Below are 115,343 nucleotides of genomic sequence, written 5' to 3'. Positions count from 1 at the left end.
CAGAGTTCACAAGGCCTGCATCACGAAGCAACTTATGGAAAAAGCGCGAATACAATAGGTGAAGAATCGCGTGTTCTACGCCACCCACGTATTGGTCAACTGGAAGCCAGTAGTTTGCTTCTTCAGTTAGCATGGCATCGGTTGCTTCTGGGCAGCAGTAACGCGCAAAGTACCAAGAAGATTCCATGAAGGTATCGAAGGTATCTGTTTCACGCTCAGCTTCTTCGCCATTGAACATAATGGAAGAGAAGTCAGGGTTGTTTTTGATGGGGGAATTAACACCGTCCATGATCACATCCGTTGGCAATTCAACAGGAAGTTGATCCGCTGGAACAGGGACGACCGAACCGTCTTTTAAATTGATGGTTGGGATTGGCGTGCCCCAGTAACGCTGACGGCTGACACCCCAGTCACGTAGACGATAGTTGACTTTTACTTCACCTAGTTGGCGCTCTACCATCCAAGCTGAAATAGCATCAAAAGCTTGCTTGAACTCTAAACCATCAAATTCACCTGAGTTGCACAAGATACCTTTATCTGTGAAAGCCGCTTTTTCTAAGTCAACGACTTCGTCACCAGCAGGCTGGATAACTTGTTTGATTGCTAAGTTATATTTTTGTGCAAATTCAAAATCGCGTTGGTCGTGAGCCGGAACTGACATAACGGCACCAGAACCGTAATCCATCAACACGAAGTTAGCGGCATAAACTGGCACCGCTTCACCAGTGATTGGATGAATGGCTTTGAAGCCTGTGTCCATGCCTTTCTTTTCTATCGTTGCCATATCCGCTTCGGTCGTCGACATTTTTTTGCTTTCTTCAATGAAAGCAGCAAGGTCAGCATTGTTTGCTGATGCTTCTAAAGAAAGAGGGTGTTGAGTTGCTACAGCAACGTAGGTTACGCCCATAATAGTGTCTGGGCGAGTAGTGTAAACAGAAAGGCGTTCGTCTTTGCCTTCTACTGCGAAACTAAATTCTAAACCTTCAGAGCGACCAATCCAGTTACGTTGCATGGCTTTTACTTTTTCTGGCCAGCCGTCTAATTGATCAAGATCGTTCAACAGTTCTTCAGCGTAATCTGTGATGCGGATAAACCACTGAGAGATTTCTTTCTTTTCAACATTGGTGCCACAGCGCCAGCAGCAACCTTCTTCTACTTGCTCATTCGCCAACACGGTTTGGTCTTCTGGACACCAGTTAACAGCCGCTGTTTTTTTGTAGGCTAACCCTTTTTCCACCAATTGAGTGAAGAACCATTGCTCCCATTTGTAGTATTCAGGTGTGCAGGTGGCAATTTCACGATCCCAGTCGTAACCAAAGCCAAGCTCTTTCAATTGGCCTTTCATGTAAGCAATGTTTTCAGTCGTCCATTTTGCTGGGGCGGTTTTGTTTTTAATCGCTGCGTTCTCAGCTGGAAGACCAAATGCATCCCAACCCATTGGTTGTAAAACATTTTTACCTTGCATTCGTTGGTAGCGAGAAATGACATCACCGATGGTGTAGTTACGAACGTGACCCATATGCAGGCGGCCACTAGGGTAAGGAAACATCGAAAGACAGTAGAACTTTTCTTTATTGGAATCTGCGACGGCTTTGAAGACTTTGTTTTCGTCCCAAAAAGATTGAGCAGCTTGTTCGATTTGCTGCGGATTATATTGCTCTTGCATGATGTATTCTTATCCCGTGATCGACGAAAGGTTGGTAGACCTGTATTCTCTTTAAATGAAAAGAGGCCATTATAGCGGCATAGCTCAAGATAATGATGCAATAGCCAACAGAGTCTGAAAATATCCGCTATTTTATAGAGATGGAGCCCTAATTAGAAGGTGCATAGAAGAGGAGTTGTGAAATCTATGAAAAAAGATTCGTCAAAAAGTGCAACAGATACCAATTTGGTTGAAGAAGCTCGTAAAACATTGGTTGGTGCGAAAGATTGGTTTTTAGAAGATGTCGCACTAATGACGGCATATTGGCATGATAAAATGGGCTACACAGAAGCATGGGTCGATGCGAACTGGCAGTATGTGCTTGATGAAAGTCATGAGTTGGTTGAAGAGCTTGATGAAAAAGAAGATGCGGCTTTGTTATGGTTGATCAATCACGCTAATAACAATCCTGTGCCATTAGAGGAATGTCATGTGGTCGGAACCGTGGTTGAGCCCGGACGTTATCACTGTATGTCTTGCGGTCATGATAATGTTATCGAAACCAAGCAGGCATTAGCGCCGTGTGAAATATGTCATTATGGTTTGATGTCTACCCATGATAAGCAAGACAGCAAATCGGGGTAGTACGACGTTCTTGGTCGAAATTATAACGGACCGTAATATCTTTGTTACGGTCCGAAGGTTTAATGATTAGCGGTTTTTACGTCTTAGAATCAAGCTATTTAAATAAGTAAAGCCCCCACAAATACCCAATAACATGAGAGTTGGCCAATAACCCCATAAAACATAAGGGGTATTGCCAGTGAAGGCTTTGGCTTCTGCTGTTAGTGTTGTCCTCTTGAATTGCGGTGCTTGTGCCACTATTTCGCCTTTTTCATTGATAAAGGCTGTAATGCCAGTATTGGTAGCACGAATGACATAGCGTCCTGCTTCTTTTGCTCTGAATTGAGCAATTTGTAAGTGCTGCCATGGACCAAAAGAAGTACCAAACCAACCATCATTACTGATTGTGATTAGGAAGTCACTGTCTCTTACCATGCGTCTAACTTGTTCGGCATAGACAATTTCATAACAAATGAACGGAGCAACACCCCATTCACCCACTTGAAGAACAGGCTGGTTTTCTTCACCTGGTTTGAATCCCGATAAGGGCATACCGAATACATCAAGAAGAGGGCCAATATATTGCGCAAATGGAATGTATTCACCAAAAGGCACCAGTCTGCGTTTGTAATATAGACCAAAACCATTTCCTGTAGCCCAAATCGCATTGTAATAATTTTTTCTGTCGGCACTAACGTCTGGAATGCCTGTGACTAGCGTAGTGTGGGTGTTTGCTAGCTCTTTACTGAATGATGCTAAATGTGGCTTTATTTGTGGGTAGGTATAGGTGATTGCAGTTTCTGGCCAAACCACTAATTCACTGTCTAAATGCTCAACAGTGGCTTGCTGGTAGTAAGCAAGAGATTTGCTTGCGGTTTCAGCCAGCCATTTTTCGTCCTGTTTTACATTGCCTTGAACCAGAGTGGTTTTCATTGTTCCGGTTTGCTGCACCCAACTAATTGGAAAATAGTTTAAATACGCAGAGCCGATCCAAATAAATATTAAGGCGAAAATCAGCGCTAGTTGGTTTGATTGCTTTAATAAAATGCCAGCTAAGGCACACGATGTTAATACAACACTGGCGCTGGTAAGCCAAATACCACCAATCGGTAGCAGCTCAAAGAGCCATGTGTTTTGTATCGCGTAACCTGGCAATAGCCAAGGAAAGCCGGTAAAAAAAGTGCTGCGAGCAGTTTCTCCTAATAAAAGACAGAGTGTGATCCATAGGCTGGCGGGAATTCGTGGAAAGCGTTTGGTTAGGTGCCATGCCGTCCATGCTGAAAAAGCCCAAAAAGCACACAGTACTGCAACAAAGCCAGAAGTAATGATTCCAGCAATAAGACTGCCTACTTGCCCATAATCTGCAATGCTGACATAAACCCAAGAAACCCCAGCGCCAAAAAAACCTAAAGCAACAGATGTTCCGCGCCAACATGCGAATTTTGCCGTTTTACTCGTGCAAACGAGTAAGCTAAATGCGATCAGACTTATGAAGTAACCAGGCCAGAAATGAAATGGTGAAAAGCTGGTGACGCCAAGTGCACCTGCCAGAATACCAATTAGGCCGATTAATTTTGAGGAAGGGTTTGATGCAAATAGCTTGAAACGAGGTGCCCACCCCGTCTTTGAATGTGTCGAGTCGGGGTGAGGCATGGTTATTTTACTCAGATATTGGTGTTGGAGTAGGTTTAGTGACTTGTATGGTTTTAATTCGGCGCCCATCAGATTTCACTATACGAAAATGGAAGTTGCTAAATGCTAGCTCTTCATCTCTTAAAGGGACATGGCCAAATTGTTGAACAAGAATTCCGCCAATAGTGTCGAATTCTTCTTCGTTGAATTCTACTTTGAAAAACTCGTTAAAGTCTTCGACAGTACACAATGCGGGTACTAGGTAAACGCCTGGGTCGTTGGTAACCTGAATACCTTCGTCATCCAGCTTATCGGTTTCATCTTCTATTTCGCCAACAATCTGCTCCAGTACATCTTCAATGGTTACTAAGCCCGAAACGCTGCCGTATTCATCTAGCACTAATGCCATATGATAACGTTTGGTACGAAAGTCATTTAACAAGACGTTTAAACGTTTACTTTCAGGAATGAAGTTTGCTGGACGAAGACGAGCTAAAATATCCTCTATCGTAATATCGTCTGATTTAAATAGTAGTGGCAGTAAATCTTTTGCTAATAGTACACCGAGTATTTCATCGGAATCTTCTCCAACGACAGGAAAACGCGAGTGAGAGGAATCAATTACTTTACGCAGAGAAGTTTTAGGGTCGTCTTCGGACTTAATGACCACCATTTGCGATGGTGGAATCATAATGTCTCGCGCTTGTACTTCTGACACCTCTAGTGCGCCTTCAACAATGGTAAAGGCATCACGATCAATTACATCGGATTTCACTGCGGCTTCTAGAAGTTTTACGATATCACCACGGCTGCGTGGTTCATCATTGAATGCTTGGGTTAGACGTTCAAACCAAGATTTTTGTTGATCGTTGGATAAACTCGATCGGTCGTCACTCATTGGGGTGTTAACTCACTCTTTAATCAAATAAGGATCGGGAATCGATAAGGAAGCCAGTAATTCTGTTTCGATCGATTCCATTTCATCTGCTTCATCATCATTTATATGATCATAGCCGCGTAAATGCAAGATGCCATGAATCGTCATATGCGCCCAATGATGGAATAATTCTTTATCTTGCTCCGCGGCTTCTTTTGCCACGATTTGACTGCAGATGACCAAATCGCCCAATAAGGGAAGCTCTAACCCCGGAGGGGCCTCGAATGGGAAAGATAAAACATTGGTCGGTTTGTCTTTACCACGGTACTCGTGATTAAGTGCGTGGCTTTCTTCCTCATCGACGATGCGAATGGTTACTTCAAACTCTTCATCTGAGTTTGGAAGGGCCTTTTCGACCCAACGTTTAAAATCTGCTTCGCTTGGTAAGTTAGAAGCATCTTCCGTGGCAAGCTGTAAATCCAGCTCTAATGTGGCCATTATTTACTACTCTCTGACTGTTCTGCTTGGGCGTTCAAGCGTGCTTCAGTACGTGCTTTTTTCTCGGCTTCGACTTCAATATCAAATTTGTCATAAGCTTCAACAATACGTTGAACCAGCGGATGACGAACGACATCGGAAGAACCAAACTGGGTTGTGCTGATGCCGTTCACGTCTTTTAATACATGCATCGCTTGCGCTAAACCGGATGACGTGCCGCGAGGCAAATCGATCTGAGTCGTATCACCTGTGATGACGGCCGTGGAGCCGAAACCAATACGTGTCAAAAACATTTTCATTTGCTCACGAGTGGTGTTTTGGCTCTCATCTAGAATGATGAAGGCGTTATTTAAGGTACGACCACGCATAAAGGCCAAAGGCGCAATTTCAATAACATTTTTTTCAATGAGCTTATCGACTAACTCAAAGCCCAGCATTTCATATAGCGCGTCATAAAGAGGGCGCAAGTATGGATCGATTTTTTGCGATAAATCACCGGGTAGGAAACCCAGTTTCTCACCGGCTTCCACAGCAGGACGAACCAACATAATGCGTTCTACGCGATCGGCTTCAAGCGCTTCGACAGCACACGCGACGGCTAAGTAAGTTTTACCCGTACCAGCAGGCCCAATACCAAAGTTGATATCGTGTTTACGAATTTGTTTTACGTAGCCTTGTTGGTTTTTGCCTTTAGGCTTGATAAAGGCTTTGCGAGTTTTAATAACCAGCTGATCCGCTTTTTCTCTTTTACTGCTCGTCAAAGATTCAATGGCTGATTCTTGCAAGTAAAGGTGAAGCGTTTCTGGAGAGATAATCGTATTCGCCAACGCTTCGCGATAGAGGTTCTCTAATAGCGTTTTTGTTGCTGCAACGTGTTCTGAATCATCACCAGAAATATCGAATAGCTCGGCACGATATTTAATAGAAACACCAAGGCGTTTTTCGATTAGTTTGATGTTTTCGTCGAGTTGACCGCATAGTCTAGCCAAAGCGTCGGCTTCGGCAGGAACTAAGCGGATTTGTTGAGTTGTCTGTGTGGTTTCCAAGAGTTACCTTTGATTATTGAAGTACAAAGTCAGAGTCGAGTTCAGAGCTTACCAGTTCACCTAATAGGGAATTAGGATAAGCATCAGTAATAACAACATCTGCAAATTTACCAATTAGTTGAGGGTCAAACGCACGGAAATTGACGATCCGATTATTTTCTGTTCGACCTTGAAGTTGCCCAGGGTCTCGAGGCGAATAGCCACTTACCAATATACGCTGAACCTCGCCCACCATAGATAAACTAATATCGTAGGCTTGTTGGCTGATACGACGTTGAAGAATCGCAAGACGCTCTTTTTTGATATCTTCTGGCGTATCATCTTCTAAGTTGGATGCAGGTGTTCCAGGTCTTTGACTGTATACAAAACTGAAAGAGTGATCAAAGCCGATTTCTTGAATTAAATTCATAGTATCGACAAAGTCGTCATTTGTTTCGCCGGGGAAGCCAATGATGAAATCAGAAGATAAACTGATTCCTGGACGTGCTTCTTTAATTCGATTGATTTTATCAATGTAATATTGACGATCGTGACCACGTTTCATCGCACTTAAAATGTTATCGGCGCCGCTTTGGACTGGTAGGTGCAAGTGACTGACCAATTTAGGTTCATTGCGGAAGGCTTCAATTAAGCTGTCGCTGAATTCAACTGGGTGCGATGTGGTAAATCGAATACGCTCAATACCATCTATTTGCGCCACGGCGTGAATGATGTCAGCAAGATCCGCTTCATCACCTTCTGCCGTTTCACCACGATAAGCGTTGACGTTTTGTCCCAATAAATGGATTTCACGTACGCCTTGCTCGGCCAGTTGAATAACTTCTTTAAGGATGCTGTCAAAAGGACGACTGACTTCTTCACCGCGGGTATAAGGTACAACACAGAAAGTACAATATTTGCTGCAACCTTCCATGATAGAAACAAACGCCTCTGCACCCTCAACACGAGGGGCTGGTAAATGATCGAATTTTTCAATCTCTGGGAAGGTGACATCCGTAATCGGGATATGCTTTCCAGCCGCGTTAACCATCTCGGGTAATTTGTGCAGTGTTTGAGGACCAAAAATCATGTCGACATGTTTGGCTCGTTTACGAATAGCATCGCCTTCTTGGCTAGCTACGCAACCACCCACGCCGATAACAAGGTTCGGATTTTTTTGCTTTAACTTCTTCCAGCGACCTAACTGGTGATAGACCTTATCTTGTGCCTTCTCACGAATAGAGCATGTGTTAAGCAGCAGAACATCTGCTTCTTCTGCATTGTCTGTGATTTCCATTTCGTGACTTTCGCCAAGTAAATCTGCCATACGAGATGAATCGTATTCGTTCATTTGACAGCCATGAGTCTGGATAAAGAGTTTTTTTGCCATGTAACGTATTAACCTAAAAATGAGTTCGTCTAATCGACTTTGGGGCTATTATATTGGGCTTTGCTCCCGAATCCCATAGCTGTTCTAAATTCCCTGCATTTAATCTCAAAATAGTGGCCTATTTTGCTGCTGGAGCTTTTGCAAAAGACCAGTCACAATAGTGGGATAATTCAAATTTTAACGTGGGTGTGCTTTGAACGTATTTTTCCGTGTTTTTTTATTGTCATTGGCTGTGAGTACTAACCTTTATGCTGATAGTGATGTATCGCAAGATGACACCCAGGAAATTGAGTTAGCTTCCAGTGATGTGCCAAATTTTGCTTTTGGCTTGGGGTATGGACTTTTAAATGAAAAGTCTTTACTGAACATTGATTTTAAAGTGAACATGCCAATTAATGATTACCTTTCCACTCAACTCTTGCTTAATAGTAATTATTTAATTACTGGCTCAGACAAAGACAGTTTTGCTCAATCTGAGTTTTCTTCTAATTGGTTTATTCAAAACGATATTGGTCGTTTAGGGCTTGGACTGGGGTTAACAGAGCTAGAGCCAATGGATGAAACTCAAGAAAAGCAAAAAGAGGTCATTGGACAATTTCTAGCGGACGCCTTTTTTGAGTCATTTTCGTTAACGGCTCATGCGATTTCTACGGAAAAAACATTTAGTAACATTACCAGTTCTCGATTGGGGATCAGTTATTACTTGAATGATGACTTACGAGCTTCTTTGTATCGTGAAAACTACCGAAAAGATGATATTGGTTGGAGGTTAGAAACCTTTTATCAGCCAGAAAAATACCTGCGAATGGGGAGTATTGGGGTGATATTAAGAACAGGAGATGATTTCGATTATTTTGGTTTGGTGGCGGAGTATTACTTTGATTATGCCGTATCATTAAAGCAACGTGAGCGTGAGTTTCATTAATTCTTCTTTTCTTTGGGTTGTTCTAATTGGTCTACGCTCCAGATCGTCCATTTAGGTAGAATAACCTCTTTACTGGCTTTGAATTTTTGGACGACCTGTGCACTAACTCTGCGATTTTGGACTCTTCCTTGCGCGGAGTCATTTGATGCAATTGGAAAACTCGGTCCATGGCCTAGGACTTTTAAACGATCCTGCGAAATAGCAAATTCTGAAGAAAGTAGTTGTGCGACTCTCTTAGCTCGTTTTAACGAAAGTTGTATGTTGTAGTTTTTGTTACCAGAATTATCGGTATAGCCTTCAATAATCGCTAAGGTGTCGGGAGTGTTTTGCAGTGCTTCTCCAAGACCCTGTAGTGAGGGTTGGTATGAGTTTTTTACACCAACATGATTTCGTTTAAAAGGAATGATCAATTCACTGTTATTACTGTGGGAGACTGGGTTGATTGAGTTTTTGTCTTGCGCATCTTCTTGCTTTTGCTGAAAGTGAAAGGGCGTAACAATTTCACCTGTGACTCTACGATTTTTCTTTCTACCTGTCTCAGTATCGTTTGAGGCAATAGGGCGTTCTTGTCCATAACCGAAGGTTTTTATCCGTTCGGGCGAAATGTTAAATGATGAAATGAGCGCATCCGCAATGGCTTCTGCGCGTTTTTTGGATAGAGCAAGGTTAAAACTTTCTGCCCCGATATTATCGGTATGGCCTTCAATAAGAATAAGTGTGTTAGGTGACTTTTGTAGAAACAATACCAGAGCTTTTAGCCGCGGAAGGAATTCGGGGTTAAGTTTATAGCTAGCGGTTTGGAATTGAATGTCAAAGTTAAAGCTGAAATATTCGAGTTCTGTAACTGGGCAGCCATCATTATCAATATCACTGTCCTTCGGTGTGTCGGGACACAAATCTCTTGCATTAATCACACCGTCGTTATCTGAATCCTTTAAGCTATTAACAACCACGGCAGAGTATAGGCTTTGGCTAATAGCCATCGGGCTATAAAAACAGCTCCAAAAAGTGACGGCCCACAAAGTGATTGAAATAATCATTTTATTATTCAATTCATTGTGCATTATCCATCTCAATATTGACTTCACGGATGTCCTTGACTCATAACAATCCCATTAATATTTTTTTAATATAGTATTGATGTATTCCCATTCATTTTGACTAATAGGCATTATAGATAATCTGCTGCCTTTCTTAGTTAATAGCATATCGGCCAATTCAGGGTTTTGCTTTAATTCTGCGAGTGTCAAAGTAGACGACCATTGTTCTACAAACTCCACATCTACCATATACCAGCGTGGGTTATCTGGGGTTGATTTCTCATCATAATAGGCGCTGTTTTTATCCCAACTTGTGTGATCCGGGTAAGCACTTTTGCAAACTCTGGCTATTCCAACTATGCCGGCAGGTTTACAACTGGAGTGGTAAAAAAATATTAAATCGCCTACGCTCATTTCTTTCATGAAATTACGAGCTTGATAGTTTCTGACACCATCCCAAGGAGAGCGTTTTAGCCTTTTTAGATCGCTTATAGAAAACGCATCTGGTTCTGATTTCATTAACCAGTAATTTTGCATGGATACCTCATTTGCACAATGAAACATACAATATGTTCACCATTACAATTATTCTAACTACAATAAGGAAGTGATGCTATAAATTGCCGACCTTTTCAATAGACCTAATATGCTCAAGGTCGTTAATTTTGTTATGGAAGAAGAAAATGAGCCACTTTGCCTGTAAAGCCTTTTCAGCGTTGGAAAAAGAACTCAAGGATGACCTACTTGAGTGTTATGTCGAAGCTCAACAAGAAATTGAAGAGACGGTTAATAGCATTGAAAGTGATGGTTTCTCCTTTGATAAATTGGATAAACTGTTTCGCTCTTTACATAGTTTGAAGGGAAATTGCTCGGTTTGCTTTCTTGATCCATTGGTTGGTGTGCTTCATAAGCTAGAAGAAATAGTTGACGGTATGCGTGGTGGATACATTCAATATCATGCTTATCTCGGGGAACTGATTATTGTTGTGGTTGAGAAGGTTTATGATTTACTCCAGCAAATTTACCAATCCCATGTAGCAGAAGCCGCAATACGAGATCAATTACAGGTAGGCTTAGATGCAATTTATGCTGAGGAAGACGATAGCAAGCGGCCTGAAATGGCTTCAACTTTATTGCGACAATGTAATCAGATCACTGAAGAGGTTATCAAGGAGCCTGCCGCGACACCGCTTATTGTCAAAGTAAATTACAGTGATGAGCAAAAGAATGACATTGAACAATTTATTGGTTTTAGTCAGAAACTGAATCGTCTATTGGGTTATTCATCAGAACGTAGTGAACGTATTCTCAAACTTTGCCAGCTGATAAATGTGGAATGTAAAAGCCCAGTTGATCCTGTCCAGTTAAGTGCGGCCGCCTATATGCATAATATGGGCATGGCGCTCATTCTAAAATGCAAAGAAGATGAAGACGCAAGGTTTCAGGCTGAGCAAAATCACCCATTAGTTGGCGCTAAACTGCTTTCTAAACATCAGGGATGGGACGAAGCGGTCGACATGGTGAAAGCCCATAAAGAGCGCTTTGATGGTACAGGCTTTCCTGAAGGTTTGGTGGGCTCATTGATTCCTCAAGGGGCGTTCATCTTATCCATGGCGGTTATGTTTATTGATACCGTCTGGGGCAAATCGGGTAGTGAATATAACAAAAGTGCCATGCGTGCTGTGCAAATGGTGAACTTTGAAAGTGGTAAAGGTTTCCCACCACATCTTATTGAATCCTTCAATGCTGCCATCCGAAAAGTGCTTGTGGCAAAAAGCAAATAACAAAAGACAGTAGCGCCAAGCATACGACACTTGCTAGCATGAGACTCTTTTAAAGAGTTAAGTTATTGGTTTTATGAAAGTTGACTTATTGCCGCTGGTGTTTCATCCCCATTACAGCATTCCATTTCCAGCAGGGCATCGATTTCCTATGGCGAAGTTTGGTCTGTTAGCCAAAACGTTACGGGAGCAGGGTATTCTCAGCTCAGAAAACGAATACATTCCAGAACCCTTGTCTTTAAGCTTGCTGATGTCTGCTCATCAAAAAAAGTATGTGCAACGCTTCATTCGTGGTGAACTCACAAAACAAGAAGAAAAAGACATAGGTTTACCTTGGTCTGAATGGTTAGTCGAGCGAACGTTGCGAGCGGTGTCAGGCACATTGCTCACGAGTGAACTGGCCTTACAGCATGGTCTGGCATGTCATCTAGCGGGTGGTACGCACCATGCGCACCCTTCTTACGGTTCTGGCTTTTGTATTTTTAATGATTTGGCTGTGGCAGCGCACGCTATGATCGAATCGGGTCGAGCTAAGAAAGTCCTCATTTTAGATTGCGATGTACACCAAGGGGACGGCACCATCGCCTTCTTTAAAGACAGAAGTGATATTGTGCCGGTTTCATGGCATTGCGAAGAGAACTACCCGCAAAATAAACAAACCGATGGCATCAATATCGCCATTCCGAAAGGGGCAAACGATCAAGAGTATTTGTCTATTCTCAAAAATACCTTGCCAGCTATATTGGCTGAACATCAGCCTGATTTTATCTTTTATGATGCCGGTGTGGATGTGCATCAAGATGATCGGCTTGGTTACGTCAATCTTACCGATCAAGGGATTCTAGAGCGAGATAGCTACGTGATAGAAACCTGCGTTAACCTGAAGCTTCCCACCGCTTGTGTTATTGGTGGCGGATACGACAGGCAAGAGGATAAAGTCGCGTGGCGACATAGCTTGCTGCATCAAGCCGCAAATCAAGTATGGAAAAAATACTTCTTGTAGGCTAAATCTTCGGATGCTTTTTTTCTAGGACTTGAGGTTCGCAAATAGGCTCGCCTATGTTATTGAAAAATGCCGAAGGCTTGCTGAAACCTTTGAGTTTCCACGTAAGAATTTTTGTCACCATTCGAAAATTAATCTTGATAGAGGAGGCTTTTAGGGGCTGGGGAACAGGGGGTGTTGCAAACTGACTAAACACGTATCCTCTACTTTTTCCCAGATCTGCATCTCGTGTTTCAGTGTTATCCATAAAGTTATGAATCACCCCAATAAAAGAACCGCCACCCCCAAAAGTATTGCCAATAGGTGTGTTGCAACAACTTGTGTGCCAACGATATAAGCCTTTAGAGCTAAGTCTTACACAGGCAATCTGCGATTTTCCTTCTGTAATCGTAAGAAATGACATAGGAATTTGAAAGATATCGGTTCCGCCATACTGGTCTAATATATTTTCCTTTTGCCTTAAAAAATACGCAAATGCTTGGCAGTCGTTGCAGCAACAAATAATCCGAGTGCCAATTTTTGAGCTGCTAGAAGAGATTTTTCCTTGAACGGTTCCGCAAGCGCATCTTAAATTCACTTCCGCCATAATGTTCCACCTACTTACTTTGACTGAAAAATATAATGCATTACTTAGGAAGGGTTTAAAAGTAATCAGCTAACTTTTTTGTTTTTGATATGCCAGCGTTTAGCTACTGTAAAATATAAAAGAGTCATACTAAATAAAAGTGTAGCGACACCAAAAGCCGCCATTGAGTAGCCGTGCCCTCTGCCGCGGTAGCCTTCCATGAGCGTAAAAGGGTACTTAAAACCGTAATAGATGAACCCCATTCCTAATAGGCAACAGAGCAGTGTTGTCATAATAGAACCAATGTACTTAAGGAAAGAAAGGTGGACAAAAGAGTCACCCATTCGTACTCCTAGTTTTACTCTAAACCAACAATGAATAGCTAAGATAGACCCAAGTGTGAAAATAATGTCTTCGGAGACAATGGGGATGCCAAAGTGCATAAAAATATTGTCGCTTAGTGCATCTGCTGCTGCCAAAATAAAAATAGCCAATAATGCTTTTGCATAGAACATGTTACTTATGCCTTTAATAGAGTTATGGTTTTTAATGTCATTGTTTTGCTTTTTGGCGTTTGGAAAGAACAAGATAGATAAATCGCAAGAGAAAAATGGATATGGCTAAGCCAAAAATGGATAAAGAGTAAAAGTGAATTTTCCCTCTATAACCATCGAGCAGTGATAATGGATTTTGAAGGCCAATGTATATAAGAATGGCTGAGATGATTAAAAAAATAAAAGCGAATAATAAAGAGAGTGATAACCTTGCCGCCGAGTAATATATTACTTTGTCTGCAACAAAATCACTGCTTTTGAATCTAGGGTTTAATGAAAAATAAATGATAAAAATAGAAGTGCATGCAAATATCAGATCCATTGTAACAATTGGAATGCCTAAATATTTAAAAAAATAGTCTATGCAAATATATATAAAAATAAGAGCGATTAAAAATAATGTCACTCTGAAGTTGGTCATATAAAATATCCTTCCTCTATTTGTTGGATAAATAATCTACTTTTTTAAGCTTAGTCAATTTTATTGTGTTTCAACTTCCAACGTTTGATAATGGCAAAGTATAAAAGCTTGGCGCTGAGCAAAAAAATGGCGATGCCCAAAATAGCCATCGAGTAACCATGTAATCCACTTCCCCCACGACCTTGAGTTAAATGTAAAGGATCAATTAAACCCAGAAAGGCACAAACGCCACCGATTACGCAGAAGAACACAGTGAACATGATAAAGCCAATGAATCTAAATGGCGAAAAGTACATTACATGGTTGTCTATGTATTTTTCTAATTTTAATTTAGGTAAGACATAAATAACAAAAAGGAAGAAGGAGGTTGAGAGAACATCCATCGCGACAATTGGAATGTCAAAAAGAGCGAGAAACCAATCAACCGCAGTGCCTATTATAGTAATTACTATCGCGAATGTGAAAATGATAAGTAGCACTTTAATGTAGTACATGTCTTTCGTCCTTTAAGAAGATTCCTTTTAAGTTCGTTTTTTTGAATTGTAGCGTTTGTATAAAGCAAGATACCCAAAACGTGAGAAGAGAGTAAATAAAGCTAAGCCTAAAAAGAGTAAGGAATAGCCATGGAGCTTACCTCTATTTCCATCCATTAATAATAATGGCTCATTAAAGCCAATATACATTAACACGGAAGATAACACTAAAATCGATAAAACAATGAGTACTGCAAGACATAACTTTTTTGTGGAGTAGTTGATAATATTATCCGATACAAAGCCTCCACGTAGAAGATTTGGTTTTACGGAAAAGTAGATGAGAAATGCAGAAACAGGTAAGAAGATTAAGTCTAAAGTCACAATAGGGATATTAAAAAATTCAAAAAAACGATCAATCATTAGACTCACTGTAACGAGAGCAAAAATAGTGAGAAATGACTTTACATAGAGCATCTTGTTTGTCTTTTAGCTTCATAATGGTAGTGACAAGAGAGAATGTTAACATCATGGCTGTCAATCGTGGAAACAAAGGGCCGCTTTATTAATCGTGGTGTGTTAAACGAATCAATCGAAATAGGACTAATGGCGTCCTTTGGCAATACATCAGCGTTTTGGCTTAATAGACAACACGCTATTGACCTATGGGATATACGAAATCACAGCCAAGAAGCAGCTTTTATTAGCAGGTACAAAAGAAGAGTTGTGTGTCTGAGAAATTTATCTTCTGAGTTGAGGTTTTTAGGCGTTAGCAAAAGTTAAACGTTCCAATTTTCCTGAGTTAAAGAGCAGAATAAAAGCTGACGAATACAAAGCGTTTGAATGGAACCTGAAGAAGGGATTAACCCCATCCTCCGATTTTCCCTTGGAAGACAGAGGAGGGAATAAAGAAGGATTTGTTATTAAAACGGACAAGCCGCGACAAAGGCTACCCATGCTTTGGTAAAAGGGTGCCTAAACTCCAGCCGATAGGCATGCAACAATAATCTAGGATCGTTCTGAAATTCTGGGTCGTAGAATTCATCGCCAATGATAGAGTGCCCAAGGCTTTGCATGTGGACGCGAAGTTGGTGGGAGCGACCGGTAAAGGGCACGAGTCGAACACGAGTCGTATTGTTCTCGTAAGCCATTTTTTCCCAGTAGGTGATGGAGTCTTTGCTCCACTCGTCAGTACAGATAATCTGTCTTGGACGGTTAGGCCAGTCGCAGCGCAGTGGTTTTCGTACTTCGCCTTTTTCTCCTAAAAGATGACCGCGCAGCAAGGCGCGGTATTCTTTTTTTACTTCCCGTTCACGAAAGTGCGCATACATGCGTTTTTGGCATTCGTGGGTTTTTGCCACGAGGATTAAGCCCGATGTGGCTTCGTCCAGTCTGTGTATGGCAAAGGCTTCACCAAATAAGCATTCTGCTCGATGCAAGATAGAATCGAGCTTATCTGCGCCACGGCCGGGCACAGATAAGCAGTTAGCAGGTTTGTTTATCACGGCAAACCATTCGTCTTCGTACAATATCTCTAAGTTCGGTACGGTATCCTGCACAGGATGCTATTCCGGTTTAGTGGTGAGTATGATACGAATCGCGTCCAAGCGGATTTGGTGTTCGTCGATACGAGCCAAACCTTCTTGCATGTTGGTTTCAAGACGTTCAATGTCTTCATCGCGAATGGTGTCGTTAAATGCTTTTAATTCAACTAAGCGCTCGATTTCGTTTTGGCAACGATGTTGATAAGACGTTTTCGCTGCGTGAACGATCGGACGAGCTTGGTCTTGAGCATTTAGCTGGTGAGTTTGCAGAACTTCAATGAGGTTTTTGCGCAAAGCGGCTACCCATTGTTCTGCTACACGGTTTGGCACACCTTTGAGTTTTTCAGCCCATTTATCGGCGGTAAATTGCTGATGGAGGAATTTGCCGTTGGAGTCAGACAGTTGCCACATTGGGGTCATTGGCAGAGATTGCGCCAATTTCAAACGTGGGTGAGCCGTGGCTTCAATGACAAACATACTTTCCACAAGTACCGTGCCTTCTGGCAGTGCGGCGATGGGTAAGATGGCGGAAGTCAGTTTGCCTGAATCAAAACCTTGCACTTCGTCCATTAACATAGTGATTAATGGGTGTTCCCAAGTGGCAAAGGCGACGTCTTCACGTTGGCTGGCTTGACGGCGATCCAACATCAGCATTTTGCCTTCTTCCTCAATGCCCGGCAGTGCCTCTAACATCATGTCTGTTGAAGGTCGGATAAACCATGCAGCGCGATCTGGATCATCATTGATGCAGTCTGCGTAAATATTGAACGCGTGCGTGACTTGTTCTATGTAGTGATGCAAACCTTTGGTTGCTTGATTATTAATTTGAGCAATGAGTTCACGAGCTTGCTCTGGGCGGCATGAGCTCATTTCTAACAAGCGGTTGCGGCCTTCTTCCATTTGCTTTAACAAAGCTTCATGGTAGATGTTTGCTTCTTTTAATAAGTCAGTATCGTCATCTTGGCCGTGTAAGTAGGCGTGTAGACTGTCTTTGAAAGCTTCCTCTACTTTATCGCCAGAACCGGTTGTGCGGCAGAAGGCATTTAGGGCGTGGTGATACCAGTGGAATAAGCGTTCTTGAACACTGTCTTTGATGTATGGCACATGGATTTGTACGTCGTTGAGTTGCCCAAGGCGATCAAGACGACCAATGCGCTGTTCTAGTAGATCTGGATGTTCTGGCAAATCATACATGACAAGGTGATGGCTGAATTGGAAGTTACGGCCTTCACTGCCGATCTCAGAACACACAAGAATTTGCGCGCCATCTTCGTCCGCAAAATAAGCGGCAGCACGATCACGATGAATCAGTGGCATTTGCTCATGAAAATCGGCGCTTTGGAAGCCAGCAAAGGTCAGTTGATCGTTTAGCCATTGCGCCATGTCGGCGGTGTGACAAATAACCAATACTTTATCGGCTTGGCATTCTAAGAATTCTTTTAACCAGTTCCAACGAGGGTCTTTTTCCCACAAGCCATCCGCTACTTCGGTTTCAGGCTGGACGTGATGGTTGGCGGATTCGAAATGCTCGTTGTTTTCTAGTGGGTATGAATGTAGATAACGGTCAGGGAAACCGCCCACTGCAGCACGAGTATTACGGAACATTTCACGACCAGTACCATGACGGTCGATTAACCAGCTAATGGCTTCTTTGGCGGCTTCCGTTTGTTGTGCTCCAGATTGAGTGGAAAGATCTTGGTACCAATCTTTTGCACTGACTTCTTGTAGGTACGAGCCGAATGCCCCGTTCCAATCGAGGGCCGTTTCGGTGTGATTATCTTGGGTAAACGGCAGTAAGGATTCTGCCAGTTCAGCGGCTTTTTTAAACTCTTGCTGCTGAGCTAGGTAATGATCAAAGTCATGGTAGTGATCCGCATCCAAAAGCTGAAGGCGAGAGAAGTGCTCACGTTCACCGGTTTGTTCCGGCGTCGCACTTAATAGCAACAGTGACTCTGTTTTCGCAGCGAGACGAGCAACAACTTGGTAGCCAATACTTGGCGTTTCTGGGTGCCAAGCTAGATGGTGTGCTTCGTCGACAATAACCATGTCCCACTCGGCGTCCAGCATATGCTGGGTCGCTTTCGGGTGTTGGCTTGCCCAGTCAATTGGGGCTATCGCGAATGGCTGTTGTTCGAATGGATTGTCATCACCGTCCATAAAGTCTTCATAGACAGACTCGTTGATAAGCGAAAATGGCTGATGAAAACGGCGGAGCATTTCGATCAACCATTGATGTTGTAAGTTGGTTGGTGTCAAAATCAGAACGCGTTTACATAGGCCATTTAATAGGCGCTGATGCAAGATCAAGCCCGCTTCTAGGGTTTTCCCCATCCCGACTTCATCACACAAGAGCGCGCGTGCTTTTGGACGGTTGGCGATATCGTGCGCGAGATAAATCTGATGCGGCAGTAGTTCAGCTTTTAAGCCCATCAAGCCCCGTACCGGAGAGGCGGCATTAGCGGCCTGGTGCTCAAGAGTGTGACGACGTAAGTCGAACCACATTCGGCGAGCAGGGGACAGGGCAAGTAATGAATCAAGCTCGTTTTTATCGTTTCGTGGAAATTGAATGATGGACTCTTCTAACCAGTCGTCATCATCACTGATGCGGTATTCGATTAAGTCATCAATTTCTTCGACTTCCAAGACGGTGAAGGTTTCATCTTGAAAATGCAATTGGTCGCCGACGGTTAAGGTGCGACGGACAAGGCTGGTCTGGTCATTCGAGTATTGGCGTTCTGCTTCCGCGTCAGGGAAGTGCAATGTAAAAGACTTATTTTGTGTGTCTACTATCATGCCTACACCGAGGTCTGGCTCGTTGCGGCTACTCCATCTTTGTCCAGTTTGGTACATAGTTATTCGTTGTCCGGTTCAATTAAAGTTAAGCTGCCTTGGCATAAATCATTCAATGTAGATTTATGATCGGGCCAAGTACGTTCAATCACAGCAAGGTCAATGACAATGCTGTCACTGTATGTTTTGTTCGTTATCTCTATATCGCTCTGCTCAAGCCAATATTCAACCTTGCCAAGTAAAGGGTAGGCGATTTTTAACTGAACAGGGCGACGTGGATAGATATTTTCATATTCTGTTTGCGAAAGTGCTTCCTGCACAGCTTGGCTATAAGCTCTTACTAAACCGCCTGCTCCCAGCTTTACACCACCAAAGTAACGTGTAACGACGACCGTGGTTTCGCCAAAGTCGGAGTGTTGCAACACATTTAGCATGGGTTTTCCCGCCGTTCCTTTTGGCTCACCATCATCACTTTGATCCCATAAATGGGCGTTGTTAGGCATGCCTGCAATAAAGGCCCAACAATGATGGTTGGCATCTGGGTAACGCTGACGTATCTCTTCAATAAAAGTTTTGGCGGCATCACGACCATTGGTTCGAGCAACGGTCGTAATGAACTGACTGTTTTTTATTTCTAGATCAAAGCGTTGCGTGTGTGTTGGGCTTAGGTAGTAATCCATGTAAACTTATCGAGACCTTAGCATGAGTGGCGCAAACGCCAATTCAGTATTCAAAAATAGACTCGTATTGTCTTTATTCGCGACGTCATGCCAAGACCTCACTTTGTTAAAAATAGACATTTTATATAGCGAGTTTTATTTCATATGACAGATTGGCTTTCGCAATCAGTTTGGGTGTTATCGGGCTTTTGTATCGGCGCGATTCTTCTATCTGGTATTGCTGGTGGTATTGTACAGGCTATGCGCCGTCAGTGGCAGCACACACAGGAAAAAATGCAGCAACAAAATGAGGAATTACAGCGTCTTTTAGAGCAGGCGAAGGATCAAATTCATTATTTAGAGAAAGAGTCTTTAACTTTGGAGCAACAGTTTGGTGCCGCTCAAAGTGTGTGGCAGGAGAAAGAAGCCTTTTATCGAGAGCAAAAAAGGCAAAATGAAACTGAGTTTAAGCAAATGGCTCAGGAGATCATGAGTCAGCAAGGTCAGCAGTTAGCAAAAGAAAATGAGCGCCAGTTAGGCTCTTTGTTAACGCCGCTCGGTTCGCAAATTCAAAAATTTCAAGAAAGTGTTGAAAAGAGCTATCAAGAAGAAGCCCGAGAACGCTTTTCTTTGGTAAAAGAGATTAAAGGATTACAACAGCTTAATCAGAAGATCAGTGATGATGCGGTAAGTCTTACCCATGCCCTAAAAGGCCAAAATAAGCTGCAAGGTGGTTGGGGTGAAGTCATTCTAGAGCGAATATTAGAGCGTTCGGGATTAGAAAAAGGGCGCGAATACGAAACACAGGCCTCATATCAAACGGAAGAAGGGCGACGTTTACAGCCTGATGTGGTGATTCATTTACCTGAAGGCAAACAGATCATTGTCGACTCAAAAATGGTGCTAATCAGCTATTTGGCCTACATGGAAGCCGAAACCGAAGAAGATCGAAGTCGAGCACTAAAGCAGCATTTGGATGCGGTTCGACGACATATGAAAGAGCTAAGTGCTAAGTCGTACCATGATTTGCCTGGGGTTACTTCATTGGATTTTGTGCTTCTGTTTATTCCTATTGAAGCGGCCTTTGGTCTGGCGTTACAAGGCGATAATGGATTATTTAGTGAAGCTTTCGAGCACAATATTATTATTGTCGGACCGTCTAATTTGTTGGCGACATTGCGTACGATCCAAAATATTTGGCGTAATGAAAAGCAGAGTCAAAATGCCATCGAAATCGCTCGACAGGCTGGCGCCATGTACGACAAGTTTTCTGGTTTTGTTCAAGACATGGATGACATTGGCAGTAAGCTTGATGCCGTGAGTCGTACCCATGATGCAGCTTTGAAAAAACTCACGGCAGGGCGAGGCAACTTATTGGCAAGAGCAGAAAAGCTTAAGTTGATGGGAGCGAAGACGAGCAAGTCACTGCCAGCCGGGTATTTAAATGATGACGCTATTACCGATCAAGCAAAGGATTAATGGCAGAGAGTGTTGAAGGTCTGAGTAAGCAGACCTTCAATGATTTGGTACATTACTCTGCAAAGACCCACATTACAGTGGCTTTATTTATGTAATTAGCTGTTTGCAGTTCTTGAAGGATTCTCTGGGTGAGCTCTTGCGGATTCATACCTTCGGGAACCTTCTCAGACTTGGCAATAATTTCAATATCAAGTTGATTGTTTAAATAATGCAAACGGGAGTTGGGAATATCCACATAGCCAGTATGCTGGCGTAATAAGAATCCTAGATCGGCCAATATTTGGTGGCGAGCAGGCAGTTTTAAATGCGGTGGTTTGCCGGATTCATGGAGAAAGCTCTCGGTTTGAATTTTTTCGTCTGTGTCTATGTGGACCATGACATCTTCTACTTGTGAATGAGCTTTTTTGATCGTGTAGGCCACCAAATCACCAAGATAATGACCTTCACTTACGCTGGCGTGGCTTGGAACATGAATGTGCATATCTAGGTAGATTTTCCCAGCCATGGATCTTGCTCTGACATCGTGGGGGGCCATTACGTGTTTTAGACTGTTGGCGGTTTCTTTAATTTGTTCAATCAATTTAGGATCTGGTGCGGTATCCACAAGCTCAGCTAAGTTCTCCCATACCATGCTGACAGCCATTTTGCCGATTAACAAGGCTACGACGATAGAGGCTACCATATCGGCCCAGCCATAACCGAAGTAAACACCAAATAATCCAATGAGCACGGCAACCGACGAAAGTGCATCGCTTCTACTGTGCCAAGCATTGGCAATCAGCATTTTGCTACCAATTTTATCACCGGCTTTTTTGGTGTAATGGAAAATGGCTTCTTTAACTAAGATGGTTGTAATGAGAGCAGCAAGACCGTACCAAGTAAATTCCGCTCGGGAGGAATCCGCACTAATGGATTCATAGGCAATACCCAGCGCAACCACAATAAGTACAATGCCCAGAAAGACGGTGGTTAATGTTTCAAAGCGAAGGTGTCCGTAAGGGTGGTTTTCGTCAGGACCTTGGCGAGAGTTGGCTGAGGCAAAGTAAACAAATACGTCTGTGACCAAATCGGATAAAGAGTGAATGCCATCTGCTATCAAAGCTTGGGATTGAGAAAAATATCCGGCCACTATTTTTGCTAAGCCTAATAACGCATCCCAAATGGCGCCAACGAGAGTGACTCGCTTTGCTATATTTTGTTCTTGAATTTGATCGGTCATGAAATGGGTGAGCCTGCTATAAAGTCGGAAAAGAGTTGGTTTTTCTTAACATAATCTATCTTAATAACGTTGTCTTAAATTTTTATTAAGAGTGCAGATTTTATAGTGAAATAAATTGAAATTAGTATCGTTTTTTCTTGCTAATAAAGGTTAATGGGTCTTAGGTGAATCATTCGTTTTTGGCTGAAATTTACAGGAGCGCCATGTTATCTCGCTTACCCAATGTTCTCCCCAAGCTTATCCACGATATCTGTGGAAAAGCTTGGAAGAGAATGATTAATTAATTTCAAACCACAAACGATATGAAGCAAAGAACTCTCTCATCGTCAATGACATTAGTGAGAAATTGGCATCCATGTCAGACAAACCACCGCCTTGGGAGTCATTAAAGGCCGCTTCTTTTAGCGCGTCATCAAATTTGATTTTGCGTAATGTCAGATCATCGTGTAATACAAAGCTGAGTTTGTCTGCCCAACGCAATCCTAGATTTTTCACCGCCATCCCTTGTTCTAAATGGCGTGTCACATCCTCAGATAATGGCTCTAATGACTTAAACCGTATGGTGGCTTTGTCTTCAGAGGCATCTTGTATTTCGCATTCATCACCAGTTTCTAAGCTCGCTGGGACTTCGTTTTTTGTTAACCAATCTGTCATTAAAGAAGAAGGGGAGACTTGTGCTTGCAAAGGTGTCATTGGGAAGCTGCCCAAAGTGGTTTGCAAATGTTTGAATAATTGCTCAGTCATACTGGCATTGGTGCTGTTGAGAACTAGAATTTTTGCTTCTAGATCAATGTAAGCCCAGATGTCAGTGCGTTTAGAAAAAGCTTTTGGACGAAGGGTGAAAACTAATTCGTCTTTCATGTCGGATTTTTCTTTCCGACCCACTTTACGGCCTTCAATTAATTCTATTTCAGCTACTTTGGCTTCAAGTTCTTCACGGACAACGGCAGAAGGCAGCACTTTTTCTTCCTTGCCAGCACGGAATAATAAACAGCGACCGTTAGCAAGACTCCATTGTTCGCTATTACGAATAAGTGGTAACCAGCCAAAAGAGAACTCTTCCTGTGAACCACATTCCTTCAAAGGGAATTCAGGGATTTTGTCAATTAATTCATTGGTATCTAGTGATTCGGTGTCTTTTAATTGGAAAATCTGGGCATTTTTGAACCACATAATTAATCTCTCACGGCTTCTTTAAAGTGTCTTCGGCAAACGGACAAGTAGCGGTCATTGCCGCCTATTTCTACTTGTGCGCCTTCTTTAACGGGAATTCCTTGTGCATTAAGTCGAATGACCATAGTCGCTTTGCTGCCACAATGACAGACGGTTTTTAGCTCGATAAGCTTATCTGACCAAGCAAGTAGCGCTTTACTTCCTTCAAAGAGTTCACCTTGAAAGTCAGTACGAATGCCAAAGGCTAAAACAGGGATATGCAATTTATCAACAATTTCTGAAAGGTCGTACACTTGTTCTTTGGTTAGAAATTGTGCTTCATCAATAAGTATACAGTTTAAGGCTTCTTGTTGATTTTCTTCTTTTATCAAGGTCGCGATATTTGTGTTTTTATCAAACAGACTGGCTTCAGCGGAAATGCCAATTCGAGAGGCAATATGCCCTGTTTCAAATCTATTATCTATTGATGCTGTAAGAAGCAATACTCGCATGCCTCGCTCTTGATAGTTATGAGCGGATTGCAATAGAACGGTAGATTTTCCTGCGTTCATTGCCGAGTAGTAAAAGTACAGTTTGGCCATATTGAGTCTGTTTGTTCGCTCGCTAATGAATTTGGCTGAAGAGTATAGCAAATGAATATCGGGAATGACCTTATTTTTTGGGTCTTGTGTTTTTCGGCTTCTCTATGCTTTTGTTTATTTGTTGGGTTAACCATTCAGCGCGTTTTAATCCGCTTATTTCACAGAGCTGATCGAGTTTATTGATAATGTCTTGTTCAACGACGAGTTCTAAGCGTTTTAGGCCTTGAGCTTTTGCCTTTTCGCGTTGTGCTCGTTTGTTGAGTTTTAGCTGATCTTTGCGGGTAAGGGGTTGCGTTCTAGGGCGGCCTGGTGATTTGCCAAAGAGGTCGATTGTATTCCGATCGGATGACGCTTTTGCCATGGTGTAAAGTTCGTTTGAATTAAGGGGTTATATAGAGCATACAAAATGAGAACGAAAAACAATCTATCGGTGTTTTTCGTTCTCTACATTGTACTTTTAATTTTGCGCTGTTTTCTTTTTAGCTTGTGCTTGCGCCATTTGATTCGTAGCAATGAAATCAAGAAGAATTTCTGACGCCTCTTTAGCGTAAGTATCTTCTTCAACGGGTTTGATATCTTCTACTGAAGTAAGTAGGTCAAGACCGAGCGCTTTGCGACGTTCATTTTCGCGTTTAAGGTCGTTGGCTTTATTTTCTTCTCGTTGTTTGATGCGAGTTTTTTCATTAAGCGAAATGTTTCTATACATGTACTCTTGCTTTTTGAACTCGGCAATTTGCTCATTAATCGCAATGAAATTAGGGTCTTTTGCCATCCTAGCTTCATGACGAGGTTCCAAAATCGGCAAATACGCAGGCATGTTCCAATAAATTGGGTAGCGAGTTTCATGGATTTTGTCCCAAGGTAATGGATTTTTTAGTGCGCTTTCTCCTATTGCTTTTTTATCAATTAGCGAAGGGAAAATAATGTCTGGCATGACTCCTTTGTGTTGCGTGCTTTCACCAGAAATTCGATAAAATTTTGCCTGAGTTACTTTTAATTGGCCTTTGTCCAAGTCTTGCAATACCTGCACTGTGCCTTTGCCAAAGGTCTGGTTACCTAGAATTAAGGCTCGCCCGTAATCTTGTAAAGCTCCAGCAACGATTTCTGAAGCGGATGCGCTCATGCGATTTACTAGAACGGCCATAGGTCCACTATAAGCAATGGATTTGTCTAAGTCTCCTAGAGGTGTTACACGCCCACTTTGATCACGTATTTGAACTGTCGGTCCAGAAGGAATAAATAAACCCGCTAGGGCGTTCGCTTCTTGTAGTGAGCCGCCACCGTTGTTTCGTAAATCAAGGATTAGCGCTGAGATGTCTTCTTTACGAAGTTCTTCAATAAGTTTTTTAGTGTCTCTGGTCGAGCTTTTATAGTTTTTTTCGCCTGCTTGGATGGCCGCGAAGTCAGAATAAAAGGTTGGCAAGGTAATAACGCCAACTTTGTATTTTTCACCGTCACGTTCGATTTCAACGATTTCTTTTTTCGCTGATTGATCTTCCAATTTGACCTTTTTGCGCACGATGCTGATGGTCTTACTGGCTTGTGTGTCTCCTTTGCTAGGCGCAATTTCAAGCTTCACTGTTGTGTCACGTTCGCCACGGATCATATCGACTACGTCATCAAGGCGCATTCCAACCACGTCGATCATAGGTTTGCCTTCTTGTCCTACGGCAATGATTCGGTCGTTAGGTGATAAATCGCTTTGTGTCGCAGCAGGCCCACCGGGAATTAAGCGGACGACTTTTGTGTAATCGTCGTCCATTTGTAATACGGCGCCAATCCCTTCCAAAGAAAGACTCATATTGATATTAAAGGCTTCTGAGGCTCTTGGTGCGAAGTACGTAGTATGAGGATCTAGCGCTGCGGTAACAGAGTTCGCAAAAGTTTGAAAAACGTCAGTGGCATTGGTTTGATCGACTTGTTTCAGTTGATTTTTGTAACGCTTTTCAAGGATGGAGATGATTTTATCTTGGTTTTCTCCATTGAGTTTAAGTGTAAGTGCGCGGTTTTTTAGGCGTTTTCGCCAATAGTCATCTAGTTCCGCCTCTGTTGTTGCCCATTTTCGAGCTTCTGGGTCAGCGTTAAAGGATTCGTCGAGTTCAAAATTAAAGCCTTTAACCATTTCAGGTAATTTCGACTGCAGACTAGTTAGTCGTTTTTCTAAACGCTCTAGAAATAGGTTGTAAATGGTATAAGCGACTTGTGTATCACCGTTTCTCAAGGCGTCATCAAAACTGTCTTTGTATTGGCTTAGTTTATCAATATCACTTTTTAGAAAAAAACTTTTACTTGGGTCCAATGAATCAATGTAATAATCAAACGCTTTTTCTGAAATAGCATCATCAATGTGGGGTCTGTTATAATGGATCGCTTCCAGCATCTCCACGAGCTCTTTTGATACTTTGTCATATTCATGTGGAGGCTGCAGCTCTTGATATGCGGACGCAGAAGTCGAGGCAAGGGTATAGCCGGTTAAAAGGCAAAGCAAAAGGCGTTTATAGTTCATCCGGTATGGGCTCTCTCTGTCTATTTTATACGTCAATGTTAAAATCATATTAGACACTGGGCTGTAAGGCTAGCCTAAGTGTTAAAAAGTCACTTTTTTAAAGCATTTTGCTCATAGGGTATTATGGAATTCTCAAATTTTAATGACTCTTTACTGTCATTTCTTCAGTCGTCACCAACACCATTTCATGCTACTGCGAGTATGCGTAGTGCTTTAATTGCTGAAGGTTTCACGGAATTATCGGAAGCTGATGATTGGTCAATTAAAGAGGGGGGGAAGTACTTTGTCACCCGTAATGAATCTTCACTGATCGCGTTTACAACGCCACAACTTAATATCAGTCAATCAGGTTGGCGTATGATTGGCGCTCACACTGATAGCCCTTGCTTGAAGCTTAAGCCTAACGCTCAAGTGGATCGATTTGGATATCATCAGCTGGGTGTTGAAGTATACGGCGGTGTTTTGTTGCATACTTGGTTGGATAGGGATCTATCCATTGCTGGTCGTATTACGTTAAAAACTCAGGCTGGTGATATTGTTAGTCGCTTGGTGGATTTTAAAGGTCCAATTGCTGTCGTTCCTAATTTGGCCATTCATTTGAACCGACAAGCCAATGAAGGTTTTTCGGTTAATCCACAAGAAGAGATTTTGCCAATTTTGTGTGGTGCTGAAAATGAGTTTGATCTGCATGAGCTTTTAAAAACACAATTGCAAAAGCAATATGCGGATTTGTCTATTGATACTATCCTGGATTTTGAGCTGAGTTTATACGATACGCAAGCCGCCGCTTTAGTCGGTCTGCACAAAGAGTATATTTGTTCTGCACGTTTAGATAATTTGTTAAGTTGCTTTGTAGGCTTGCAAGCTTTACTGAATGACGATCATCAGCGTCCAAGTTTACTTATCTGTACCGATCATGAAGAGATTGGAAGTTTATCCGCTTGTGGTGCAAATGGGCCGTTTTTAGAGGATGTTTTACATCGTTTAACGCCAAATCCTGAGCAGTATGTTCAATCCATTCAGCGTTCTATGTTGGTCTCTGCAGACAATGCGCATGCTCTGCACCCTAACTATGCACATAAACATGATAAGTTGCATGCACCTTCGATTAATAAAGGGGCCGTTATCAAAGTAAATGCTAATCAGCGTTATGCAACCAATAGTGAGACGGCAGGTATTTATCGTGACTTAGCGGCACAAGAGAATTATGAAGTGCAATGTTTTGTGGTGCGAAGTGATATGGCATGTGGTAGTACGATTGGCCCTATAACTTCCGGTGAAATTGGTGTTCCAACGATTGATATAGGTTTACCGACTTTTGGTATGCATTCTATTCGTGAGTTGGCAGGTAGCCGAGATGCTTATGGATTATATAAAGTGTTAGTTCGATTTACTCAAAGAGAAAAATTAATCGCTCGTTAACCTGATGATGGTTTGATTAAACGTCAAGCACATAAAAACCGTAAAACATGATTTTACGGTTTTTATGGCTAATAATTCATATTTACAATTAATTTTTAGCAACTAACCATTTGTCCAACTCTTTGATCTTGTCTTCGGTAAGATCGCCTGTAGCTTCTAATAGGTTTAGTTTTTTCAAAACAAAGTTATAGCGATATTGCTCGTAGGTATTTTGTGCGTTGAAGAGGTTAGATTGTGCATCTAATAGCTCGACAAGGTTACGAGTACCAACATCATAGCCCGCTTTTGTTGCTTCTAAAGCACTTGTTCGAGAGCGAATCAATTGCTGTTGAGCATCAATCTGTGCAACGGCCGTTTGTAAGTCAAGATATAGGCTGCGAATATTCAGTTCAATTGCTTGTAGTGAACTGGCTCTTTGTTCTGTAGCTGACTCAGCTTGTGATGTAGCTTGACGAACGGATGCGTTAATTGCTCCACCACTGTATAAAGGAATACTCACTCCCAATGCGACAGACGCATTATTGGTTACACCGTCACGCATAGAAGCCGGCGCGCCACTGCTATAATCGGTATCTTTTCTTGATAACGAACCTGTGATTGAAACCGTCGGGGTACGACCATTGGCCTTTTGGATATTAACGTTGTTTTCTGCGCTTTCTACTGAAAGGTTCAGAATTTGCAGTTCTTTGTTATCTAGACGAGCTTTAGCAATCAAAGAATCAACTGACATATTTGGATCTAGACGGATTGGATAGTCTTTAGCTAGTTGGGGAATGCTCTTTATCTCTTGTCCTGTTCTTTGGTACAAAGCTTTTTGAGCATAAGATACACTGGAACGAGCGCTTAGCTCGGTTACTCGAACAGAGTCATATTCGGCTTGAGCATCTTGTAGGTCCGTAATGGAGGCTAGGCCCACTTCGTATTGTTTTTTGGCTCGGTCTAGCTGGCTGGCTGTGCTTTTTACTAATGCTTCGGTTGTTTGCAGTGTTGATTGCGCAATTAACAAATTGAAGTATTCAGTTAGTGTCTTCAATGCGAGGTCTTCTGCTGCATTCGTATAACTAATACCAGCACTTTTTGAGCTCAGTTCTACAGAGTCAACGGCGTAGCCTAGAGCAGGCGAATAAATAGGATAGTTCAACTGTAAGGCTAACGTATTGGAGGTGCTGTCAAAGTTGTTAGCGTCAGTATCGGTTTTATCGTAACCAAGATTGCCGTTAAAAGTGATATTTGGGTATAGGTTGCCTTTGGTAACCGTTACACCTTCTTTTTGTGCCTGATAAGTGGCAGCAGCAGCTCTTAAACTTGGGTCATGTTGTTGGGCAAGTTTGTATACTTCGTAAATGCTTTCAGCGTGAGCAGTTGTGCTACTTAACACAGCCGCGGCAATAAGTGAGGGTATAATATGCTTTTTCATAGATCTCTGTGGGCTCGTATTATGAAATATAGTTATAATAGTACCTTAAGTTTTTATCTTGTGGCAGTGCTTATATTGCTATATCTATTATGACTCTTGACCATATCATAACGAAATATTTTAAATAGACTTTTAATGTGAAAAATTAATGCAAGCCGTACTGCTTTTTAGCATTTAATTTTTCACATTGATGAATATTAGCTTTTTACGTCTATTTTATAAGTGATGGTTTTTTTCGAGTTCGCCTTAATATTGCCTGAAATAATTAAGCTATTCGCCTGAATTTGAGCTGAGTCCTTACCTTCTAATACTTCAACTATGCCATTCGTGTTTTGTTCTACAGAAAATGCTTGGGGGGTGTTTGAATGGTTAATAATGGTTGCCTTCCAAACTTGAGTACTAGGCAGTTTTTGAGAAGAAGCGCTTACTAAAGAGAGGTAACCAGTAATATCTTGACTTTTGTTGGTTATGACATCGATTGAGTTGCCTTTACGAATGGTATTTAAGTGGACCGTATTGCCAGGGATAAGTAACTCACCTCTTTTCCAAAAGGTTTTGTATTCACCTGGAATGCCATTTTTTTGTAAGGTAAAGCGTAGGTTATTATAAAAGTTTAATTCTATTTTTCCTGAATTACCGCCATAAGTGTACAGTTTGGCTTGGTGGATATGCTTTTCTATTTTTGTGTCGCTGCTAGGTAAGGGGATTAATGTATTTGAATAAGGGGAAATAGAAAGCGTGCCTCCAAGGGTATAGCTTATCTCATTGTCTTGATAGTTTACGTCTGGACGATCAGCGCTCATAGCCAATGACGAACGCTCTGTTTTAAACAGTCGTGGCGCTGTAGTTCTTGAATAATGTAAAAGGCTGTCTTGTATTTGGACTATAGAGCTTGAGTTATTGTGAATAAGTGCTTGTTGAGAAATGCTGACCTTATCATCATCTATGATCAAGCTGAGCTGAGGAGTCCACGAAAGTTGGTTTGTCTGATAGCTGACTTTATAAGTTGGAGGTGTATTCTCGCTGTTGGTATCGGTAGCTGGAATTTTGTTTTCCATGTTTGGGGTTTCTAATGGAATTAGATAGAAGTCATCCATGGGCAATTTGGTTGAATAGTCTTTACTGCTAAGGACAAAAGAGCGTGAGTCTTGCTCTATTTTTGTTAGCGTGCCGGTATAGTTTAAGTCTCGTAGTTTATGCTCAACTCTGACTTTATGGTTTATTTGATCAAACCAATTCGTATCGTGGTTATTTTGTAAGTGGGTTATCGGTGCGAAACTCTCTTGTAGTGGTAAAAGTGTTCCTGTATTTGGCGTTAGGCTCAGCTCTGAACTATTTTCTACAACTTGACTGTTGTCCAGTCCAATAACCGCATTAATAGGTGTTGCAAAAGCAGTTTGGTTCGTTATGCCTAATAGAATACTAAGGCATAAATAAGTCGGTTGTTTTTTCATAACAGAGTCCTTTTTGTTGGTAGTCATGTTTTACAAGTTGTCGTGGTGAAACTTATATGATGTTACCCTAATCTTTTTAATTAAACGTAAAGCAATGTAGCAAAAATAAGGTTTTGATGTGGATAAAAAATTACTCATTATTGACGGATTGAATTTGATTCGACGACTTTATGCGGCGCTAGAGTCTGAAAAAGATTTAGATCGTCGAATTGAGCGAACGCAAAGTATTGCAGTCGAAGCCTTGGCGAAACTGACTCACCAGTTTTCTCCTTCTTATGCTGTGGTTGTGTTTGACTCAAATGGTAAAACTTGGCGTCATAGAGTTTATCCTGAGTATAAGTTAGGGCGTGTTCCAATGGATGATGCGCTGCTTAACGCCTTACCCGAGTTTGCTAAGGTATTTCGGTTTAATCATTTGCCTTGTTTAAGAATAAATGGCTGGGAAGCGGATGACCTTATTGCAACTTTAGCTGTCAAAGCTGCAAACCGGGATGTGAAGTCATATATCATCTCCACAGATAAAGGGTTTACTCAATTATTAGGGGATGATCGTATTCTCCAATATGACTATTTTGCCAAATTAGGGTACGACAAAATCTGGGTGCCCGGAAAGTATGGCGTTGAACCACAACAGTTGACCGACTATTGGGCTTTGGTAGGAGATATCACCAATCGCATCCCAGGAGTTAAAGGGATTGGACCAAAAACGGCTCTAGGGATAATAAATTCCTTTCCAACTATCGAACAAATTTATGCAAATCTATCGTCTTTCTCAGAGCGTATTCAGTCAATGTTAGCTGGCGGATATGAGCAATGCTTGTTGTCTCGCTCATTAGTTGCTTTGAAAACGGATGTGGAAATTGGGGTTAGACTTTCACAGCTTAGGTATATCGAAAGTAAAGTTGAGTGAATATCAAACTTCTCAGTAGAAAAGATAGGTTTAACCCCTTACTCATATCTTATGGGGCGCTTATAATAGCGGCATTTCAGGCAACGGATAAATGAGATTTTTATGTCAGAGGTAAGAACACGTATTGCGCCTTCACCAACAGGCGACCCACATGTAGGTACAGCTTACATTGCATTATTTAATATGGCTTTTGCACGCAAAATGGGCGGTAAGTTTATTTTACGTATTGAAGATACTGATCAGACTCGTAGTACGCCAGAATCGGAAAAGATGATTTTAGACGCATTGCGCTGGTTAGGCCTAGATTGGGCGGAAGGTCCTGATGTCGGTGGTGAATATGGCCCTTATCGCCAAAGTGAGAGAGGTGACATATACGCTCAATATGCGCGTGAGTTAGTTGAGAAAGGCCATGCTTTTTATGCATTTGAAACCACGGAAGAGTTGGACCGAATGCGTATTGAGCAGAAAGAGCAGGGTCTGCCACAAAAATACGATGGCCGTGCATTAAACCTGACTCCAGAAGAGGTGCAAGCTAAACTAGATGCTGGCGTTCCTTATGTTATTCGCATGAAAATTCCTGAAGAGGGCACATGTGTTGTTCAGGATATGCTTCGTGGCACTATCGAAATTGATTGGGCTCAAGTAGACATGCAAGTTTTGTTAAAAGCGGATGGCATGCCAACTTACCATTTGGCCAACGTGGTTGATGATCATTTGATGAAAATCACTCATGTTATTCGTGGCGAAGAATGGATCAACTCTGCGCCTAAGCATATTTTGTTGTACCAGTACTTTGGTTGGGATATGCCAACGCTTTGCCATATGCCTCTACTGCGTAATCCAGATAAATCTAAGCTATCTAAACGTAAAAACCCAACCAGTATTTTGTATTACCAGCGTATGGGTTACATGTCCGAAGCAGTGATTAACTACTTAGGGCGTATGGGTTGGTCTATGCCTGATGAACGTGAAAAGTTCTCTTTAGATGAAATGATTGAACACTTTGATATTCAGCGTGTTTCTTTAGGTGGCCCTGTTTTTGATGTGGAAAAATTAAGCTGGCTGAACGGTATGTGGATTCGAGAGAATTTAACACCAGAATCGTTTGCGCAGAAATATGTTGAATGGGCGCTTAACCCTGAATATTTAATGAAGATTCTACCGCTAGTAATACCGCGAGTTGAGACCTTTTCTGATGTAGCGGATGTCGCTGGGTTCTTTCTCAAAGGTATGCTGCCTATTACCAAAGAAGATTTTGCTTCTATTAAAATGGAAGAGGAAACGCTTCGTAAAGCAATGCAATTTGCTTTATGGCGTTTGGAAACTTTGAGTAAATGGGAAAAAGACGAAATTTTTAATGAAATGAAAACATTGGCTCAGGTGATGGAAATTAAGCCAAAAGATTTCTTCGCACCTTTGTTTGTTGCTATCTCAGGAACAACCGCGTCTGTTTCAGTGTTTGATTCAATGGCCATATTAGGCTCTGATATTTCACGTGCTCGTATGCGTACTGCCGTGAACGTATTAGGTGGCCCATCTAAGAAAGAAGCGAAGCGCTGGGAAAAAGAATACGCTGGCTTGTAATTGATTGGCCTTTGGGTTAACACTTAGGCCATGGTTAGATGAAAAAAAACCGACTTTGAAGTCGGTTTTTTTTGGTCGTTTTGTTTATATTAACGAGTAGTAAAAACGCTTGTTTTTTTGTCTAGGCTGCTAACTTGATTATGAATGTCACTAGTATTGCCCTCAATACTATTGATATAGCTATTATCACGTTGAAGCTGTTGAGCAATTTTGTCCATTTCCTCACTCATATGTACAGCAGTTTTAGCCACTTCTTGGATAGAGCGTGCCATATCAATCGAGGAGGCTGAGCTTGTCTGTGCATTTCGCTCAATTTCACGAATTGCCAATTCTGCCTTTTCACTGAATTCTTCAATCGAATGCAGGCTTTCTTGACCGCTGTGCATAGTTTCGATAGCTGTTTGTGTTGAGGACTGGATCGTGCTTACGATATCCGTGATTTTAGCTGTGGCATCTACTGTTTTTTCTGCTAGAGAACGTACTTCGTCTGCTACAACAGAGAAACCTCGGCCAGCTTCGCCAGCACGCGCGGCTTCAATGGCTGCGTTCAATGCAAGCAGGTTAGTTTGATTGGCTAGGTCATTTATCATACCGATAACATTGTCGATATCTTTCGATAACTGACCAAGTTCATTAAGCTGCTCGCTGGTTTTATTAACCACGCTAATAGTGCTAGAGAGGTTGGATAGGGCGCCTTTAATAGTTTCAGCACCCACTTTAGCCGATTCATAAGTGTTTTGAGACTGACTACTTAAATCTTCTGTTGTACTAGAAATACTAGAAATTGTTGTTGAAATTTCTTCTGTTGCAGCAGCAAGAGAGTTGGTTTGCTCGCTTACTGAGCGGTTGCTTTGTGCAATGTTGGTAACAGAGGTGTTTAACTCTGTCACCATGTTATTAACACCTTGAGTTGTATCAACGACTTCGCCAATAACGGAACCGAGACCGGTGGTCATTTCGTTTACCGAGCTGCACAAAGAGTCAAATTCATCGTTACGTTTGTGGTTGACATAAAGACGAGCCGTTAGGTCTCCGCTTTTCACTTTGCCAAGGTCTTTCATGATTTGGTTGAGAGTCTTATTAACGCTACGGCCAATTCCCATCATCATAAGCCCGGCAATAATCGCCACCACAACACTCACAATAATTAAGCTAATGCTGGCTTGTTGTGAGCTTGCAGAAGCTTGTTTTCTAGCATCTACCACTGCCTGTTGCATGTAATCTACAGCGGCTGATCGAGTTTGAGCAAAATTAGCTTTTTGATTGGAAAACTCGGTTTGAAGACCAATAAGTTTCTGGTTTTCACTATCAAAGTCTTCTACAGCTGAAAAGTATTGATTGATGACTTCACCAAAACGTTCTTCTAGGCCAAAGTTTTTGACGCGTTTGTAGAATTTGTCATAGCGTTCCATAAAGGCGGCTTTATTTTCCGGAGCAGGTTCAAAAATAAAGTTTTTTTCTGCTTCTCGAACAGGCAAAAATTCTTGTTTAACTAGGCTGAGGAAAGATATTTCTTCCGTTACTTTTTCACCTAATTCAGAGATTTTACCTTTTAAGCCTGATGAGCCATTAAAGCCTACTTTTTGTCTTTGTTGAACAAGCTGCTTTAGTGCTTCTATGTAGTTTGTGAGTGAGACGGTAATGTTCTCAATGTTATTTTTCGCTTCAGGATCTACAAGAAGGTTTTTATCTTGCTCAAGTGAGCTGATGAAACTCTCATAATTGGTGTTTAATTGTTCAAGAAAGCTCTCATAAGAACTGTCATCTATTTTAGATAGGGATTCGTATTCTTCCATCAAGGTAATGATTAAAGATGATAGGTCTTTATCTACTGCTGTGAGACGCTCAAATTTAGAAGAAGACGTTTCTTGTACGCTTAATCCCTGTAAAGCAACCGCAGTTACGACAACGAATCCAAGAATAGCAGCAATAAGAAGAGAGAGTAACTTGGTACGGAAACTAAGATTTGCCAACATATTATGTCCTGCATTTATTATTATAGGTTCAGCCGATAGCCATTAGTATATGAGCAAATTCTACTTTATCTTCATACGTTTTTTATGTCTATCAATGCTTTACAAAAAACTACTTAAGTATTCTATTTCTAATATGGCCTTGTTTGCAATTAATTGACATAAAATTGTGCTTTTATTTGCGATTTATCAAACATGGCGATTTTGGTGCAAATGGTAACTTTCCTAGAAGTCATGTGGGCTTAACCAGATCTGAGTTTTTTTATTGCCAAGGTAGGTTATTTTACCTGAATAACGTGCTATTCCACTGGAGCTAAATTCAAATTTGTAGGTTCGTTTGATTTTGATCGCCCCATGATGCCAAGAGGGTTTCCATTCATCACCAGCAACACTGTCTTCTAATAATTGAAGGTTGAGTGACTCGCAGTGCTTTTTGGCACTAATGAGTGCCTGTTCACGGATAGATGCGTTCCTCCACCAAGAGTATATAGCAGCAGAAATAAAAAGAAGTATTACTATGTCTGAAAGTTGTAAGTTCATTTATGCCAACTATGTCTTAATAAAATAGTTACATCATAACGAATAGCAGCAATAAAAAAATAGTGTCGGAGAAAAATACGTGGCTACCTCCAAGCAGGAGAGAAAGGAGAGGTAGCCACGTTCTTCACGCATGTTAGAGTAGATCGTAAAATTATCTCATTGATTGAAACTAAATTTGGGCATTCGGGGCAGCGAATGTTTGGATAAACCAAATTTGAGTCGTTAGTTCCATTCAAATGGCCAGTCAGGCGATAATTTAGGCGGCTTCTACTGCTCTTTCAGCGTAAAGCTGGATAACCCACTGCTCAATGCGTTGATCAGTAAGTTCAAACTGTTGATCCTCATCGATAGCCAAACCCACGAAGGTTTCTTTATTATGCACACAGGCTCTTGAGGCTTCGAACTCATACCCTTCTGTAGACCATTGGCCTATGAAGGTGGCATTTGTCGGTAATAATTTCTCATATAGCCAGCCGACAGCATCCACAAAGTAGTCGCCATAACCAAATTGGTCACCAAGGCCATATAAGGCAATAACAGTGTCTTCAAGATCGAGTTCACCTAAGTTGTCGCCAATTTCTTCCCAATCCGATTGAATGCCACCAAAATCCCATGTGGGGATGCCCAAAATAAGCATGGAATACTGTTCAAGTTGATTAAGGGTAATGTCCTTTATATTGAATATATCGACTTTTTCTTCTAGTTCTTCCCATTGCTTGGCAATTTTGTGGCCAACTTCTTCTGTGTTGTTGGTGTCTGTACCGTAAATGAGGGCAATTGTTGATTGAGCCATGTTGTGCCTTAACTGTTTAAATTTAGTGGATTTGTGCATATTGGTGACTGCTGACACCAAAGTGTTGAATAAATACCGCCTCAAATTGGTCTTCTGAAAGACCACTCTGAGCAACAATATGTGACTTAGCGTTAGGGTCTTGTCTCAATTGCGCAGCAGCAAATTTAATGCGACAGAGTGTTTGATATTTTTCAATAGATTGACCAACAATGAGCTTAAAGCCTAGTGTAAGGGCTTCGGAATTTAGGCCGACCTGATGAGCCAGATGTTGAATATTTAGAGCGTCATGCTCTGGCATTTCTATTAAATTCTGCGCGTGAAAAATTTTTCCTTGGCAGTTTTCACAATGAGATAGGTGACTCATCATTTGTAACTGTTCAATGAGAATGAAAATGGCTGAATATAGGTATCCAGCAAGGCTAATTGAGTGTCCGCTATGAGCCAATATGGGCTCAATAGCTGAGATGGTTTTTGGGGTAAGGGGAAGCTCAATAATTCCTTGCTCATTACCTAATTTATCTTGCATTGTCAAGAAGTGTTGGGTGATTTGCTCTTCGGTTTCACTAAGTACCGCGGCTAGGTGGGCAGGGGTAATTCGGGTTTGCAGTAAGCTATGTTCATCACCTTTTGCCATGACTAAGTTGCCACTTGAGTTTTGAGGGCAGTAAATAATTTGTACTGAACTTATTTCGTCAACTGTTTTTATTGACCCTGTTCCCAAGAAAGAAAAGTAAAGTCCTGCTTGAGCCTCTTCGTAAATTGAAAGGTCTATATTGCTAGTTAATCGCTGATTAAGTAATTGTAGGCTTGGAAGTAAAGCAAGTTGTCTCTTATGTCCAGATAAGTAGAACGATAGTTCTTCTTTGATGTTTCCTGCTTTGTCATACACATCGTGCATATTTAATTGCATCGTATGTCACCTCTAATTTGATAATGGTTATCATTAAAGGTTTTTTTGGTTTTTAATGCAAGTGATTCTCATTAATTTTTTTATATGAGAATCACATTGTTGATATGTTTATTAGATGTAGTGCTGGAAAGGTTAGTTCAAATAGTCGGTTCTATTAAGCCCGTATTTTTGCATTTTTTGATTTAGGGTTCTACGTGGTAGTTGAAGCTGTTCTAACACGAGTTGAATATTGCCTTTTTGTTGTCTAATGCTGGCTTCAATTAAGCTACGCTCAAACTCTTGTACTTTTACACTAAGTGGCAGTGGGGTGATGGTGTCTATATCATCTTGGGCTTGATAGCCTGCTAGGATTTTGGCAACGCTTGTATTGGGTTCAAGAGCATACCGTAGTGCGACATTCCTAAGTTCTCGAACATTACCTGGCCAGCCATATAATGTTAGTGTTTCATGATCGATTGGACTAAGTTGTTTAAGTTCTCCTCCGCGCTCTTTAACGGCTATACGACAGAAATGTTCGAATAGTAGGGGGATGTCAGAGCCTCTGTTGCGTAAATCAGGAAGGTGAATTTGGGACACATTTAGTCGAAAGAAGAGATCTTGTCTAAAATCTTCTAGTGTCTGCAAATCGTTTTTAGCTGCCGCAACCACTCTTAAGTCTATTTTGATCGTATTATTACTGCCAACACGCTCAAGCTGGTTTTCCTGTAATACTCGCAGTAATTTAATTTGCATAGCGAGAGGCATACTTTCTATTTCATCTAGAAATAATGTGCCACCACTGGCATATTCCAGTTTACCAACTCTTTGTTTATTAGCGCTTGTGAAAGCGCCTGCTTCATGGCCGAATAGTTCACTTTCAAAAAGCTCAGCTGGAATGGCGGCGCAATTTATAGCAACAAAGGGTTTTGCTTTTCTGGGGCTGCAATCGTGCAGCGCTTTTGCAACAAGCTCTTTGCCACAACCTGTTTTGCCATAAACAATGACATGAGTATCCATACTGGCAAAAGTTTGGATTTGCTGTCTGACACGAATCATTTGTTCATGTTGGCCAATAATGGTTTCTTCTAGGCCATGTAGGTCACCGAGGTATTGCGATTGATTAGCGTGTTGCAACTGAACTTTTCTTAGTTGAATGGCTTTTTCTACAGTTTGTAATAATCGATTTGGGTCAAAGGGCTTCTCAAGGAAGTCAAAGGCACCATCTCGTAACGCATTAACGGCGGTGTCGACGTCGCCATGGCCGGTAATTAAAATGAATGGCAATTCTGGCTCTTTGGTTAGGCAATTATCCATCAGTGTTAACCCATCTATGGGCGTCATTCGGATATCACTAACAACAATGCAAGGCAGTCCCACGTTAAAATTGTCTATGAGAGTTTGAGGGTTTTGAAATTCTTTTACTTTGTAATCAGATAGGCGTAACCATTGGGTTGTCGTCGAGCGAACAATATCATCATCGTCTAAAAGCCAGATTTCAATTGGGTTATTTGTATTGTTGTTATCCATATCATGCCTTTAATAGTGTTAAGTGGAATATCAGTTGCGAGTCACTGTTATGACTCGCGTTGAGTGTTCCATTCATGTCTTTTGCCAAGTTAGCGCTGATCGCAAGCCCCAAACCAAGGCCTTTTCCTATAGGTTTTGTGGTGAAGAAAGGCTCAAAAATATGCAATAGTTTTTCTTTCTCTATGCCTGGTCCGTTGTCTTGGTAGCTGATAATAATTTGCTTATTATCTTCTTGAAGAGAGATTTTAATACAGGGTGCGATGCTAAATTCCGCACAAGCTTGTACAGAGTTGCTGATAAGATTCGAAAAAATTCTTTCTAAGCGAGTTGGTTCTGCGATAACTGTATCTAAATTATTTAATTTGATTTCCCATTGGACGGACTGAATATCGTCACCAAGGCTTTCGATTGCTTTGTCTAATGAATGTTTTATAGAAGTGGGAGCTAATTGTTCAGGTCTTCGGTAAGCGAGTACTTTTAATTCACTAGTAAGACTTTGCATCCTAACGACTAGTGTTTCTAGGTCTAGAAGTGTTTTGAGGGCCTGTTCTGAATCCTGTCGTTTAAGTAAAAGTTCAGCGGTATAAGCTAAGGTTCTTATGCCTGTTAACGGTTGATTTAATTCATGAGCAATGGCGGTTGACATTTGTCCTATTGCCGCCAGTTTTTCTGTTCTTAATAGTTCTTTTTGTGCCAGTTCTAGGGCTTTTGTCCGCTCTAATACTCGCTCTTCAAGGCGAGTATTCGCTTCTAATAGATTGAGCTCGGCTCGTTTTCGTTTGCTTATATCGATTAACGTAACGAGATAGCCTTGATTATCACTCCACTCTAAGGAAGACACAGACAGTAGAGCAGGAAAGGTGTGCCCATTATCTTTCTGTAGCAATACTTCTTGTTCCAATAAATTATTGGTTCGATCATTTACATTTGAGAGCTGATTTTGTAGCGCTTTTATAAAGGAGAGTGCGGTGTGATTTTCTGGGCAATCAGGTAAAAATTCATGGAGGAAATGGTTGTTTAGTTCTGCTGTTTGACCAAAATAGCGTAGTCCCATGGGATTAACAAAAGAAATTTCTCCTTCTTTGGTTAGCTGAAGAAGCCCCACGTGGGTATTTTCTATTAGTACACGCTGACGCTGTGCACTTTTGGCAACAAGGATTTCGTTTTCCAGTTTTGATGCGATTTTTAAGGCTCGTTCACGTCTATAGAGCCAAAAAAGAAAAATTAATGCGAATATACCGAGACAGATAAAAGCGATATTGCGGGCTTTCTTTTCAATGCTTTTTAAGCTTGATAAATAATGGATTTGCCATTTTAGGTCATCTAGTGTGACATTTTGCAAAAGATAGTTGCCATCATTTAGATGGTAGATTTTAGAGCGGGTATTATTTAAAAATTGAATGTCATTATAGTTATTAAGCCAATCTTTAACTAATAATCGGTTTAATTTACTGGCTAAAAAAATAAGGTTGTTTTGATCGGTTATTACCACTAAATCTTCCAAAAGATTCCAGCGCTCAATCAAATGACTAACATTGATTCGAACAGCGATAGCACCTGCTAGCCCTTTTTTTGTATATACAGGAGCAAGTACTAGGTGAGCGGATTTATGATGCTGTGTGTTATAGCCAGACACTAAAATGTATTCGCCTTGTTGCTCTTTTAATACTTTGCTTAGATCTTGTTTATCAAAATACTCATCTAAGTCAAAATTGGGTGACTGTTCACTTGAAACGAGTAAGTCACCTTTTGCTGATAAGATAAACCAGTCTTGGGTTTTTGATACGTGTGTTAGGTCTTCCAGTTGCCTTTGTAGTTGTCGCGTTAGCTTTTTGTTTTTAGGGTTGTTCATAAAGGCTAATAGCGTTGGATTATCTGCCAAAGCGTAAGGCAAGATGTGATAGTTTTTTAATTCATTACGTAGCTCGATGACAAAGTTTAGCAGTTTATCTTGGCCTTCAGAGTGTTTGTCTATGATTAGAGCCTGATAAGAGATGGCATTAATGCCAAAAAAAAGTAAAGTGAGTACGGCACAGCCCAATGATAGGAAGAAAAGACGGTGTTTGCGGAATTGGGAAATCAAATGGAGTCTCTCGTCCTGTGGCGATTGTTAATCGATCTAGGGTCTTGTATCAAATCAGATTAAGACCTCGTAACAAAGTAACGCCGATGCTTGTTGTAATCAAGGATGCGATGGTAGTAATCACGATGATATTGGCGGCTAAGGTGGCGTTGCCATTCATGGCTCGAACCATAATATAGCTTGCCGAAGCGGTAGGGGCTGATGACATAAGAAACAAAACGCCGAGTTCCATTCCCCGATATCCTAGTAAATAACCACCAAGGGTTAATGCAAAAGGTATGAAAATCAATTTGCCGACAGATGCTAAGAGGGCGCCTAAAATTCCTTCTTTCAAAGATTTAAAGCTTAAGGAAGCACCGGCGCACAATAAAGCTAATGGTAGTGTCATTTGTGCAAAGTAATCACCAGCCTTATAGAGTGTTGTTGGTAAGCTTAAGCCAGTTATGGCTGTCGCAAAAGCCGCTACTATGGCAATGATCAGCGGATTTTTAGCGATCCCCTTCACAATCACTTTGATACCACTTTTTCCTCCCAAAGCACGACTCAAGCCAACAACAGATAAAACGTTAAATAATATGGTGACACCGCCCAGATAAGCAGAAGCAACAGAAAATACGTCATTACCATAAGCATTTACGCAGTAGGCTAGGCCGATAATGCCCATATTGGAACGGAAAGCGGCTTGTACTAATACCGCACGTTCCGCTTTGTCTGTGACCCAAAAAGACATGATCATTTCAAGAGCCACATAACTGATGACAACGGCGACCATTGCATAGATCACCAAGGATAGATCAGTATCACTATTGAGGTCTGTTTTTGAGATATTAATAAAGAGTAGGGCGGGAAGTGTTACGTTGAACACCAGTTTAGACGCTACATCAATGAAGTTATCATTGATGAGCCGTATTCGGTATAAGAGGATTCCAAGCACCAAGATCATAAAAATTGGCATGGTGATTGAAAAAGAAAATACCAAAACCTCTAAAAAGTTGTTCAACGCTGTTCCTTATAAAAGGTCTTATTGATCATTATTCTCGAAGCGATAACCTGCACCGTAAACAGAATGAATAACGTTCAATTCAGGGGCAACCGCAGAAATCTTTTTACGCAGTTTCTTAATGTGGCTATCAATGGTTCGATCACTCACGACACGGCTGTCAGCGTAGATGCTTTTCATAATAAGGTCACGGCCAAATACGCGGCCAGGCTCTTTGATAAGCAATTGGAGTAACTGGAACTCAACCGTTGTTAGGTCAATCAGCTCGCCTTTGTAAGTGGCACGAAGACGGTCAACATCTAGGTCAAAACCATCCGTGCGAGGAGATTCAGCTTGGTCAAGCTCAATTCGACGTAAATTTGCTTTTACCCGTGCAACGATTTCACGAGGACTAAATGGTTTACAAACATAATCATCTGCTCCCATTTCTAGACCTATTAGGCGATCAATTTCTTCTGCCTTGGCTGTCACCATAATAATAGGAACACCGCTGAATTGACGAACTTGTTTACAAATTTCAACACCGTCTAAACCCGGTAGCATCAAATCTAATAAAATAATATCAACTTGATTGTTTTTGATGTAGTCGACAGCAATATCGCCGCGGTCTAAGTGATGATGCTCGTAACCTGCTTGATCTAGGTAAGCACCCATTAATTCTGCTAATTTTGGTTCGTCTTCAATAATCAGTACTTTGCTCATAATCTTATTATTTCCTGTTCGTTTAACGAGAGTAGTTTAAAGGGAATTCTATTTTTATACCTAAGCCACCATCAGGTGAGTGATAAGCACTGATTGTGCCTTGATGTCCATCCACTATACTGGCGCAAATCGCGAGGCCTAAACCTCTTCCGCCAGTTGCTCTATTTCTTGAGTTTTCGACACGGAAAAACTGCTCAAAAATTCTATTTTTATCATCATCTGTTACGCCAGGTGCAGTGTCTTCAAAAAGCACAATGGCTTTTTTATTCTTCTTCAAAAGCTTAACGGTTAGCTTTCCTGGAGCATTGGTGTATTTCAATGAGTTATTCATCAGATTTGCAAAGAGTTGATGCAGTCGGTCTGAATCACCATTCATAACAATAGGGTTTTTCTGAGAATATTCAAACTCTAATTCTAATCCGGCTTCGTTAAAGGGAAGAGTTAATGATTGAACTGTTTGTTCAATAATATCGTTTAATGAGACATCTTCCATTTGATAGCTTAAGTTACCCATATCATGCATGGATAACTGGTTTAAGTCATCAATGAGACGTGCGATATGTAGTGTTTCCTGTTGCAGTGACGCAAGACTTTCAGGTGAGACTTTTATAATGCCATCTTGCATCGCTTCAATTTCACCTCTAAGAATTGCTACTGGTGTTCTTAATTCGTGAGCGGTATCGGCTACCCAACGTTTACGTGCTTCTCTTGTTTGTTCCAATGTGCAAGCTAGGTTATTAAAGTCACAGCTTAATCCAGCTAATTCGTCTGAACCTTTTACCGTTATTCTTGTGTCGTATTTTCCGGCCGCGAGTTTTTTGGTGGCCTTTTGCATTGAACTAATAGGGCGGCTTAACCATTGGGCTAATGGCCATGTTAATAGCGCGGCTATTGCCAGCATAAAGGCAGAAATGAGTAAAAAAGCTTCACCCTGTTGACGGACAAAGCGAAGTGTTTGGTCCTGGACAAGCTCTCTAATAGAGCGTAGACCCACATAGCCAACTACTTTTTTATTTACCACTACGGCATGAGTTTCTGCATCTGTGAAGCGCGTTTTACCGATAATTGGTTTTTGTTTCGCATCAAATAATAAAAAGCGCTGGCGATAGTATTGAGATGGATAGATTAAGTCTAAGTTGGGAGTGCTAGGTGGTGGTACAAGATCTCGCAGGTTCTCTATCTTGGCTTTGTGCCATTCATTTTCCATACGGCTTTCTTGGACCAAAAAATACCAGTCGTCATAATAAATATAAAGGTTGGCGGTTCGGTTAGCCATTTGCTCTAAAAAGTCACGATCTCGTTCTGTGGCATAAGACACAAACCCTCGGTCAAAACTCCACTGAAATACTTGCCACATAGAAACAATGAGCAAAATGTTACTTAAGACAAAAACAGCAAACAGTTTATGTCGAATTTTTAGCCCTTTGTTTGTGCTCATAGATGAATTTGAAATCCTATTAATGTGTCCTGCATCTGGTTTGCAGGAAATTGATAATCGTCGATATTAGAGTGCATTATCCTTGGTATCGAGTGGGTTCGCTAGTCATACTAATCGTTTGTTTACTATACAGTTTAATTTGTAAAGATAGCTACTTGGTTGGCGTGTAAATAATGAGGATTTCCCATTAACTTATTCCTTTAGTATGATGCCTCGTTCTTTGATTGTTGAGGCTAATTATGCCTATTTTGTCTGTTGTAAAAGGTAGTTTTTCGTTCTTTTTGATCGTTTTAAATACCTTATTTTGCTTTGTTCCAGTAATGGTGTTGGCTTTGATTAAGTGCTTTCTTCCTATTGCGTCTGTGCGAGCGATTGTGAATTTGGTATTGGATAATATCGCAACATTTTGGATAGGGGTGAATAATTTTAATCAGCGTTATTTAGGCAGAACATCGATTTCGGTATCTGGAATGAATGATTTTGTCTCAAAAGATTGGTATATGGTGATAGCGAATCACCAATCATGGGTGGATATTCTCATTCTTCAGCGTTTGTTTAATAGGCGTATTCCTTTTATAAAGTTTTTTTTAAAGCGTGAACTTATTTGGGTGCCTTTTATTGGTTTAGCTTGGTGGGCTTTAGAGTTTCCTTTTATGAAACGCTATAGCTCTGCAGTTCTTAAAAAACGCCCCGAATTGAAAGGAAAAGATATTGAGGTTACGAAGAAGGCTTGTGAAAAATTTCAATACTTTCCTGTATCCATTATGAATTTTTTGGAAGGCACTCGCTTCACTCGGCAAAAGTACGATCAGCAATCTAGTCAGTATACACATCTTCTTATGCCAAAGGCTGGTGGTTTGTCTTTTGCGTTAAATGCGATGGATGGCAAGCTGCATAAATTAATCGATATCACTATTGTTTATCCGGAAGGAGTTCCAACCTTTTTTGAGTACCTTTGTGGAAGAGTGGCCCACATTAAGGTACATATAAACGTTATGCCGATAGACGATTCTCTGCTTGGTGATTATCAAAATGATGCTGAATATAGAGCCTACTTTCAGCAATGGGTTAACACACTTTGGCAGCAAAAAGATCAAGAAATTGAGCGTCTTTTAAAAGAAGAGTTTGAGTGTTTTTAATAAATCGAACATTTTTTTATTCTGTATCCTCCAATTAAGTGCAAATTGTATCTTTTCCCTTTTGATGAAATGTCTGACCCTGTTTCTCCACTCTTAAATTTGTTGAGGCACTTGGTATGGATATTTCTCATTTATTGACTTCGCACTCAAAAAGTATGGAAGCTTCTTTGGTGCGGGAGTTACTGCATTATAGCCAACAGCCAGACGTTCTGTCCTTAGCTGGTGGTTTGCCAGATGAAAACCTGATGCCAGCTTATCCAGATTTGAAGCAACTAAAGGACAGTCGTCAATATGGCCCAAGTGAGGGTGAAAAAGATCTGCGAGAATGCATTGTGTCTATTGTTGCGGAGCGAGGTCTGGACATCTCTACTGATAACGTATTAATCACCAGCGGCTCGCAACAAGGTTTGGATATTATCAGCCGTTTAGTTTTAGACGAGACCTCGACCATTCTAACGGAACAGCCAACTTATCTGGCTGCGTGTCAGGTGTTTAAGCTGCAAGGTGCGAATGTTCAGGATGTCTTATCTGATGCTGACGGTATGTCCGTTTCCGCCTTGCGTGATGCGATCGAAAAATACCATCCGAAAGCGGTTTATTTGATTCCTAATTTTCAGAATCCGGCAGGGCATTGCTATAGTGCGAAACGTCGACGAGAGATTGCGGCTTTGCTTGATGAGAAAAATATACTACTCATTGAAGATGACCCATATCGTGATCTTTGTTATGACAATGTTGATCTGACACCGATTTCAACGTTAATAAAACAAGCGCCTTGGTTGTATATGGGAAGCTTTTCTAAGGTGTTGTGGCCAGGGTTAAGGACAGGGTATATCGTTTCCTGTGTAGATTTTTTTCCCTATCTAGTTAAAGTAAAACAAGCGGTTGATCTTCACACTAATCGTCTTGGACAAAGTATGATTACTCAGTTTTTTCAGTCTGGGCAATATCCCGATCACGTTATCAAGTTACAAAAAGCCTATAAAGAGAAGAGAGATGTGATGGCTGAGGCTTTAAGTAAAGAACTCGGTGGGCTGGTTGAATATTCGTTACCCGCTGGCGGTATGTTTTTCTGGGTAAGACTTCCAGCTGGTGTTTCGTCGCAGCTTGTGTTGACAGAAGCTTTGAAGGATAAAGTGCTCGTTCTTCCTGGAATACCTTTTTTTCCTTGTAAGAGTCCTCTTGAAGACTCATTTCTACGGTTGAGTTTTGCGCGTGTTTCACCTGCACAAATCCAGCAGGCAACTGTTGTGCTGGCTAAAGTAATTCGACAGCTTATCCCGTAAGCTACCTCTTCGTCATTGGCTGGTTTATCGCACCTCCATGAAATTTTGTGATGGTAAGTCCTGAATTTAAATGTATTTATGTTGGGCTAGCAGTTCCTTCTTTTTAGGGGACACGTTAGAATCTCACTTTTATGACTGTATAGAATAGGAATATGTAATGGGCAGAGCCTTTCAAAACCGCAAAGAGTCCATGGCAAAAACGTCTGATCAAAAAGCCAAGGTTTACAGTAAGTACGGCCGTGAGATTTATGTTTGCGCGAAATCCGGTGGTATTGATCCTAATGGTAATTTGGCACTACGTTCTCTGATTGACCGAGCTAAAAAAGATCAGGTGCCAACTCACGTTATCGACAAAGCGATTGATAAGGCGAAAGGTGGCGGTGGAGAAGACTTTGATACAGCTCGTTATGAAGGTTTTGGTCCAGGTAATACTATGGTTATCGTGGATTGCTTGTCTGATAATCCAAACCGTACCTTTGGTGACGTACGCACTTGCTTCAACAAAGTAAAATGTAAGATCGGTAGTCAGGGCAGTGTGAGCCACATGTTTGACCACAGTGCTATTTTTGTTTTTGCAGGTACTGATGAGGAAGCAGTATTAGAAGCTTTGATGATGGCGGATGTTGATGTCACTGATATTGAGCTGGAAGATGGGAAAGTGACCGTTTTTGCACCACATACTGATTATAATAAGGCTAAAACAGCATTGACGGATGCGTTTGGTGAAATTGACTTTGATGTTGATGAAATTCAGTTTGTTGCACAAAATATGACTGAAATTCAAGGTGAAGAAGTGGAACAATTTGAGCGCTTCTTGGATCTATTGAATGACTTAGATGATGTTCAGCGCGTTTACCATAACGCCGAATATTAGAATGGAAAGTCCTGGTGAGTTGTCACCAGGACTTTTTGCTTTATGAGTGTTGATTCAAAAATGACCAAACCCAAACCTCAGATAAAATCCCCTTGTGTCAATATTTGTCTGCTTAATGATGACGATGTGTGTGTCGGTTGCTACCGAACCGGTAAAGAAATCAGCCAGTGGGGGAGTATGAACAAGGCTTCTCAGCAAGCGGTAATGAAAAAGGTTCGTGAAAGGGAAGCCAAAAGCCATTTTGTTTCTGGCTAACCCTTTTGTTACTTGCCTTAATCTTTATTCTTAAGCTCAATCCATTGCGACATGTATTGCGTACTTTTTAAACTGTGATGGCGTAACATCAAGCCTAAGAAATGCTTTTTTCGCAGGCTTTCTTTTATCTTAACCTGAAGCGTCAACCTGTTAATCAACTTGGGTTCCCATTCTTCTGCTTGATAGCGATCCTGCAAAATTCTATTGCCATTTTGTTGCATCAGCAACCAGCTCTCTTTGTCTTCATAGAGTGATACTGCCGCATCGGCAAAGGTTTCCATATCATCTGTAATCACACCATTCCATGGCAGTTCGCCGTGCATGGACTCCGCGCCAATGTTCGTGGTGATACTTGGTGTTCCCATTTGCATCGCTTCCACTAATTTACCTTTAATGCCAGCGCCAAAACGTAATGGTGCTAAACAGATTCTGGCTTGTTGCATAACGGCGTGAGCGTCTTCAGCCCAGCCTTTTACTAAAAAGCCTTCTTTAGGGTTGTTAAGTTGCGTGGCCTTGGGTGGTGGGTAAGCGCCATAAATATGCATTTCTGCTTTGGGGAGACGTTTGCGAATGTTTGGCCAAATTTCATTTTTTAATTGCAGAACAGCATCCCAGTTTGGGGCGTGGCGAAAGTTGCCGATACTAATAAAGTGTTGTCGTTTTTCAAAATTGAGTAAGGCGTCAGTGTTTTTCGGTTCTGGTAACATAAATGGTAGGTAAAAAACATGCGTTTCTGGTACATGAAATTCGTCGGTAAGTAATTTTGTCTCTACTTCAGAAATCATCAATGTTAAATCGCAGCGATGAATCGCGGCGATTTCGCGAATGCCCTGTTCGCTATAAAGGTCTTCTATTACAAAGTCCTTATTTTGTTTTAATGCGTTGTGTCTGGCTTGTCTTAGCGAATGCAGGTCTTCAGTATTCAGCACACGTAATGATTCAGGGCTGAATTTTTCCACTCTCCAACCAAATTGCTCTTCCATCATGAAGCGATCGAATATGACGATGTCTGGTTTTTTCTCTGAGATGTAATGATCGAATGATGCATTGTTTAGCTCGATATGTTCCGCCTCAATGTTTAACTTTGAAAGGTCTGCCATATGTTCTGTTTGCTGAGCCGGGCTGGCAAATGAGAGCGTCCAGTTCTGTTTATGAAAGCAATTGAGTAATTGCATCATTCTGCTGCCAGCAGCAGAGGAGTTAGGTTCTGGCCAGACGTAGCCGATGACAAGTAGGTGCACGATGTTCTCTTTAAATATAATGTGGGGCTTTTGGTTCTGTATTCTTAGTAGAATCAGGACATATTCGTCTGGCTATTGTATCATGGCGAACAGATTTGTCTTGCCTGCCTCATTATGAAGGGATTGTCAGGTAGGACGTAAGCAAAACATGACGTTGAGAAGATATTATGATCATAAAACCAAAGATTCGTGGATTTATTTGTACAACAACACACCCAGTAGGTTGTGAGCAAAATGTAAGAGAGCAAATTGCTTTTACTAAAAGCAAAGGCGCGATTGAAAACGGCCCTAAAAAAGTACTCGTAATCGGTGCATCAAGTGGTTATGGCTTGTCTTCTCGTATTGCAGCTGCGTTCGGTTCTGGCGCGGCAACAATTGGCGTTTTCTTTGAGAAACCAGGTACTGAAAAGAAAACAGGTACGGCTGGTTGGTATAATGCAGCGGCATTTGATAAAGCAGCCAAAGAAGAAGGCTTGTACGCTAAAAGTATCAATGGGGATGCCTTCTCAAATGAAGCTCGTGATAAAGTGATTGAGTTGATCAAAGAGGATCTTGGTCAAGTTGATATGGTGGTTTACTCTTTGGCTTCACCCGTTCGTAAAATGCCAGAGACTGGCGAGGTTGTTCGCTCTGTTCTTAAGCCAATTGGTCAGCCATACCGTTCTACTGCAATTGATACCAACAAAGACGTGATCATTGAGGCAGAAATTGAGCCTGCGACTCAAGAAGAAATTGATGCAACGACTACTGTTATGGGTGGACAGGATTGGGAGCTTTGGATGTCTGCTTTGCAAGAAGCGGGTGTTTTGGCTGAGGGTGTTCGTACAGTTGCTTATTCTTACATCGGCTCTGATATCACTTGGCCAATTTATTGGCATGGTGCGCTAGGTAAGGCGAAAGAAGACTTAGATCGTGCTTCTGCTGCTATTGATGCTCAGTTAGCTAAGATAGGTGGTGGTGCCAATGTTGCTGTATTGAAGTCTGTTGTCACGCAAGCTTCTTCTGCGATTCCTGTTATGCCTCTGTACTTGGCGATGGTCTTTAAGGTGATGCGCGAAAAAGGCCTTCATGAAGGCTGTATGGATCAAATCTATCGTATGTTTGCTGAACGTTTGTATAACAATAACAATCCAGCTGAATTGACAGATGATCAAAATCGTCTGCGTTTAGATGATTGGGAATTACGTGACGATGTGCAGCAAGCTTGTCGTGATCTTTGGCCTCAAATTAACGATGCAAATTTGTTTGCTGAAACAGACTACCAACTTTACAAAGATGAGTTTTTGAAACTATTTGGCTTTGGTGTTGATGGTGTTGATTACGAAGCTGAAGCTGAGCCTGAAGTGGAATTTGAAGTTATTACTCTTTAGGTTATAGTAAAGTAACAAAAAAGGAGTTCAGGCTTAGCTTGAGCTCCTTTTTTTATGTGTTTTTATCTCTTATAGTGGAGATATTCGTGTATTGGGGTGCTTATGAAGTATTTGTTCGTGTTGTTTTTCTTCCTTCCGCTATCTGTGATAGCTCAGAAAGTTGAGTTGCAGCCTGTTGATATCATCTATGGTAATAACGTAATTCGAGGTAAGCACCAAGTTGTTGTTGATTCTAAAGAGCAGGTGGCAGTGATTCCTGTCGACAAAACAAAGTCGAATATCGCTCCTAATATTGTGATAACAGCGGAGGGCAAAGGTATGTCTTATTTGGAAGAGAATGCTATTGCTGAACGCGAACAGGCAATTTATGACGAGGTGAATAAGCGAACTGAAGAAGCGCCTTTTACCGTGCTTTTTACTGGAAATATCCCCGAAGATATTGAAGCTAAGCGCCTTAGGATGATGCCTGAAATTGGTATTTTTGGTGATCAAGTGAAAGGTGAGAAGGTTTCAAAAGAGAATGCATCCTTGGAAACAGCTGGTCCAGATGTTGGTGATTTTTCACCTATTGGCAAAGGCGTCACGCCAGCGGCTAATAATGAAACGAAAGCAAATGGCGCGAAAGCCGCTCCGGCTACTGATGAGGATAAGTTGGAAAAATTGATTGGCGGCGGCTAACGTTTCTTTTGTTTTATATTAGAGGCGAGGGTTATTGGGTGAGGTTTCTACCCATCCTTGTTTTGTTAGTTCATTCGGGAACTCTTTGTTATGGATAATGATCTTTGTTGTGTGTGTTGATTGAACTTTGCTTTTAATGAAAGTAATGAAGTCCTGTCTTTTTATCTTTTCTACTCTATCAATCCATTCTTCTTGTAAATTAAAGTTTGGATCTTGTTTCGCTATTTGATGCCATTCATTTAGGGCGTTGTCGCTTAAGTTTTTTGCAGTCATTTTGAGTTGAGTGAGTAGCGAATTTTTCCCTTCTTCAAACTCTTTTAAAGGTAAGGTTTGTAATCTGTCTTTCTGTTCATTTAAAAAGTCTGCTATTGCGTTAATGATAGTGAGGTTGTTTTTGTTTGGAGATTGCACAAGCAGTCCTAAAATAGGGGTATTTCTTATGCTTAGATCTTGTGCTCCAACAATATAGCCAAGTTGTTTGTTTGTTCTGAGCTCGTGGTAAAAGGCACTACTAATGAGTTTTTTAAAGATTGAAAAGTAAGCTTTTTCAGTAATAGAAGTGTTGGTCTTAAGTGACTTCTGTTTCTGGTGGCTGGTGTCTATTAGGGTATAGAGTACAGTGGTGTCATCGCTAGTAGAATCGAATCGGTAGTGATATTTTTGAGGAGACGAAATCTGCTTAGTTTCGATTTCTACTGGTTTTCTTGGTTTTAGGCGTCCAACAAAGCGTTGATATAGTGAGGCCGCTAGTTGTTGCGTTTGCTTTTTGTTTTGGTTTCCTGTGCTATAGCCAACAATGTCAAATTGGTCTCTAGCTGCTTTTATATAAGACTTTAAATCTTTTATAGACAGTTCTTTTAATGCGCCTTCTAGTTGTTCAGTTGTGAAGCTATTTTTTGTGATCAATGTGTTTAGTGCGCTATTGGCAAGGCTATAGGCTTGTCGGCTTTTTTGGTTGCTTAGGTCTTTTTCTAGTTGAGTTTTGGCTTGTTTGAAATTGTTTAGATTTGGAGTAAACAAGAATAATTTGTCAACAAGCCAAGTCATGTAAGTGCTTTGTTTATCTGAATAGCCACTGGTTCTTAATGTGGCTCCATTCGCGTGAGGGTAGAAGCTGTATCCTAATCCTGCAACATATGGGGCGTAAGTGGATTCGCTTATGCTTTCATTAAATAGCCTGCTCCATAATTGATTTAAAAGTGTGTGTTTTGGTGTGTCTGCGGCGTGGTCGAAGCGAATGGCTAGGAAGTTTATCGCAATAGGTTTGCCAAAGCTTGAATCAGATTTGTTCCAAAAACTAAAGCCTTCTTGTTGAAAAACAATGGAGGGAGTTTTGTCTTTTTCGTTGATCAGGTTTAAATGTTCTGGAATGAAGCTATTTCTCTCAGGCAGGCCGACACGAGTGTCTTTTATGGACAGCTTGATGAGATTTATGAAGTTCGAACTGAAGTAGCTGTTTTGATATTCGCTTTTGTACCAGGGTTCAATTTTCCAACTGTCTTTTTGTTTAGCCCACTTCTCGGGAAGTGGTTGGTTGCTGATGACTTGCACTAGAAGATTTTCAGGGGTGAGTTGTTGTAGTAAGTTTTGTACTTGTTTAGGTGAGGCCGCTGAGTCTAAACGGAAGCAACTTAAAATGTCTTTTGTTGGTATATAGAGCATCTTTGCGGATAGGGTCCGAGCAAGGCTTTGAGGATCGACATAATTTTGGTTGTTAAACATTAACTGGCTTAATTTTAGTCCTTCTTCTAGATAAAGCGGATTAATTGGTGAAGATTTTAAGAGGCTAATAGTGGCAAAAAATTGCTTTGCTACTTTGTCTATTTTTTTCATTCCTTCATTGGTTAAGCGTATTTTGACTGTAAACAAGGCGTTGTCGCCATAGTCGTTACTTGTTTTTACTGTTAGGCCATTTATTAGGCCTTCAGATTTTAGTGTGGCATAGAGAGAGCCCTTATTTTCATTGCCTAGAATATAGGATAAATAACGGCTTGGTTGGGTCTTGTAGTTTTGGCTTTGCGCATTGATTTGATAATAAAAATTAATCGTATTGCTGTCGATTAATGGTTTAAGAAATTGAAGCTGTGGTTGCTTCTGTTTTATCAGTTTTGGGTAATGTCTTTCTTCTTTTTTTGGTTTGCTAGGGATAGCTGAAAAGTATTCTTGAGCAAGAGTTGCCATTTGGTTGTAAGGTAAATCTGCAACCATTACTAGCGCCATATTTTCACTAAAATAGTTTTCTTTGTAGAGCTTGAGTAGTTGTTCTCTCAAGGGGTTGTTTGGCCGATCTTTGAGAGTGTCTAGATTGCCAACTGAGAAGTGGCTAAAGGGGTGTTTCGGGTTAATAAGTGTTTTAAATGCCTCGTTACTTCGTCTGCTCTCGTCTTTGAGTTTGGCTTTGTATTCAGAGTCTACGGCGTTTTTTTCCCGTTGAGTAAGTGATTCACTAAGTAACGGCGAGATGAAAAATTGAGAGAATCTATCTAATGCGCCCTCATAGGCGATGGGGTTGATGTCGAAATAAAAGTTGGTGGTATTGGTTGTTGTATATGCATTGTTAGAGCCGCCGTGAGTATTGATATAGTTTTGGTAGTCGCCGGATTCAGGGTATTTTTGGGTGCCTAGAAATAGCATGTGTTCTAGAAAGTGTGCTAGACCTTGTTGGTTCTTGGGATCTTGGAAACTGCCAACGTTAACGGATAAAGAAGCTGAAAAACGCTCGGCTTGAGGGTCACTTACTAGTAGTACTTTTAAGTTGTTGTCGAGTGTTATTAAGTGATAGTTGTTTTTATCTGTTAGGCTTTTGTTAAGTATGCTGATGACTGTGTTGTTCATCTGTATAGTGTTATCTCTAGGTTGATCTTTTAGGTTTGTAGGTGAATCTGTGGCGTGAATCGAAAAAGATGCAAGCGTAGTGAGTAAAAGAATGAAAGATATGAACCGTTGGCATAATTTAATCATGCCAACAGGTTAACTGAAGCAAGTGATTTGATGCAATGGATATGAAGAGACCCATTGCAATTAATATGTAAAGGGCTATTGTGCGTCTAATGATTTTCCATTGGTTGTAAGGCTGTCTTCTCCCATAAGATAAAGATAGAGGGGCATGATTTCTTCGGGTGTTGGGAGTGTGTCTGGGTCCTCTTCTGGGTATGCGCTGGCTCTCATACTTGTTCTTGTTGCGCCAGGGTTGATGGCATTTGCTCTAATATTCGGAGACAGTTCAGCGAGTTCGCTGGAAAATAATTGCATCATGGCTTCGGTCGCAAATTTTGAGATGGCGTAAGCGCCCCAGTTTGCTTTTGCTTTTCGACCAACACCTGAAGAGGTAAAGATAACGGAGGCGTTTTGAGCTCTTTGCATTAAAGGTAGTAATGTTTGAGTGAGTAAGAGCTGGCTTGTTACATTGATGCGCATGACTTTATCAAAAAGTGTTGGGTCATAAGTGGAGATTGGGGTTCTTTCTCCTAAAATTCCAGCGTTATGGAGTATGCCATCTAAGTGACCAAACTCGGCTTCAATGGTGTTGGCTAACTCAATATAATCATGTTCTCCAGCGCCGTCCAAGTTGAGTGGAACAATAGCGGCTTGTGGGAGATGGTGTCTTTCTATGTAATCGTAAACAGCATCGAGTTTTTTGGTTGTGCGGCCTAAGAGTATGACCGTTGCGCCATGCTTTGCATAGGTAATGGCGGCGGCTTTGCCTATACCGTCGCCTGCTCCAGTGACAAGGATTACCTTATCTTTGAGTAATTGGCTTGGGGCTTGATAGTCAAACATATCTCCTCCTTATGCCTTAAATTAGGCGTCTGGCTTTTGGGTGTGCATCATATAATTAACAGATACATCTTTATCGGTAAGTTTGTATGTTTTGGTGAGAGGATTGTAGGTCATTCCTGTCATGTGTTTCACTTCCAATCCAGCTTGTCTTGCGTAATTGTTTAACTCGGCAGGTTGAATGAACTTAGCGTAATCGTGCGTCCCTTTAGGAAGCATTTTTAGAATGTATTCCGCACCCACAATGGCGAAAAGGTAGGCTTTTGGGTTTCTATTGATCGTTGAAAAAAATACATGGCCGCCAGGCTTAGCGAGTTTCATGCAAGCTTTAATGACAGAGGATGGATCTGGGACGTGTTCTAGCATTTCTAGGCAAGTTACAACATCGTATTGACCAGCTTCTCTTTGGGCTATTTCTTCTGCTGTGATTTTTTCGTAATCAATGTCTAGTTTGGATTCTTCTAAGTGAAGTTTAGCTACAGCGAGAGGGGCTTCGCCCATATCGATGCCTTTCACTTGTGCTCCAAGTTTTGCCATTGCCTCTGAAAGTATGCCGCCGCCACAGCCAACATCAATGACTTTTTTGCCTTGTAAGCCTGTAGCTCGCTCATTTATGTAGTTGGTGCGTAGAGGGTTTATATCGTGTAGCGGTTTAAATTCATTCTCTGTGTCCCACCAGCGGCTAGCGAGAGCTTCAAACTTCGCAACTTCGTTAAGATCTACATTGTTTTCTTGTGTGTTTGGCATGTGTCTATTTCCTGTATCTCTGAGAGAAGTGAGAGCCATATTAAGAATGCTAAGTTTAAGCTAGTGGCTTTAAGTGATGGCTTCAATGATGCGTTTAAAAATGTGGGCTTGAAGCGAACTACTTCTAGTATAGCGTCAACTAAGGAGGTGACCAATAGTAAACTTGGTTTGTCTCTGTGGAAATATTTGGGTGTATTGAGTTAGATGGTGCAGATAAGGTGTATGAGAGCGCCTTTTAATTGCCAAGTAGAGAGACAAAACATGTTCCTTTAAGGGGTGTTATTTATTTCCTTATGGTACAATGCGGCGCTTATAAAAAGATATTAGGGAGTCTTTTGACTCCAAGGCATAAGGATCGATTGTATCTATGGGTGAATTAGCCAAAGAAATTATTCCCGTCAGTATCGAAAATGAACTTAAGGGATCTTACCTAGATTATGCAATGAGCGTAATTGTAGGCCGAGCATTACCTGATGTGCGAGACGGGCTAAAACCTGTTCACCGTCGCGTTCTATTTGCGATGAATGAACTTAAAAATGATTGGAATAAACCGTACAAAAAATCGGCGCGTATCGTCGGTGATGTAATCGGTAAATATCACCCACATGGTGATTCTGCTGTATACGATACGATTGTTCGTATGGCGCAACCATTCTCAATGCGTTACACCTTGGTCGATGGTCAAGGTAACTTCGGTTCTGTCGATGGCGACAGTGCTGCAGCAATGCGTTATACCGAAATCCGAATGGAAAAAATCTCTCACCATCTTTTGATGGATTTAGAGAAAGAAACCGTTGATTTTGTGCCTAACTATGATGGCACGGAATTTATGCCAGAAGTATTGCCTGCTCGTGTCCCTGGGTTGTTAGTGAACGGCTCGGCGGGTATTGCAGTAGGTATGGCTACTAATATCCCACCTCATAATCTTGGTGAAATTATTGATGGTTGTTTAGCGGTTATTGATAATGCCGACATTACTATTGATGAACTCATTGATCATATACCAGGGCCAGACTTCCCAACAGGGGCGTTCATTAATGGTCGTGCTGGTATTATTGAAGCTTACAAAACCGGTCGTGGCCGCATTTATATGCGCGCTCGCCATCATTTTGAAGACATGGAAAAAGGCAATCGCCAATCCATCGTCTTTACTGAGATTCCATACCAGTTAAACAAAGCAAAAGTGATTGAAAAAATTGCTGAGCTAGTGAAAGAGAAAAAACTGGAAGGTATCAGCGAGCTGCGTGATGAGTCCGATAAAGACGGTATGCGTATTGTTATCGAGCTGCGTCGTGGTGAAAATCCAGAAGTAGTTGTAAATAATATCTTTTCACAAACTCAATTGCAGTCTGTGTTTGGTATGAATATGGTGGCCTTGGTTGATGGTCGTCCTCAATTACTGAACCTGAAACAAATTCTTGAGTGTTTTGTCAAACACCGTCGAGAAGTGGTTACTCGTCGTACTATTTTTGAACTTCGTAAGGCGCGTGAGCGTGGTCATATCCTTGAAGGTTTGGCTGTCGCTTTGGCGAATATTGATCGTGTTATTGAGCTGATTCGTACCTCTCCAACGTCGGCTGAAGCGAAAGAGAAGTTGGTTGGTGAATCTTGGGATCCAGGCAATGTTGTTGCCATGCTCGAAAGAGCGGGTGCAGATGCATGTCGTCCTGATGACCTAGATGCTGGATTCGGTTTTGTTGATGGCGCTTATCACTTGTCGCCCGATCAGGCTCAAGCCATTTTGGATTTGCGCTTACATCGCTTAACAGGCTTAGAGCACGACAAACTTCTTGGTGAATATAAGTCTCTGATTGAGCTTATTGGCGAGTTATTGAACATTCTTTCTGATCCAAATCGTTTGATGGAAGTGATTCGTGAGGAACTAGAGGAAGTTAAAGAAACGTTCGGCGATCCTCGTCGTACAGAGATCTTGACGTCGCGTCAGGATTTAACCATTGCGGATTTGATAGACGAAGCGCCAATGGTGGTTACGATTTCTAATACGGGTTATGCGAAATCTCAACCTTTGGTCGATTACCAAGCTCAACGTCGCGGCGGTCGTGGTAAATCTTCTGCCAGCATGAAAGACGAAGATCATATTGAACATCTACTAGTAACAAGTAGCCATGACACCATTATGCTTTTCAGTAATTTTGGTAAAGTGTACTGGTTGCGTGTGTTTGAAATTCCTGTTGCTAGTCGAAGTGCGAAAGGTCGCCCAATCGTTAACCTTCTACCATTGAGTGAAGGCGAGTCTATTTCTGCCTTGTTGCCATTGCCTGTTGTTGAGTCTTCTGATGCTGACTCAGAGACAGATGAAGGGGTGGCGGAAGACTCAGCCGTAGAAGCTAGTAGCTACATCTTTATGGCTACAGCAAACGGAACCGTTAAGAAGACAGCAATGCAGCATTTTGCTCGTCCACGCTCAACTGGGTTGATTGCTTTGAGTCTAGATGAGACAGATGAGTTAGTTGGTGTCTCTGTGACGAATGGTGATAACGACATTATGTTGGTTTCATCTTCTGGTAAAACAATCCGCTTTAAAGAATCTGATGTTCGTGCAATGGGCCGAACTGCGGCTGGTGTGCGCGGGATTCGTTTAGGTGAAGATGCCAAGGTTGTTTCGCTTATTGTTCCTCAGGACGGTTTAGCGGTACTGATGGCCTGTGAAAATGGCTATGGCAAGCGTACTTTGGTTGAAGACTTCCCTGTGTATGGACGTGGTGGTCAAGGTGTTATCGGTATTCAGGTTTCTGAGCGTAACGGTCCTGTTGTTGGGGCGGCTCAAGTGGATGAAACGGATGAAATCATCTTGATTACTGATCAAGGTACTTTGGTGCGTACTCGCGTGACAGAAGTGTCATGTCAAGGGCGAAACACTCAGGGTGTTACTTTGATTCGTCTGACAAATGATGAGCATTTGGTTGGTATCGAGCGTGTTGTTGAGGATGATGAAGAAGATATAGAGATTGAAGAGGCGGCCGAAGCGGCTGTTGAACAGTCGCCAGATAATGGTGATGAATCTCCAGATGTCCTTGATACAGACGTGGAATAGAAAATAAAGCGACGCACCTAGGTGCGTCGCTTTTGTTGTAGATAGATCCTGAAAATACTAGAGGTAATAGGCAGGATGAGCCGAGTATATAATTTTTGTTCTGGTCCAGCAGCGCTTCCTGAAGCGGTTCTAAAAAAAGCACAGGCCGAAATGCTTGATTGGCATGGTGCAGGTGTTTCTGTTATGGAAATGAGTCACCGTAGTTCTGAGTTTATGTCTATTTTGGCATCCGCTAAAGCCCGTTTGGCGCGTTTGTTGGATATTAATGATGACTATGAAATCCTGTTTGTACAGGGCGGCGCATCGACTCTTTTCTCTCAAATTCCAGCAAACTTGGTGAATGGTTTTGATTCGGCTTGTTATTTGGATACAGGGGCATGGTCTTCAAAGGCCATTAAAGAGGCTAAGCGATACACTAATGTTAAAGTGGTGGGCTCTTCAAAAGAACAGAATTACACAACGGTTCCTGATTTTTCATCCCTAGAGTTGGATGAAAGTGCGGCTTATTTACATCTTTGTCCAAATGAGACTATTGGTGGTCTTGAGTTTGCTGATTTGCCAGAAACGAAGTTGCCTATTATTGCTGATTTATCGTCAACTATTTTATCTCGTAAAATTGATGTGAGTAAATATGGCGTTATTTACGCGGGTGCCCAAAAGAACGTTGGGCCTGCCGGTGTGGTTATCTGTATTGTTCGCAAGGATTTGTTGGTGCGTAGTGATGATTCCGTGCCTGCTATTTGGAACTTTGACAACTTAGCAGCAAATGATTCAATGATTAATACACCGCCAACTTTTGCCATCTACCTAGCTGACTTGGTTTTTGAGTGGTTGGAAGAGCAGGGTGGTGTTGAAGCGATTGAAGCGGTTAACATTCGTAAAGCGCAAGCCTTGTATGACTACATTGACTCTAGTGATTTTTATTCAAACCCGGTAGATCCTGCATACCGATCTCGCATGAATGTGCCATTCATTTTGGCTGATCAATCTCTTGAATCTCTCTTCCTAAAAGAATCTGAGGCGGCTGGTCTGCGTACCTTGGCTGGACATCGTTCTGTTGGTGGTATGCGTGCCAGTATTTACAACGCAATGCCAATGGAAGGGGTTGAGGCTTTAATTGAGTTTATGCGCGGTTTTGAGCAGCGTCACGGATAATACATTTTAGAGTCAGTAACCTCTACGGATATTTATTAACATGTCAAATTCAAAACAAGCAGTGCCAGATACACTGCCTTTATTGCGTGACCGTATAGACGCGATAGATTCACAAATACAATTGTTGATTAATGAGCGAGCGGCATGTGCTCAGAAAGTCGCTGAAGTGAAATTGGCTGAGCTGGGCGACGAAGATGTTGTCTTTTATCGACCTGAACGTGAAGCTCAGGTTTTGCGCAGAGTCATGGAGCGTAATGAAGGGCCTTTGGGTAACGAGGAAATGGCGAAGATTTTTCGTCAGGTTATGTCTTCATGTTTAGCGCTTGAAAAACCAATGCGTATCGCATTCCTTGGACCTGAAGGTACATTTACTCAGCAAGCCGCGTTGAAACATTTTGGCAAGTCTATTTTGAGTGCCCCTATGGCGGCAATTGATGAAGTCTTTCGTGAAGTGGAGTCTGGTGCGGCAAATTATGGCGTCGTCCCTGTTGAGAACTCAACAGAGGGCGTGGTTAATCATACCCTTGATAGCTTTCGTGATTCACGTCTAAAAATATGTGGTGAAGTGGAAGAGCGAATTCATCATCACTTGTTGGTCAGCCCAAATATTAACGCTGAAGATGTTACTCATATTTATTCTCACCAGCAGTCTTTAGCGCAATGTCGAGCTTGGTTGGATCGTTACTGGCCGCATGCTGAACGCATTGCTGTTAGTTCAAATGCTGAGGCGGCTCGTCTGGTAGCGGAAGCAGGTCGAAGTGGTCGTGCTATTGCGGCGATTGCAGGGGAAGTGGCTTGTGAACTGTATGGTTTGCTAAAGGTGTCTGCAAATATTGAAGATAGGCCTGATAATACAACTCGATTTTTGATAGTGGGTAATCAGGATGTTCCGCCAAGTGGTAAGGATAAAACGTCACTGCTTATTAGTGCGAAAAATGAGCCCGGTGCTTTGTATCATTTGCTAGAGGCTTTTGAGCGTCATGGTGTTGATATGACGCGCTTGGAAACGCGCCCTTCATTAATGAGTCGTTGGGGTTATATATTTTATATTGACTTCATTGGACATCATTTGGATGAAGATTGTCTCGCCGTAATAGATGAGTTGCGTGAGCGAGCGTCGGAAGTGAAGGTGCTGGGTTCGTATCCTGTCGCCGTACTATAGCAATTATATAAGAGTGTTGTACTTTGACTGGTGGAAGTGATTTGCAGTCGTCTGTTGATATGGCGTCTCGAGAAAAAAAGAAGTTTGGCAATGTCATGATTATTGGTCTTGGCATGATTGGCGGCTCATTTGCTAAAGCATTGAAAGAGCGTGGCTTGGCAACACTGTTTGGTGCTGACCGCCGTGAGGGGGAATTGTCGCTAGGTGTTTCTACCGGTGTGATAGATTATCCTGCTGAGATATCTGCTGAGTTTATATCTAAAATGGATGTGATTGTGCTGGCTACTCCGGTCAGGGCGATGGAGTCTGTTTTAACGGATATAAAGCCTTTCTTGTCTGAGCATACGCTTGTTACCGATGTGGGCTCGACAAAAGGAAGTGTGGTCGAAGCGGTTCGTCGCGTGTTTGGTTATGTGCCAACAAACTTTATCCCAGGCCATCCTATTGCGGGGGCTGAGAAAAGTGGAGTTCTGGCATCTAACTCATTGCTTTTTGAAAAGCATATGGCAATAGTGACGCCCTTGCCTGATAGTAACCCTACTCTTTTAGACCGACTTCATCGTATTTGGCGAGCGGTTGGTGCCGATGTTGTGAGTATGGATGTTGAGCATCATGACCACGTTTTAGCTTCATCAAGTCATCTTCCACATTTGCTTGCCTATACCCTAGTAGATGCATTGGCAAATGGGGATCGAAGTCAGGATATCTTTAAGTTTGCGGCGGGTGGTTTTCGTGACTTTACTCGAATTGCATCAAGTGACCCTGTTATGTGGCGTGATGTCTTTATGGCCAATAAAGAGGCCACACTTTCGACTCTGGATCATTTTACTGACCGTCTTGCCGATATGCGCGCTGCAATAGAGCAGGGTGATGGCGCCAGTATGTTTGGGGTTTTTACTCGTGCTAAGTCTGCGCGAGATCATTTTCTTCGGTTGTTGGAGCAGCGTACAATAGGCTCCGTAAAAGAAGTTAGGCCTGTCTCTGTTTCTGTTTTGCCTGCCTCTTCCATTAATGGTGATATTTCTTTGTTGGGTGACAAATCTCTGTCACATAAAGTGATTACCATAGCGGCGCTTTCTGAAGGTGTAAGTGAAATAAAGAATGTCGATCTGACAGGTGATGTGCGGATTACTATGCAGGCTTTCCGTGATATGGGGGTTGTGATTGAGGAGGCGTCAGCTGATCATTTGCGAGTCCATGGTGTTGGTCTTCGTGGACTTAAGGCACCAATTGCACCAATTAATGTGCATCAATCTCGGGAGAGTTTGTACTTATTGTTGCCTGTATTGGCTGGCCAATCGTTTCCCGTGACGGTTGTTGCTGAAGATGGCCTGCTCAATCAATCGATGAAAGAACTGTTTTCATTGGTTCGAGTGATGGGGGGAGAGGTCATCTCTGAGATGGCGGATTGTCTGCCTGTTAGTCTTGTTCCGGGTGAGCCAAAAAATGTATCCGTAGAGTTAATATCTGGTTCGGATCGTTTACGTATGTCGGCGTTTTTGGCCGCTTTGTATTCGCCGGTTGAAGGCTCTGTGATGACACAGTGGACAAAATTGTCGCACTGCGAGGTTCTGCTGCGCTATTTTGGTGTCAGTGTATTGGATCAACCTGAGGGTTTTAAGCTTCCTGCTGCGCCTTTGGTTAGTGCAGATGTTGTGCTGTCAGGCGATGAGTATGAGTTGTCTTGGTTAGTATTGTTGGCAAACTTATTGCCAGGGTCCGAATTGCAAATTGATAATGCAGGCTTAGATTTTGTATCGTCCGCATTTTTATCGTTTTTACAGTCGATAGGTGCAGATGTGTCGATTCCTGAGAAGGGCGAGCTTGGTTTGTATGAAGGCAGGGTTCAGGCTGGTTTTGCCGAATTAAATTCATTTACTTTGTCCCTGGAGCAGAGTTACCAATTTAGAGATGAGTTGCCTTTGTTGTGTGTGGCGGCGGCTTATGCGAAGGGTAGCAGTGTCATTAAGGGAATTGGCTCCTTGCCTTATTATCACGAAGATAGGGTGTTGGCTTTAGTAGATGCTCTTGGGCAAATGAATATTACCTCTACTTATGAAAATGGTGATTTGACTATCAGCGGTGGTTTGCCATTGGGTGGGGAACTCGATTGTGCGGGCGATGATAAATTAGCGCTGGCTATGTTGGCGTTGGGAGCGCGCAGTCAATCGATGACAAAAGTAAATGATTGCCAAAAATTATTAGAAGAATTTAATGAGTTGGAGAGCGTTACTATGCAGTTAGGTTTTCACTGCACGGTGACGCAATAGTTTTTTAAGAGGAATAGTTATGATCAACCAAAGCCCAGTTATCACGATTGATGGTCCAAGTGGTGCAGGTAAAGGCACTGTAAGTCAATTAATCGCAGAAAAGCTGGGATGGCACATACTTGATAGTGGTGCCTTGTACCGATTGCTTGCGCTGGCTGTCTCGCATCATGGTATGTCTTCAGATGATGTTGAAACCTTAAAGGTTTTGGCTGAGCATCTGGACATACAATTTCAGCAGTCAGAAGAAGGGAAAGTTGAAATTATACTTGAGGGTGAAATTGTTACTCAGGCCATTCGCACTGAAGAGGTGGGTAATTGTGCCTCTAAGCTAGCTGCCATCCCTGAAGTACGTGAGGGTTTGTTGTTGCGTCAGCGTGCTTTTTCGCAAGCGCCTGGTTTGGTGGCGGATGGTCGAGATATGGGGACGGTCGTTTTTCCATCTGCACAAATTAAAGTGTTTTTAACGGCGTCAGCGGAAGAGCGAGCCCAGCGTCGTTTGCAGCAATTGCAGCAAAAAGGTGAAGCTGTTAATCTAGACGAACTTGTCGAAACAATTAAGGAGCGAGATGAGAGAGATGCCAATAGGGCAGTTGCTCCTCTTGTGCCTGCAGCAGGCGCTTTAGTGATAGATAGTACAGATTTGACAATAGAGCAGGTTGTCGAGGAAATTTTTGCTGAAGTAGCAAAAGCGGGTCTCGTATAATCTGTTCTTTTTTGCGTCTACTGTTTTTAGTCTAGAGTGTGCTAAAATAGATTAAATGTTATCCAAGTCGATAAAAGTGCCAGCATGCTTTTATCGCATCATTCAAAAAATTGACCCACATTTGCTGGCAGTGTGGATATGGCCTAGTTCTTTATATAGGTCGACTATATAGGAAATACAATGACTCAAAGCTTCGCAGAACTGTTTGAAGAAAGCCTATTAACCGTCGAAATGGCGCCAGGCTCAATTGTTACTGGTATTGTTGTTGATATTGACAACGAGTGGGTAACTGTTCATGCAGGTCTTAAATCTGAAGGCGTAATTCCTCGTTCTCAGTTCCTAACGGATAATGGTGAGTTTAACTTAAACATCGGTGACGAAGTTAAAGTTGCTCTTGATGCTGTTGAAGATGGCTTCGGTGAGACTAAATTGTCTCGTGAAAAAGCGAAACGTGCAGAGACTTGGTCTGTGCTTGAAAAAGCTTACGAAGAAAACGCCATTGTTCACGGTGTTATCAATGGTAAAGTCAAAGGTGGCTTCACAGTTGATATCGCTAACATCCGTGCTTTCTTGCCAGGCTCTTTGGTAGATGTTCGCCCAATCCGCGATACATCTCATTTAGAAGGTGTGGATCTAGAGTTCAAACTTATTAAGCTTGATCAAAAACGTAACAACGTTGTTGTTTCTCGTCGTGCCGTTATGGAAGCGACTAACAGCGCTGAACGCGAAACATTGCTTGCTTCTCTTGAAGAAGGTCAAGAAGTTAAAGGTATCGTTAAGAACCTTACTGACTACGGTGCTTTCGTTGATCTTGGTGGTGTTGATGGTCTTCTACACATCACTGACATGGCTTGGAAACGCATCAAACACCCAAGCGAAATCATTGCTGTTGGCGATGAAATCGATGTTAAAGTACTTAAGTTTGACCGCGAGCGTAACCGTGTGTCTCTAGGTCTTAAGCAGTTGGGTGAAGATCCATGGGTTGCTATCAAAGCACGTTACCCAGAAAACACGAAAGTAACTGCTAAAGTTACTAACTTGACTGATTACGGTTGCTTCGCAGAACTTGAAGAAGGCGTAGAAGGTCTAGTACACGTTTCTGAAATGGATTGGACTAACAAAAACATTCACCCATCTAAAGTTGTTCAGATCGGTGATGAAGTTGAAGTTATGGTTCTTGACATTGATGAAGAGCGTCGTCGTATTTCTTTGGGTATCAAGCAGTGCACAATGAACCCATGGGAAGAATTCGCTTCTTCTTTCAACAAAGGCGACAAAATCTCTGGCGCAATCAAGTCTATCACTGACTTTGGTGTGTTCATTGGTCTTGACGGTGGTATCGATGGTCTTGTTCACCTATCTGACCTATCTTGGGACGAAACTGGTGAAGAAGCCGTTCGTCAATACAAGAAAGGCGATATGTTAGAAACTGTTGTATTGTCTATCGATGCTGAGCGTGAGCGTATTTCTCTAGGTGTTAAACAACTAGAAGAAGATCCGTTCCTAGCTTTCGTTGCTGAAAACGACAAAGGCACTATCGTTAACGGTACTGTTTCTGAAGTTGATGCGAAAGGTGCAGTAGTTGTACTTGCTGAAGGCGTTGAAGCTACTTTGAAAGTATCTGAAATCAGCCGTGAGCGTGTTGAAGATGCAACAACTGCATTGAAAGAAGGCGACAAAGTAGAAGCAGCGATCATTAATGTTGATCGTAAAGCTCGTACTATTGCTCTTTCTATCAAGCAAAAAGATGCAACTGAAGAAAAAGCAGCGTTGAAATCTCATTCTGAGAAGCAACAAGCTGAAGCTAATGGTCCAACCACTATCGGTGATTTGATCAAAGCGCAACTAGAAAACCAAAACTAAGTTTTTAATTTTTAGTTGTTATAAAAAAGCGGGCTTTAGCCCGCTTTTTTTTGATCTTATTTACTGGAATTTATTGACAGGAAAACTATACACAGAACATGTGGATAACCATGGGTATAGACTCAGTGTATTTTTTCTAGCGTAGTGAGTTGAGTAATTTCTCGGTATCTTCTTCGTTCCAATCTTCTTTTTCTAATAGCTCTTTTAGGGCTTCACTTTTCTGAGCATTATGAAGATTTTTTTGGAATTTTGCGTAATGAAAGTCTTTAATTAGGCGTTCGTCGCTTTTTGAGCGGTAAATTTTGCTGCTAGGTGTGGCTTCTTCTCTGTTCTGGTTGAGAGAGTCGATCTTTTTATAAGTATTAAGGAACTGTTTTTTGTTCATTGCTTGTTCTCTTATTCAACTTCAATTCGAAGTATTTCAAAGTGATCAATTCTTGCGCACCACTTTATATTGAGGTCCCAAAGCGTTATTCCGTGCTCTCTATCCGTCTGTTCTGAAAGGTAGGATGGTCTAGGATCTTGCTCTATGATTTGTTTAATTAAAGTGGTTATTTTTCTTTTGTGCAAACTTTCATAGTCTTCACATTGTGCTTTTGCTAGTTCTGAAAAGATAACTGGCTTTATTTGAGAGGTTGCTTGTGAAGGAGCAAAGCCTCCTTTTGCATCTTCAATATTGTCTGCATAGGGGAGGTAGGGCTTTATATCAAGAACAGGTGTGCCATCCAGTAAATCGGCACCATGTAGGTCAATAAAGGTTTTTTTTCCTTCCTGATAGATGTTGCCAATTTTTACAACAGATAAGCCGATAGGGTTGGGTCTATGGGTTGCTCTTGTTGCGAATACGCCAAGTTTTTTCTTGCCGCCTAAGCGGGGAGGGCGAATTTTGGCTTTCCAATTCTCTGTCATGCAGGCATGGAAAATAAATTGAATCCAAATGTGAGAAAAGCCATCGAGTCCGTCTAATATATCTAACCGACTATAAGGTGGAACAAGTTCTATACGTGCTGTTGCTTCTGACACTAAGCCGGGTTGTCTTGGTATGCCAAATTTTTCCTTGTAACAAGAATGCACTATACCAATAGTGGATAGGGTAAAAGATTGAAGAGGCGGCAACGGAAGTTCCTTTCTTAAAATTCTGCACTAAATGAATAAAACTATTGTGATAGTATACTGTCTAGATGGGTTAGATCGCGATTTATTTAGTGGTCTGCTGTTTGTAATTTTTACCTTTATTAGAGATTAAAAATGTCTTTAGAATTTTATATGAATCAGATAGGTCAGCAAGCTAGGGCGGCTTCTCGCCTTCTTGCTAAAGCATCCACAAAGCAAAAAAATATGGCTCTGTTTGCTATGGCAGACGCTTTGGAGAGTGCTCGACCTCGATTGATAGCAGAGAATGCTAAAGACATGGATAACGGCCGCGATAAGGGGCTGGATTTGGCTTTGTTAGATCGTTTGTTGCTGGATGATAAGCGGATTGACGGTATGATTGAGGGGCTCAAGCAAGTTGCTTCTTTACCGGATCCTATTGGTGAAATATCAGATATGGTGTATTTGCCATCAGGGATTCAGCGTGGTCAGATGCGTGTTCCTTTAGGTGTGATTGGCATTATTTATGAGTCTCGACCTAATGTGACCATTGATGCCGCGAGCTTATGTTTGAAGTCGGGCAATGCAACCATTTTACGTGGTGGTTCTGAAGCCTTTTATTCGAACCAAGCTATTGCGGAAGCCGTTACACAAGGCCTTGTGGCTGCTGGGCTACCTGAATATGCCGTGCAAGTAGTGAATACCACAGACCGTGAGGCGGTTGGGATGCTGATCTCAATGCCTGAATTTGTGGATGTTATTGTTCCTCGAGGTGGTAAAGGGTTGATCGAGCGTATTAGTAAAGATGCTCGTGTACCGGTGATTAAGCACTTAGATGGTAACTGCCATGTTTATATTGATGATGAAGCGGATTTAGAAAAAGCGTTTGCCATTGCGATGAATGCCAAAACGCGTCGATACGGTGTGTGTAATGCCATGGAGTCATTGTTAGTGCATGAAGCCGCGGCTGAAAGCATTTTGCCTAAGTTAGCCTCAGCCTTACAGGCGAAAGGGGTTGTCTTAGTGGGTTGTGATCAGACTCGTACAATCCTTTCTACGATTGATTCGGCTACAGAAGAAGATTGGTATACTGAGTATTTAGCACCTAAGTTGTCCATTAAAATAGTCGCCGATATGGACGAGGCTATTGTGCACATCAATAAATATGGTTCTCATCATACTGACGCTATTGTTTCGCAGAACTATTCGAAAACGCGTGCTTTTATGACAGAGGTGGACTCCTCATCGGTTATGGTGAATGCTTCAACGTCTTTTGCCGATGGCTTTGAATATGGTTTTGGTGCTGAAATTGGTATTTCTACCGATAAAATTCATGCAAGAGGCCCTGTTGGTTTATTAGGGCTAACAAGTCAGAAATACGTTGTGCTTGGTGATGGTCATACTCGTGACAACTAAAGTTAACAATGATGTGAAAGCTTCTGGGTTGGCCATTATGGGGGGAACATTTGACCCTGTTCATAATGGCCATTTAAGAACGGCTGTTGAGATATTAGACCGTTATCATTATTCAACGCTGAAACTAATTCCTTGCTTTCAGCCTGTACATAAAAATAGACCAAGCGTTTTACCTCAACAACGTCTTGATATGGTTAGACTTGCGATATCAGGAGACGCTCGATTAAGTGTCGATTCTCGTGAGATTGATAGGAAAGGCCCAAGCTATAGCATTGACACATTACGGAATCTTCGCTCGGAAATTGGACCTGATGAACCGCTTATTATGGTGTTGGGTATGGACAGTTTTTTGTCACTTCCAACTTGGCATAATTGGCAGCAGATAATCCAGTACGCTCATTTGTTGGTCGTGTCTCGGCCTGGCTGGGAGCCTGATTTAATCTCTGAATTGAGTGGCTTTTGCGAAAACTATCGTGCCGCCTCGTCGCATGAGTTACAATGCGCGCCCTCAGGGCGGGTCTGGTTCGAGACTCTTACCCCTTTGGGGATTTCCTCTAGCATGATTAGATCACTGGCTCGTAAAAACGAGTCAATAGCGTATCTGTTGCCAGAGCCAGTCCAAAAATATATAGAACAACATCAATTATATCGATAGGTAACGTAATTATATGAGTCAACTTAACTTAACAGCAGATCAAATTTTGGCTTTTGCTGTTGAAGCATTGGAAGATGTTAAAGGCGATAAGATCACCGTATTAAATGTAAGTGATCATACAGATATGATGGATTACATGGTGATTTGTACTGGTACCTCAAAGCGCCATGTTAATGCCTTGGGTCAGAATGTCTTTGAACATTTAAAAGGGCAGGGCTTACAGCCGTTAGGCTCAGAAGGGCGCGGTATGGGAAGTGACTGGGTATTGGTGGATTTACATGACGTAGTGGTGCATGTGATGACTGAGGAAGCTCGAGCATTTTATGATCTCGAAAAGCTGTGGGATATTAAACCAGAACAGTTGTAAGGTTCTTTGAAATGCGTATTCGTTTGATTGCTGTTGGTAATAAAATGCCAAAGTGGGTGACTGAAGGATATGATGAGTACTCTAAACGTTTGCCAAAAGACTTTGCGTTAGAACTTGTTGAAATATCTATGTCACCTCGTGGAAAAAATACTGATATTTCAAAAGCAATTCGTAAAGAGGGGGACTTGATGCTTGAAGCAATTCCCTCCGGTGATAAAGTAATTGCAATGGAAGTACTCGGAAAAGAATGGTCTACCGAGCAGTTGGCTGAACAAACCGAGTCTTGGCGCATGGATGGTTATAATGTGAGCTTGCTTGTTGGAGGGCCTGATGGACTAGATCCTCGCTGTACAGCTCGTGCAGACCAAGTTTGGTCTTTATCCCGTTTAACGTTACCACACCCAATGGTGAGAATTATTTTGGCAGAGCAAATTTATCGTGCTTGGACTTTAATGAATAATCATCCATACCATAGATAAGGTGGGGTTGGTGAGTCGTCGACATCAAAACTTCCGTAATTATCGCCAAGAGCAGCGATTGACCCAGCGCCGTATTATGGCAGCTGCTGTTTTTGTGTTGCTCTTGGTTATTGTGTTAATGGCCCGTCTTTTTTACCTTCAAGTCTTAGAACATGAGTTGTATCAAACTAAGGCTAATGATAATCGCGTCATGTTGGTGACGGAGCCGCCGCCAAGAGGTTTGATTTACGACCGTAATGGGGTGGTATTAGCTGACAATCGTCCAATTCATAGTTTGACTGTTATTCCAGAACGCGTGGAAAACTTTCCCAAATTAAAGAAAATGCTATCTGGCATTATCGATATCAGTGATAGTGAATGGGAAGATTTTGACGATAGGCTTAAAGAATATCGTCGGCCCTATCAATCTCTTACGTTGAAATCGCAGCTGACCGATGAAGAATGGGCTAAAATTTCTGTCGATTTATATAAATTGGATGGGGTTCAAGTTGAGGCACAGTTAACACGTTATTACCCTTACGGTGAGGCGTTCGCCCATGCAATTGGCTATGTAGGCCGGATTACCTCAAAAGATTTGGAGCGCGTTGATAAGTTGGCTTATCAGGGCGCTTTGTTTATCGGTAAAACTGGCCTTGAAGGTTATTATGAAAGAACATTATTTGGCGAGGCAGGCCTCAGTAAAGTGGAGGTTAATGCTCGTGGTCGGATAATGTCTGAGTTGGAAAGGCAGAACCCTACGCCAGGTAAGGATCTTCATTTATATCTTGATGCGCGGCTTCAGCAGTATGCTTATGACTTATTGGGTGATTACACTGGCTCTGTTGTCGCTATTGACCCAACCACTGGTGGAATACTTGCTTTGGTGTCAAAACCGGGGTTTGACCCTAATTTGTTTGTTAGGGGGATTTCTGTCAAAGATTATGCCGCACTACGCAAGTCTAAAAAACTTCCTTTGTTTAATCGCGCGCTTCGCGGGGGCTACCCTCCAGCATCAACCATTAAACCTTTTATGGGGCTTGCTGGCCTTGAATATGGCTTTTCATCTTGGACCGAACGTTATTTTGCGAAAGGTTACTATCAAATTAACCCAGATGGCCGTCGTTATCGGGATTGGAAAAGAACGGGGCATGGCTGGATTAATTTAGAGCGATCCATTATTGAATCGGTAGATACCTATTATTATCAATTAGCCAATAAAATGGGGATTACCCCAATTCATAGTTTTTTGTCGCGCTTTGGTTTTGGGCAAAGTAATTTGCTGGATTTAGACGGTGAGAGTAGCGGTCTACTGCCGTCGAATGAATGGAAAAAAGCCAAATATAAAGAGCCATGGTATCCCGGTGACTCAGTCAATGTCGGAATTGGGCAGGGGTTTATGGTAGCAACGCCGGTTCAAATCGCGTCTGCTACGTCTGCATTAGCGAGTAAAGGTCATTATTATTACCCCCGTATGGCTAAAACTATTGGAGAAAAGCCTGCAGAGTTTCCAAATGGGCAGGGTGGAGAGCACGATATTATCTTAAAAGATCAGAGAAACTGGGATCGCATGATAGATGCAATGCGCAAGGTTGTTACTGACTCTCATGGAACTGCAAGGCGATTGCAAGGGACTGAATATGATATCGCGGGTAAAACTGGAACAGGTCAGGTGTTTAGTTTGCAAGAAGATGAAGAATATGACTCTGATAAGTTAGAGAAGCGTCTTCATGACCATGCCTTGTTTATTGGTTTTGCTCCAGCAAAAAATCCGAAGATTTCAGTTTTTGCTATTTTTGAAAACGGTGGTAGTAGTTCTAAGCCTGCAGATTTAACTAAAGCACTATTTGATGCATATCTTTATGACAACTACCCAGCTCGTTACGATTATTTAAAGGGTAAAAAGAATGACTGATAGTCTATATCGTAGAGTAGTATCTTTTACCAATGCTCGTTTATGGCAGTTAGTTCACATCGATGTTTTGTTGATTGGTTCTTTATTGTTACTGATTTGTGGGGGGCTTTTTATTTTGTACTCCGCTTCTGGTCAAAATGTGGCGATGGTTGAGCGCCAAGTCTTTCGGCTAGTGATCGGTCTATTAATTTGTTTGACACTCGCTCAGCTTCCCCCGAAATATATGCGACGAGCTTCTCCGGCTTTGTTTGCTTTTATTACCGTGTTACTTATTGGTGTTTTGTTATTTGGAGTAGGAGCAAAGGGCGCTCAGCGTTGGTTGGCTTTACCTGGTGGGTTACGTTTTCAGCCTTCTGAAATTATGAAAATTGTTATGCCAATGATGATTGCTTGGTATTTTTCAGATAGGCAGTTACCTCCCAATTTTAAGCAAATATTAGCTGTGCTTAGTTTGATTGTATTACCGGTACTTTTAATTGCTAAGCAACCGGATTTGGGTACCTCTTTATTGGTTGCAGTATCTGGTATTTTTGTTCTGTTTTTGGCTGGGTTAGGTTGGCGCTACATTTTGAGTGCTGCGGCTCTAGCGCCGATTGCTGGTTATACATTATGGCAATTTATGCATGACTATCAACGGCAACGGGTTCTTACGTTTTTAAATCCAGAAAGTGATCCTTTAGGCTCTGGCTGGAATATCATTCAGTCTAAAACGGCCATTGGTTCGGGAGGGGTTTATGGAAAAGGCTTCCTAGAAGGGACGCAAGCCCAGTTGGATTTCTTACCTGAGAGTCATACCGATTTTATCATTGCTGTGCTTGCTGAAGAATTTGGTATGTTGGGTTGTGGCATATTGATTTTTGCGTATTTGCTTGTTATTTCTCGTGGTTTATACATTGCTGCGCATGCTGAAGATAATTACGCTCGGTTGCTGGCAGGTAGTCTAACTCTAACTTTTTTTGTCTACATGTTTGTAAATATTGGAATGGTATCAGGCATTCTGCCTGTTGTTGGGGTACCCTTACCTCTCGTCAGTTATGGTGGTACGTCAATCATTACCATTATGGCGACATTTGGGATTTTAATGTCAATTCAAACTCATAAAAGAGCAAGATGATGATTAAGCAAGCTGTATTTTTATTTTTAGCGCTTGGCCTAACTGCGTGTAGTGGTATAGAAAATACTAAATTGCCTGAAAACTCAGGTGTTAGCGAGTCTCTTTTGGAAAATATGCCTAAAGAGTGGGAAGACTCTTATGCCGGAAATCCTGAAGTTCAGGCGTTTATTCGTCGACTTGTTAAAGAACATGGTTATAACAAGCAACGTTTGGAATTGGCTTTTTCTCACATTAAAGTACGACCTAAAGTGATTGAAAAATCGGATAACCAGCCAGAAGTGATTACTCCTTATTATCAATATAAAACTAGGTTTGTTACTGAGGATAGGATCAGGTTGGGTCGTCAGTTCGCAAAGAAAAATGCTGACTGGTTGCTTAAGGCGAAAGAAGAGTTTGGTGTTGAGCCGAATGTTATCGTGGCTGTCATTGGCGTTGAAACTTATTATGGCCGTATTACCGGCTCAAAAGATGTTTTTACTTCTTTAACTACATTGGCTTTTGATTATCCTCGCCGGAAAGACTTCTTTCAGAGTGAATTGGAGGCTTATTTACTATTAGCTCGTAAAGAAGGATGGGATATTGGGGAAACAAAGGGATCATACAGTGGTGCCATGGGAATGGTGCAGTTTATGCCAAGTAACTATCAGAAACTGGCTGTAGATTATGATCAAAATGGTCATATAGATTTGTGGAAATCTGATGCCGATGCTATTGGTAGTGTGGCTAATTATTTAAGATATCATGGTTGGCAAGAAGGTCAGCCATGGTTTGTTATGGCGTATGTGGCAGATCCAGATAAAGTCGCCGACGAAATTAATTTTGGGCGAGAGCCAAGGTTGGATATGACGACATGGTCATCGCTGAATGTGTTGCCTACTCAGACTTTTAGCCTAGATAAAACGGGTTTGATAGCCCTTCGTACAGGGGCAGAAGAGACATCTTATTGGCTGGCTTATAATAATTTCTTTACGATTATGGATTATAACCCAAGTAGACGATACGCCATGTCGGTATTGGAACTTGCTGAGAGAATAGGAAACTATGAAGGCAATTAATATGCTGTTCATTGCTGGTGTTAGTTTGCTAGCGTTGAATGGGTGTATGAGTACGCGTCATGTACTAGGTAAAGATGATGTGGATTATGATAAAGCATCAGGTGGTGGACGTTATTCTATTTTGCAAGACCATGCACCGACTGGTGATATTAAGGTGGACCACTTACCTGATTTAGTTCCTAAGTGGGAACCTAAAAGTCGTGGTGGTAATAAAAGTCCCTATGAAGTATGGGGAAAAAAGTATTGGGTGATGGATTCAGCAAAAGGGTATGTAGCAGAGGGAACTGCCTCTTGGTATGGGAAAAAGTTTCATGGTCATAAAACCTCAAATGGGGAAACATATGATATGTATAGCTTTTCGGCGGCACATAAATCTTTGCCATTACCTACGTATTTGAAGGTAACCAATCTTGATAATCAACGTTCTGTTATTGTTAGAGTGAATGATCGAGGCCCTTTTCATGGTGATCGTTTGATCGATCTTTCTTATGCGGCGGCAGCTAGATTGGATTACCATAAAAAAGGCTTAGCTAGAGTTAGAATTGAGGCAATTACACCATCTCGTGGTGAGCTTTATAGCCCTACAAAATCAATCGAAAAAGAACCAATAAATACTCCTGAAGCCCTTCCGGCTAAGGCTCCCATCGCCCCATCTATAACCGCCAAAAATGATACGCCTGAACTTATTTTTTCCCATTTGCAGATGGGAGCATTTAGTTCTGAAGAATCCGCAGATAAATTAAAAAAACGGCTTTTTGAAGCCTTTGATACCAGTATTAAAGTCGTGATTAATAAACAAGGTGATGGCTTGTATAAGGTGCTTGTTGGTCCTTTTGAGGATCCGGCTGAGCTAACAGAATGGCAAGGAAAATTACAGCAGGAAGGGTTTGGTAATCCTGTTAGGGTTGCTTTGGTGCCTTAAGTGCACTTTCTTTGGGCTAGAGATTCGTAGATCGCTCTAGTATCATTTATCAACATTTTTTAAGAAGACGATTTTTTTGAGTATGAAAAAACTCCTAGTTACTTTATCCCTCGTATTTTGTTTCGTCAGTAACTCAGTGTTTGCTGGTCCTTCATTAATTCCTACGCCACCGCAGTTATCTGCAAGTAGCTATATATTAATGGATGCTTATACAGGAGACATATTGGTTGAGCATAATGCGGATAAGTCCTTGCCGCCAGCGAGTTTAACCAAGTTAATGACGGCTTATATCATTGAGTATGAATTGGCTCGTGGTAATTTGTCATTAGATGATATGGTGAATGTAAGTGAAAAAGCATGGCGAATGGAAGGTTCGCGCATGTTTATTCGCGAAGGTACGCAAGTTAAGTTAGAAGACTTAATGCGTGGAATTATCATCCAATCAGGTAATGATGCGAGTGTTGCGGCGGCTGAGTATATTGCAGGGAGTGAATCTGCTTTTGCTGACTTGATGAACCAGCATGCTCAATTACTTGGAATGACGAATTCGCATTTTGTGAATGCAACAGGTTTTCCTGCTGAAGGGCATTATTCCAGCGCGCATGACATCGCGAAGTTAGCTCGGGCTACTATTTTGCAATTCCCTGAAAACTATAGTATGTATTCCGAAAAAGACTTCACCTATAACAATATTCGACAACCTAACCGTAATAAATTATTGTGGCGCGATAAAACTGTGGACGGGATGAAAACGGGCCATACTGAGGCGGCAGGTTTCTGTTTAGCTGCTTCGGCTGTGCGTAATGGAACACGTTTGATTACGGTGGTAATGGGGACCAAATCGGATACGGCGCGCGCTGTTGAGTCTCAGAAATTATTGGATTACGGTTTTAGATACTATGAGACCCGTAAACTATACAGCCGTGGACAAGTTGTGAATAACGCTCGTGTTTGGGGCGGTAGCCAAGCGAACGTGAAGGTAGGCTTTGCTGAAGATGTGTTGGTGACTATGCCTCGTCAACAGGGTCAATCTATTCCTGCTACGCTTGATATGCATAAAGAAATTACAGCACCAATTGCGGTGGGTGATGTATTAGGGAAGATCGTTGTGGGTACTGAAGGTAATATTTTACTAGAACGCCCAGTTGTCGCACTAGAAGCCGTTGAAGAAGGTGGTTTCTTTAAGCGAATGTTTGATAAAATTAAGCTCTTTTTTATGAACTTGTTTTAACTCCTAATAGTGAGTGGTAGATAAATTGGCACTAATTACGAAAAACGGTGATCAAGCAGAGAACGCTGTCGATGCACCAAAAATAGAGTTTCCCTGTGAAAACTACGTTATTAAAGTAGTTTCACTTGATGTGGATGGTATTCATGCTGAGATAACTGAACGATTGTTAGTTCATGCTCCTGAAATGAATGCCTCAGCAGAAAATATTAACCGTTCTAGTAAAGGCCGTTTTGTGAGCTTTAGTTTTCGTATTGTGGCTCAAAGTGAAGATCAGTTATCAGCTTTGCATAATGATTTAATGTCTATTGAAGCTGTTAAGATGGTCATGTAATGGACCTTGATTTAATTTGCCGCGATTTGGGTGTCATCGACTATGCTGAAACATGGGAGCGGATGAAGCAATTTACTCAGACTCGTTCAAAAGACGATGCTGATGAAATTTGGCTATTAGAGCATCCCTCTCTGTTTACGCAAGGCCAAGCAGGAAAAGAAGAGCATCTTCTGGCCCCTGGAGATATTCCTGTTATACAGGTCGACCGTGGTGGTCAGGTCACGTATCATGGGCCAGGGCAATTAGTTGCTTATGTAATGGTCGATTTAAAACGCTTAGGAATAGGTGTTCGTGATTTGGTTAGTGTGTTAGAAAATTCTGTGGTTGGCGTGCTTGCGTCAAATTCAATAGAAGCCTATCCAAAACCTGATGCTCCTGGCGTTTACGTGAATGAACAAAAAATTGCGTCACTGGGATTACGTGTACGTAGAGGTTGTTCATTTCATGGCCTTGCCTTAAATGTTGATATGGATCTCACCCCATTTAATCGTATTAATCCATGTGGCTATCAAGGCTTACAAATGATTGATATGAAACGTCTGAATAAAGACGTTATTTTATCCAATGTAAAAGTTGAGCTGGCGAATCAGCTGGCTGAACAACTCGGATACAAGTATCCGGCTATCCAACAAGGGTGGAAATAGAATGACAGCAGAACGCAAACGCGTTGTTCAAGGGGAAAAATTACGAGGTGCCGATAAAATGGCACGTATCCCCGTTAAGATTGTTCCTACTGAAGAGATTCCGCGTAAGCCTGATTGGCTTCGCGTTCGTATGCCGGCCTCACCGGAAATCGCTCGAATTAAATCCACTTTGCGTGAACACAAACTCGCTTCAGTGTGTGAAGAGGCTAACTGCCCGAATCTTGGAGAGTGTTTCAGTAATGGTACAGCTACATTCATGATTATGGGTGAAATCTGTACTCGTCGTTGTCCTTTTTGTGACGTAGCACATGGCCGTCCTAATCCATTAAGTGCCGATGAGCCAAAAGAATTGGCGGCGGCTATTCGTGATATGAAATTGAAGTACGTGGTTATTACTTCTGTGGATCGTGATGATCTTCGTGATGGTGGTGCCCAACACTTCGTTGATTGTATCAGAGAGACACGTGAAGCAAGTCCGAATATAGAAATCGAAACTTTGGTTCCTGATTTCCGTGGTCGTATGGAGGTGGCTATTGATACCCTTTCTATCGCACCACCTGATGTGTTTAATCATAACCTAGAGTCTATCCCTCGCTTATACCGTCAGGTAAGACCTGGTTCTGATTATCAGTGGTCATTGGATCTTTTGAAAAACTTTAAAGATCGTTGTCCTGATGTGCCAACTAAATCAGGTTTGATGGTTGGTATGGGCGAAACATTCGAAGAAATTGTTGAAGTGCTCAAAGATTTGCGTGCTCATAACGTTGATATGTTGACGATTGGTCAATATCTACAACCTTCTAAGCACCATTTCCCAATGGCGCGTTTTGTACCGCCAGAAGAGTTTGCGCGTTATGAAGAAGTGGCAAAAGAATTAGGCTTTAAACATGCGGCGTGTGGACCTTTGGTTCGCTCGTCTTATCATGCCGATAAGCAAGCGCATGGCGAACACGTGTCTTAATTTGTTCGAACGTTAGAATAAAGCGGAGTTAAGATGTTTCTTAGCCCCGCTTTTTTTATTTTAGCTAAACCTATAAGTTAGTTTGTATTTTCTTATGACATGCTGTTATGGAAAATGGTTTAGTTTGCAGTTATTTAGATTTTTGGAGCGGATATGAAGCCTTGGTCAATTAAAGATTCTATGGAGCTTTATAATGTAAGTCATTGGAGTAGTGGCTTTTTTTCAATCAACGATAAGGGGCGCGTCATTGCTTTACCTGATAGGGAAAATAGCATTGACTTGACGGAGTTGTCTTTGGCACTTAAGCAACAGGGGATTCCGTATCCTTGTCTTGTGCGCTTTCCAAATATTCTGCATTCCCGGATAGAGAAAATCACCAACTCTTTTCAGCAAGCTTTAGAGTATTATTCTTACCAAGCAAATTATGCGATTGTTTATCCTATCAAGGTAAACCAGCAACGTCGTGTCGTAGAAGAAATTGCGGCATGCCAACCAAATAATGCTGCTACTGTTGGTTTAGAGGCGGGGAGTAAACCTGAACTTATGGCGGTTTTGGCCATGCATAAAAATGCGGATGGCATTATTGTCTGCAATGGCTATAAGGATCGTGAGTTTATTCATCTCGCGTTAATGGCTGAAAAAATGGGCCATCAAGTATTCATTGTGGTTGAAAAAATGCATGAGCTTGATTGGATCTTAGAGGAAGCGCAAAAAATAGGCGTGCAACCTCGTATTGGTATTCGTATTCGATTGGCATCAACTTGTACTACTCACTGGGGGAACAGTGGAGGAGAAAAATCTAAATTTGGTTTAACCACGTCACAGTTGTTACGTGCCGTTGATCGTTTACGTGAATTAGGGTTGTTGCATTGCCTTGAACTCATTCATTTTCATCTAGGTTCACAAATTACTCGAATCAGAGATATTCAAAACAGCTTGAAAGAGTGTGCTCGTTATTACGCTGAATTGCATCAAATGGATGTGAAGATAAAGTGGGTGGATGTCGGTGGTGGCTTAGGAGTCGATTATGAAGGTACTCGTAGTCAAAATGATTTCTCTGCCAATTATAGTATTGGTGAATACGCTAATAACGTTGTATTTGCTTTCCATAATGTGTGTGAGCAGTATGAACTACCGCATCCAAACTTGATTTCTGAGTCTGGCCGGGCTGTGACGGCTCATCATGCCATGATGATTGCGGATGTGTTTTCCCATGGCGCCGAGCATTTGCCAATTGAGGAGCCCGCTGAAGATTGTGAGTTGGAGTTGAAACGCCTTTGGACATCTTTTCAAAGTTTAAAACAAGGTAACGACGAAGAAAGCCGTTCTTTGGTTGAAATCTATCATGATTTACTTGATGACTTTAATGATAGTCTTGCTTTGTATAATCATGGACAGCTGAACCTTTCTCAGAGAGCGCAAGCTGAAAACCTTTTTATATCGGCGTGTCGTAATTTATTGCCTCGCTTAGATAATCGTAATCGCAGCCATCGTTCAGTGATTGATGAGTTAAACGAGCGTTTATCTGAGAAGTTATTTGTTAATTTATCTGTGTTCCAATCCATGCCTGATGCTTGGGGGATTGATCAGTTATTTCCTGTATTGCCGTTACAAGGATTAGATCAAGCGCCTTCGTTTAGAGGAAAAATCCAAGATGTTACCTGTGACTCCGATGGTTGTTTGTACAGCTATGTAGATGGTCAAGGGATTGAGTCTTCTTTGCCGTTACCGCCACCACCACCGAAAGGTGAAGATTATTTGATGGGGTTCTTTTTGGTTGGGGCTTATCAGGAAACATTAGGAGATTTACACAATTTATTTGGTGATACTTGTTCCGTGGATGTGTATTTAACTGATGAAGGTTTTAGAATTGACCATGTCTTAAAAGGTGACAGTGTTCAGGATGTGCTTAAATATGTCAGTTATAGTGATCATGAGCTAATGAGACGTTATGAAAATCGAGTCGCATTGAGCTCTTTAAGTCAACAAGAACAAGAAGCGTTACTAGCAACATATAAAAAAGTACTTGAGGGTACAACGTATTTAACTCAAGTTTGAAGAGAATACTCGTGCTGGCTTTTTGCCCAGTGAGTCTTTATCAAAAAAAATGCCCGCATAGTGCGGGCATAAAGCTGTCCATATCCCTATTGATAAAAAGGGAAGAATATCGATAGGGAAGATCTATTTGCACATGTTGTTTTACTGCCTATCAAAGGGCTTTAGAAGTAGTGCAATGCGTATTTCTGATAGTAATGGAAAACGGCTGGTTTTCTATTACGCTACTCTTTTTCGATATAAGAGTATCGACGCTTAGATCTGTCCAAAACATTACTTTGGCCTGAGGTTTTAAGTGTAGGTGAGAGTCCATCTTAATGCTCGTAACCAAAGCTTAAATCCCATTATTTTATTTTAGAGAAGCAATGAATCTATTTAGTTCCCCAAAGGAAGCATCTTATTTTGGTGTTCTGTTGTCCAGTAAGCTTATTTTGAGTGATTTAACTTACCGAATTATGACAGAGAAAATGCTTGAGTTAGCAAGAGATCAAGCGGGTTATCTTGGCGCGGAGTATGGTTCTGGTGAGATGGATTTATTATTGACCTATTGGGATTCTAAAGAAACAGCGGAGTCATGGTTAAGTCATGATATACAACGAAAAGTATTGTCTATTGGTGAAAACTGCTGGTATGAAGAGTATTCGCTAAAGTTATTTGAAGTGATCAATAATATGTCATTTAAGCGTACCGACAAAAAATTGCATGCTTCACGTTTCCCTCGGATAGAAACCGAAAGGGGGGTGCTGAAAGTATTAGATGAAGGTCAAGCGCCTCTTTTATACGATTATATTAATCAAGAAAAAGACTTTCTTGCGCCGTGGGAGCCATTAAGGAGCGATGGTTATTATTCCCTTGAAACTTGCGAATTACGTATTCGTGAGATGCGGCGTGATTTTTTAGAGGATAAGGGCATTGTACTTTGCTTTTTGTCACCTCAGGAGGACAAGATGCTGGCCTATACAAATTTTTCTAATATTATTCGTGGGGTGTTTCAAGCTTGTAACTTGGGCTACAGTTTACGGCAAAGCGAGCAGGGGAAAGGCATAATGCACGAAGCTCTAAGTGCTGGTATTGAGTATCTGCATAAAGAGCAACATATTGATCGTATACAAGCCAGCTATATGCCAAGAAATGCCAGAAGTGCAGCTGTTTTGAAGAAGCTGGATTTTCAAAAAGAAGGGGTGGCTCGAGATTATTTGAAAATAAATGGGCAGTGGGAGGATCATATTTTAACCGCGTTAGTTTTGCGGTAAATATCATTCGTTATGGTGCTCGTTAAGTTTTTTTGCTGAGCAGTAATACTCTGCCACTATCCGGTTGAGCTGTTGTAACCGATAAGACGGTGGTGCTTTCAGAGCTTGGATTAAAAATTGCTCTTGGCTCTTTTTTCTTAAAGACTTTTCCATATGGTGGAAAAGGCTGTAGTGATTTTTTTTCGTTATACACTAGCGCTGTGCCACTTAGCGGCAAAAAATATTGAGAAGACTGCTTTTGATAATAGAGAGTTTCTTTAAATTGCGGTGGATACAACTCTAAAATGACCTGGCCTGACGGCCCTTGCCAAAGAGGCCACGTTTTTATCTGGCGTCTGCCTACGGTCGATTCAACGGTTCCGGAAGAGACTTTCTTAAATAGCTCACTTTTATCAATATGATCGGTCGCATTAAGTCGTATTAAACAAAACTCTACGGCGGGTGTTAGCAAGGTAATAGTGTTAACACTATGAGCTGCTAACCATATTCCTTGATGTTGTTTTAATGCCGTTTCTTCTTCTCCTTTTTCAGGTGTGATTTGTTGTAAATATATATCTCCCTTGATGAGAAAAAGAAATGTGTTTGTATTGTGATGATAAAAGCGGGTTGGTGTGTCGTTTTGGAAAAGGTGTTCATGTGCAACAAAAAGGTCATCATGATGATGGATGATGAGACGTTTACTGAATTCACCAAGACTGTAATTTATCATGTTGGGGGTATTTTGATCGGTTGAGCGCACAACAAGTACCTTTTTATATATCCAATGTATTGGAACACGAGAATTCAGAGCTTTCCATGATAATCTTAGGTCAGGTGTTGCAGTCCGTTATGATGTTTCTTTATAGTTGTGCCCATAATAGTTTATGAAATCCACGTGTGTCGATAATTTGCACATGTAAATGATTGTAGAAGGAAAATTTCCTTGAGTGAGTTGTCAAATTTCGAGTCGAATGAAACCCTTTCATTAAAAGACTACACAGAAAAAGCGTACTTAAATTACTCCATGTACGTTATTTTAGATCGAGCATTGCCGCATATCGGTGATGGTCTAAAACCCGTTCAGCGCCGTATTATTTATGCGATGAGCGAATTGGGACTAAAAGCCAGTGCCAAATATAAAAAATCTGCTCGTACAGTAGGGGATGTACTTGGTAAATTTCATCCTCATGGTGACAGTGCCTGCTATGAAGCTATGGTGCTCATGGCTCAACCTTTCTCATATCGATACCCTCTTGTTGATGGCCAGGGTAACTGGGGCGCGCCAGATGATCCAAAATCTTTTGCGGCCATGCGTTATACCGAATCTCGCTTGTCAAAATACGCAGATGTTTTATTAAGAGAAGTCAGCCAAGGCACAGTAGATTGGGTGCCAAACTTTGATGGTACCTTACAAGAGCCATCGGTATTGCCATCCCGTCTACCAAATTTATTACTAAATGGTACAACCGGTATTGCGGTTGGCATGGCGACGGATATTCCGCCTCATAACCTAAGAGAGATTGGCGGTGCTTGTATACATTTGTTAAATAATCCTAATGCCGAAATTGAGGATTTACTTAACTATGTTCAGGGGCCCGATTTTCCGACAGGTGGTGAAATAATCACGCCAAGAAGCGATATCGTTAAACTTTACGAAACGGGCAAGGGGCAAATTAAAGCGCGCGCACGTTTTACGATTGAAGAAGGTGAGATCGTTGTTAACGAATTGCCTCACCAGGTCTCAGGTAGCAAAATCTTAGAGCAAATTGCAGCCCAGATGCAGGCGAAGAAATTGCCCATGGTGGTGGATTTACGTGATGAATCGGATCACGAAAATCCAACTCGCTTGGTGATTGTACCTAAATCTAACCGTGTTGATATTGATGCCGTCATGACACACCTGTTTGCAACGACGGATCTTGAAAAATCCTATCGTGTAAACATGAATGTGATTGGCTTGGATGGTTTGCCTCAAGTGAAACCATTGAAAAATTTCTTATCTGAATGGTTGCGCTTCCGTATCGATGTGGTGCGCCGTCGTTTGCAATTCCGATTAGATAAGGTCATTAGTAGGCTACACATTCTGGAAGGCTTGTTAATCGCTTATTTGAATATCGATGAAGTGATTGACATTATTCGCACAGAAGATAAGCCAAAACTAGAACTGATAGCGCGTTTTGGCTTGAGCGAAACACAAGCAGAGTCGATTCTAGAATTAAAGTTACGTCACCTTGCGAAACTCGAAGAGATGCGCATCAAAGGTGAGCAAGACGAGTTGGAAAAAGAGCGTAAACATCTAGAAGGTTTGCTGGCCTCTGATCGTAAACTGAAAAAGTTAATCTCAGATGAAATCCAAGAAGCCATTGATGATTTTGGTGATGAGCGCCGAACGCCAATTGTGGCTCGTAAAGAAGCGCAAGCATTCAGTGAAGAGGATCTGTTATCAAATGATCCAATTACTGTGGTGTTATCTAAACAAGGCTGGATTCGAGCGGCAAAAGGTCATGATATTGATGTTCATGGGTTGAGTTATAAATCTGGCGATGAGTTTTTAGTCAGCACCAAGGGGCGTTCTAATCAAACATTGGTGCTGTTAGCGTCCAATGGTCGAAGCTATTCGATTAAGGCGCACACATTGCCCTCTGCACGCGGACAGGGTGAGCCTATTACAGGTCGTATCTCATTAGAAAAAGGGGCCACTATTGTTTCTGCCATATTGGACAATGAAGAAGCACATTATTTGATCGCAAGTGATGCCGGCTATGGTTTTGTCGCACAACTTAAAGATTTGTATGCCAAAAACAAAGCAGGTAAAGCAACGTTATCGTTACCACAGGGGGCTCAAGTAATGACCCCTGTATTAGTACAAAACCCTGAATCTGGACGTGTAGTAGCGATTTCGAATGAAGGTCGAATATTGGCGTTTGATGTCGCTTCTTTGCCAAAAATGGCTAAAGGAAAAGGCAATAAGATGCTCAGTATCCCAAGTGCGCGGGCTGCAGACAGAGAGGAGTTAGTCGTTGCATTAGCTTGTGTTCAACCGAATGATCTTCTTACCGCTTACGCAGGAAAACGCTTCATTTCTTTCACGGAGAAGGATTTGGAAGAATATATTGGTGAGCGTGGTCGAAGAGGGTTGAAGTTACCGAGAGGTTTTCAGCGGATTGATAGCCTTGAAGTAAAAGTGGGTGAGGGCAAGGTTGTTAAGACAGACGATCCACCAAGCCAAGAATTGTTTTAAGGGAAGAGTCGCGAAAACAAAGTCTGGAGCGGTTTTTTTAGACTTTTATTTTTATGAATCAAGTTTTCTGTGCTGCATTGATTATGTGAAATGGATTTACTTGAAATAATAGGAGAAGAATATGAAAGGTAGTAAAAAAGTCATTGATAGTTTGAATTTGCTGTTAGCGAACGAATTAGCAGCAATTGATCAGTATTTTATTCATTCGCGTATGTATGAAGATTGGGGTTTGGGCAAGTTATATGAACGCCTTAACCATGAAATGGAAGAAGAAACGCAACATTCAGATTGGTTGATTAAGCGCATACTATTTTTAGAAGGTGTGCCATGCATGACGAAACGTCGCGATTTGTTGATTGGTTCTGACGTTCGTTCCATGATGCAAAATGACTTAACGCTTGAGCTTGAAGTCGTAACCTGTGTACGTGAAGCGATCGCGGTATGTGAAACCGAAGGCGACTATCAAACTCGTGAAACGCTTGAGAAGCTATTGTTTGATACAGAAGAAGATCATGTTTATTGGTTGGAAAAACAGCTTGGCCTAATTGAAAAAATTGGTATGCAAAATTATTACCAATCGCAAATGGGTAACTAAGGAGAACGTTTATGAAAGGGAATCGTGACGTAGTTGCCAGCCTGAATAAAGTATTAGCAAATGAGCTTGTAGGTATAAATCAGTATTTTCTGCATGCTCGTATGTTTAAGGACTTCGGTTTTGAGGCACTTGATAAAGCCGATTACAAAACATCCATTCAGAAGATGAAAAACGCTGACCGTTTAATTGAGCGAGTGCTGTTTTTAGAAGGGTTGCCGAATCTGCAGGATCTTGGGCGTTTACGCATTGGCGAAAACAGCGAAGAGATGATTGCGGCTAATCTGGAATTTGAATTGGATACGTTGCCGACACTTAAAGCTGCGATTGATTTATGTGAGCAGAAAAAAGACTTTATGAGTCGTGATGCGTTGGAAAAGATTTTAGAAGAGCAAGAAGAGCAAATTGATTGGCTGGAAACTCAGCAACATCTAATTGCTAGTTCAGGAATTGAAAATTATCTTCAATCACAAATGTAATCATTCCGTTATTACAGTCATGTAATAACGGAAGCTAAGCTACTTGAACTTGAGTTTCTGCTATTTTGAGAAGCTCATTGTTCAGTATTTTTTTTGCGCACTGACAACACTTCCCACATTGACTACCAATGCTGTGCTCTTTATAAAGCTCGCGCATGGTTGTCGCACCTTCTTGGATTGATGCTTTTATTTCTCTGTCTGATACTCGATTGCAAATACAAACATACATAAATGAAAATCACTCTCAATAATATTCCAATAATGCGATTGTATTTCGAATGGTAATGATTATCAATGGGTAATAATTTATTTATTTGTAGAGTTTGATAGTTTTTATTGAGTACTTTAGAGGCGGTAGCGATAAGGCCTGCTGGTGGCCTTGGCCTTATCGCTGGTTCATTGTTGAGGGATTATTCTTTTTCAGCGATATCATTAAGTACTTTTAGGAAGGATTCAGGGGTATGAGCCCCTTGAACCATGTACTTATCATTAATGACATAAGTCGGTACTGAGTGAATGTCTAACCCACGTAGATGTTGCAGCTTTTTCTCTGTTAGTGTTTTGGCTTCAGGGCTAAGAGCATATTCAATGTCGGCTTTTTGCATGCCAATACTGAGAGATACTTCTTCTAGGATGGGTTCGGATCCTATGTCTTTGCCATCGGTGAAGTAGGCGTGGAATAAGGCCAAGACAAAGGGAGTCGCTAAATTCGCTTTTGTCGCAGCAAGCACAAATTGATGAGCCAGTTTGGTGTTTGGAATTCGGTCTTTTTCTGAAAAATTGAACTGAATACCTGCTTCAATACCAACTTGCTGTATAGCGTGCGTCGCTTCATTAAGCTTTTCTGGGCTGCCGAAACGCTCTCCTAGGTAAGTTTCTCGATCGGCACCTGATAAGGGCATGTCTGGGTGCAGCTCAAAGGGCTGCCAACGAATGTCGATTCGGTAATCGTCTCCCAATTGTTCAATGGCTTGTTTAAGGCGTGAATAGCCTAAATAACACCAGGGGCAAACGACATCTGAGATAATGTCGATACGAAGATCGGCCATGAGTTCTCCTAAAGAATTTGTAGTTTAAAGTGTTTCGTTTAATTGACGCTTAATGCAATGCATTGGCTAATTTCTGTATATGAGCGAGCACTTTCTTTATGCCAATGATTAAAGGCGGCTTGAGCTGCCTTCCACGCGGATTGGGTGTCTCGGCCTGTGGTAATAATCTCATGTTGACGTAAATAGCCTTCAACATCTTTTGTTAGCATAAAGGTGTCTTTGCCCATGGCTCTTAATGAGTAGGGGCCAGTGTTACCACCTAGGCGAGCGCCATGTTTTTTCAGATAGGCCCATAAACCAATAATGTCTTCACTTGGCCAATTTGCAATAAAATTAGAGAAGGAGCCATGACTCGCTTGGCATTCGTTGATCATTAATGCATTTTCTCTAATGGTCATTACTTTACCGAAATTACGAATGATTCGGGTGTCTTTGGCTTTTTCTTCCCACATTTCATCATGGATAAGTAGCATTTTTTCGATATCAAAGCCGAAAAAAACGGTCTCAAAGCCGGGCCATTTATTGCGAACGACTTGCCAATTAATGCCGGACTGAAAGATTTTTTGCGAAAAAGCGGCAAGCCATCTATCGTCAGGGTGTTGACTGAGTTGAGCTGTGTTTAGGGGAGTTGATAGCATGGATTCGAGTTGTTTTGCTCCGCCATGCCGAAGAGCGGCTCGGTCATAAATGGAATGGAAGAGTTCGTATTTCATCTTGGACTCCTATTTTGTGGCGCCCAGTTTATCATAAGCCTATATAATGGCTAAGCGAATAACTTGTTTGTGATTTTAGTGATGGACGCTATGTGTTTGTCCTATAATGCCAATAAATGACCCTGTCGAGAGAAGTTGAATGACACATCTAAGCGTTAATCTGAATAAAATTGGTTTACTTCGAAATTCTCGTGGAAGAGATTACCCAAACATGATTGATATGGCTGAGCGTACGCTAAAACTTGGTGCGTTTGGTATCACCATTCATCCAAGACCTGATCAGCGTCATGCGACTTATCAAGATGCCTACGACTTAAAAGTGTTATTAAAACGTTTTCCTGGTGCTGAATTGAACGTGGAAGGTTTTCCTGATGCTCAGTTCTTAAATGTGGTTTTAGAGGTAGAGCCGGATCAATGTACATTGGTGCCTGATGACCCTAATCAATTAACGTCGGATCATGGTTGGAATATTGCTAGAGACCAAGATGCATTACGTCCAGTTATTGCGAAGCTGAAAGAAAAAGGCATCCGTGTTGTTTTATTCATGGATCCAGATCCTGAAAACATGGCGCTGGCAAAGGAAGTTGGAGCGGATCGCGTTGAGCTGTATACAGAAGCTTATGCCAATGCGTTTGGTAAAGAGGGGTTTGAAGACGTTCTGTATAGGTATCAGCAAGCGGCTCAAGCGGCTTTGGATGCTGGGCTGGAAGTTAATGCAGGGCATGACTTAGATTTGAATAACGTTCAAGCTTTGTGCGAGCAAGGTCGAATCATGGAAGTATCGATTGGTCATGCGTTGACGGTTGAAGCTTTGGATCTAGGTTGGAATAACGTGGTCAAAGCTTACCTAGAAAAACTGGCTTGAGAAGTCCAAAAGCTAAGTTAGAGATCTGATGATGCAAAGTGCAAAAAGAACACGTTGTGGAGACTGTCTTTTTTTGACCGAGCAGTGTGTTTGTAAGTGGGTGCCTAAGCTTTCCACTCGTTTAAGGATCTTGATTTTGCAAGACCCTAAAGAGGCTCAACACGCCAAGAATACCGTGTCTCTTTTGTCACTTGGTTTACCGACGGTGGAATGTATCTCGATCGCAAATTCCGCGCTTTTACACGAGGTGTTGGCGCAATTGGACCCTAATAAATGGCGCTTGGTGTTTCCAATTGAAGGGGCCGCGGCCATCGAATCTATTGATAAGGAGGCTGCGGTACACATTGAGGGGTTGATTTTACTTGATGCAACCTGGCGTAAGGCGAAGAAGCTGTATTTTACTGAAAGCTTGTTGCATGCTTTTGATACGGTATGTTTTTCTCAGCCGCCGCTAGGACAATATAGCATTCGTAAGTCCCCGAATGAGGTGTCGTTATCAACCCTAGAAGCCTGCGCCTACGCTATAGAGCAAGTGGCTGGGGAGGACATGCAGCCATTAAGAGAATTTATGGTGGCGGCACAAGAGTGGCAGTGGCGTAAGCAACCTTTGAGTCATCGGCATATTAAATAACCGTGAATCGGTTATCTGAAAACAGAGAGATTTTGACCTTTATGAGTACTAAACAAACTGAAATTGAAGCGGCCGTATTGCGTCGACTTTTGAAACACCTAGATGACAATAAGTCAGTACAAAACATTGATCTAATGAATTTGGCTGGTTTTTGTCGTAACTGTTTAAGTAAGTGGTATATGGCCGAGGCTGAACAGCAAGGTGTACAGATAGACTATGATGAGGCGCGTGAGTTCGTCTATGGCGAACCTTACGAAGCTTGGAAGGCTAAGTACCAGCCTGAAGCCACAGCAGAGCAACTGGCTGCGTTTAATGCAAAGTCTAAGTCAGACAAGTAATATTGAAGTGATAAAACGATTAGGTTCGTTTTTTTCACACATAAGAAGCACCAAGCGTTTAGTTTGTGTGTTTCTTATTATGTGTTTTTTACCACATTGGTGGTTGTATGCCGATGTCTCTGAGAAATACAAAAAATTGGCTAAGGAAGCGGCTGCAGTTTACGGCGCGAGTGCTGAAAAACGTATTTTGACTTGGCGAAGGCTGATCAATGAATCTCAGTCCTTATCAATCGTTGATAAGCTTACTAAAGTTAATGATTTCTTTAATCAAATGGATTTTGTCGACGATATGACTTTATGGGGAAAAGAGGATTATTGGGCGACTCCGATAGAGTTTTTAGGAATGCAAGCGGGCGACTGTGAAGACTTTACGATCGCTAAATACTTCACGCTTAGAGAGCTTGGCGTTCCTGATGAAAATCTCCGTTTAGTATATGTTAAGGCGTTGAAGTTGAATCAACATCATATGGTTTTGGCCTACTATCTCAAGCCAACCTCTGTCCCAGTCGTGCTTGATAATTTAGATAAAGAACTAAAACCGGCGACGCAGCGGAAGGATCTGTTGCCTATTTATTCCTTTAATGCAGAAAACCTTTGGCTTTCAAAAGAAAAAGGGCGTGGTGTATTGGTTGGTGGCTCTTCGCGGTTGAGCTTGTGGACAGATTTAAATAATCGTTTTAAAACGATGACAAATTAGGAGAAATTGGATGACGCTGTTTCGCCAATTAATGATGACGATTGTTGCCATATTTTCATTGATGCTTGCTGTTGTGATGGGAATTAATTTTAACACCACAAAAGGTTATTTAATTGGGCAACTGGAGTCGACGACTCAAGATTCAGCGACGTCTCTAAGTATGTCGGTATCGGACTTTATGGCTTTAGAGGACTATGCCTCGGTACAAAGCAGTATTAATGCCGTGTTTGATAGTGGGTATTTCTCAGAGGTAAAAATTCATGTTTACGATACTGACAAGAATATTGTTCGTTCCAATAAAACTAAAATTGATGGTGTTCCAGCTTGGTTCATTGACCTGATTGACTTTAAGGTGCCCGTGGCTAAAGCGATTATATCAAATGGCTGGAATGAGCTTGGGCAAGTCTACATCACTGGCAGTGCCGGATATGCTTATAATCAGCTTTGGCTGGCTTCTCGTGATTTGTTAATTTCGTTTTTTATCATCGGTGCAGTGACTCTTGTTTCGGGAGGTATTGCGCTTCGTTATTTGTTTCGTCCCTTGGCTGAGCTTGAAAAACAAGCCGAAGCTATTCAGCAGCGTCGTTTTACTAAAATGACTAAGATTCCTAAAACAAGAGAGCTAAAGTCGGTCGTTTTATCAATGAACCGCATGGCAGATAAACTAGAAAAAGAGTTTGCCTCAGAGTTAGAAACAGCTAAATGGTTGCAAGCAAAAGCATTTAAAGACCCGGTTAGTGGCCTTGGAAACAGGCACTTTTTTGAAAGTCAGATCAAGTCACATTTCTCCGCCCGAGAACGTGGTATTGATGGCTTAGTGTTAATTAACTTGGCAGATTTAGCTAAGTTAAATAATGAATATGGGTATGAGTCGGCGGATATTTTTATTCAATCCGCTGCGGATATTTTAAGCGCAAAAGTAGCGTCACTGTCCTCCGTTGCGACGTTAGCACGTTTATCTGGCGCAGATTTTGTCTTGTTAATTCCAGATATCGGTCATGAAGACCTTAAGCAAGTGGTCGACGAAATTTTAGAGGAACTCGTGGAACTGAGCACTGCTAGCATCAGCTACTCTCAGTCTGTTGCTAATATTGGCGCGATCTCCATTGACGGCAGTATTGAGTTATCAGGTGCTATGTCTCGAGCGGATGCCGCATTGCGTGAGGCGAAGCGCGAAGGGATGAATACCTCCAAGGTTTATGATCTCAATGCGAGCCAAAATATGACCCTAAACAGAACGGCGTGGAAGGAGATTTTAGAGTCCGCCATTGCTGAGTCTGCTTTTCATTTGAAAAAACAAATAGTGGCTTCATTAGAAGATTCGTCTGATGTTCTTCATGAAGAAGTATTTATGGGACTCACTTATAAAGGTAAAGAGTATCATGCTGGTTATTTTATCAGCTTAGCTGAACAGTTCGATTTGGCGAGCGGTATTGATAAGGTCATTATCACCCGCGTTATTGAATACATTAAAAGTAAGGACTTGGGCGTTCCTTTAACAGTAAATTTGTCTGCTTCTTCATATGGCAAACCCGATTTTATTGAGTGGTTGAATAAGACCTTGAGTGTACTTAGCTCTGACATTAAAAATAAGTTGATGTTTGAAATATCTGAGCGGAATGTGTTGAATGAAGAAGAGCAGGCTAATGCTCTGGCTCAAATGTTAAGAGCCCAGAATGTTTTATTTGGTATAGATAATGTCGGCAAACAGTTCTCGGCTTTTCAATACTTGCAAACTCTTATGCCAAACTATGTGAAAGTAGATGCATCTTATACACGCATGGCAGCAGGAAAAGAATCTGATGCTTTCTTTATGCATACCCTTTGTAAGATGTTTAGCAGCTTAAATATAGATGTCATCGCAACGGGCATTGAAAACGAAGCACAACTATCGGCCTTGAAACGTTTTGATGTTACAGGTGGGCAAGGTTTCCTAGTGGGGCGTGCGCAAGATATGTAGGTTTCTTGCTACCTATCTTGCTGAAATGCTTAGATGGTGTATTTAAGCATTTAAATCAAAGCATCTTCATCATCACCGCCGATAGGGTAATGATCAATCATTAGCCCTTCATCATTGCCACTATGAACCTCACGCACCCATTTTCTTCCTAGTAGCTTTTTCTGTGCCGCTAGAGGTAACTCTGTAAATTGAATCAATCTTTTTTCTGTCAACAGGTCGACAAGGTCTTCTAGTATCCTCATCATGTCTGAATCTGAACTTTCGAGTATTTTTTGAGTACTAGCATGGGATGAAGTGAATTTTTTTTCGAGGATGCGAGCAACGGTCGGGTCATTTGGCGCAACTAACAATTTAAATTCGTCAGATTGTGATGTGGCGACATCAATAATTACGCCTTTGTCATCGACTTTTGCATATAGCATATTGATTTCCTTCTATGTTTCAATTTGTACTAGAGTGGTTCTTAGCTTCCCATATTACTTAATAAACACTATTCTAGGCTATAGCCAGTTTTCTGTTGGTTTGTAACCATGTTTCCAGTAGGTTTAGGAGAATATAGAGTATGTCTGACTCTGATCGTTCAGAACAGAGCTCTTCGTCACCTTTAGACAATGATTCTTATGAACAGAATGAAGTTGTTAATGAATCAGATGAAGCTGTAACTAAAAATGAAAATCAAGAGGCTTTAAAAGCCACGTCCGCACAATGGAATACGCAGGGCACTTCGTTGGAGTATCCTGATCCTCTATTGGATTGCTTGGTATTATTAAGTAAATATTTTCATAACCCTTTTACTGCAGATGGCATCTCTGCAGGTTTGCCTATTACTGATAATGCAATGACGCCAGCACTTTTCCAACGTGCTGCTAAGCGAATAGGTATTAGTGCTCGCTTTGTTAAACGTCCTTTAGCAAAAATTCCTGACATGGTGCTCCCCGCTGTGCTTTTATTAAAAGACCAGCAGGCTTGTATTTTGCTGGAGTTTAATAAAGAAAACGGAACAGCGAAGATACTCCGCCCTGAATCCGGAGAAGGTGAACTTGTTCTTTCTGTGGATCAACTTGCAGAATCTTTCACGGGATATTGCTTTTTTGTTCGTCCGTTATACCAATTTGATAAGCGCTCAGAAAAAAACGACGAAGAAGAGAATAAAAAAAGCCATTGGTTTTGGGGGACTGTTGTCAGTTCTTGGCGAATTTATCGGGATGTTTTTATTGCCTCTTTACTCATTAACATCTTTGCAGTAGCCAGCCCTTTATTTGTGATGAATGTTTATGATCGAGTGGTGCCAAATAATGCCTTTGATACGCTCTGGGTGTTGGCTATTGGTGCCGCTGTTGTGTATCTGTTTGATTTTTTATTGAGAACGCTACGCGCTTATTTTATTGATATTGCTGGTAAAAAGTCCGACATACTAATTTCAGCGGCCATTTTTTCTAAAGTGAATAACATTACAATGGCGTCAAGGCCTAAGTCTGTTGGTGCCTTTGCTAAAAACCTTCAGGAATTCGAAAGTATTCGAGACTTTATTACTTCAGCATCGATAACCACTCTGGTCGATATCCCGTTTATGTTTTTGATTATTGGTGTGATATGGCTGATTGGTGGTCCGGTTGGTTACATTCCTATTATCACCATTTTCCTGATTGTTCTTTATAGCATTATCATCCAAATTCCGTTGCGAAGGTCGATTGAGGAGAGTCAAAAGACTGCCTCGCAAAAGAATGCAGTATTGATTGAGAGTTTATACAACGCGGAAAGTGTCAAGTTGAATAACGCTGAAGGAGTGATGCAAAAGCAATGGGAAAGTGCGGTTGGTAATATTGCTGATTGGGGAGTGAAAACGCGTCAGTTATCTCAGTCTTCATCCTCTTTTGCCATGGTAGCGCAACAGCTTACAACCGTTATCATTGTGATTGTTGGGGTATATCAAATATCTGAAGGCAATATGAGTATGGGGGCTCTGGTGGCTTCGGTGATGCTAACAGGGAGGGCGCTTGGTCCAATGGCGCAAGTGGCCAGTCTAGCAACACGTTATAACCAAGCAAAATCGGCTTTCACTTCGCTTAACGAAATCATGTCCTCGCCAGTTGAAAAACCTGATAACGTGAAATTTGTTCATCGTCCTTTATTTAAGGGGGATTTTCAGTTTGAAGGAGTAAACTTCTCTTATCCAGAGCAAGAGCAAGCGGCTGTAAGTGCGATTAATATTAACATTAAGGCAGGGGAAAAAGTCGCTATTATTGGTCGGATTGGCTCAGGAAAGTCGACACTTGGCAAGCTCATGACTGGCCTATATACGCCTGACAGTGGAGCGATAAGAATTGATGGTGTGGATTTGCGTCAAGTGAATCCAACCGATTTACGTCGTAATGTTGGCTCTGTGTCGCAAGACGTTAATTTATTCTATGGCTCGATTAAGGATAATATCGTCATGGGTGTGCCTTATATGGAAGATGATGCCATCATTCGAGCAGCGGATTTATCTGGTGTTTCAGAGTTTGCTAATCGTAAACCGAGTGGTTTAGACAGTATTGTTGGTGAGCGTGGCGCTTCACTATCAGGAGGCCAGCGTCAAAGTATTGCCATTGCTAGGGCATTATTATTTGATCCACCTATTTTGATTTTAGATGAACCCACGGCTTCAATGGATAACACCACAGAGTCTCGAATGAAGCGTCGGTTAATAGATGGAATTAAAGACAAGACTTTAATTCTGATTACGCATAAGGCCTCAATGCTGGACATGGTAGATAGAATTATCGTTATGGATAATGGTCGATTAATTGCAGATGGTCCAAAAGCGCAGGTACATGAGGCGCTTCGTCAAGGCAAATTGAAGGTTAGCTAATGAGTAAAAAGCCGATATCGCAACAAGATTTAGAATATTTAACAGATCGAAATGCTGCTTTGATGCTAAAAACACCGCGTGGTGGTCGAATTATCCTTTGGGTGATTTTTCTTTTTATCTCATCAGCTTTAGTGTGGGCTTACTATACGTCACTGGATGAGGTAACGGTGGGCGAAGGCAAGGTGATTCCTTCCAGCCAAGTGCAACAAATTCAAAACCTAGAAGGTGGGATTCTTAAAGAAATTAATGTCAAAGTGGGTCAGGTAGTCGATACGGATCAGGTATTAATGACCATTGAAAATACTGAAGCCGTTTCTTCACTGCGTGAACAGCAAGCTGAATCGATCAATTTGCAAGTTCGTGCTACGCGTTTGCAAGCTGAATCGTACGGTAAAAAACCTGAATTTGATCCTGAAATAAAAAAAGAGCATCCCTCTGTTGTGAGTCGCGAATTAGACTTATACAACAATCGATTAGAATCTTTACGAACAAATCAGTCATCATTTCAGCAGCAGATAGAGCAGAAAAAACAGGAAATTGTTGAGTTAGAAGCTAAGCGAGACAATTTGAAGAAGAGTTATAAATTTTCGAAAGAAGAGCTGAATTTAACACGACCAGCGTTTGAACAAGGTGCTGTTTCTAGGGTAGAGCTGCTTCAGCTAGAGAGAGATGTAAATCAATTGCAAGGGGATTTAGAAGCTACAGAACTTGCTATTCCACGTGCCCGTTCCGCTTTAAAAGAAGCACAAAGTAATTTACAGCAGAGTGAAGCGAAATTTCGAGCGGATGCGCAAGAAGATTTGACCAAAGTAAAAAGCAAATTAGACCAGCTAAAAGAATCAAATGTTTCTCTTGAAGATAAGGTATCAAGAACCCAAGTTCGCTCTCCTGTTAAGGGTATCGTTAAGCAAATTCAAATTAATACCGTCGGTGGTGTTATCCGGCCTGGGATGAATTTGCTTGAAATCGTACCAATAGAGGATTCGCTCTTAATAGAAGCCAAAGTACGCCCAGAAAACATTGGTTTTATTAAGCCTAGTTTGAGTGCCGTGGTGAAATTATCAGCCTACGATTTTGCAATTTTTGGTGGTTTGCATGGTGTGGTTGAAAACATCAGTGCCGATACAATTTTAGATGAGGAAGGCAACAGTTTTTATTTAGTCCGTGTAAGAACGGATAAAAACTATCTAGGTACAAAAGAGTCACCTTTACCTATTATTCCTGGTATGCAGGCAAGTGTAGATATTATTACAGGTAAGAAAACCCTGTTGGATTATTTATTAAAACCGATTTTAAAGGCAAAACAGAATGCGTTGCGTGAGAGATAATTACAAATTTATTTTCTAATGTAATCAATGTTAACAAATGTTAACAATTCGCTATTATTTGCTGGTTAAAATGGTCGCATCGAACTTGATAGGACGAGGATTATTTTGAATATTTTGTGTTTGAATACGGACGATGCAGTATGGAAACATTGGAATCAGGTTACTTCCGAGCAAAGTTCTTTAGTAAGAGCTATGGCCTTTGATGAAGTACGCAAAATATTAGAAGACACTTTTCTTGTTTTTTCATATTGCTTTATTTATCTCGAAGACTCTTTGCTTTCAGAACAGGTTGAGGAGGTTGTTGCCTTGTCTACTGACTTTCCTGAACTGAAAATTATTGTTTTTCCGAATCAGCTGAATCAAGCGGCTTCTTTGACGCTTTTTTCCGCTGGGGTGAGTGGGCAATGTGCACCTTATATAGGGAAGGAACAGCTTTCTTTAGTCTTGTCAGTTGTGGACTCAGGTGAAATTTGGGGGGGTAAGGCATTCATCCAACAGCTGATTATGCAATCGGTTGTCCCCACTGAGATTCAAAATGATGAATTGGAAGAGTTATCTGAGCGAGAGTTAAGTGTTGCTCAGTTTATTTCAAAAGGTTTATCTAATAAACAAATAGCCAAAGAAATGGATATTACTGAGCGAACAGTGAAAGCTCATTTAACTTCCATTTTCAAAAAAACGAAAACGAAAGATAGATTGGCATTAGCCTTGTTAGCCCAGTCTCGGTATGGTGTGCATTAATTTAGATCGTTAATAATATTTTCTTGCACTACTTTTGTTCGACTTTATCATCTTCATAATGTTTTTTAGTTAATTCGTCTAAAAAACTCTATTTCTAACCTAATTATTCCAATAAATTGTGTGTCCTAATGGCGCACATCTTGCATTTTCTAATTACGACACTTTATGTTTGTTTATGAGAATGCACCATGTCAGCTCCCCCTGAAAAAGAATTAACCGTGATGCTTGTGGATAATGAGCCTGCAAGGGCTGCCATTGTAGAACAAGCCATGATAGATAGTGGTTACCGTGTTATTAGACGGCTGGAGAATGCGAAAAACCTCACGGAAGCGGTTACTGAATGCCAGCCAGATATGGTCATTATTGATATCGAATCTCCTGATCGCGATATGTTAGAAAATATGTCTCGACTTACCAAAGATAACCCTCGTCCTATTGTTATGTTCGCTGAAGAAGATGATTCCCGGCACGTGGAAGCGGCTATTCGCGCTGGTGTGAGTGCTTATGTCGTGGATGGCGTTAATAGCGGCAGCGTCAAAGCTTTGCTGCAAGTTGCCATTGCGCGGTTTCGAGAGTTCCAAGCATTAAGGATGGAGTTGGACTCTGTAAAAAGCCAACTTGAAGACCGTAAGCTGATAGAAAAAGCAAAGGGGCTGATCATGAAGCATCAACAATGTGATGAACCCGCAGCCTATAAAGCACTGCGAAAACTCGCTATGGATCGCAGTCAGCGAATGACGGATGTTGCTCGAAATATCATCTCTGTTATGGAATTAATGGGAGGTTCAAAGTGAACCTGACACAGTCAAATACTATTATTCAAACTAGCGAGCCTGTCCGCATCGGATTTATTCCGCTTATCGATTGTGCGCCTTTTGTTATTGCTCAAGAAAAAGGTTTTTTCATCCAAGAAGGCGTGGAAGTGGTGTTATCTAAAGAGGCGTCTTGGGCAAGTATTCGCGATAAAGTTGCCTTTAGTTTACTGGATGGTGCACATATGTTGGCGTCTATGCCGATTGCCGCCAGTTTAGGTATTGGCACTATTAAGACGGCTATGCAGACGAGTTTTACTGTCAGTCATAATGGTAACGGCATCACGATAGGAAATGCCTTGTATGAAGAGTTGCAGCATTATGCTGAGTCTTCTACTGATATCCGCAGTGGAATAGCGCTTAAAAGACTGCTCGATGCGCGAAGTATGGATGCCGACCCATTGCGTTTTGCCATGGTTTACCCTTATTCATCCCATAATTATCAATTGCGAGACTGGCTAAGCCGAGCCGGAATTGATTCCGATAAAGATGTGCAAATAGTTGTTGTTCCACCCGTAAAAATGCTCGATAGCTTAAAATCCGGTGATATTGATGGTTATTGCGTGGGAGAGCCATGGAACAGCCTTGCAGTAGAGCAAGGGGTGGGGCACATGCTCGTGACAGGTTATGAGATATGGGGAAGTACTCCTGAAAAAGTGTTTGGCGTAAATTCCGCATGGGCTGAACAGAATCCGGAAGTGCATTTATCAATTATTAGAGCGTTAGAAAAAGCGTGTTTATGGGTTGATGAGCCAAGTAATCAAACGGAATTACTTAGTATTTTAAGCCATCCAGATTATTTGAATTGTACGTTAGAACAACTGGTGTACGGATTTAGTGCCATTAAGCCAAAAGGCCAATTTGATTGGCCGATGAAAGCCTATCAGCGCTTTTCAGGTCATGAAATTAATAAGCCTTTGCCAAGTTATGCTTTGTGGATCATGGCGCAAATGCATCGCTGGCATCAATTGGGGGATATTAAGACGCTGAATACAATTGCAGAGCAGGTTTATCGTCAGGATCTTTACTTTAAAGCTTTGGGGCTAATAGGAGAAAAAGATCATATGAGTTGGCATTTATCGGCCGACGATGAATCTGGTTGGTTGGAGGCCGTGGCGTCTGGAAAGATACGATTGCACCCCGATGGTATTTTGAGTGGTTTTATAAAGTAATCAATCTGAGATGGGTGTCTTATTTTGGTGCGGCTTGCATGATGATTGGGCAAACAAAGTGACTGTCTGTGCTTATTGCTTACACTTAATTGTAGTGTAGTAACAAAAAATCTTTAAAATCAGATGGTTAATTTTCTTGGCACATTGTGTGCTTTAGAAGAGAGATAGAAACATAGAGATTAAAATTTTGGTGAGTCTAGCAACGGTAGTTAGTTATCACCCACATTATTGATTGTCCAATGTAGGACTTTCTTTGAATGGCAAAGGCGCCTGCGAACACATAGATTGTGATTTGCATGCGCCTTTTTTTGTTTTGTAGTGTTTAACCCCTTAAGCGGAGCGTGATTATGAACCTAAGATGTTTGAAAACGGCTATTGGTTTGCCGATCTTTGTTAATGCCACTCAAAAAATAAGTCTGTCTATCGTATTGGGTTCTGTACTAATAACTGGCGCTGCTCATGCAGAGCTAGGTTATGCAGAAAAAGAAGAGCTGAAATTTGGTTTTATCAAATTAACAGATATGGCGCCATTGGCTATTGCCTACGAAAAAGGCTATTTTGAAGATGAAGGTTTGTATGTCACTTTAGAAGCGCAAGCGAACTGGAAAGTATTATTAGATCGAGTCATTGATGGTCAGTTAGATGGTGCGCATATGCTAGCGGGTCAACCGCTAGGGGCAACTATCGGATACGGTACGAAAGCTCATGTAGTGACAGCCTTTAGTATGGATTTGAATGGTAATGGCATTACCGTCTCAAACGATGTTTGGGATGAAATGAAGAAAAACATTCCTAACGGCCCAGATGGTAAGCCCGTTCATCCAATCAGTGCTAGCGCGTTAAAACCTGTTATCGATGGCTATAAAGCCCAAGGCAAGCCTTTCAAAATGGGGATGGTGTTTCCTGTATCCACTCATAACTACGAATTACGTTACTGGCTTGCTGCTGGTGGCATTCACCCTGGTTATTACGCACCAGAGCGAGGTGATACTAGCGGTCAAATTAACGCCGATGCCTTGTTGTCTGTGACACCGCCGCCACAAATGCCAGCTACCATGGAAGCTGGAACTATTTCTGGCTATTGCGTAGGCGAACCTTGGAACCAGCAAGCGGTATTTAAAGGTATTGGCGTGCCAGTTATTACCGATTATGAAATTTGGAAGAACAACCCTGAGAAAGTGTTTGGGGTAAGCAGTGATTGGGCTGAAGAATATCCAAATACTCATATCCGCGTTGTGAAGGCTATGATTCGCGCGGCGAAATGGTTAGATGAAAACAACAATGCGAATCGCCCTGAAGCAGTAAAAATCCTTTCTCGCAGCCAATATGTTGGTGCGGACTATGATGTTATTGCCAACAGTATGACAGGCACTTTTGAGTATGAGAAAGGCGATAAACGCGAGATTCCAGACTTCAACGTATTCTTCCGTCATAACGCAACTTACCCTTATTACAGCGATGCGATTTGGTACTTAACGCAAATGCGCCGTTGGGGACAGATTGCTGAGCCAAAATCCGATGAGTGGTATATGAAAACGGCGAAAGACGTTTATCGTCCAGACATTTATGCACAAGCGGCAAAATCTTTGATTGAAGATGGTGTGATGATGGCGTCTGAGTTTCCAGATTTTGAAAAAGAAGATGGTTTTAAACCACCACAAAGTGACTTTATCGATGGGGTTACCTATGACGGTAAACGCCCTAATGATTACTTGAAAAGCTTCAAAATCGGCTTAAAAGGCGACGACAAAATCTAACGTAAACAAGATAAAGCGGCTACACAGCGTAGCCGTTTTATGAGTTAAATTGAGTGAGTAAAAGATGATGATAGCAAGCGTAACCATGGCCTCGTTAAAAGACAAAATTAGTGCCTTTTCTTTGAAAGGAATCTTACTGCCTGTCTTCGGCATTGTAGTGTTCATCTTGTTATGGCAAGCCGGCGCGAGTCGGGTACATACCTCGTTGGGAGAGTTTCCTGGGCCTGTTGTAGTTTACGAGCAATGGAACAGCTTGCTAACCGAACATCAAAATGAGCGCATAAAAGAAGAAAAATTCTACGCGCGTCAAGAAGAAAGAATTGCTGAGCGACAAGCGAAAGATCCAAGCTATGTTGGCAAGCTAAGAGACTATACAGGCAAGCCTACTTTTTTTGATCAAATATTTACCAGCCTTTATACCGTACTAGCAGGGTTTGGTTTGGCGAGTTTGATTGCTATTCCATTAGGTATTTTAATCGGATTAAACCGTTCCGTTTACAGCGCGTTGAACCCTGTTATTCAGGTTTTTAAACCCGTCTCTCCTCTAGCATGGCTGCCTTTGGTAACTATGGTAGTGAGTGCGAGTTATGTATCTGATGATCCTATATTTTCCAAATCGTTTTTAACCTCCATGTTCACCGTAACCTTGTGTTGTATGTGGCCTACTTTGATTAACACGGCTGTGGGTGTTGCTGCTGTCGAGAAAGATTTGTTGAACGTTTCCAAGGTTTTGCAGCTTGGCTGGATGACTCATGTGATGAAAATCGTCATTCCATCCGCAATTCCTTTGATGTTTACCGGTCTGCGTTTATCGCTCGGTATTGCTTGGATGGTGTTAATTGCTGCAGAAATGCTGGCGCAAAACCCAGGTCTTGGGAAGTTCGTCTGGGATGAATTTCAGAACGGTAGTTCGAATTCTTTGGGGCGAATCATGGTAGCGGTATTGATGATTGGTTTTATTGGCTATTTGTTAGACCGAGTCATGTTAACAATTCAGCGCTTTGCTTCTTGGGATAAAACTCAGGTACTTCGCTAGAACAAGATAGCTAAAAGAAAAATGCTAACGGGAGAATGAACATGGCAACACATTTAGACATCAGTCATATATCGATTGAATTTCCAACTCCAAAAGGGCCGTTTAAGGCTTTAGATAATGTAAGTTTAAAAATTGAGAAGGGCGAATTTGTTTCACTCATTGGTCACTCTGGTTGTGGTAAATCTACGGTTCTGAATATTGTCGCGGGTCTATACGATGCGACTGAGGGCGGCATTTTATTAGATGGCCGAGAGGTGAAAGGGCCTGGCCCTGAACGTGCGGTGGTGTTTCAAAACCATTCATTATTACCTTGGTTAACGTCCTATCAAAATGTTGAGTTGGCGGTTAAGCAGGTATTTCGTAAAACCAAAACCAAAAAAGAAATGCATGACTGGATCATGCATAACCTTGAGTTGGTGCACATGACGCATGCGGCTGATAAACGTCCAGATGAAATTTCAGGCGGTATGAAGCAGCGTGTTGGTATTGCTCGAGCTCTGGCTATGGAGCCTAGTGTTTTGCTTATGGATGAACCCTTTGGTGCGTTGGACGCTTTAACCCGTGCACATCTTCAAGACTCTTTGATGGAAATTCAAAAAGACCTTAACAACACAGTGATTATGATTACTCATGATGTGGATGAGGCTGTGTTGTTGTCGGATCGTATTGTCATGATGACTAATGGCCCAGCTGCCACGGTAGGAGAAATATTGCATGTGGATTTAGAGCGTCCTCGTGATCGTTTAGCGTTAGCGAATGACCCTAGATACGTTGATTATCGTACGCAAGTATTAACTTTCCTCTATGAAAAGCAGCGCAAAGTTGAGCCAATTCAAGTGGCGGCTAAAAATAATAAGGCGACAGATAATGTCAAAGTTGCCAATGCATAACAAACGTCATCTTGTCATTGTTGGTGCCGGAATGGCCGGTAGCAAATTGGCGCATGATTTGTGGCAATCCCATGGTCACTTGTTCCAGATCATTTTGATCGGGGAAGAAGCTAACGTGGGATATAACCGAATTCTGCTGTCTTCATTATTGGCCAATGAGATTTCTCAGGCTGATATGCCGTTAGTGGATATGCAACGCATGTGCGATGAAGGAGTACAGGTGCTTGCTAATGATCCAGTAACCAGCCTGAATGTAGGAGCGAAAACCCTTACGTTAAAAAGTGGGCAGCTCATTGGGTATGACAAATTGGTATTGGCAACTGGCTCAAGGGCCAGCTTATTACCAATCAAAGGCAGAGAAGCGCCAAATGTTATGGCTTTTCGTACTTTGAAGGACGTGGAGGTTATGACTCAGCTAACTGGCTGCCAGAAAATTTGTGTTATTGGTGGCGGTTTGTTGGGATTAGAGGCGGCGGCTGGTTTGGTAAAGCGCGGACACAAAGTAGTCGTGTTTCATCGCTCTAATTGGTTGCTAAATAGACAGCTAGATGAAGAAGCGGCAGGGCTTTTGCTTAATAGATTTAAGCAAATGGGCATTGAATTTCGACTTGGGGAGTCGCCAGTTTCATTTAGGCAGCAGGATGATGGTCGAGTTTCCCATGTGGAGTGTCAAAGTGGGGAGTCATTAGCGATTGATTTAGTGGTTATGGCAGCTGGGATTTCGCCAGAGATTAACTTGGCAAAAGCAGCAGGTTTGGAGACCAATCGCGCCATTATTGTCGATAAAAAAATGCAAACTTCTCATGCAGATATTTATGCTTTGGGGGAGTGTTGCGAATTTGACCGACAAACATTTGGTTTAGTCGCACCTATCTGGACACAAATTAATGTCTTGCTGAAGGTGTTGGCTGGTGAAGAGGCTGTATTTGATATTGAGCCTACACCAACCAAATTAAAAGTGTCCGGCGTTCAACTTTTATCTGTGGGAAAGATTCAAGCTTCAACAGAAGATAGTTGTATCGTTTTCAAAGATGTGGGCGCAAATCATTACCGCAAACTAGTAGTCAACGAAGGCATACTGGTTGGCGCAATTCTTTATGGCAACGTCGCCGATGGAAACTGGTATTTCCAGTTAATTCAAAATAAGACCAATGTCTCTAACATGCTTGATTTGCTGGTGTTTGGTGAAGCCTATTGCTGTCCCCAAGTGGCCTAAATTGAGTCGTTTTTGGTGTTGTTAGCCGTTAGGCATGTTACTTAAAAAGAGTTACAGCGAGGAAAATATAATGACGTCAACCGTGTCTTTTCTTACTACAAAACCTCATCTCATTGTCGTTGGCAATGGCATGGTCGGTCACCATTTTGTTGAGCAGATAATCGCTCAAGGTGGTCACGAAACCTTTCAAATTACCGTGTTCGGTGAAGAATCTTATTTAGCCTATGACCGAGTGCATCTTAGTGAGTATTTCACTGGAAAAGGTGCGGCTGACTTAGCGATGACGGATGGCACTTTATATGATGAACATGGCGTGCGTTATTTCATCAATAGTTTAGTGACCGAGATAGACCGTGAAGCGAAACAATTGATATTGCAAAATGGTGAATCTTTAGCTTATGACAAGCTTGTGCTAGCGACTGGGTCTTACCCTTTTGTACCGCCTATTCCTGGTCATAAGCGTGATAACACCTTTGTGTACCGTACTCTTGATGATTTGGATGCCATTCGAGCTTGCGCAAAACAAGTAACACGAGGAACGGTTGTCGGTGGTGGTTTGCTTGGATTAGAGGCAGCCAATGCGCTGAAAAACCTTGGTTTGGAAACCAGTGTGGTTGAGTTTGCGCCTCGTCTCATGCCAGTACAGCTGGATGAACAGGGCGGAGCTGTTCTAAAAGAGATGATAGAAGGTTTAGGGGTGCAAGTTTACACCAACACGGCAACTACAGAGATTGTCGATGGGGAGACGGCTTTTCACCGAATGAACTTTGCTGATGGATCTCATCTTGAAACAGATTTAATTTTGTTCTCTGCAGGTATTCGACCGCAAGATGCTTTGGCGCACCAATCAGGGTTGAGTGTTGGTGAGCGTGGCGGTATTTGCGTCAATAACCATTGCCAGACCAGTGACGAAAATATATACGCTATTGGTGAGTGTGCGCTTTGGAATAACCGTATTTTTGGCTTGGTAGCGCCGGGTTATGCCATGGCAAAATCGGCTGCAGGGCATCTGATGGGTGATGCGGGTGTGACCTTTACTGGCGCAGACATGAGTACAAAACTGAAACTCTTGGGCTGTGATGTTGGCTCTGTGGGTGATGCACATGCACAGTCTCAAGGTTGTAAAGTCTTTGTATATCAAGATGAATTGAGTCAAAGCTATCGCAAGATGGTGGTATCTGAAGATGGCAAAAAGCTGTTAGGGGCTGTGTTGGTTGGTGATAACAGTTACTACGACACCTTGTTGCAGTATTACCTCAATGGGATTGATCTTCCTACACAGGCGCAAGCTCTGATTTTGCCTGCAATGGATGGGGCTCCTGTTGGATTAGGGGTCGATGCCTTGCCAGCAACTGCATCGATTTGTAGTTGCCATAATGTTTCTAAGCAAGATATTAGTGATGCCGTGTGCAATGGTGCCTTGTCTGTGGGTGATGTAAAAGGTATCACCAAGGCTGCTACGGGTTGTGGTGGCTGTGCTGCGTTATTGAAAAAAGTCGTTGATAACGAATTATTAGCGTTGGGAGTTGAGGTCAGCACAGATATTTGTGAGCACTTTGCCTACACCCGCCAAGATTTATATAACTTAGTGAAAGTAGGTGAAATTAAAACTTTTGCTGAGTTATTGAAAACGCATGGTAAAGGTCATGGTTGTGAGATATGCAAACCGGCTGTGGGTTCTATTTTAGCCAGCGTTTGGAATGATTACGTACTGAAAAAAGAGCATATCAGTTTGCAAGACACAAATGATCGCTTTCTTGCCAATATGCAAAAAGACGGTACTTATTCCATCGTACCTCGTATTCCCGGTGGTGAAATTACCCCTGAAAGATTGATTGTATTGGGGGAAGTGGCAAAAGAATACGGTTTATATACCAAGGTAACAGGCGGTCAACGTATCGATTTATTTGGTGCAACCTTGTCACAATTGCCACAGATTTGGGAGAAGCTCATCGCGGCAGGGTTTGAAACCGGTCAAGCCTATGGCAAGTCTTTGCGTACGGTAAAGTCTTGCGTTGGTAGTACTTGGTGTCGTTACGGGGTGAATGACAGTATGAAAATGGCGATTGATTTAGAGAATCGTTATAAGGGACTGCGCTCACCTCACAAGATTAAGTTTGCTGTTTCTGGTTGTACACGCGAATGCGCTGAAGCTCAAAGTAAAGACATTGGGGTGATTGCGACCGAAGGCGGTTGGAACCTATATGTGTGTGGTAATGGTGGTATGAAGCCGCGTCACGGAGATCTTTTTGCGAAAGATTTGGATGACGAAACCTTGGTGAAATATATCGATCGAGTATTAATGTTTTACACCAAAACAGCTGATCGATTACAGCGTACCTCGGTTTGGATGGAAGGTTTAGAGGGTGGTTTAGAGTATCTAAAAGATGTGGTGATTAACGACAAGCTGGGATTATGCGCTGAGCTTGAAGCAAGTATGCAGCACGTAGTGGATACCTTCCAGTGTGAATGGAAAACCACTTTGAAGGATCCTGAAGCACTCAAAACTTTCCGTCAATTTGTTAACTATGAGGGAAGCGATAGCAATGTGGTGTTTGTTGAGGAGCGTGACCAAATGCGCCCTGCAACTGAGTTTGAAAAACAGCAATTAATTGCGAAGGTGGGCTAATACGATGACGATGCCATGGAAATTAATTTGTAAACAAGAAGATTTAATTGAAGGGGCTGGTGTTGCAGCCATGTTGAATGGCGAGCAGGTGGCGGTTTTCTACGTGCCTGAGTCGGACAATAAAATCTTTGCGATTGGTAATTGGGACCCAATTGGCAAGGCAAATGTCTTGTCTCGGGGGCTAGTTGCTCACCTTCAAGATCAGTGGGTGGTGGCTAGTCCATTGTATAAACAGCATTATGAGCTGAGCTCAGGCCAATGTCTTGAAGAGGATATCAAGGTGCCTCATTGGCAAGCAAAGTTAGAAGGGGGAGAGGTGTTCATCGCAACACACTCATAACGGTGCACGTATTTGTGTGTTTGCACTATTTAGGCGCTATTTTTAGGTTTAATAAGAAAGTGTTCTGTCGATGATAAAGCTGCAGCTGCTAAAAGATAAGGATTTTCGCCTTTAATCAGTGCTTGTCAAAGTTGGCTTGCTTATTGCTAATATTAAAGTACTGATGCACCGTAAACCGATGAAGGCTTACACATAAAGCATACAGATATTACAAAAGGCAACGAGGCCCAATCACTTTTTTGAAAGTGATTGGGCCTTTTTTGTTTTTAAGAAATACAAAAGCACGAGGAAGATCCATGACGGCAACAAAGAAGACAGCCATTAGCGGAAAAACAACCTGTCCCTATTGTGGTGTTGGCTGTGGGGTTAACTTAACTATTCCGGACTCAGTCAATCAGGATGTTCCTCCTGTTTCTGGTGATCTAGATCATCCGGCAAATTTTGGTCGTTTATGTGTTAAAGGTAGTAGCCTTGCTCAGACGATTAAATCTGATGACCGTTTATTGGCTCCTATGCTTAATGGCCAAGCTGTGTCTTGGGAATCTGCGATAGAAACCGTTAGTTCAAAAATCTCCCAAATTGTAAAAGATCATGGGCCGGATGCTTTTGCTTTCTATCTTTCTGGGCAAATTCTCACGGAAGATTATTACGTTGCTAATAAATTGGCCAAAGGGTTTATTGGTACGGCGAATGTTGATACTAATTCGCGGCTCTGTATGGCCTCTGCCGTAGTGGGGTATAAGCGCGCCTTTGGTTCGGATACTGTACCTTGTAATTATGAAGATCTAGAACTCTGTGATTTATTAATCATGGTTGGGTCGAACGCCGCTTGGACTCATCCCATTTTATTTCAACGAATTGCTTCTGCGAAAAAGCAACGGCCTAACATGAAAGTTGTGGTGATTGATCCACGAGAAACTGCAACGTGTGACATTGCTGATTTGCATTTGGCGATTAAGCCTGGCAGTGATGCCGCCATATTCTCCTTTTTATTGAATGATTCAGCTCAAGCCGGCATTTTGGATGAGGATTTTATCGTTAATCATACGAATGGTTTCGCAGAAACTTTGAGCCATGCAGTAGAGTCAACTCCAAATCTGTCTTTTACCGCGGATTTTTGTGGAATCGATGAGAAAGCGCTTGCTTGCTTGGCAAGCTGGTGGCGAGAGCATTCAAAGACAATTACCTTTTATTCCCAAGGGGTTAATCAGTCTTCTTCGGGTGTTGATAAATGCAATGCCATTATCAATTGTCATCTGGCGACGGGGCGAATTGGTAAGGAGGGAGCGGGACCTTTTTCGATTACCGGTCAACCAAATGCTATGGGCGGGAGGGAAGTGGGTGGCTTGGCGAACCAGCTAGCGGCTCATATGGACTTCGCTACGCCAGGAGCGTTGGATCTGGTGCAGCGTTTTTGGCAAGCACCCAATATGGCAACAGAAAATGGCTTGAAAGCAGTCGACTTATTTCAAGCCATGGAAGAGGGGAAAGTCAAAGTGGTGTGGATTATGTCGACTAATCCTATGGTTAGCCTGCCAGACACTGCGCAGGTTCGTAGAGCGTTGGAGAAATGTGAGTTAGTCATTGTTAGTGATTGCAAAGCACATACAGACACAACCGCTATGGCTGATGTGCTACTTCCAGCGACTGGCTGGAGTGAAAAAGATGGAACGGTGACGAATTCAGAGCGGCGTATTTCACGTCAACGGGGAATGTTACCGGCTCCTGGGCAAGCGAGACATGACTGGTGGGCAATTTGCGAAGTGGCAAAACGCCTTGGATTTGCTTCGGCTTTTAGTTATCAGAATGTCCATGAAATCTTTGCTGAGCATGCGGCTTTATCGGCCTTTGAAAATCATGGTAAACGTGACTTTGATATTGGTTATTTTAGTCAAATAACCAAAGCTGAATACGATGCTATCACACCTGTACAGTGGCCAGTGCCTAAAGGTCGGCCAGAAGGCACCAAGCGAATGTTTGCTGATGGGCGTTTCTTTACTCCAGATGGACGAGCAAGATTTGTTGCTATCACACCTTGTTTACCCAAAAATCAAAGCTCTCAGGAGTGGCCTTTTACCTTAAATACAGGGCGTGTTCGTGATCAATGGCACACCATGACACGCACAGGTGATGCCGCCTCTCTTGCAAAACATACGTCACAACCTTATGTTGAAATTCATCCAAAAGCTGCCCAGCGCCTAGGAATAGAAGATAAAGCTGTAGTACGCATCACTTCGCCCCATGGAGAAGTCCTGTTAAAAGCCAAAATAAGTCACGCCGTTGCGCCAAATAGTGTTTTTACGCCAATTCACTGGACACAGCAATTTGCTAACGCATCGGTCGTTTCGAACTTAATTCCTCAGGTGGTCGATCCGTTATCAGGTCAGCCAGAATCTAAACATGCTCAGGTGCAGCTGGCAGCGGTTAGTGATGCTTGTTACGGCTTAATTATTTCAGCCGTACCACTTGCCTTAGCTGATTGTCTATATTGGTGCCAAGTGCCGTCAGAGCATGGTTATCATTATGAAGTAGTTTGGAAAAATGGACAGACTCAGGCCAATTTGAAGGCTATTGATTGTCATATCAGTGAAAGCCTTACTGGACAGAGTGATTGGATAGAGTATTCCAACCCGATTACTCAACAAAGTCGAGTGGCGAAACTGGTGGATCAAAAGCTTGTTTTGTTAATTTATTCTCATCCCAAGCCAGAGTCTCTTTCTACTGAATGGCTGAGCTCTAATTTGGCGATTAATGCGCCGTTATCATTGCAAGATCGTTTAGCTCTTTTGGTTGGTTCTCCTGCGAATATTGAAGAGAAAGGTGACATAGTTTGCTCGTGTTTTCAGGTAGGTACGAAGCAGATAGAAAAAGCCATTGCTGCGGGAGCTGATTCTGTTGATGCGTTGGGAGCCAAACTTAAATGCGGTACGAATTGTGGCTCATGCCTTCCTGAATTAAAGCACTTTATCCCTGTAGTGGCGGAGTTATCAGTATGAGAGAAAAAATAGCAGCCAATGATTTTACCCAGTATGTGCAAATCTTGGGACGTGGGAAAAAGGGAGCCCGTAGTTTAACGACAGAAGAAGCTGAGCATGCCATGAGCTTGATGCTGTCTGGTCAGGTTGCTCCAGAGCAATCTGGGGCCTTTTGGATGTTAATTCGCATCCGTGAAGAGACGGTAGAAGAAACTGTTGGTTTTACCAAAGCCACCAGAGCCTATTTGGCCAAACAAAAGTCCTTGGGTACCAAAGTAGATTTGGATTGGCCTGCTTACGCTGGTAAGCGGAATGAGCTGCCTTGGTTTTTATTGGCCGCTCTCGCGTTAGCCAATACGGGTGTGAAAATTGTTATGCATGGCCATACATTTGACGGTGAAAATCGCATTTATGTTGAGCAAAGCATTCAACAACTTGGCTTAGCAATTAGTCATTCGAGGGAAGATATAACGCGGGAGCTTGAGAGTAGAAACTTCGCTTACATTCCTCTTGCCCAAATAGATAAGTCTTTAGGGCATATGATGGATTTAAAGTATGTTTTAGGATTACGTTCCCCTGTAAACACCGTGGTGCGTATGATGAATCCATTTTTTGCTAGTCACAGTGTTCATGGGGTTTTTCACCGCGGCTATGATGAGCTGCATCTCTCCGCCTGTGAGTTACTTGGGGATGCTTCTGTATTGGTGTTTCGTGGTGGTAACGGTGAAGCGGAAGTGAACCCAGAGCGGGATGTGACGCTAGGTAAATGGCAGAATGGTGTGGCAAGTTGGTCGGATTGGCCAAAAGCGGAAAAAGAGCATAAGCGTTTAAAAGATAATTTAGATCTATCTCGCTTAACTGATCATTGGCGAGGGGCTCAGCTTGATCAATTCGGAGACCAAGCAGTGAGACAAACCATTGCGTCGGTGGCCGGACTTCTTTATGGTGAAACATCACATGAAGGATGCCTTGCTTTGGCTGATGAGATCTGGTCTAAGCGCGATAAAGGCTTTTTTGATAACCTTATTTAAGAGCAAGTAGTATGGTGTTTACCTCTTTATCTGGCGCTGTGTTAGCGGGTGGAAAAGCAGAGCGAATGTCGCGCCAAGATAAAGGCTTATTATTTTTTCAAAATGAGCCTATGGCTTTATCTGTTGGGAAAGCGTTGCAACACGTAGCGGATAGCGTGTTTATTAATGCGAATAGAAATACAGAGCAGTATGCGCTATTAGGCTATGACGTCATTAAAGATGATCCCGAATATCAAGGTAAAGGGCCTTTGTCTGGCTTATTCACTTGCTTGGCCTATGCAAAAACATCGCATTTATTAGTTTCACCTTGCGATACACCTCGTATTAGCGGTGAGGCTTTTGTACAGCTGAAAGAGGCGAGCTTATTGTTACCCGACAAAATCTATTATTTAAGTGGGGCTTCGGGAGCGCATCCTTTGCACGCTATTTTGCCTGTTGACACTGCGCTTGCTGCTCTTAAGGGGTTTTTAGAAGAAGGGCAGCGTTACAGTGTATTAGGTTTTTATGATGCGTTTGGCTGTCAGCCTATTGTTTGGGAAAATAGCGCAGAGTTACTCAATGTTAATTCGCCCAATGAGCTGCTTTAAAGAGTAAACAAAAGTCGTTTTAAGGCTGACTCATCGAATCAATATCAAGATGATAAGATTCACCATCTTCTTTATGCTCTAACTTGACTAAAAGATAATCAAATTTCGGAGCAAACCAAAAAGAGGTTTTTTTGCCATCTTCTAGGTTATCTGTACGAATTACTTTAATGCCAGAAATCCTTCCTAACTTTGTATCTATGGTTTCCATTTTTTCGCGCTTAAAACGCCAGTTTTTTATATGTCCACCATCAGCAATTTGATAATCAAAGATACTTTTCCCTTGTTTTAGATCCTCTCTCACTTGTAGTTGGATAGACAATTTATCAAGGGTTTTAGGAGGAATTGTCATGTTCCAAGGTTTGTCTTTTATGTCATTGCGGACACGGTTATTTTCCCAGTCGAAAGTTAATGTTGCCCTTCTTTTATTGCCTAAAGCTGAGCTTCTATATTCGTATTTAGAGGGAATGATTTGATGGTCTTTAACTCTAAAGACTGAGGATTCATCAAGAGATGCAATGAGACTGTCCGCTGAGAAGACAAATTTCCATAAATCATCGGACTGTTTGGTAAGGGTTTGTTTGCCTTCTACTTTTAAGCTTATGCCTTTTTTCCAAACAGTACTGTAAACCGCTGAATAAGGTTTTAAAAAGTCTTCTTGCTGTGGGGTTGCTGAAAGAGAAAGTATGGGAAGACTCATTACAATAACCATTAAGCACATTTGGATCTTACGAGCTACCATACTTTCTCCTACTTCATAATAGAGCTTGATTATATAGAATGCCGTTTTCAGGTAGGGCTTTCTCATCAAATAAAGCAATTCCTTTTTGGAATGTTAATCGTTCCTCACTAAACCATTTTACCGCCAGTGGATAAATAATATGCTCCAAAGAGTGAACTTTTTTAGCCAAGGACTCTGCTGTATCATCTGGCGCGATTTCGGTACTAGCTTGAAGGATAACAGAACCTGCATCCAGTTCAGGGCTAACAAAATGCACTGATACACCATGTTCTTTTTCACCGGCACCAATCGCTCGTTGATGTGTATTTAATCCTTTGTACTTAGGCAGTAATGATGGGTGAATATTTAACATTCTACCTTCATAATGTTTCGCAAAAGTTTCAGTTAGAATACGCATAAAGCCTGCGAGAACAACCAGCTTCGGTTCATATTGATCAATGATTGTTTGCAGCTCGGCGTCAAATTCTTCTCGGCTGCTAAACAGTTTATGATCTACCGTGTGTGTAGGTATATCTGCTAATTTAGCTCGCTCTAAGCCATAAGCATCTGCTTTATTGCTGATTACGGCGCAGATTCTGACATTGAGTTGCCCTTGCAAGCTTTGATCAATCAAAGCTTGCAAGTTGCTGCCGCTGCCAGAAATTAAGACAACGATTGGAAAACTCATGCCTGTATCTCTAGATCAGAGATTAAAACTTCTTTGCCACCATTGCGTGGACAAACATCACCAATGATCCAAGCGTTTTCACCTTCGGCTTTTAGGATTGCAAGCGCTTCATCTGCTTTCTCGGCATCGATAGAAAGTATCATGCCGACCCCACAGTTTAGAACACGGTACATCTCTTCTTGCTCAACATTTCCTTGTTCTTGTAACCAATCAAACACAGCAGGGCGTTTCCAACTTGCGGCATCAATACGAGCTGCCGCATCTTCAGGCAGAACACGTGGGATATTTTCTAGTAAGCCACCGCCAGTGATATGAGCCAGTGCGTTAACCGATATGGATTCCATTAATTTGAGAATGGATTTAACGTAGATGCGAGTGGGTTCCATTAACGCATCTTTTAAAGGTGTGCCGTCGATCTCTTGGTTAAGATCGGCTTTGCTTACTTCCAGTATTTTACGAATAAGAGAGTAGCCGTTTGAATGTGGACCAGATGAGCCTAGAGCAATAAGTTTATCGCCAGCTTTTACCTTAGTTCCGTCAATGATGCTTCCTTCTTCTACTACACCAACACAAAAACCAGCCAAATCGTAGTCGCCGTCATGGTACATACCTGGCATTTCAGCCGTTTCTCCACCTACTAGTGCACAACCAGCCTGCAGACAGCCTTCACCAATACCTGTAACAACATTCGCAGCGATATCAACATCTAACTTGCCTGTTGCATAGTAATCTAAAAATAACAGTGGTTCTGCGCCAGCGACGACTAAATCATTGACACACATTGCTACAAGGTCGATGCCAATAGTGTCATGTTGATTCAAGTCCATTGCTAGGCGTAGTTTTGTGCCAACGCCATCTGTTCCTGAAACAAGAACTGGATTTTTGTATTTTGTTGGAAGGCGAGTTAAGGCACCAAATCCACCAAGTCCTCCCATTACTTCTGGACGGCGGGTTTTTTTGCTTACGCCTTTAATGCGCTCAACAAGTTGGTTTCCGGCGTTGATATCTACGCCTGCGTCTTTATAACTAATCGATGGTTTATCCGACTTGGTCATTGCCTATGCCTTATCATGGTACGAGGAAAAAAAGGCATTTTAGCATAGTGACGCATTAGGGCTATGGTTCTTTGTGATTAAGACAGTAGAATAGTCAAATAAACGAAGGAAGGGCTATGAATTCTCGTATATTTTTACTACTAATTAGTGTTTTTTTAATCTCATCAGCAAATGCCGTCCCTGTGCAAGGGCTTTATAGCGCTGAAATTAATTTACCCGTGGCACAGTCTGAATCCGTTATGCTAAATGAAGCATTTGGTTTAGCGGCTGAAAATGTGCTTGTTAAAGTTTCTGGTAATAGAAAAGCTATTACAGGTGATTTATTGGATCAAGCTAAGAGTAAGGCATCCACTTGGGTTGCTCAGCATTCAGTCGCGTCTCTTAACGAGCTGCTGCCTTCTGAGAATGGGCTTGTTCCTGGAAAGAAAATTAGAGTGACATTTTACCAGGAATCAATTGATGGGTTTCTTACTCAAAATAATTTGCCAGTTTGGGGGGATAATCGACCGTCCGTATTAGTTTGGTTAGTGAAAGAAGACAATGGTGTAAGAAGTCTATCTGGTTCGAAAGCACCGTCGGATGTTCTTAATGAATTTGCCCGTTCTACTAATAGTCTTGGTGTACCAATTTATGCCCCTTTATTGGATGATGTTGATAAAGAAAGCCTCAGTGTTTCTGATGTATGGGGCTTTTTTGAGGACAGGATTTTAAATGCAAGTAAGCGCTATCAGACGGATTCTGTTGCTGCATTACGTGTAAGTTCTTTTGCCGGTCAGGTTAGTGGTGATTTGCTTGTTTTGCTTCAAAACGGTGAAACGGAGCGTTTTGATTTGAGTGGCGGTTCATTAACAGAACTGGTGGATCAGGCGAGTGTTGATCTGGCCAAGGTTTTTTCATCTCGCTATGCTTCTGTACGGAATAGTGCTTCAGCAAGTAAATTAAATATTCAGGTCTTAGGTATAAAAAATTATCGCGTTATGAATAAAGTACAGTCATATTTTGAAAGTATTGGCGTAGTTAGAAACGTAACGCTTGTTCAGGTTGATGGCGAGAAAGTCGAATTTTCAATAGAAATAGATGGGGATAAACAAAAGCTGTTTAATTCGATCTCTTTAAGTCGACTTCTAACTGCAGCACCGTTAAATGCTTTAGACCCTGATGCAAACCGAGTTGTGTCCTATCAATATAGTGGAATTAATTAAATGACAGATATTTTAGATGAACAAGTAGTGGAACGAGATTTTACTGCTCGTAGTGTCGAAGAACAAAATGATTTTATGGCTCAAACATGGTGTAACACTTGTTTGGAAGTTGATTTAGGGATGAAGAATCCTAAAGAGTTTGAATCAAAAGATCGAGTCTGGATTGAAGGTGAGTGTCTTAAATGTGGGCAACCGACTATTACCGAAATAGTTGAAGAAGACGAATAGAAGGAGTGGTGTAGTAGCTCCTGTTACTCAAAGTATTTCGTTTCTAGGATAAAAAAACCGCGACGAATTGAAGTGACCCCCAATAGTTGGACTATCCAATTACTGGGGGTCTTTTTATGTCTAAATACCACAGAGCGTTTAAGTTAAAATTAGCCACACTTGCTCAATATGAAAGTTCAAGAGAACTCGGTCGTAAATTCGGAGTGTCATCAGGACAAATCCGTTACTGGTCATTAGTTTTTCAAATACATGGCGTTGAAAGTTTTCGTCATAAAGGCCATCCTTATTCATCTCACTTCAAGTTAAACGCATTGAAATCCATGCAAGCAAATCAATGGTCTCTTGCTTATTGCTGTGCTTATTTTG

At 41.8% G+C, this 115,343-nt stretch carries 105 protein-coding genes (1 of these 105 cut by a window edge); 59 read left to right on the top strand and 46 right to left on the bottom strand.

All coding sequences use genetic code 11. From position 1 onward, the window contains the following. Nucleotides 1–1,666, bottom strand: partial view of a leucine--tRNA ligase gene (gene leuS / locus C0J08_RS13820; protein WP_212652522.1) — the 5' portion only. It extends 782 nt beyond the left edge of the window; the window shows 1,666 of its 2,448 coding nt (coding positions 1–1,666); the start codon lies at nt 1,664–1,666; the stop codon falls past the left edge of the window. 186 nt (nt 1,667–1,852) lie between these two features. Between leuS and C0J08_RS13815 the strand changes: the two genes are divergently transcribed. Next, nucleotides 1,853–2,290: a hypothetical protein gene (locus C0J08_RS13815; protein ID WP_212652521.1), complete on the top strand. Its 438-nt coding sequence runs from the start codon at nt 1,853–1,855 to the stop codon at nt 2,288–2,290. A gap of 66 nt (nt 2,291–2,356) precedes the next feature. Here C0J08_RS13815 and lnt read toward each other — a convergent pair whose 3' ends face one another. From lnt to miaB, 5 genes are read right to left on the bottom strand one after another with little or no spacing between them, the layout of a single operon-like run. Then, entirely contained in the window at nt 2,357–3,922 is a 1,566-nt protein-coding gene (gene lnt, locus C0J08_RS13810; RefSeq protein ID WP_212652520.1) for an apolipoprotein N-acyltransferase, read from the bottom strand. 7 nt (nt 3,923–3,929) lie between these two features. Next, the gene (locus C0J08_RS13805) at nt 3,930–4,799 is read right to left on the bottom strand and encodes a CorC family transporter (protein ID WP_212652519.1); all 870 of its coding nucleotides are present in this window, start codon (nt 4,797–4,799) and stop codon (nt 3,930–3,932) included. A 12-nt stretch (nt 4,800–4,811) separates the two neighbouring features. Further along, complete coding sequence (gene ybeY, locus C0J08_RS13800) at nt 4,812–5,276, bottom strand: rRNA maturation RNase YbeY (RefSeq protein ID WP_212652518.1); 465 nt, start codon at nt 5,274–5,276, stop codon at nt 4,812–4,814. Beyond that, on the bottom strand, nt 5,276–6,322 hold the full coding sequence (locus C0J08_RS13795; protein ID WP_212652517.1) for a PhoH family protein: 1,047 nt from the start codon (nt 6,320–6,322) through the stop codon (nt 5,276–5,278). The genes ybeY and C0J08_RS13795 overlap by 1 nt, the downstream gene beginning before the upstream one ends. A gap of 13 nt (nt 6,323–6,335) precedes the next feature. Beyond that, complete coding sequence (gene miaB / locus C0J08_RS13790) at nt 6,336–7,691, bottom strand: tRNA (N6-isopentenyl adenosine(37)-C2)-methylthiotransferase MiaB (RefSeq protein ID WP_212652516.1); 1,356 nt, start codon at nt 7,689–7,691, stop codon at nt 6,336–6,338. Nucleotides 7,692–7,884: 193 nt separating this feature from the next. Between miaB and C0J08_RS13785 the strand changes: the two genes are divergently transcribed. Then, entirely contained in the window at nt 7,885–8,616 is a 732-nt protein-coding gene (locus C0J08_RS13785) for a hypothetical protein (protein ID WP_212652515.1), read from the top strand. Here the strand turns inward: C0J08_RS13785 and C0J08_RS13780 are convergent. Next, nucleotides 8,613–9,680 (bottom strand): OmpA family protein, encoded by a 1,068-nt coding sequence (locus C0J08_RS13780; RefSeq protein ID WP_212652514.1) that lies wholly within the window; start codon nt 9,678–9,680, stop codon nt 8,613–8,615. The genes C0J08_RS13785 and C0J08_RS13780 overlap by 4 nt on opposite strands. Nucleotides 9,681–9,731: 51 nt before the next feature. Continuing rightward, nucleotides 9,732–10,193 (bottom strand): EVE domain-containing protein, encoded by a 462-nt coding sequence (locus C0J08_RS13775; protein ID WP_212652513.1) that lies wholly within the window; start codon nt 10,191–10,193, stop codon nt 9,732–9,734. Between the two features lie 146 nt (nt 10,194–10,339). On the opposite strand from C0J08_RS13775, the gene C0J08_RS13770 reads away from it, so the two are divergent. Together C0J08_RS13770 and C0J08_RS13765 are read left to right on the top strand one after the other, a co-directional pair. After that, entirely contained in the window at nt 10,340–11,440 is a 1,101-nt protein-coding gene (locus C0J08_RS13770) for an HD domain-containing phosphohydrolase (RefSeq protein WP_212652512.1), read from the top strand. Between the two features lie 73 nt (nt 11,441–11,513). Next, nucleotides 11,514–12,440: a histone deacetylase family protein gene (locus tag C0J08_RS13765; protein ID WP_212652511.1), complete on the top strand. Its 927-nt coding sequence runs from the start codon at nt 11,514–11,516 to the stop codon at nt 12,438–12,440. Nucleotide 12,441: 1 nt separating this feature from the next. Here the strand turns inward: C0J08_RS13765 and C0J08_RS13760 are convergent, their stop codons facing one another. From C0J08_RS13760 to C0J08_RS13725, 8 genes are all read right to left on the bottom strand, one after another. Then, nucleotides 12,442–13,026 (bottom strand): DUF6151 family protein, encoded by a 585-nt coding sequence (locus C0J08_RS13760; protein WP_212652510.1) that lies wholly within the window; start codon nt 13,024–13,026, stop codon nt 12,442–12,444. A 65-nt stretch (nt 13,027–13,091) separates the two neighbouring features. Continuing rightward, nucleotides 13,092–13,520 carry a hypothetical protein gene (locus C0J08_RS13755; protein ID WP_212652509.1) on the bottom strand — a complete coding sequence of 143 codons (429 nt, stop codon included), beginning with the start codon at nt 13,518–13,520 and terminating at the stop codon, nt 13,092–13,094. A gap of 37 nt (nt 13,521–13,557) precedes the next feature. Then, nucleotides 13,558–13,980, bottom strand: a complete 423-nt coding sequence (locus tag C0J08_RS13750; protein WP_212652508.1) for a hypothetical protein — start codon at nt 13,978–13,980, stop codon at nt 13,558–13,560. Between the two features lie 50 nt (nt 13,981–14,030). Then, the gene (locus C0J08_RS13745; RefSeq protein ID WP_212652507.1) at nt 14,031–14,474 is read right to left on the bottom strand and encodes a hypothetical protein; all 444 of its coding nucleotides are present in this window, start codon (nt 14,472–14,474) and stop codon (nt 14,031–14,033) included. Between the two features lie 27 nt (nt 14,475–14,501). Then, nucleotides 14,502–14,876, bottom strand: a complete 375-nt coding sequence (locus C0J08_RS13740) for a hypothetical protein (RefSeq protein WP_212652506.1) — start codon at nt 14,874–14,876, stop codon at nt 14,502–14,504. Nucleotides 14,877–15,376: 500 nt separating this feature from the next. Continuing rightward, on the bottom strand, nt 15,377–16,012 hold the full coding sequence (locus C0J08_RS13735) for an RluA family pseudouridine synthase (RefSeq protein WP_212652505.1): 636 nt from the start codon (nt 16,010–16,012) through the stop codon (nt 15,377–15,379). A gap of 6 nt (nt 16,013–16,018) precedes the next feature. Further along, nucleotides 16,019–18,847: an RNA polymerase-associated protein RapA gene (rapA, locus tag C0J08_RS13730; protein WP_212652504.1), complete on the bottom strand. Its 2,829-nt coding sequence runs from the start codon at nt 18,845–18,847 to the stop codon at nt 16,019–16,021. Between the two features lie 2 nt (nt 18,848–18,849). Further along, nucleotides 18,850–19,467: a YigZ family protein gene (locus C0J08_RS13725; protein WP_212652503.1), complete on the bottom strand. Its 618-nt coding sequence runs from the start codon at nt 19,465–19,467 to the stop codon at nt 18,850–18,852. A gap of 144 nt (nt 19,468–19,611) precedes the next feature. Here C0J08_RS13725 and C0J08_RS13720 point away from each other — a divergent pair, with 144 nt between their 5' ends. Then, a complete protein-coding gene (locus C0J08_RS13720) occupies nt 19,612–20,925 on the top strand; it encodes a DNA recombination protein RmuC (protein ID WP_212652502.1) in 1,314 nt (437 codons plus the stop codon). Nucleotides 20,926–20,977: 52 nt separating this feature from the next. On the opposite strand, the gene C0J08_RS13715 is transcribed toward C0J08_RS13720, so the two are convergent. The 5 genes from C0J08_RS13715 to C0J08_RS13695 form a co-directional block, all read right to left on the bottom strand. Continuing rightward, nucleotides 20,978–22,144, bottom strand: a complete 1,167-nt coding sequence (locus C0J08_RS13715) for a cation diffusion facilitator family transporter (RefSeq protein ID WP_212652501.1) — start codon at nt 22,142–22,144, stop codon at nt 20,978–20,980. A gap of 276 nt (nt 22,145–22,420) precedes the next feature. Further along, nucleotides 22,421–23,317 carry a recombination-associated protein RdgC gene (locus tag C0J08_RS13710; RefSeq protein ID WP_212652500.1) on the bottom strand — a complete coding sequence of 299 codons (897 nt, stop codon included), beginning with the start codon at nt 23,315–23,317 and terminating at the stop codon, nt 22,421–22,423. Between the two features lie 2 nt (nt 23,318–23,319). Further along, nucleotides 23,320–23,898 (bottom strand): thymidine kinase, encoded by a 579-nt coding sequence (locus C0J08_RS13705; RefSeq protein WP_212652499.1) that lies wholly within the window; start codon nt 23,896–23,898, stop codon nt 23,320–23,322. Nucleotides 23,899–23,968: 70 nt separating this feature from the next. Next, a complete protein-coding gene (gene ybfE / locus C0J08_RS13700) occupies nt 23,969–24,259 on the bottom strand; it encodes a LexA regulated protein (protein WP_212652498.1) in 291 nt (96 codons plus the stop codon). A 96-nt stretch (nt 24,260–24,355) separates the two neighbouring features. Beyond that, complete coding sequence (locus C0J08_RS13695; RefSeq protein WP_212652497.1) at nt 24,356–26,404, bottom strand: carboxy terminal-processing peptidase; 2,049 nt, start codon at nt 26,402–26,404, stop codon at nt 24,356–24,358. Between the two features lie 123 nt (nt 26,405–26,527). On the opposite strand from C0J08_RS13695, the gene C0J08_RS13690 reads away from it, so the two are divergent. Then, entirely contained in the window at nt 26,528–27,826 is a 1,299-nt protein-coding gene (locus C0J08_RS13690) for a M18 family aminopeptidase (RefSeq protein WP_212652496.1), read from the top strand. An 88-nt stretch (nt 27,827–27,914) separates the two neighbouring features. Here the strand turns inward: C0J08_RS13690 and C0J08_RS13685 are convergent, their stop codons facing one another. Further along, nucleotides 27,915–29,243, bottom strand: coding sequence for a TolC family outer membrane protein (locus C0J08_RS13685; RefSeq protein ID WP_212652495.1), 1,329 nt, complete (start codon nt 29,241–29,243; stop codon nt 27,915–27,917). Between the two features lie 197 nt (nt 29,244–29,440). Continuing rightward, a complete protein-coding gene (locus C0J08_RS13680; RefSeq protein WP_212652494.1) occupies nt 29,441–30,697 on the bottom strand; it encodes a hypothetical protein in 1,257 nt (418 codons plus the stop codon). Nucleotides 30,698–30,815: 118 nt separating this feature from the next. Between C0J08_RS13680 and xni the strand changes: the two genes are divergently transcribed. Both xni and gltX read left to right on the top strand, forming a co-directional pair. After that, the gene (gene xni / locus C0J08_RS13675; protein ID WP_212652493.1) at nt 30,816–31,607 is read left to right on the top strand and encodes a flap endonuclease Xni; all 792 of its coding nucleotides are present in this window, start codon (nt 30,816–30,818) and stop codon (nt 31,605–31,607) included. A gap of 102 nt (nt 31,608–31,709) precedes the next feature. Then, a complete protein-coding gene (gene gltX / locus C0J08_RS13670; protein ID WP_212652492.1) occupies nt 31,710–33,191 on the top strand; it encodes a glutamate--tRNA ligase in 1,482 nt (493 codons plus the stop codon). Nucleotides 33,192–33,280: 89 nt separating this feature from the next. Here the strand turns inward: gltX and C0J08_RS13665 are convergent, their stop codons facing one another. The 9 genes from C0J08_RS13665 to C0J08_RS13625 all read right to left on the bottom strand — a co-directional run bounded on the left by C0J08_RS13665 (nt 33,281) and on the right by C0J08_RS13625 (nt 44,136). Continuing rightward, entirely contained in the window at nt 33,281–35,167 is a 1,887-nt protein-coding gene (locus C0J08_RS13665) for a methyl-accepting chemotaxis protein (RefSeq protein WP_212652491.1), read from the bottom strand. Between the two features lie 222 nt (nt 35,168–35,389). Beyond that, on the bottom strand, nt 35,390–35,704 hold the full coding sequence (locus tag C0J08_RS13660; RefSeq protein ID WP_212652490.1) for a DUF3301 domain-containing protein: 315 nt from the start codon (nt 35,702–35,704) through the stop codon (nt 35,390–35,392). Between the two features lie 256 nt (nt 35,705–35,960). After that, entirely contained in the window at nt 35,961–36,497 is a 537-nt protein-coding gene (locus C0J08_RS13655; RefSeq protein ID WP_212652489.1) for a flavodoxin, read from the bottom strand. Nucleotides 36,498–36,519: 22 nt separating this feature from the next. Then, complete coding sequence (locus C0J08_RS13650) at nt 36,520–37,407, bottom strand: helix-turn-helix transcriptional regulator (protein ID WP_212652488.1); 888 nt, start codon at nt 37,405–37,407, stop codon at nt 36,520–36,522. A 132-nt stretch (nt 37,408–37,539) separates the two neighbouring features. Then, nucleotides 37,540–38,913 (bottom strand): sigma-54-dependent transcriptional regulator, encoded by a 1,374-nt coding sequence (locus tag C0J08_RS13645; protein ID WP_212652487.1) that lies wholly within the window; start codon nt 38,911–38,913, stop codon nt 37,540–37,542. Between the two features lies 1 nt (nt 38,914). After that, entirely contained in the window at nt 38,915–40,996 is a 2,082-nt protein-coding gene (locus C0J08_RS13640) for a PAS domain-containing sensor histidine kinase (protein WP_212652486.1), read from the bottom strand. Between the two features lie 49 nt (nt 40,997–41,045). Continuing rightward, nucleotides 41,046–41,996 (bottom strand): AEC family transporter, encoded by a 951-nt coding sequence (locus C0J08_RS13635; RefSeq protein WP_212652485.1) that lies wholly within the window; start codon nt 41,994–41,996, stop codon nt 41,046–41,048. A 21-nt stretch (nt 41,997–42,017) separates the two neighbouring features. Continuing rightward, a complete protein-coding gene (locus C0J08_RS13630) occupies nt 42,018–42,698 on the bottom strand; it encodes a response regulator (RefSeq protein WP_212652484.1) in 681 nt (226 codons plus the stop codon). Between the two features lie 22 nt (nt 42,699–42,720). Continuing rightward, entirely contained in the window at nt 42,721–44,136 is a 1,416-nt protein-coding gene (locus C0J08_RS13625) for an ATP-binding protein (protein ID WP_212652483.1), read from the bottom strand. A gap of 239 nt (nt 44,137–44,375) precedes the next feature. Between C0J08_RS13625 and yihG the strand changes: the two genes are divergently transcribed. The 4 genes from yihG to C0J08_RS13605 all read left to right on the top strand — a co-directional run bounded on the left by yihG (nt 44,376) and on the right by C0J08_RS13605 (nt 47,690). After that, nucleotides 44,376–45,275 (top strand): 1-acylglycerol-3-phosphate O-acyltransferase, YihG family, encoded by a 900-nt coding sequence (gene yihG, locus C0J08_RS13620; protein WP_212652482.1) that lies wholly within the window; start codon nt 44,376–44,378, stop codon nt 45,273–45,275. Between the two features lie 116 nt (nt 45,276–45,391). Further along, complete coding sequence (locus C0J08_RS13615; protein WP_212652481.1) at nt 45,392–46,561, top strand: aminotransferase-like domain-containing protein; 1,170 nt, start codon at nt 45,392–45,394, stop codon at nt 46,559–46,561. Nucleotides 46,562–46,718: 157 nt separating this feature from the next. Continuing rightward, entirely contained in the window at nt 46,719–47,435 is a 717-nt protein-coding gene (locus C0J08_RS13610) for a YebC/PmpR family DNA-binding transcriptional regulator (RefSeq protein WP_212652480.1), read from the top strand. A 42-nt stretch (nt 47,436–47,477) separates the two neighbouring features. After that, entirely contained in the window at nt 47,478–47,690 is a 213-nt protein-coding gene (locus C0J08_RS13605) for a DUF1289 domain-containing protein (RefSeq protein WP_249344298.1), read from the top strand. 17 nt (nt 47,691–47,707) lie between these two features. On the opposite strand, the gene C0J08_RS13600 is transcribed toward C0J08_RS13605, so the two are convergent. Next, nucleotides 47,708–48,931: a glycosyltransferase gene (locus C0J08_RS13600; RefSeq protein ID WP_212652479.1), complete on the bottom strand. Its 1,224-nt coding sequence runs from the start codon at nt 48,929–48,931 to the stop codon at nt 47,708–47,710. A gap of 167 nt (nt 48,932–49,098) precedes the next feature. On the opposite strand from C0J08_RS13600, the gene fabV reads away from it, so the two are divergent. Together fabV and C0J08_RS13590 are read left to right on the top strand one after the other, a co-directional pair. Continuing rightward, nucleotides 49,099–50,301, top strand: a complete 1,203-nt coding sequence (fabV, locus tag C0J08_RS13595; protein ID WP_212652478.1) for an enoyl-ACP reductase FabV — start codon at nt 49,099–49,101, stop codon at nt 50,299–50,301. 102 nt (nt 50,302–50,403) lie between these two features. After that, complete coding sequence (locus C0J08_RS13590) at nt 50,404–50,979, top strand: hypothetical protein (RefSeq protein WP_212652477.1); 576 nt, start codon at nt 50,404–50,406, stop codon at nt 50,977–50,979. An 18-nt stretch (nt 50,980–50,997) separates the two neighbouring features. On the opposite strand, the gene C0J08_RS13585 is transcribed toward C0J08_RS13590, so the two are convergent. The 3 genes from C0J08_RS13585 to ubiG form a co-directional block, all read right to left on the bottom strand. Then, entirely contained in the window at nt 50,998–53,814 is a 2,817-nt protein-coding gene (locus tag C0J08_RS13585) for an insulinase family protein (RefSeq protein ID WP_249344296.1), read from the bottom strand. A 201-nt stretch (nt 53,815–54,015) separates the two neighbouring features. Then, entirely contained in the window at nt 54,016–54,759 is a 744-nt protein-coding gene (locus tag C0J08_RS13580) for a YciK family oxidoreductase (RefSeq protein WP_212652475.1), read from the bottom strand. Nucleotides 54,760–54,780: 21 nt separating this feature from the next. Beyond that, nucleotides 54,781–55,503, bottom strand: coding sequence for a bifunctional 2-polyprenyl-6-hydroxyphenol methylase/3-demethylubiquinol 3-O-methyltransferase UbiG (gene ubiG, locus C0J08_RS13575; RefSeq protein ID WP_212652474.1), 723 nt, complete (start codon nt 55,501–55,503; stop codon nt 54,781–54,783). Nucleotides 55,504–55,870: 367 nt separating this feature from the next. On the opposite strand from ubiG, the gene gyrA reads away from it, so the two are divergent. From gyrA to rpsA, 6 genes are all read left to right on the top strand, one after another. After that, nucleotides 55,871–58,558, top strand: a complete 2,688-nt coding sequence (gyrA, locus tag C0J08_RS13570) for a DNA gyrase subunit A (RefSeq protein ID WP_212652473.1) — start codon at nt 55,871–55,873, stop codon at nt 58,556–58,558. A gap of 75 nt (nt 58,559–58,633) precedes the next feature. Beyond that, nucleotides 58,634–59,713 (top strand): 3-phosphoserine/phosphohydroxythreonine transaminase, encoded by a 1,080-nt coding sequence (gene serC / locus C0J08_RS13565; RefSeq protein ID WP_212652472.1) that lies wholly within the window; start codon nt 58,634–58,636, stop codon nt 59,711–59,713. 40 nt (nt 59,714–59,753) lie between these two features. After that, on the top strand, nt 59,754–60,875 hold the full coding sequence (gene pheA / locus C0J08_RS13560) for a prephenate dehydratase (protein WP_212652471.1): 1,122 nt from the start codon (nt 59,754–59,756) through the stop codon (nt 60,873–60,875). A 23-nt stretch (nt 60,876–60,898) separates the two neighbouring features. Beyond that, the gene (locus C0J08_RS13555; RefSeq protein WP_249344294.1) at nt 60,899–63,145 is read left to right on the top strand and encodes a bifunctional prephenate dehydrogenase/3-phosphoshikimate 1-carboxyvinyltransferase; all 2,247 of its coding nucleotides are present in this window, start codon (nt 60,899–60,901) and stop codon (nt 63,143–63,145) included. Between the two features lie 19 nt (nt 63,146–63,164). Beyond that, a complete protein-coding gene (cmk, locus tag C0J08_RS13550) occupies nt 63,165–63,848 on the top strand; it encodes a (d)CMP kinase (RefSeq protein WP_212652470.1) in 684 nt (227 codons plus the stop codon). Nucleotides 63,849–64,028: 180 nt separating this feature from the next. Then, nucleotides 64,029–65,711 carry a 30S ribosomal protein S1 gene (gene rpsA, locus C0J08_RS13545; RefSeq protein WP_212652469.1) on the top strand — a complete coding sequence of 561 codons (1,683 nt, stop codon included), beginning with the start codon at nt 64,029–64,031 and terminating at the stop codon, nt 65,709–65,711. A 136-nt stretch (nt 65,712–65,847) separates the two neighbouring features. On the opposite strand, the gene C0J08_RS13540 is transcribed toward rpsA, so the two are convergent. Next, nucleotides 65,848–66,096 (bottom strand): hypothetical protein, encoded by a 249-nt coding sequence (locus C0J08_RS13540; RefSeq protein WP_212652468.1) that lies wholly within the window; start codon nt 66,094–66,096, stop codon nt 65,848–65,850. Between the two features lie 11 nt (nt 66,097–66,107). Continuing rightward, entirely contained in the window at nt 66,108–66,827 is a 720-nt protein-coding gene (tsaA, locus tag C0J08_RS13535) for a tRNA (N6-threonylcarbamoyladenosine(37)-N6)-methyltransferase TrmO (RefSeq protein WP_212652467.1), read from the bottom strand. A 132-nt stretch (nt 66,828–66,959) separates the two neighbouring features. Between tsaA and C0J08_RS13530 the strand changes: the two genes are divergently transcribed. From C0J08_RS13530 to C0J08_RS13465, 14 genes are all read left to right on the top strand, one after another. After that, the gene (locus C0J08_RS13530; protein WP_212652466.1) at nt 66,960–68,219 is read left to right on the top strand and encodes a glutamate-5-semialdehyde dehydrogenase; all 1,260 of its coding nucleotides are present in this window, start codon (nt 66,960–66,962) and stop codon (nt 68,217–68,219) included. Continuing rightward, the gene (gene nadD / locus C0J08_RS13525) at nt 68,209–68,874 is read left to right on the top strand and encodes a nicotinate-nucleotide adenylyltransferase (protein WP_212652465.1); all 666 of its coding nucleotides are present in this window, start codon (nt 68,209–68,211) and stop codon (nt 68,872–68,874) included. Before C0J08_RS13530 ends, nadD begins: the two co-directional genes overlap by 11 nt. A gap of 13 nt (nt 68,875–68,887) precedes the next feature. After that, on the top strand, nt 68,888–69,241 hold the full coding sequence (gene rsfS, locus C0J08_RS13520; RefSeq protein WP_212652464.1) for a ribosome silencing factor: 354 nt from the start codon (nt 68,888–68,890) through the stop codon (nt 69,239–69,241). An 11-nt stretch (nt 69,242–69,252) separates the two neighbouring features. Then, on the top strand, nt 69,253–69,720 hold the full coding sequence (gene rlmH, locus C0J08_RS13515; protein ID WP_212652463.1) for a 23S rRNA (pseudouridine(1915)-N(3))-methyltransferase RlmH: 468 nt from the start codon (nt 69,253–69,255) through the stop codon (nt 69,718–69,720). 10 nt (nt 69,721–69,730) lie between these two features. Continuing rightward, the gene (mrdA, locus tag C0J08_RS13510; RefSeq protein ID WP_212652462.1) at nt 69,731–71,611 is read left to right on the top strand and encodes a penicillin-binding protein 2; all 1,881 of its coding nucleotides are present in this window, start codon (nt 69,731–69,733) and stop codon (nt 71,609–71,611) included. Beyond that, nucleotides 71,604–72,725: a rod shape-determining protein RodA gene (gene rodA / locus C0J08_RS13505; protein WP_212652461.1), complete on the top strand. Its 1,122-nt coding sequence runs from the start codon at nt 71,604–71,606 to the stop codon at nt 72,723–72,725. The genes mrdA and rodA overlap by 8 nt, the downstream gene beginning before the upstream one ends. After that, nucleotides 72,722–73,780 carry a lytic murein transglycosylase B gene (mltB, locus tag C0J08_RS13500; RefSeq protein ID WP_249344292.1) on the top strand — a complete coding sequence of 353 codons (1,059 nt, stop codon included), beginning with the start codon at nt 72,722–72,724 and terminating at the stop codon, nt 73,778–73,780. The genes rodA and mltB overlap by 4 nt, the downstream gene beginning before the upstream one ends. Beyond that, nucleotides 73,767–74,702, top strand: coding sequence for a septal ring lytic transglycosylase RlpA family protein (locus C0J08_RS13495; protein ID WP_212652460.1), 936 nt, complete (start codon nt 73,767–73,769; stop codon nt 74,700–74,702). Before mltB ends, C0J08_RS13495 begins: the two co-directional genes overlap by 14 nt. 82 nt (nt 74,703–74,784) lie before the next feature. Next, nucleotides 74,785–75,933 (top strand): D-alanyl-D-alanine carboxypeptidase family protein, encoded by a 1,149-nt coding sequence (locus C0J08_RS13490; protein ID WP_212652459.1) that lies wholly within the window; start codon nt 74,785–74,787, stop codon nt 75,931–75,933. A gap of 25 nt (nt 75,934–75,958) precedes the next feature. Continuing rightward, nucleotides 75,959–76,264: a YbeD family protein gene (locus tag C0J08_RS13485; protein ID WP_212652458.1), complete on the top strand. Its 306-nt coding sequence runs from the start codon at nt 75,959–75,961 to the stop codon at nt 76,262–76,264. Beyond that, entirely contained in the window at nt 76,264–76,908 is a 645-nt protein-coding gene (gene lipB / locus C0J08_RS13480; RefSeq protein WP_212652457.1) for a lipoyl(octanoyl) transferase LipB, read from the top strand. The genes C0J08_RS13485 and lipB overlap by 1 nt, the downstream gene beginning before the upstream one ends. A gap of 1 nt (nt 76,909) precedes the next feature. Next, nucleotides 76,910–77,869: a lipoyl synthase gene (lipA, locus tag C0J08_RS13475; RefSeq protein WP_212652456.1), complete on the top strand. Its 960-nt coding sequence runs from the start codon at nt 76,910–76,912 to the stop codon at nt 77,867–77,869. A gap of 153 nt (nt 77,870–78,022) precedes the next feature. Continuing rightward, complete coding sequence (gene speA, locus C0J08_RS13470) at nt 78,023–79,927, top strand: biosynthetic arginine decarboxylase (RefSeq protein ID WP_212652455.1); 1,905 nt, start codon at nt 78,023–78,025, stop codon at nt 79,925–79,927. Nucleotides 79,928–80,391: 464 nt separating this feature from the next. Continuing rightward, nucleotides 80,392–81,177 (top strand): GNAT family N-acetyltransferase, encoded by a 786-nt coding sequence (locus tag C0J08_RS13465; protein ID WP_249344290.1) that lies wholly within the window; start codon nt 80,392–80,394, stop codon nt 81,175–81,177. Between the two features lie 22 nt (nt 81,178–81,199). Here C0J08_RS13465 and C0J08_RS13460 read toward each other — a convergent pair whose 3' ends face one another. Further along, nucleotides 81,200–81,916 carry a hypothetical protein gene (locus tag C0J08_RS13460; RefSeq protein ID WP_212652453.1) on the bottom strand — a complete coding sequence of 239 codons (717 nt, stop codon included), beginning with the start codon at nt 81,914–81,916 and terminating at the stop codon, nt 81,200–81,202. A gap of 183 nt (nt 81,917–82,099) precedes the next feature. On the opposite strand from C0J08_RS13460, the gene parC reads away from it, so the two are divergent. The 3 genes from parC (at nt 82,100) to bfr (C0J08_RS13445) (ending at nt 85,468) form a co-directional block, all read left to right on the top strand. Next, nucleotides 82,100–84,397, top strand: coding sequence for a DNA topoisomerase IV subunit A (parC, locus tag C0J08_RS13455; protein ID WP_212652452.1), 2,298 nt, complete (start codon nt 82,100–82,102; stop codon nt 84,395–84,397). Nucleotides 84,398–84,518: 121 nt separating this feature from the next. Beyond that, nucleotides 84,519–84,992, top strand: coding sequence for a bacterioferritin (gene bfr / locus C0J08_RS13450; protein WP_212652451.1), 474 nt, complete (start codon nt 84,519–84,521; stop codon nt 84,990–84,992). An 11-nt stretch (nt 84,993–85,003) separates the two neighbouring features. Then, a complete protein-coding gene (gene bfr / locus C0J08_RS13445) occupies nt 85,004–85,468 on the top strand; it encodes a bacterioferritin (RefSeq protein WP_212652450.1) in 465 nt (154 codons plus the stop codon). A gap of 34 nt (nt 85,469–85,502) precedes the next feature. Here the strand turns inward: bfr (C0J08_RS13445) and C0J08_RS13440 are convergent, their stop codons facing one another. The 3 genes from C0J08_RS13440 to C0J08_RS13430 form a co-directional block, all read right to left on the bottom strand. After that, entirely contained in the window at nt 85,503–85,697 is a 195-nt protein-coding gene (locus tag C0J08_RS13440) for a (2Fe-2S)-binding protein (protein ID WP_212652449.1), read from the bottom strand. Between the two features lie 181 nt (nt 85,698–85,878). Beyond that, nucleotides 85,879–86,517, bottom strand: coding sequence for a DsbA family oxidoreductase (locus tag C0J08_RS13435; RefSeq protein WP_212652448.1), 639 nt, complete (start codon nt 86,515–86,517; stop codon nt 85,879–85,881). Nucleotides 86,518–86,555: 38 nt separating this feature from the next. Then, nucleotides 86,556–87,230: a DNA-3-methyladenine glycosylase I gene (locus tag C0J08_RS13430; protein ID WP_212652447.1), complete on the bottom strand. Its 675-nt coding sequence runs from the start codon at nt 87,228–87,230 to the stop codon at nt 86,556–86,558. Nucleotides 87,231–87,369: 139 nt separating this feature from the next. Between C0J08_RS13430 and C0J08_RS13425 the strand changes: the two genes are divergently transcribed. From C0J08_RS13425 to C0J08_RS13405, 5 genes are read left to right on the top strand one after another with little or no spacing between them, the layout of a single operon-like run. Then, nucleotides 87,370–88,095, top strand: coding sequence for a pyridoxine 5'-phosphate synthase (locus C0J08_RS13425; protein ID WP_212652446.1), 726 nt, complete (start codon nt 87,370–87,372; stop codon nt 88,093–88,095). 28 nt (nt 88,096–88,123) lie between these two features. Continuing rightward, the gene (locus tag C0J08_RS13420; protein ID WP_349304772.1) at nt 88,124–88,726 is read left to right on the top strand and encodes a tRNA-uridine aminocarboxypropyltransferase; all 603 of its coding nucleotides are present in this window, start codon (nt 88,124–88,126) and stop codon (nt 88,724–88,726) included. A gap of 41 nt (nt 88,727–88,767) precedes the next feature. Then, nucleotides 88,768–89,064: a DUF1244 domain-containing protein gene (locus C0J08_RS13415; protein ID WP_212652445.1), complete on the top strand. Its 297-nt coding sequence runs from the start codon at nt 88,768–88,770 to the stop codon at nt 89,062–89,064. A 7-nt stretch (nt 89,065–89,071) separates the two neighbouring features. After that, nucleotides 89,072–89,761: a transglutaminase-like cysteine peptidase gene (locus C0J08_RS13410; protein WP_249344288.1), complete on the top strand. Its 690-nt coding sequence runs from the start codon at nt 89,072–89,074 to the stop codon at nt 89,759–89,761. A gap of 10 nt (nt 89,762–89,771) precedes the next feature. Continuing rightward, on the top strand, nt 89,772–91,721 hold the full coding sequence (locus C0J08_RS13405; protein ID WP_212652444.1) for a bifunctional diguanylate cyclase/phosphodiesterase: 1,950 nt from the start codon (nt 89,772–89,774) through the stop codon (nt 91,719–91,721). Between the two features lie 50 nt (nt 91,722–91,771). Here the strand turns inward: C0J08_RS13405 and C0J08_RS13400 are convergent, their stop codons facing one another. Then, a complete protein-coding gene (locus C0J08_RS13400) occupies nt 91,772–92,143 on the bottom strand; it encodes a hypothetical protein (RefSeq protein WP_212652443.1) in 372 nt (123 codons plus the stop codon). 140 nt (nt 92,144–92,283) lie between these two features. Between C0J08_RS13400 and C0J08_RS13395 the strand changes: the two genes are divergently transcribed. The 14 genes from C0J08_RS13395 (at nt 92,284) to C0J08_RS13330 (ending at nt 111,086) form a co-directional block, all read left to right on the top strand. Beyond that, nucleotides 92,284–94,572 carry a type I secretion system permease/ATPase gene (locus C0J08_RS13395; RefSeq protein WP_212652442.1) on the top strand — a complete coding sequence of 763 codons (2,289 nt, stop codon included), beginning with the start codon at nt 92,284–92,286 and terminating at the stop codon, nt 94,570–94,572. Beyond that, nucleotides 94,572–95,900 carry an HlyD family type I secretion periplasmic adaptor subunit gene (locus C0J08_RS13390; RefSeq protein ID WP_212652441.1) on the top strand — a complete coding sequence of 443 codons (1,329 nt, stop codon included), beginning with the start codon at nt 94,572–94,574 and terminating at the stop codon, nt 95,898–95,900. The genes C0J08_RS13395 and C0J08_RS13390 overlap by 1 nt, the downstream gene beginning before the upstream one ends. Nucleotides 95,901–96,005: 105 nt before the next feature. Further along, nucleotides 96,006–96,641, top strand: a complete 636-nt coding sequence (locus C0J08_RS13385) for a helix-turn-helix domain-containing protein (RefSeq protein ID WP_212652440.1) — start codon at nt 96,006–96,008, stop codon at nt 96,639–96,641. 188 nt (nt 96,642–96,829) lie between these two features. Next, nucleotides 96,830–97,435, top strand: a complete 606-nt coding sequence (locus C0J08_RS13380; RefSeq protein WP_212652439.1) for an ANTAR domain-containing response regulator — start codon at nt 96,830–96,832, stop codon at nt 97,433–97,435. Further along, nucleotides 97,432–98,625, top strand: coding sequence for a CmpA/NrtA family ABC transporter substrate-binding protein (locus C0J08_RS13375; protein ID WP_212652438.1), 1,194 nt, complete (start codon nt 97,432–97,434; stop codon nt 98,623–98,625). The genes C0J08_RS13380 and C0J08_RS13375 overlap by 4 nt, the downstream gene beginning before the upstream one ends. Nucleotides 98,626–98,972: 347 nt before the next feature. Continuing rightward, nucleotides 98,973–100,382, top strand: coding sequence for a CmpA/NrtA family ABC transporter substrate-binding protein (locus C0J08_RS13370; RefSeq protein ID WP_212652437.1), 1,410 nt, complete (start codon nt 98,973–98,975; stop codon nt 100,380–100,382). A 64-nt stretch (nt 100,383–100,446) separates the two neighbouring features. Further along, entirely contained in the window at nt 100,447–101,418 is a 972-nt protein-coding gene (locus C0J08_RS13365; RefSeq protein ID WP_212652436.1) for an ABC transporter permease, read from the top strand. Between the two features lie 41 nt (nt 101,419–101,459). Further along, a complete protein-coding gene (locus C0J08_RS13360) occupies nt 101,460–102,308 on the top strand; it encodes an ABC transporter ATP-binding protein (protein WP_212652435.1) in 849 nt (282 codons plus the stop codon). Next, on the top strand, nt 102,286–103,524 hold the full coding sequence (locus C0J08_RS13355) for an NAD(P)/FAD-dependent oxidoreductase (RefSeq protein ID WP_249344286.1): 1,239 nt from the start codon (nt 102,286–102,288) through the stop codon (nt 103,522–103,524). The genes C0J08_RS13360 and C0J08_RS13355 overlap by 23 nt, the downstream gene beginning before the upstream one ends. 70 nt (nt 103,525–103,594) lie before the next feature. Next, nucleotides 103,595–106,153: a nitrite reductase large subunit NirB gene (gene nirB, locus C0J08_RS13350; RefSeq protein ID WP_212652434.1), complete on the top strand. Its 2,559-nt coding sequence runs from the start codon at nt 103,595–103,597 to the stop codon at nt 106,151–106,153. 4 nt (nt 106,154–106,157) lie between these two features. Continuing rightward, a complete protein-coding gene (gene nirD, locus C0J08_RS13345; protein WP_212652433.1) occupies nt 106,158–106,493 on the top strand; it encodes a nitrite reductase small subunit NirD in 336 nt (111 codons plus the stop codon). Nucleotides 106,494–106,789: 296 nt separating this feature from the next. After that, nucleotides 106,790–109,489 (top strand): nitrate reductase, encoded by a 2,700-nt coding sequence (locus tag C0J08_RS13340; protein WP_212652432.1) that lies wholly within the window; start codon nt 106,790–106,792, stop codon nt 109,487–109,489. Beyond that, nucleotides 109,486–110,499 (top strand): glycosyl transferase family protein, encoded by a 1,014-nt coding sequence (locus tag C0J08_RS13335; protein ID WP_212652431.1) that lies wholly within the window; start codon nt 109,486–109,488, stop codon nt 110,497–110,499. The genes C0J08_RS13340 and C0J08_RS13335 overlap by 4 nt, the downstream gene beginning before the upstream one ends. Before the next feature lie 11 nt (nt 110,500–110,510). Then, complete coding sequence (locus tag C0J08_RS13330) at nt 110,511–111,086, top strand: molybdenum cofactor guanylyltransferase (protein ID WP_212652430.1); 576 nt, start codon at nt 110,511–110,513, stop codon at nt 111,084–111,086. A 19-nt stretch (nt 111,087–111,105) separates the two neighbouring features. Here C0J08_RS13330 and C0J08_RS13325 read toward each other — a convergent pair whose 3' ends face one another. From C0J08_RS13325 to purM, 3 genes are read right to left on the bottom strand one after another with little or no spacing between them, the layout of a single operon-like run. Beyond that, nucleotides 111,106–111,825: a DUF3108 domain-containing protein gene (locus tag C0J08_RS13325; protein ID WP_212652429.1), complete on the bottom strand. Its 720-nt coding sequence runs from the start codon at nt 111,823–111,825 to the stop codon at nt 111,106–111,108. Nucleotides 111,826–111,838: 13 nt separating this feature from the next. Continuing rightward, nucleotides 111,839–112,492 carry a phosphoribosylglycinamide formyltransferase gene (gene purN / locus C0J08_RS13320; protein ID WP_212652428.1) on the bottom strand — a complete coding sequence of 218 codons (654 nt, stop codon included), beginning with the start codon at nt 112,490–112,492 and terminating at the stop codon, nt 111,839–111,841. Continuing rightward, nucleotides 112,489–113,547 (bottom strand): phosphoribosylformylglycinamidine cyclo-ligase, encoded by a 1,059-nt coding sequence (purM, locus tag C0J08_RS13315; protein ID WP_212652427.1) that lies wholly within the window; start codon nt 113,545–113,547, stop codon nt 112,489–112,491. The genes purN and purM overlap by 4 nt, the downstream gene beginning before the upstream one ends. Nucleotides 113,548–113,663: 116 nt before the next feature. Here purM and C0J08_RS13310 point away from each other — a divergent pair, with 116 nt between their 5' ends. The 3 genes from C0J08_RS13310 to C0J08_RS13300 form a co-directional block, all read left to right on the top strand. Then, nucleotides 113,664–114,749: a DUF2066 domain-containing protein gene (locus tag C0J08_RS13310; protein ID WP_212652426.1), complete on the top strand. Its 1,086-nt coding sequence runs from the start codon at nt 113,664–113,666 to the stop codon at nt 114,747–114,749. Further along, nucleotides 114,750–114,977, top strand: a complete 228-nt coding sequence (locus C0J08_RS13305; RefSeq protein ID WP_212652425.1) for a hypothetical protein — start codon at nt 114,750–114,752, stop codon at nt 114,975–114,977. It begins immediately after the preceding gene. A 116-nt stretch (nt 114,978–115,093) separates the two neighbouring features. After that, the coding region (locus tag C0J08_RS13300) for a hypothetical protein (RefSeq protein ID WP_502711617.1) at nt 115,094–115,343 on the top strand (250 nt) is incomplete at its 3' end.

The organism is Marinomonas sp. CT5 (assembly GCF_018336975.1).
Lineage (GTDB): Bacteria > Pseudomonadota > Gammaproteobacteria > Pseudomonadales > Marinomonadaceae > Marinomonas.
Note: the sequence above shows the minus strand (reverse complement) of the source record. Positions and strands in the feature narration are given on the sequence as shown.

Excerpts from the sequence above, each read along its gene's own strand:
- C0J08_RS13530 (WP_212652466.1), top strand. The coding sequence starts at position 66,960 with ATGTCTTTAGAATTTTATATGAATCAGATAGGTCAGCAAGCTAGGGCG.
- C0J08_RS13390 (WP_212652441.1), top strand. The coding sequence starts at position 94,572 with ATGAGTAAAAAGCCGATATCGCAACAAGATTTAGAATATTTAACAGAT.
- C0J08_RS13440 (WP_212652449.1), bottom strand. The coding sequence starts at position 85,697 with ATGTATGTTTGTATTTGCAATCGAGTATCAGACAGAGAAATAAAAGCA.
- rpsA (WP_212652469.1), top strand. The coding sequence starts at position 64,029 with ATGACTCAAAGCTTCGCAGAACTGTTTGAAGAAAGCCTATTAACCGTC.
- C0J08_RS13430 (WP_212652447.1), bottom strand. The coding sequence starts at position 87,230 with ATGAAATACGAACTCTTCCATTCCATTTATGACCGAGCCGCTCTTCGG.
- C0J08_RS13310 (WP_212652426.1), top strand. The coding sequence starts at position 113,664 with ATGAATTCTCGTATATTTTTACTACTAATTAGTGTTTTTTTAATCTCA.
- C0J08_RS13750 (WP_212652508.1), bottom strand. The coding sequence starts at position 13,980 with ATGACCAACTTCAGAGTGACATTATTTTTAATCGCTCTTATTTTTATA.
- C0J08_RS13370 (WP_212652437.1), top strand. The coding sequence starts at position 98,973 with ATGAACCTAAGATGTTTGAAAACGGCTATTGGTTTGCCGATCTTTGTT.
- C0J08_RS13740 (WP_212652506.1), bottom strand. The coding sequence starts at position 14,876 with ATGATTGATCGTTTTTTTGAATTTTTTAATATCCCTATTGTGACTTTA.
- C0J08_RS13630 (WP_212652484.1), bottom strand. The coding sequence starts at position 42,698 with ATGAGCAAAGTACTGATTATTGAAGACGAACCAAAATTAGCAGAATTA.
- mltB (WP_249344292.1), top strand. The coding sequence starts at position 72,722 with ATGATGATTAAGCAAGCTGTATTTTTATTTTTAGCGCTTGGCCTAACT.
- rlmH (WP_212652463.1), top strand. The coding sequence starts at position 69,253 with ATGCGTATTCGTTTGATTGCTGTTGGTAATAAAATGCCAAAGTGGGTG.
- C0J08_RS13405 (WP_212652444.1), top strand. The coding sequence starts at position 89,772 with ATGACGCTGTTTCGCCAATTAATGATGACGATTGTTGCCATATTTTCA.
- nirB (WP_212652434.1), top strand. The coding sequence starts at position 103,595 with ATGACGTCAACCGTGTCTTTTCTTACTACAAAACCTCATCTCATTGTC.
- C0J08_RS13590 (WP_212652477.1), top strand. The coding sequence starts at position 50,404 with ATGAAGTATTTGTTCGTGTTGTTTTTCTTCCTTCCGCTATCTGTGATA.
- C0J08_RS13625 (WP_212652483.1), bottom strand. The coding sequence starts at position 44,136 with ATGAGCACAAACAAAGGGCTAAAAATTCGACATAAACTGTTTGCTGTT.
- purM (WP_212652427.1), bottom strand. The coding sequence starts at position 113,547 with ATGACCAAGTCGGATAAACCATCGATTAGTTATAAAGACGCAGGCGTA.
- cmk (WP_212652470.1), top strand. The coding sequence starts at position 63,165 with ATGATCAACCAAAGCCCAGTTATCACGATTGATGGTCCAAGTGGTGCA.
- C0J08_RS13540 (WP_212652468.1), bottom strand. The coding sequence starts at position 66,096 with ATGAACAAAAAACAGTTCCTTAATACTTATAAAAAGATCGACTCTCTC.
- C0J08_RS13680 (WP_212652494.1), bottom strand. The coding sequence starts at position 30,697 with ATGAAAAAACAACCGACTTATTTATGCCTTAGTATTCTATTAGGCATA.
- C0J08_RS13495 (WP_212652460.1), top strand. The coding sequence starts at position 73,767 with ATGAAGGCAATTAATATGCTGTTCATTGCTGGTGTTAGTTTGCTAGCG.
- C0J08_RS13490 (WP_212652459.1), top strand. The coding sequence starts at position 74,785 with ATGAAAAAACTCCTAGTTACTTTATCCCTCGTATTTTGTTTCGTCAGT.
- C0J08_RS13605 (WP_249344298.1), top strand. The coding sequence starts at position 47,478 with ATGAGTGTTGATTCAAAAATGACCAAACCCAAACCTCAGATAAAATCC.
- rsfS (WP_212652464.1), top strand. The coding sequence starts at position 68,888 with ATGAGTCAACTTAACTTAACAGCAGATCAAATTTTGGCTTTTGCTGTT.
- C0J08_RS13645 (WP_212652487.1), bottom strand. The coding sequence starts at position 38,913 with ATGGATAACAACAATACAAATAACCCAATTGAAATCTGGCTTTTAGAC.
- C0J08_RS13720 (WP_212652502.1), top strand. The coding sequence starts at position 19,612 with ATGACAGATTGGCTTTCGCAATCAGTTTGGGTGTTATCGGGCTTTTGT.
- C0J08_RS13330 (WP_212652430.1), top strand. The coding sequence starts at position 110,511 with ATGGTGTTTACCTCTTTATCTGGCGCTGTGTTAGCGGGTGGAAAAGCA.
- C0J08_RS13710 (WP_212652500.1), bottom strand. The coding sequence starts at position 23,317 with ATGTGGTTCAAAAATGCCCAGATTTTCCAATTAAAAGACACCGAATCA.
- gltX (WP_212652492.1), top strand. The coding sequence starts at position 31,710 with ATGTCAGAGGTAAGAACACGTATTGCGCCTTCACCAACAGGCGACCCA.
- C0J08_RS13615 (WP_212652481.1), top strand. The coding sequence starts at position 45,392 with ATGGATATTTCTCATTTATTGACTTCGCACTCAAAAAGTATGGAAGCT.
- fabV (WP_212652478.1), top strand. The coding sequence starts at position 49,099 with ATGATCATAAAACCAAAGATTCGTGGATTTATTTGTACAACAACACAC.
- C0J08_RS13415 (WP_212652445.1), top strand. The coding sequence starts at position 88,768 with ATGAGTACTAAACAAACTGAAATTGAAGCGGCCGTATTGCGTCGACTT.
- C0J08_RS13805 (WP_212652519.1), bottom strand. The coding sequence starts at position 4,799 with ATGAGTGACGACCGATCGAGTTTATCCAACGATCAACAAAAATCTTGG.
- C0J08_RS13380 (WP_212652439.1), top strand. The coding sequence starts at position 96,830 with ATGTCAGCTCCCCCTGAAAAAGAATTAACCGTGATGCTTGTGGATAAT.
- C0J08_RS13340 (WP_212652432.1), top strand. The coding sequence starts at position 106,790 with ATGACGGCAACAAAGAAGACAGCCATTAGCGGAAAAACAACCTGTCCC.
- C0J08_RS13355 (WP_249344286.1), top strand. The coding sequence starts at position 102,286 with ATGTCAAAGTTGCCAATGCATAACAAACGTCATCTTGTCATTGTTGGT.
- ubiG (WP_212652474.1), bottom strand. The coding sequence starts at position 55,503 with ATGCCAAACACACAAGAAAACAATGTAGATCTTAACGAAGTTGCGAAG.
- C0J08_RS13305 (WP_212652425.1), top strand. The coding sequence starts at position 114,750 with ATGACAGATATTTTAGATGAACAAGTAGTGGAACGAGATTTTACTGCT.
- C0J08_RS13400 (WP_212652443.1), bottom strand. The coding sequence starts at position 92,143 with ATGCTATATGCAAAAGTCGATGACAAAGGCGTAATTATTGATGTCGCC.
- nirD (WP_212652433.1), top strand. The coding sequence starts at position 106,158 with ATGACGATGCCATGGAAATTAATTTGTAAACAAGAAGATTTAATTGAA.
- C0J08_RS13780 (WP_212652514.1), bottom strand. The coding sequence starts at position 9,680 with ATGCACAATGAATTGAATAATAAAATGATTATTTCAATCACTTTGTGG.
- C0J08_RS13585 (WP_249344296.1), bottom strand. The coding sequence starts at position 53,814 with ATGAACAACACAGTCATCAGCATACTTAACAAAAGCCTAACAGATAAA.
- lipA (WP_212652456.1), top strand. The coding sequence starts at position 76,910 with ATGACAGCAGAACGCAAACGCGTTGTTCAAGGGGAAAAATTACGAGGT.
- C0J08_RS13420 (WP_349304772.1), top strand. The coding sequence starts at position 88,124 with ATGATGCAAAGTGCAAAAAGAACACGTTGTGGAGACTGTCTTTTTTTG.
- C0J08_RS13765 (WP_212652511.1), top strand. The coding sequence starts at position 11,514 with ATGAAAGTTGACTTATTGCCGCTGGTGTTTCATCCCCATTACAGCATT.
- pheA (WP_212652471.1), top strand. The coding sequence starts at position 59,754 with ATGTCAAATTCAAAACAAGCAGTGCCAGATACACTGCCTTTATTGCGT.
- C0J08_RS13725 (WP_212652503.1), bottom strand. The coding sequence starts at position 19,467 with ATGGATTACTACCTAAGCCCAACACACACGCAACGCTTTGATCTAGAA.
- C0J08_RS13465 (WP_249344290.1), top strand. The coding sequence starts at position 80,392 with ATGCTTGAGTTAGCAAGAGATCAAGCGGGTTATCTTGGCGCGGAGTAT.
- C0J08_RS13705 (WP_212652499.1), bottom strand. The coding sequence starts at position 23,898 with ATGGCCAAACTGTACTTTTACTACTCGGCAATGAACGCAGGAAAATCT.
- C0J08_RS13360 (WP_212652435.1), top strand. The coding sequence starts at position 101,460 with ATGGCAACACATTTAGACATCAGTCATATATCGATTGAATTTCCAACT.
- C0J08_RS13580 (WP_212652475.1), bottom strand. The coding sequence starts at position 54,759 with ATGTTTGACTATCAAGCCCCAAGCCAATTACTCAAAGATAAGGTAATC.
- speA (WP_212652455.1), top strand. The coding sequence starts at position 78,023 with ATGAAGCCTTGGTCAATTAAAGATTCTATGGAGCTTTATAATGTAAGT.
- C0J08_RS13695 (WP_212652497.1), bottom strand. The coding sequence starts at position 26,404 with ATGAACTATAAACGCCTTTTGCTTTGCCTTTTAACCGGCTATACCCTT.
- C0J08_RS13660 (WP_212652490.1), bottom strand. The coding sequence starts at position 35,704 with ATGAACTTACAACTTTCAGACATAGTAATACTTCTTTTTATTTCTGCT.
- C0J08_RS13325 (WP_212652429.1), bottom strand. The coding sequence starts at position 111,825 with ATGGTAGCTCGTAAGATCCAAATGTGCTTAATGGTTATTGTAATGAGT.
- C0J08_RS13650 (WP_212652488.1), bottom strand. The coding sequence starts at position 37,407 with ATGCAATTAAATATGCACGATGTGTATGACAAAGCAGGAAACATCAAA.
- C0J08_RS13655 (WP_212652489.1), bottom strand. The coding sequence starts at position 36,497 with ATGGCTCAATCAACAATTGCCCTCATTTACGGTACAGACACCAACAAC.
- C0J08_RS13435 (WP_212652448.1), bottom strand. The coding sequence starts at position 86,517 with ATGGCCGATCTTCGTATCGACATTATCTCAGATGTCGTTTGCCCCTGG.
- C0J08_RS13715 (WP_212652501.1), bottom strand. The coding sequence starts at position 22,144 with ATGACCGATCAAATTCAAGAACAAAATATAGCAAAGCGAGTCACTCTC.
- C0J08_RS13335 (WP_212652431.1), top strand. The coding sequence starts at position 109,486 with ATGAGAGAAAAAATAGCAGCCAATGATTTTACCCAGTATGTGCAAATC.
- rapA (WP_212652504.1), bottom strand. The coding sequence starts at position 18,847 with ATGTACCAAACTGGACAAAGATGGAGTAGCCGCAACGAGCCAGACCTC.
- C0J08_RS13365 (WP_212652436.1), top strand. The coding sequence starts at position 100,447 with ATGATGATAGCAAGCGTAACCATGGCCTCGTTAAAAGACAAAATTAGT.
- lnt (WP_212652520.1), bottom strand. The coding sequence starts at position 3,922 with ATGCCTCACCCCGACTCGACACATTCAAAGACGGGGTGGGCACCTCGT.
- purN (WP_212652428.1), bottom strand. The coding sequence starts at position 112,492 with ATGAGTTTTCCAATCGTTGTCTTAATTTCTGGCAGCGGCAGCAACTTG.
- bfr (WP_212652450.1), top strand. The coding sequence starts at position 85,004 with ATGAAAGGGAATCGTGACGTAGTTGCCAGCCTGAATAAAGTATTAGCA.
- gyrA (WP_212652473.1), top strand. The coding sequence starts at position 55,871 with ATGGGTGAATTAGCCAAAGAAATTATTCCCGTCAGTATCGAAAATGAA.
- ybfE (WP_212652498.1), bottom strand. The coding sequence starts at position 24,259 with ATGGCAAAAGCGTCATCCGATCGGAATACAATCGACCTCTTTGGCAAA.
- C0J08_RS13690 (WP_212652496.1), top strand. The coding sequence starts at position 26,528 with ATGGAATTCTCAAATTTTAATGACTCTTTACTGTCATTTCTTCAGTCG.
- serC (WP_212652472.1), top strand. The coding sequence starts at position 58,634 with ATGAGCCGAGTATATAATTTTTGTTCTGGTCCAGCAGCGCTTCCTGAA.
- C0J08_RS13770 (WP_212652512.1), top strand. The coding sequence starts at position 10,340 with ATGAGCCACTTTGCCTGTAAAGCCTTTTCAGCGTTGGAAAAAGAACTC.
- C0J08_RS13665 (WP_212652491.1), bottom strand. The coding sequence starts at position 35,167 with ATGTTGGCAAATCTTAGTTTCCGTACCAAGTTACTCTCTCTTCTTATT.
- miaB (WP_212652516.1), bottom strand. The coding sequence starts at position 7,691 with ATGGCAAAAAAACTCTTTATCCAGACTCATGGCTGTCAAATGAACGAA.
- C0J08_RS13395 (WP_212652442.1), top strand. The coding sequence starts at position 92,284 with ATGTCTGACTCTGATCGTTCAGAACAGAGCTCTTCGTCACCTTTAGAC.
- ybeY (WP_212652518.1), bottom strand. The coding sequence starts at position 5,276 with ATGGCCACATTAGAGCTGGATTTACAGCTTGCCACGGAAGATGCTTCT.
- bfr (WP_212652451.1), top strand. The coding sequence starts at position 84,519 with ATGAAAGGTAGTAAAAAAGTCATTGATAGTTTGAATTTGCTGTTAGCG.
- C0J08_RS13760 (WP_212652510.1), bottom strand. The coding sequence starts at position 13,026 with ATGGCGGAAGTGAATTTAAGATGCGCTTGCGGAACCGTTCAAGGAAAA.
- C0J08_RS13685 (WP_212652495.1), bottom strand. The coding sequence starts at position 29,243 with ATGAAAAAGCATATTATACCCTCACTTATTGCCGCGGCTGTGTTAAGT.
- C0J08_RS13775 (WP_212652513.1), bottom strand. The coding sequence starts at position 10,193 with ATGCAAAATTACTGGTTAATGAAATCAGAACCAGATGCGTTTTCTATA.
- C0J08_RS13610 (WP_212652480.1), top strand. The coding sequence starts at position 46,719 with ATGGGCAGAGCCTTTCAAAACCGCAAAGAGTCCATGGCAAAAACGTCT.
- C0J08_RS13755 (WP_212652509.1), bottom strand. The coding sequence starts at position 13,520 with ATGTTCTATGCAAAAGCATTATTGGCTATTTTTATTTTGGCAGCAGCA.
- C0J08_RS13745 (WP_212652507.1), bottom strand. The coding sequence starts at position 14,474 with ATGTACTACATTAAAGTGCTACTTATCATTTTCACATTCGCGATAGTA.
- C0J08_RS13815 (WP_212652521.1), top strand. The coding sequence starts at position 1,853 with ATGAAAAAAGATTCGTCAAAAAGTGCAACAGATACCAATTTGGTTGAA.
- rodA (WP_212652461.1), top strand. The coding sequence starts at position 71,604 with ATGACTGATAGTCTATATCGTAGAGTAGTATCTTTTACCAATGCTCGT.
- C0J08_RS13425 (WP_212652446.1), top strand. The coding sequence starts at position 87,370 with ATGACACATCTAAGCGTTAATCTGAATAAAATTGGTTTACTTCGAAAT.
- lipB (WP_212652457.1), top strand. The coding sequence starts at position 76,264 with ATGGACCTTGATTTAATTTGCCGCGATTTGGGTGTCATCGACTATGCT.
- yihG (WP_212652482.1), top strand. The coding sequence starts at position 44,376 with ATGCCTATTTTGTCTGTTGTAAAAGGTAGTTTTTCGTTCTTTTTGATC.